The following is a 115,343-nucleotide window of genomic DNA, read 5'->3' on the forward strand; positions in this document are numbered from 1 at the left end:
GCCCGGTCTTCCCCTGCACAAGACGCGTGAGGGGGACCATCGGCACAACGAGACGAGTGTTAGAGAAGGATAGGAGGACCGCGGACGGAGACGTGAGAGCGCACAATGGAACGGTGCGGAGTCGTCAAGACGGAGGAGGCGGACGTGATGATCTGCACCAGCGACAGGGGAGGCGCGCTGGAATGCAGGCCGGCGCTCGCCGCATGGTCCAGCCAGGCACAAGCATCCCGGTCTGAATGTTCATGCGAGGTGCCTGTCGCAAACGTATGGTCGAGTAGGAGCGGCTGGAGAGAGAACAGCAGCAGGGCATACAGAGCGACAAGCGCCCACCGTTTCCCGGCCGTCGCAAGAGCGTTCATCGACATTGCGGACACCAACCGAAAAATTCCAGGGAATGGCCTTCTACTGCAAACTTGGTTTGGGCTTCGACAAGTTCCGTGAGTTTCTTGATCGGGCACAGCATGAGATCGACGATCCGACCGCACCCGCGACACTGAATGTGATGATGGTGTTCCCGCCCATGCCGCACCTCATACCGCATCTGCCCCTCGCGCAACCCCACTGGATCGACGAGGCCCAATTCCTGGAGCATGGTCAGGTTCCGGTAGACGGTGGCAAGATCCATGTGCACGTGGGCCTTCTTCAATCGGGCATGCACCTCAGCGGCGGTGACTGGTAGCGCGTTCGATTCCAGGATGGCCAGAATCGCCTGCCTGGGCTTCGTAAGCTTTTTCCCGCCGGCCTTCAGACTGTCAACGATTGAATCTGCCATCTCATTCTCGTGGTGTTGCAAGTGATTTGCATTTAACACTCATTCCAAAAACTTGTCAAGCAGGCGAGGGGCGGCAGTCGTCACGACCTCACCAACCATGGTAGGATGCGCCCGATGCTGATCGACACGCATACCCATCTCGACGATGCGCGTTACGAATCGGACCGCGAGGCGATGATCTCTCGCGCGCGGCAAGCCGGCGTGGAGTCGATGATCACGATCGGCTGTGACCTCGTCACCAGCCGCTCAGCCGTTGTTCTCGCCAACCAGTACCCCTTCGTCTATGCGTCGATCGGTGTGCATCCCCACGAAGTCAAACACATCACCGCCGATTGGTATGATGAATTCCGGAAACTGGCGCACGACCGCAAGGTGGTGGCGTACGGCGAGATCGGCCTCGATTACCATTACAACCACTCCGATCCTGAACTGCAGCGCCAGCGGTTTCGCGAGCAAATTCAGCTGGCGCGTGAGTTGACGCTCCCGGTCATCATTCACACCAGAGAGGCGCAAGACGATACGATTCGTATCCTCAAGGAAGAACGGGCGTCAGAAATCGGCGGCGTGTTTCACTGTTTTTCGGGAGATGCCTGGCTGGCGAAGGATGCGATCGAGTTGGGATTTTATCTATCGTTCTCCGGCATTCTGACGTTCCAGAACGCCACGATGTTGCGGGACATTGCGAAGACCGTTCCAGCAGATCGGCTGCTGATCGAAACGGATTGCCCCTACCTCACGCCGGTGCCGCATCGCGGCAAGCGTAACGAGCCCGCCTATGTGAAACATGTCGCGGACCTGCTGGCTACGATCGCATCAGACGGAACCCCCGTCACGGCGGATGAGATCGGCCGGCGCACCAGCGACAATGCCCGCCGCCTCTTCAGAATTCCCTGAGTTGATGGTTTCGCTTGCGTTGAGACTTGGGGAGCTTTCGAGGATTTCCGCCCTTCTCCTTCGACCGTTTCACCACCTCGGCCTCGCCGCGATCTAATTCCTTGAACGCGAGCGTCGGCCCCGACGAGGGCCGTTCGTGCAACTTGGCTCGAAATTCCGCCGCGCTGATCACAAGCGCGCCAGCCCCCCTCGCCGCGTTGACCACCTCATGATCAGAGGACACCACCGCGCAATCCTTGCCGAATACTCGCGCGAGTCGTTGAATCACCTGGTCGGCCCGCTCACCGCGTTTCGAATAGACAACCTCGATCCCCGATTGAAACTCCCGATGCTCCGCCCCCATGCCACCCTGCCATCCATCGAACACGACGGTGATGGCGTGACCCTTTCGCCGGCGGTACCCGGCCAAGTCCCGGATCAACGCCTCACGTGTCGCCTCCAGACGACCGGACCCGCTGGACCCCGCCATTCCAGCGCTGCCGACGAGGTTATAGCCATCGACAAGAAGATGTGTCGCCATCTAGAATTACGAAGTTTGAGAGCTTTTGTTGACAATACCACAAACATCTGAGAAAAGGCCTAGATGGTACCTTCTCGATGGGAGTCTCCGCTCCTGCCCTCTATCTCCCTGCTGCTCCGCACCTGTCTCCTGCTGACGGTTGCCTGGTGCCTGGCAGCAACGATGTCTGTAGCGAACGCCGAAGTCCCGGTTGAACCGGCCTGGCCGGACGTGCCGCACTTCTCCGCTGAACTCTCGTCTCCGCACTTCCTCCTGATCAAACAGGAGAAGGCCGGCAGCACACGGTATCCTCTCGTGGTCCGTGACCTTCGTACCTGGTCGACCCCCGACGGCACCCGTCTGGTCCTCGACCTGAATCACAAGGCCTCCTTCACCGAGAGCTACTTACGCAACCCGGACCGCGTCGTGATTGAAGTCAGCAATGCGATCCTCGGGAAATCATCCCGTCAGCGCGTCTCGGGCGGCACTATTCCACAGTCGTTTCACATCGCCCAAAGCCGTCCCCGGATCGTGACGATTACCCTGCCGCGGACCCAGGGATTGAAGTACAAGGCCTTTGCGCTGACGAACCCGGATCGCCTCGTGATCGACCTGTACCACAAAGCGAAAGATCAGATCCGGCAGATCGGCGAGACGTCGTCGACCTCACCCTCGGCCCCTGCCGTGGCGCTGCCGACACCCCCAACCATCCCGAGTCCCACGGTCACAGAGCCGGTCCGGCCGACCGCTCCCAAACCGGCGAACCCGACCCAGACGATCGTCATCGATCCAGGGCACGGCGGAAAAGATCCCGGCACCATCGGGCAACATGGCACGACCGAAAAGGACGTGACGCTGAAAGTCGGTCTCTTGCTAAAGGATCTGCTCGCCACATTGCCCAACACGCGCGTGCTCATGACCCGCGACCGGGACGCCTTCATCGAACTGGAAGACCGGGCGAAGTTTGCGAACGGCAAAGACGCCGATCTGTTCATTTCGATCCATGTCAATTCGCACCCGCACAAAGGCGTACGCGGGCTGGAAATCTATCATTTCGGCGAAGCGAAGGATCAGCGGGCGCTGGAAGTCGCCGCGCGGGAAAACGGCACGCCGCTGAACAGCACCGGTGTGGGATGGGAATACATCGTCGCCGATCTCCTGACCTCTAAGAAAATCGAACACTCTCAGGAGCTTGCCTGGACCGCCAAGCAGGCGATGGTCACGAATCTCAACGGGCGCTACAGCACGATCGACCACGGGGTCAAAACGGCGCCGTTCTATGTGCTTCGATTCACCACCATGCCCAGCATCCTTGCGGAAATCGCCTTTATGTCGAATCCCGCCGAAGAAGAGCAGATGCGCTCCCAACCGTTCCTGGCCCATATCGCCGAATCGATCTTTGAAGGGGTGAAAACCTATCTCCGCACGACCCCGTCCAGGTGACAGGTGTCGCTCCGTTGAGCTAGAGTTCTCCCGTTCCCGCGCACACTATGACCACATTCAAACTCGTCCTTGAGTATGATGGGACGCACTATGCCGGCTGGCAGCGCCAGTTGAACGTGCCGACCATTCAGGAAACGGTGGAATCGGCACTCGCAGCCATCGCTCAGACGCGGCTCACCGTCGTCGGGGCCGGGCGCACCGATGCCGGCGTGCACGCATTGGGACAGGTCGCCAGCTTTCGCACCGACCGTGGCCTCTCCGAACGCGAGTGGCTGCGCGCTTTGAACGCCCACCTCCCGGCTGACATCAGCGCCCTGTCGGTTGTGCAAGTCGCCGATGACTTTCATGCCCGCTATTCCGCTAAGGGCAAGCTGTACGAATACCACCTGCTGAATCGCCCGGAGCGCGCGCCGCTGCTCAGGGAACGTGCCTGGATGCTGTACAAGCCGCTCGACCTATATGCCATGATGGACGCCGCCGCCTGCCTGACCGGAAGACAGGATTTTTCATCGTTCGAAACCGCCCCGACCGAAAACGACAATCCGCAGTGCCACATGCAACAGGCCGAGCTCCGCCGACAGGGCGATCTCATCGTCTGTGCGTTTTACGCCGACCGGTTTCTCAAACAAATGGTTCGCTCCATCGTGGGTACGCTGGTCGAGGTGGGCCAGGGCAAACGGTCTGCCGCCGATATGCCGCGCCTGCTGGCGGCCCGCGCCCGCGCCGCTGCAGGCAGAACCGCCCCCGCACATGGTTTGTATCTGGTACGGGTCGACTATCAGGACACGCCTATCCCCAATCCCACGTAAGGAACTTTCCCCTGAGACAGACGTGCCGACATTTGTTATAGTTTTGCCGACAATCCCCTCTCCACCTTCACAAGGAGTCGTCGATGAAACATCTGAGCACCGCCATTTTCTCTATCCTGTTGGCAACTGTGTTGGTCACCCCGTCGCTGAGTTACGCGGGGGCACAGCAGAACAAAATGAAGACCTGCAATGCCGATGCGGACGCCAAGGGACTGAGCGGCGAAGGCAAGGGCGATGAGCGAAAGGCCTTCATGAAAGAATGTCTCTCGGCGAAGCCGGCCAAGGCGGCGGCAGGCGCCTCGCAGCAGAACAAAATGGCGACGTGTAATAAGGAAGCAAAGGCCAAGAGTCTTGCCGGCGACGAACGGAAGAAGTTTATGAAGAGCTGCTTGTCGAACTAAGGGGAGAGATGTACTCCGGCGATATCCGCGTGGTGGAGCCGGAGTATGCCGACATTGATGTGGTTGGGCTGTGGCGCTCCGCGCCCTGACCGATCCGGTAACACTTGTTGGGATAGCCTTCGAGGAAGGGGCCTCTGCGTTAACGAGACCGGTTGGAATCCTGGTTTTCGAGTTGCTTGCGCAACTCGATGAGTTCCATCTCCAGCGCGGCGAATCGGTCGGCCGTGGGGTCCGGCATGTTGGTGTGATCCATCGTGGCATCCGGAAGCCGCTCGCCCTGTGATTTGATGATCCGGCCCGGCACGCCGATCACCGTGGAATTGGGCGGCACGGATTTCAGCACCACCGAGTTGGCCCCGATTTTCACGTTGTCGCCGATCGTGATGCCGCCCAAAATCTTGGCACCGGCCCCGACCACCACATGATTGCCGAGCGTCGGGTGTCGCTTCCCGCGTTCCTTCCCTGTTCCACCCAGCGTCACGCCTTGGAACAGGGTGACATGGTCCCCAACCTCCGCCGTCTCTCCGATCACCACCCCCATGCCATGGTCGATAAAAAACCCGCAGCCGATCTTGGCGGATGGATGGATTTCAATCCCGGTCAGCCAGCGGGCCAGTTGGGAGATCGCTCGCGGCAGGAACGGCACCTGATGCTCTTTCAGCCAATGCGCCAGCCGATAGGCCAGCAGCGCGTGAAATCCCGCATAGGTCAGGACGACCTCCAGCCTGCTGGTTGCGGCCGGATCGCGTTCAAACACCGCGTGGAGGTCCTGAGCAATGGCTTTCAACATTGTGATAAGGAATGGGGCTCGACGTCGCGACCGGCTCCTATGCCCGTTCGATGAGACACACGGCCTGAGCGGCAATCGCCTCTTCGCGTCCCACCGCATCCAACCCCTCGCCGCTCTTGACCTTCACGTTCACAAGATCCGGTTCGACCCGCAACACTCCGGCGATGATCGTTTGCATCGATGACAGATGCGCGCTCAGCCGAGGCGCCTGGGCGATGATGGTACTGTCCACATTGGCCAGTCGATAGCCCTTTGCCCGCAACTTTCCGACAACGTCGTCCAGCAACTTGAGGCTGGAGATATTCTTGAATCGTTGATCGGAACTCGGATAGTGGCGACCGAGATCCCCTTCTCCCATGGCGCCCAGGAGGGCATCGCAAATGGCGTGCACAAGGGCGTCGGAATCGGAATGCCCTTGCAGGCCTTTATGATGCGGAATCTCGAGCCCGCCGAGAATCAGCTTTCGTCCTGCAACCAAGGGATGAATATCCCATCCGCACCCCACGCGTACCGACGTCATTCTGCACTCCTCGCCGCCGTACGTGAGCGGAGAATTGCCTCTCCGATCACGAGATCTTCCGGCCTTGTCACCTTGATGTTTTCTCCGCTGCCCTCAACCACAACAACCGGTTTTCCGAGCATTTCTATGAGATGCGCGTCATCTGTGGCCTGCACGCCGCCCAGCAGGCCCTTACGATGGCCTTCCTCCAACCACTCACGGCGGAAGGCTTGCGGGGTTTGCGCAAGCCAGAGGGGCCGACGATCCACCGTCCGTTCGATCACCCCTCCCGCGCCTACGTATTTGACCGTGTCGCGCATCGGCAGGGCGATGATTGCAGCCCCATGCTTGACGGCGGCCTCCACCACCTCACGAATCATGGTGTCCGTCAGGAATGGCCGTACCGCATCGTGCACAAGGACAATCTCCGTCTCAGGGTCCACTTCCGCCAGGGCATGGCGGACGGAATCCTGCCGCTGCTCCCCACCCGGCACCACCTTGGTAACCTTGGGAAAGTCCCCCGTCGCCACGATGTGATCGAGGCAATATTGACGTTCGGATTGCGGGACGGCCAGGATGATCTCGTGGATGACCGGCGAAGCCTGGAGCACGGTGAGCGACTGCGCCAGGATGGGGCGGCCACCAAGGGTGAGAAATTGCTTCGGGATGTGGCCTCCCATCCGAAGGCCACGTCCGGCCGCGGGAACCAGCGCCACTGTTCGCGGCCCTGTTTGTACAGAATCAGATTTACGAACAGACACAGATCGACTCATCGACAAGGGAAACGGAACAGACGCGGCGATATCTCTGCCGATCAGCCGATCGATGTGGGCGATCGGGCCGAGCCCGTCCGTCGCCCCTCTTGCTCACCCTGCTACCCACGCGCAACCTGATACTCTTCGCGCTCTGACTCTTCCTTTAGACGAGTAAAAATCATGCGCCCCGCCGTCGTTTGAAGCACGCTGGTGACCGTCACATCCACATTGCGGCCGATGCAGCGGCGAGCGTTGTCCACAACGATCATCGTGCCGTCATCCAGATAGGCCACGCCCTGCCCGGCTTCCTTGCCTTCCTTCAACACGAAGACGCGAATCGTTTCTCCGGGAAGCACCACCGGCCGCAGAGCATTGCAGAGTTCATTGATGTTCAACACACGAACACCCTGCAGTTCTGCCACTTTGTTCAAATTCAAATCATTGGTGACAATCCGTCCGCCCACCTTCTTGGCCAACACCACGAGCTTGGCGTCGACTTCCTTCACATGCGGAAAGTCTTCCTCGACGATGCGCACGTCGACATCAGGCATTTTCTGAATCTTGTTCAGAATATCCAACCCTCGGCGACCCCGCGCCCGCTTGAGTGAATCGGACGAATCCGCGATGTGCTGCAACTCATGCAAGATGAAATGCGGAACCAGAAACGGACCTTCGAGAAAACCTGTCTCGCACAAATCCGCAACCCGGCCGTCGATGATCACACTCGTATCCAATACCTTGAGGCAGGCCGTCGAGGCACTCGACGAGGACGCCCCTTGTGGTGCCGAAGGAAACTGCTCGTTTCCAAACCGCGCCCCCATGGCGAGTCCCAGGTAGGGAAACCCCAACAGGAACACCAACCCCCCGATATGGAACAGAAAGGTTTCCACGTCGAAGACCGCGCTCCCGACCCATTCCACCAATCCCGTGAGCACTAAGCCACCGGCCAGCCCGACCGCACCACCGACAATAATTCCCAATGAAAGTCTGCGAAGCGCATATTCGCCGGCCAGAATGAGGCTGCCGGCCACCGCACCCATCCCCAACCCCATGAGCAGAAACCCCCGACTAGGATCCTCGGCCCGCAAAAACAGGGCCATTCCTGCAAGAGCGCTGAGAAGAACAAATATGGCCCGTGCTACCATACTGTCTTCCTCCTCTCTGTGATTGGCCTCAAACGGACGATTCGAAGCAATCACGGCCTCAGCGTCAGATAAATGGCTCGCCCCTGCCGTCTCAGCAGGAGCAACACCGCCTGGTCCTTCGGCAGATTTGCAGCAACCTGTTCGTACGACTTGACCGTTCCCACCGACTTGCGATTCACCTCCAGTACGAGATCCCCTTCACGCACACCGGCCTCTTCCGCAGGGCTGCCGGGTTTGACCCGGACCACCACCACACCGCGATCACTCCCCTTCAATCCGTACCGGCCGGCAAGTTCCGTGTTCAGGTCCCTGACCTCGATATCGGAGAGCAGTCCCGCCGGCGCCACCGATTCCCCGCCCTCTTCCACACCGGCTTGCGCCAGATTCTTGGGTTGCTCGGCGATGGTCAGATCGATGGACTTCGCCTTTTTCTCGCGGATAATTTTGACGGTGACCTTCTTCCCGACATTCGTTTGGGCGACGGCATTGCGGAGGTGCGCCGGTGAATCCATGGGTTTGCCGTCATACTCCACGATGACATCGCCGCGCTCGAACCCTGCCTTCTTGGCCGGGCTGTCATCCATGACATCACTGACCAACACACCCTTCACATCTTTCGGCACACCGAATTGGGAAGACAGTTCGGGCGTCAGTTCCTGGATGGAGACGCCCAACCAGCCTCGTACGACTTTGCCGTGTTGAACCAACTGGTCCATGATGGAATGGGCCATGTTGCTCGGCACCGCGAAACCGATCCCCATGTTTCCACCACTCTGGCTATAGATGGCGGTGTTGATGCCGACCAGTTCGCCGCGCACGTTCACTAACGCGCCGCCGGAATTGCCGGGGTTGATGGCCGCATCGGTCTGGATGAAGTCCTCGTATTCGGCGATCCCGGCCGCACGCCCGAGGGCGCTGACGATCCCCAATGTGACGGTCTGCGTGAGGCCGAACGGATTCCCGACCGCCAACACAAACTCTCCGACTTCCAGTTTGTCGGAGTCGGCCCAGGCCACGGTCGGCAATCCAGTCGCCTCGATTTTCAGCACCGCCACATCGGTCTTGGCATCCGTTCCGACCAGTTTCGCCTTGAACTCGCGTTTGTCGGACAAGAACACTTTGATGTCGTCGGCCTTGTTCACCACGTGATTGTTGGTGATGATCAACCCGTTGGCATCGACGATCACTCCCGATCCCAGTCCCCGCTCTTTCCGTTCCTTCGGGGCCTCGAAGCGCTTCATCCATTCTTCGCCGAAAAATCGCCGGAAGAACGGATCTTCGAACGGCGTGCCCTTGCCTTCCTCGCTCGATCCGTTCCGCGTCGCAAAAATATTCACCACGGCCGGCTTCACGGCCTTGGCGACGTCGACAAAACTCTGTCCGCCGGCACCGGGCAGGCTGGGCTGCACCGCGGTCGAGACCGGTCGGGGAACAGGAGCGGGAGCCGTTGGAGGAACGGAGTCCGGAACGGCATGACCGGTCGGCAACCACCCCAGATCGGAGGTGAGAACTACGCCGATTAGTACCCCCGCCGCCAGCAGCATCGCGGGAAAGATCCAGGCCCGCGTCGAAGGGCGCGGTTCAGTTGGTAGACGAAGGTCATCCATGGTCAATCCGGTCGGATAGGTCTCCGATTAGGGCTTCTCGCCGGCGTACAACGCCATAATCGTGTTCAGGAACTTCACGGCTTCCGCTTTCGGCCGCTGGAACGAATTGCGTCCGATGATCGAACCGAATCCCCCGCCGTCACGAATCGCGCGCACTTCGTCGAAGACCGTCTTTTCATCGCTCTTCGCCCCGCCGGAGAAAATGACGATCCGTCGCCCGTCGAACGAACTCTGCACGATATGCTTCACTCGTTCGGCCAAGGTCGCGGCAGGAATCTTCTCCGCCTCATACACCTTCTTGGCCGCAGCCTGCTCCAGATGGGCCGTGGGTAATTTAACCTTGATGATATGCGCGCCCAACTGCGCGGCAATCTGGGCGGCATAGGCCACGACGTCCAAGGCGGTCTCGCCCTCTTTGCTTAACGCCGATCCTCGCGGATAGGACCAGACCACGACGGCCAGGCCGCAACTTTTGGCTTCCGCCGCGATCGCGCGCAACTGTTCATACATCGGGTTGCAATGAGAAGAGCCGGGATAAATCGTGAACCCCACCGCCGAACAGCCCAGACGCAACGCGTCCTGCACGCTGCCCGTGACCGACGGGAGCGGATCCTTCTCATCGTGCAACACATCGTGGTTGTTCAGCTTGAGGATGAGCGGAATCCGGCCGGCAAAGTGGCTGGCACCGGCCTCGATGAATCCCAGCGGCGCCGCATAGGCGTTGCAGCCGGCATCGATCGCCAATTGAAAATGATAGTGCGGATGATAGCCTCCGGGATTCGGAGCAAAGCTTCTCGCCGGGCCATGCTCGAATCCCTGATCGACCGGCAGAATGACCAACTTGCCCGTCCCCGCCAGTTTGCCTGCGTTCAGCAGCCGGGCGATGTTCGTCTTCGTGCCCGCATTGTCACTCTCGTACCAGCTCACAATTTCCTGGACCCGATTGCTCATAATCAACCTCCCAACAAACCTCGGTCACATTAGTCGTTACGCACGTCCTTGAATAGAGGCCTCCGCCTGTTCCACGTCTTCGGCACTGCCGATGATGAGCGGCACCCGCTGATGGAGCGCCTTGGGCTCCAGGTCCAGGATGCGCTCGGTCCCGGTGCTCGCTTTCCCGCCGGCATGCTCCACCACCATGGCCATCGGATTGGCCTCATAGAGCAATCGCAGCTTCCCCTCCGGCTTATCGATCTCCCCTGGGTAGAGATAAATCCCGCCGCCCAGCAGAATCCGATGCACATCCGCGACCAAACAACCAGAATATCTGGCGCTGTAGGGCCGCCCGGCCGCCTTGTCGTTCACTTTCAACGCATCGACATATTTCTGGGTCCCCGGCAACCAGCGGTGGTAGTTGCCCTCGTTCGCCGCATAGACCTTGCCTTTCTTCGGAATCCGGATATTTTCGTGCGACAGCAGATACTCACCGATGGACGGGTCCAGCGTGAACCCGTGCACCCGCTGACCGACGCTGAACACCAGCATCGTGCTCGATCCGAACAGCAAATACCCGGCCGCCACCTGCTCGGTCCCCTTCCGGAATAATTCCGCTTCCGCCGGGAGCCGCCCACGGCCATCGTGTTTCAAGATCGAAAAAATCGCTCCGAGGGGCATGTTGACGTCGGTATTCGAAGACCCGTCCAAGGGATCGAACAGCAACATGTACTTGCCCTTCGGCCAATGCTGCGGCAGTTGAATCGGCTTTTCCATCTCTTCCGATGCCAGCACGCACACGAGACCGCTGTGCTCGAACACCCGGAGAAACGTGTCGTTGGCGATCATATCCAGCCGCTTCACAACCTCGCCCTGCACGTTGGTTTCCCCGGTGGTGCCAAGGACGTCGATCAATCCCGCCCGGCGAAGGTCATGGGCGATCAATTTGCCGACCAGCCCGATTTGGGTCAAGAGGACGGAAAACTCCCCGGTGGCCTCCGGGTAGGCAGTCTGCTGCTCGATGATAAATCGGCTTAAGGTGACTGGGAATTTCGCCATGCTTCGGATTCCTCATGAAACTGGGAACGACGGGTCGAAAACGACAAGGGCTTCGGACAGAGCCGAAGCCCTACCCACGAACGTGGCGTGATTATAGCGGTTTCCGGCCAAGCGAGCAAACCACAGTGGAGCGATTAGCAGGATGCGGAAAAAGTCCGCCAGCGGCGTTCTCGCGTCACTGCGAGACTCACCCTACCGCTAGAGTACGATTCGCCTCTGGGACACTGGGCGCTCACCGGCTCGCGCCCGTCCGCAAACGTGACGCTCCTTCTTCGTCGCGTCGCGGACCTCGCTGCGGCATTGCTGGACAGCCTTTTTGCGCACCACGCGGGTCGTGATGACGCGAGACGCCACGTGACGCTGAGTGCGAGCGATGACACATGAAGTACATTGTTCCACAACCAGTTAGGGCCGCGCGACGGTTCCATACCCCTCGGTCAATTCAGCCACAATCGACCCGATGACGACTTTGGCCTTCATGCGGACCGGCACGCGGTGCTCATCGGTGGTGAACCAGACTCGGATATTGCCTTCGTTGAGAAAAATGCCCTGGAACGGCATGATCACGACCACCCGGGCCGTTTCTCTCTTCCCCCAGGGACCCTCCACTGTTTCAAGGCCTTCGACCCGCACGTCCATCTTGTAGTTTTTCTTGTCGTGGTGAACGGTCAGAGCCAGTGCGGCTCCCGGAACAAAGGGCAGTACCTTGCGAACGTAATACAAACAGGACATGGCATCCTGGACGTCGGGCGGGATGGCCAGTTCGTCGGTTTTGCCGTCCTTCACCGCGGTCACCAGGCCTTCGCTGTGTCGAAAGGTATAGTCGAAGTCGTTGAAACGTTTGCCCTCTCGTCGCGCAAAGGTCATGTGCCTGGGAAGAAACGACTCCAGATCGACCTGGGACACCCCACGATTGTCGACGGGATAAAACTTCGTCACCGTGGGGCTCGACCTAGCCGTCATGCGCAGCGTGAGCTGCGGCTTGCCCCGGTCGTCGGCACCTTCCTGCACGACCATGGTGGCAATGCCCGCGCGCATGCCCAACCAGGTCACGTCGTAGGCCAGGCGTTCACCGTTTGAGAAGGGCAAGGAAACGGAGTCGGAAGATGTTCGCCCAGGGCTGGTCTCTGCCGCGCCCCTTGTCGGAAACATGGAGACGGCGAGCAGGGCCGCCAGCAGACACAGAATTGGACTGATTCGAGCAGGAAGGGAGATCAGCCTATATAGCCAGGACACGCCGGGCCTGCGCCAGTTCGGTTTCGATGGTCGCGCGGATCACATCCAGCCGGGCTTGCGACGGCGCCTCAAACCGAAGCACCAATGCCGGTTGAGTATTTGATGCCCGGATCAATCCCCAGCCATCGTCGAAAATCGCACGCACCCCGTCGATCGTCACCAATTCACGCATCTTGAGAGTCGAGGCCCCCACAGGCTTGTCGGCCTCAAGATAGGCGCTCAACTGGGCACGCACTTGATCGACCAGTTGAAACTTGACGTTGTCGGGACAGTCCACGCGAATTTCCGGTGTCACGGTGGTCTGTGGCAGATCCGCGACTAAACTCGACAACGATTGTTTGGTCTTAGCCAAAATCTCCACCAACCGGCAGGACGCATAAATCGCGTCGTCGAACCCGAAGTAGCGGTCGGCAAAAAACATGTGGCCGGACATTTCGCCGGCCAACACGGCCGATTCCGCCTTGAGTTTGGCCTTCATCAGCGAGTGGCCGGTCTTCCACATGATCGGACGTCCGCCTTTGGCGGCGATGTCGTCGTACAAACATTGCGAGGCTTTGACCTCGGAAATGAAGGTCGTGCCTGGTCGACGGCTCAAAATCTCGCGCGCATAGACCACCATCAAGCGATCACCCCACAGAATGTGGCCCCGCTCGTCGATCGCGCCGATCCGGTCCGCATCCCCGTCATAGCCGATACCGACGTCGGCCTTCTGTTGTTGAACGGTCGCTATCAGGTCTTGGAGATTGTCCACCACGGTGGGGTCGGGATGATGGTTGGGGAAACGCCCGTCCAATTCATCGTAGAGGCCGGTGACACGACAGCCCATTTGCTCCAGTGCCTGCTTGGCGACTAAGGACGCGGCACCATTGCCGCAATCGATGACGACATGCAGGTGATCCGCCCGTACGTCGGCAAAACTGCGCTTCAGATGCTCGAGATAGTCCGGAATGATGGGATGGGATGAGAGCCGGCCCGAGCCGGTTGCAAATCGCCCTGCTTCCATGACCCGGCGTAAGTGCTGAATCTCTTCGCCGTGAATGGCTTCTTTGCCGATGCAGATCTTAAACCCGTTGTATTCGGCGGCATTGTGGCTTCCCGTGATCATGATTCCGCCCTGCACGGGCAAGGTGAACAGGGAGAAATACAGCAGCGGCGACGCGCAGAGCCCCAGATCGACGACATCCAATCCGCCGGCGAGGAGGCCCTTGATCAACGCCTGCTGCAACGCGGGCGAACTCAACCGGCCGTCTCTTCCAAGGCTGATCCGTGACGTGCCCTGCTCGCGGGCCATCGTGGCGTAGGCACGCCCCACTTGCTCCGCAATCGCCTCCGTCAGTTCCTCACCGACAATGCCTCTGAGATCATATTCACGGAAGAGCGCCATCAGTCACTCCAGGTATGAAGTTGGATCAGAACATCGAGGGAAGGAAATCCCCCGCCGGTGCGCCGAATCATCACGACAGCGGTTACGTGCCGGCCGTTCGACCGTAGTCGTCTTTGAACCGAACGATGTCATCCTCTCCAAGGTAGGGGCCGTTTTGCACCTCAATGATGTGCAAGGTGTCGCTGCCGAGGTTTTCGAGGCGGTGCGGCGTCTCCACCGGAATGGCCGTACTCTGCCCCACCCGCAGATCCAACAACTCATCCCCTCTGGTGACACGGGCGGTCCCTGCGATCACCACCCAATGTTCGCTGCGCTTGTGATGCAGTTGCAACGACAACCGCCCGCCGGGATTGACCGTCACACGCTTGACCTTATATCCGGGCCCCTCTTCCAACACCGTATACGATCCCCAGGGGCGAAACACCGTCAGATGCTCCAGATGCTCAGGCGCACCCTGCTGCTTCAGGATCTCGACCATCTGCTTCACGTCTTGCGAGCGGGACTTCGGGCAGATCAACGTCGCGTCGGGGGTATCGACCACGACCATATCAGACAGGCCGATCGTCGCCACGACCCGTCGATCGGCATACAGCACCGAGTTGCTGCTGTCCATGTCGATCACACGCCCGCTCACCACGTTGCCGGCCTTATCGCGTGGAGCCACTTCTTCCAAACTGCTCCAATTCCCCACGTCCGACCAACCGAAGCCGACCGGAATCATCGCCGCATTGGCGGATAGTTCCATCACGCCGTTGTCGATCGACACCGACGGCACTTTCTTATACGCCGCTTCAATGTCCTTTGGATCGGCACCGGAAGCCATCAAGGCGTGAACGCGGGCAATCGCCTTGGCGAGCTGCGGCTGATGCCGGCGAATTTCCTCCAGAATGGTGGCCGCCTTCCAGAGAAACATCCCGCTGTTCCAGTAATAGTTGCCGTTCTTCAGATATTGGGTTGCTTTGGCGCGATTCGGCTTTTCGACAAACCGTGCCACCGGATGACCGGTCAGACGTCCCTTCTTGGCCAACGCGGTTCGCCGATTCGGTTGAATGTACCCATACCCGGTTTCCGGTCTGGTCGGCTTGATCCCGAATGTGACCAACCGCCCCTGCTCCGCGAGGTGGGACCCCAACGCCACAGCCGCCCGAAAGGCTTTCTCCCCCGTCACGACGTGGTCCGCCGGCAAGACCAACATCATGGCCTCGGGATCGCGCCGGACCAGTTCCGCCGCGACCAAGGCAATGGCCGGGGCCGTGTTTCGCCCGACCGGTTCCACGACATAATTCTGCTGCAAGTCGGATTTCCACTCACTTAACTGCACACGAATGGAATCGGCCTGACCGGGATTGGTGGAGATGATGACATGATCTGGTTTGGCGCAGGAGAGCACACGCCGCATCGTCTGTTGAATCAGCGTTTCATCGCCGATGATACGCAGCAATTGCTTGGGATAGAGATGGCGGCTCAGCGGCCAGAAGCGGGTTCCGCTGCCCCCGGCCAAAATCACAGGATAGAGATGCGTGGTCAGATCCATGGAATTGTTCTCACTGTAAACAGCACCTGCCGGCCATCGACTCACTGCTCCTGCGCCGCCAGGATGAGATCGGCGATTTCACGCACCGCCCCTTCACCACCCTTTTTCTTGCAGACGTACCGTACCGTCTTTTGGACCTGAGGGATTCCGTCGGCGGGGCAGGCGGAGAACCCAACCGCCCCTAATGCCTGCAGGTCGTTCACATCGTCGCCGATGTAGGCCACCTGCTCCATCGTGAGGCCGTGCCGGGCAATAAGATCTTTCAGCACGCCCAGCTTATCGTATGCACCTTGATGCACTTCGGGGATCGTCAATTTCTGGGCGCGGCGCATGACGATTTTCGTCGACTCTTGCGTGATGATCGCCGTAATCAGGCCTGCCTTCTGCAGCAATTTAATTCCCATCCCGTCGCGGGTATGGAACTTTTTCCATTCATCGCCGGACTCGGAATAATACATCCCGGCATCAGTCAGCACTCCATCGACATCCGTCGCAAACAGGCGGACCCCGCGGAGGATCCGTTGAAGAGACACACGGCGTTTCGTTGGAGCTGTGATTCGGCGTTTGATGCTGGGCATACCTGGGCTTTCGACTGGAGGGATGTTAACAAGCCATCATAGGAAACTCAAGAAAACTCAACGATCAGCAGCGGCACGAACCCGGTTCCTCACACGAATCAGGGTGGGCCGAACGCATGAGACAGAAGGAGTCGTCAGTAGGCATGTCGATGGATGAAGCCGCGCCAGAATGTCAGCACCATGATCTTGATATCGAACCAGATCGACCAATGCTCGATGTAATACAGATCATGCTCGATACGCTTTTCGAGCGAGGTGTTGCCGCGCCATCCGTTGATTTGCGCCCATCCGGTGATGCCGGCCTTCATCTTGTGTCGCAGCATGTACTGCGGCAGCGTTTCTCGAAACCGGGCAATGAACTCCGGCCGTTCCGGGCGCGGGCCAACGATACTCATCTCTCCACGCAAGACATTCCAGAATTGCGGCAGCTCATCCAAGCTGGTCCGTCGCAAAAAGGCTCCGATCGGCGTCCGCCGGTCGTCGTTCGGCTGGGTCCAGACCGGCCCAGTCTCCGACTCCGCATCGACCTTCATGGAACGAAACTTCAGCATCTCAAACGCCTGCCCGTCGAGTCCCATGCGGAGCTGTCGGTAAAAAACCGGACCGGGCGACGTGACCTTCACCAGTGCCGCCACCAGGCATAAGACCGGAGCAAACAGCACGAGGGCCGCCGAAGCCCCCACCACATCCAGCATCCGTTTGATCACGAGATTCCACCCGTGCAACGGCGATCCCTGCAAGGTGATCAGCGGAAGCCCCTCGAACATCTCGGCCTCCGCCCGTAGGCTGACGAACTCGCACATGGCCGGCAGCGCTTTGACCTCCACCATGGTGGTGGCCAGGAACGCAAACATTTTCTCCGCCCACTGTTCATCTTCGGGAGGGAGACAGACAAACACGATGTCGACGCCCGACTGCACCCGCGCCTGGAGATCATCGTATTGGCCGATCACCGGCACGTCATGGATACGTTCACCCACCTTGCGACGGTCGGCACTCAAGAATCCCTGGACCTTCACGCCCAGCTCCGGATGCTCGGCGAGCGCGGCCACCACCCGCCGCCCCAATCGACTGGTACCGATAATGAGGGCATGACGCTGGTTATAGCCCTGACGGCGAAGGAACCGCAGCGCTTCTCTGAACAAGACGCGGGAAAATCCCAAGGTGATGAGGTTCAACAGCCAGAAGTAGAGCAGGACCAGTCGGGAGTACTCATACTGCCGCAAGAAAAAAGTCAGCGCCACCAGGATGAGGACCGACAGGGTATTGGCCTTGGCCACATCCAGAAACTCCGACAGGCGCGTCCCCATGCGTCGGGGACGGTATAAGTCGAAGGCCTGAAACGACATGCCCCAGACCGCGATGATCGGGACCAACAACAATAAATAAGTCCGCAAGGGGGGAATCCCCTTGGGCGCAGGCTCCATGATTTCGGAGAAACGAAGGTAGTAGGCTCCGATCCAACAGGCGCAGATCAGCCCCAGATCGATGCAGAACAACAAACTCTTGAGAAACTGCGAGTGGCGCTTCAGCATGCTCCCTCTACAATGCAGGCCCGTGTAGAGCCGCCATGGCGAAGGCGTTGATGCGCTCCCTGAATAACCGCCGATCGAATGGCGCGACGTGGTCGCGGATTGAACGCGGATCAAACTCGGCCTGTCGACGTTCAAACGACTCCATCGCCTGAACCAGCGATTCCGTCGAAGGCTCGAAGAAGAACACCCCGGTAGGCGCGCCGCTGCGGGGATCGCGACCTGGCTGGTCTCCTTGCGAGACCTCACCACCCGGGACCAACTGACCGGCCAGCGGACACACGGTTTCCAACGCACCACCCCGCCCGAAGGCAATCACCGGCTTACCGCAGGCCATGGCCTCCAGCGGGACGATACCAAAATCCTCCTCCCCTGGAAAGAGCAACGCCCGGCACCGCGCATAGTGATCCCGCACCACCTCGTCCGGCTGCCACCCGAGGAACTCGATGGTGGGACCGGCCAGCTTTCGCAATCGAACCTCCTCCTGTCCCTTGCCGATGATCTTTAGTCGTCGTTTCATAACATTGCACGCCTGAATAGCGAGATCAACCCGTTTGTATGGCGCGAAGGCCGTCACCATGAGATAAAACTCCTCGGACCGCTCCGCGAGTGGAAAGGAATGCCAGTCCACGGGCGGGTGTACGACAGCCGCAGGCCTTCCATAATACCGTTGCACCTTTCCGGCGATATTGTGCGAATTCGCGACAAACTGATCGACCTGGGCGGCGGACGCCACATCCCATCGCTGCAAACGGGCACGAAACAGTTCCATGCCCACCCGCGCCACCAAGCCGGACCGTCCCCCGCCGGAATAGTTCTCGAATTGATCCCACACATATCGCATGGGCGCATGAATGTAGCAGAGGTGCTTCGCTCCCAGAGGCGAACGAATTCCCTTCGCCACGCAGTGGCTGGAACTCAGGATGAGGTCGTACGATCCGAGCCGGAACCGCTCGATGGCCGCGGGAAACAGCGGTAAGTAGTAGCGATAGAACCGTTGCGCCAGCGGAAGGGATTGAATGAAACTGGTCCGGATTCGATGCCGTTCGATCGTGGGTGACACCGTCCCTTTGATGTGCAGCAGGGTGTAGAGATCCGCATCAGGAAATAACTCGCAAAAAACTTCCAGGCATCGCTCGCCGCCCCGCATCCCGGTCAACCAGTCATGGACAATGGCAACACGCATGAATTCCGTTCATCATTTCACGCCGGCTTGCTCAAAGCGCCGCGCGACGGGTCAGCGGCGACTCCTGATTCGCCTGAGCCGCTCGAGTGACAGACACAAACAGGGACACGAGTAATGCGCAGGCCGCCGCCTCCAACGTCAGCCATGCGACGACCGGTCCCCACAGGTTAAAATACACGATACTCACAGGCACCAGAAAAAGACCGGCCAGAGCAGACAGCAGGTTCACACGACACACCGCCCGCTCCTGGTAGATCGCGATCAGGCCGGACACGAACGGCCGTTTCAACGAACTCAGGACGATGGCCAGACTCCCCACCTTCAGCAACGACAAGGCCAGGGTTGCGTCGTTCGATAGGGCCATGTTGTCGACAATCATCACGATCCCGAACCACACCCCTGCCGCCAGCGTGGCCGTAATCAGACCAGTCAGCCGCGCCGCACGCCACACCCGCACGTCCACTTCCCCAACCTGATTGCCCGCGCCGAGTTCCGAATAAGACGTGATCAGCAACCGGGAGATCGAGGCCCAGGCCAATTCCACCACCGCAGTGGTACGTTGCACCAACCCGTAGAGGCCGACAGCCGTCTCACCCAGAATGAGTCCCAGAATGATCAAGGGTGCTCGCACGTCGACCACCATTGCCAATTGATTGAGGCCGAGCCAGCGAGATTGCCACAAGACCTGGCGAAACCCGACACCAGGTTCGTCGCTCACGGCCAGCGTAGAGGCGATCGCCACGAGGTAGACGCAGGACATGCCGAGGCCCCCGAGGGCGGCCATCACCAGTACAGCGACCACGCCGCCCAATGCCGGTGCTTCGCCAAGGAAGTAGACCCACGCCACCGGCACGAGATAGCCACCCATCGCCAGGAACCACCGGAACCGCGAGACCGTGCCATAACGGTGAGCCGAGAGCCCGACCGCATCACAGGTCTCTCCCCAGGACTGACTCACCATCAACGCCATCCCAAGCACCATGGCAGCGGGCGTCGCGAGAGTCCACCAGCCCAACCCAACAGGAGCGGCAACCAGGAGCATGCCGAACAGCGAGAGCAGGACCTTCCCTCGCATCGCCCGGAGAAACGTTTCTCTGGACAGGGACGGAACTGCGCCTCCCAGCCGCAGCCAGTGTTGACTGACCCCGAAATCCGCGGCCACACCGATCAGCGATCCCGCCGCAGCTCCCATCAGAAACGATCCCAACAACGACAAGGATTGATACCCGAGGTACAGGATCAGGAGATACCGCGCCCCTTGCAGGACCGCATCGGAGACAATTAATGGCAGTGCGGCGCGTCCCAATCGGCCTGAATTCCCGGTTACTCTCCCCGCAATGGATATCGGCGCTTGGGCTTGGGCCGATTCGGACGATCCGTGACGCTCCGCGCCCCTCTCACCCATACGTGACACCTCACCCATTCACGCGATCCCTGGCTGGACGAGTCGTGCGCGCACCATACCGACACCGCTTCATCCTCTACCCAGGTAACGGCGTCTCGGCGGGGTATTGTCCCAACGTGCGCAGCCGTGCTGCCGCCTCCTGCTGTTCACTCCGTCGCAAACCTGAAACTCTTGGCCCCAGCACGTCACAGTACACCCCATCCAAGACCGCCAACATCCGCGACAGGGAAAAGTCGGTCTGGCGCACATGACGCCCCGTCTCGATCAATTGCGCGCGCAACGAGGCATCGGTGGCCACGCGCAGCTGCGCCGCGGCCGCCGCGGCCGTATCATTGGCCGCGAAGAGCACACCCCAGCCGCTCAGCACATCGCGATTTCCCACCACGTCGCTGGCGACAATGGGCACCCCCTGCTCCATCACTTCCAGCAACACGAGCGGCAGCCCCTCCCATCGTGAGGTGGAGACATACAGATCAAAGCCCGGGATCAGCCGATCGGCATCCGTTCGGCTCCCCAGGAACAGGACTCGGCCGACGAGCGCCGCATCCAACCCACGGCGGTACGTTTCGCCGCAGCCATCTCCGTCTCCATCACCGATGATCACCCAGACGGCGCTGGGAAGCTTCGCCGCAACGGCCGGCATGGACGCCAACAACAGGTCCAACCCCTTGGCGTAGTCGAATCGCCCGATCCAGCCGATCACGAACCGATCGGGAGGCAAGGCCCACTCGCGATGCAGGGCATCCCGCGCGACAGAAGCGTGAGGTATTGTCCGCCCCTCATCCAGTAGTCCTGTCACCACCACGCGCGAACGGCCGACGGGAAGATGATGTGCAGCCGCAAGCGCCTGCTCCCCGGGCGACACATAGAGCACCGCATCGAAGACCAGGCGAAAGAGACATTCCATCACCCACGCACTGGTATATCGCCACCCTCGCGCAAACGCATAGTGCGGACCATGCGGGGTATAGAGCACCGGAATGCGCACCAAGACCTTGACCCAGAAGGCGAAAAAGGCCGCGCCGCGCCCATGAGCATGGATGGGCGCCGGTGCCCGCAACAGTTCCGTGAGCAAGCGCCAGACCGAGCGTGCGTTCGGCCGCCGCATGGGCAACACCGAGACCTCCACCCCCATGCCTCGCCAGATACCCACGAACGGCTGCTCGTCGGAACAAAACACCCGCACCTGAGTTCCGGCCTGTTGCTGATGCCGTACGACCGCCGTCACATAGGCCGGCCCGCCGCCGATTCCGGCTCGGGCGGTCATGTGCAACATGCGGTTCGGAAGCCAGTCCGATAAGGCCAAGCCTACCAAGCCGAGCAACAGACCGAACAACGTCGTCCAATGCAGCAGCAGATTGTCGGTGAGCAGCTCCTCACCGGCCAGGCTACAAGCCAGCACCGCGGGCCAGAACGCAATGAGCATCCACCCCAAACCGATGCGGGCGATCGACTCCCGGCCACGCACGGGGATCAGCACGCTTTTCACGGCACTCCAGAACAACCAGGCACAGGCGAGCAGGAGCGGAAGCAGCGGCCCGACGCCGCCCTTGAGCAAAATGTCGAGAAAAAGATTATGCGCGGTTTGGAGATTGACGTTGGAGCCCTCGTAGGGAAGCCCGACGACAGTCTCCACGAACCGCCGACGATCGTACCCGATGCCCCAGATCACGGTCTCCGGATGGGCAAGGAGATGACGGATCGACTGCCCCCAAATCCACAACCGAGTCTGCACATTCCTGACGGATTGCCTGGTGGGCGCATGATCCGCCAAAACCGGCGTGGCCTCCCCTGTGACATTTTGCGTAATGTCCAACCGGCCGATCAGCGTCTCCTGCAGTCTCTCCAGGGTCGGCAAGGCGGTACGGAAGAGGGCGGTGACAGACAACAACACAAGCGGCACGACCACGAGCAGGACGGCGCAGAGCAGGCGTCGGCGCGCAGACAACAACGCACCAGGATTCAGCCGCAGCAGCACGAACAACCCGCACAGCGAGACGGCCAGCGCGAGCAGGCTGGTGCGCGACCCGCTCAACAGGATGCCGCTCAAGGCGAGGGGGCCTAGCACGCCGACTTGGCCCGCGGCATACCGCGAGTTTACGAGGCCGTTCCAGCCGCTGAACAGCGCCAGACAGCAGCTGAACATCAGCGTACAGACCAGATACATGCCATAAGCCGTGTGGCCCATCGCATCGCTTCTGACCGACAGTCCATCGAATGACCACACTTCCGCAAACGTCCCCATGGCAAAGAAGATCGACGCCCCGTCCGTATAGATATTCGTGTAGTGGCCTTCCAGCGCTTGCCACAGCCTGAACGCGGAATAACACAGGGTGCCGAACGCCACTGGCGGCACGAGATAACTCACAAGCCTGATGACCGCCAGAGGACAGCGAAGGGTCAACAAGGCCGCCAGCGGAAGCGGCGCAAGGTAGAGCACCCACTTTATGAGCAGCAATAGGCCGGTCTTTTGAAAAGAAGCAAGCCAGATCGAATTGACGGCCAGACTGAGCAAGAGGCCCGCGACCGAGAGTCCGAGCAACAGCACCGGCACGTTCCACACCTGCCACTCGGCGACGTACCAGCCTTGCCTCAGCGACGACCATGTGCGCCGACTCTCCCATGCCACCCAGACCCATGCCGCCGCCAGGAGGGGCACGAACGGATGCAGCACGATGCTGTCCGTCAGGCGAAACTTGAAGAGCAGCGGCGAACAGAGCAGACCACCGAGAAGCGCCAGCCCGATAAGGTCCGACGCGGCGAAACCGTCCTCCTCCACGCGTACCGCCTCATGCGGCACAGAGAATCTATCGGACGGCCCCTTAGTGACCGGATAGAACCTGCGCATAGACCTCCTCAAGATCAGCTACATGCTTCTCACGCGAACGGGGATGACGCCAATAGTGCTGGTGGGCGGCACGACCCAATCGTCGCACGAATTGATCATCCTGTAACCGCGTCATGACCGCCTGAAGCGCCCTCGCATCTCCCCCTCGAAAATACAGCCCCGTCTCCCCGTCGATCACCAGATCGCGCGCTGCACAGGAATCCGCCACCACTGCCGGGACCCCGAGCGCGGCGGCCTCCAACACGACCAATCCTTCGGTCTCATACCACAAAGACGGGAAAATTACGGCACGCGCACCGGACAATTCCTGCGTCACCAGCTCGCGGGACAGCCAACCGGTCAGGGTGGCGGCCGGAGCTAGACGGCGAACCTCCGCGGCGCTCTCGCCTTCGCCCACAAAACGGACAGGCCAGTCGGTTTGCTGCGCGACCGCGGCCAGAAGGTGCGGGCCTTTTTCACGCGACAGACGTCCGACCATCACGAAGGGCTTGTTCGATTCAGGCTCGACCGGCTCGGCCCGCGTCACCTCGATCATATTCCGCACGTGATGCACCTGCGTCCCGTCAGGGAAAAACGGGCTGAGAATCCGCCGGCTGAAGTCGGACACGACCACGACGTGTTTCACCTCCTCAGGAATTCCACCCCATTGCCGCTGGACCGCGCTTCTGGCGACCCGCCACCACTTGTGCGCGGCATTCCGCCGGTCACAGCCTTCAAACACACAGGCGGCGGAGAGCGGTCGCAGTCCGCAAATCATATCCTTCGGATGGTTGTAAAACCCGCCGGTCGGACAGACCGACACATAATCATGATACGTACAGACGACCTTCGCCCCCATCGACAGGGCAGTCCGGACCACACTGCTGGAGAGCACCTTGTCCCACCCGTGCACATGCACCACCGTGCGGTCGAGGTCCATGCGCCGTAACAACGTGCCCATCGCCCGCGCGGCCCCGACATTCCACATTCCCTGCACCATCGCGCGCAACCGGCGCGGATCGTCGGCAATGGAATACTGGTCGGTGCAGACAACGTCAATCGAACTGGCTTTGATTCGGTTGTCGACGGGACCGGCACCGGCGAACAGCGTCACCGCATGCCCTCTGGCCGCCAGGCCGACGGCGCTCCCCAAGGCCACCGCGGCGTTTCCACCGTTCACATGGGCGAAATCACTGACGACGACAATGTTCACATTCACTCCGTCGACCACAGAGTCCGCGGCGGGTTACTCAGCCGGAACACCGAGTGCTTTCAGCAGGCTGGACACCCGAGCACTCCAGTCGTGATCCGCCGCATAGGCCTGTAATGCAGTCCGAGCCGGCGGACTCGCCAGCGCCTGCTCGATGGCACGCGAAAAGGCTTCGGTTCCTCGACACAGCTGCGCCGGGCTCTTGAGATGCGTCAATTCTTCCCATTCCGTCGCCACGATCGGCAGACCGCAGGCGGCATACTCGTACAACTTGAGGGGGTGAATGCTGTTGACCAACTCCGCATGGTTCACCACATCGAATGGAATGAGACCGACATCCGCATGCTGCAGATAGGCCGGCACATCGGCGTAGGGCCGCCGCCCCAACAGATGCAGGTTGGGGCGCGGGCGCAAGCGCTGCCTCGCCAACTCATCCGGGCCGATCAAGACAAACGACACATGAGGCAGCCGGTCCAGGACCTCGTCCATCAAGCGGTAATCGAACCAGACATCCATTGCGCCGACATAGACGGCAATCGGCCGTGGGATCCCGGAGTAGTCTTGCGGGCACTCTCGTGTCGCTGCGCTGAAATGCGCATAATTGACTGCGTTGGGCAGATAGGCCATCGACGTCGGCCGCAGCGCCTTCACGTAGCCTTCAAGGCTGTGGGCGGCATAGACCACCAGGTCGACCGAGCGGGCCACCATCCGCTCTAATTGCACAATGGCCGGTGTGGTCTTCGCAAAGCCGGACAAGGCGTCGGCGATGCGATAGACCGACTTGCCGGCTCGAATATGCTTCAGCCAGCCCTGGTGGACCACACTGTCGCAATAGAGCACGTCCACCTCGCCAAAGCCCTGTTGTCGCAACGTGCCGACAAGATTGGGCATGGTCAGTCGACTCCACTGTTCGGCGATCCAGGGTTGGTTGAGCACCGGCTTATTGTGCGGCGTGAAGAGCGCGCCCGGCACATAGGCCCAGACCTTTCCCGGTACAACGCGCGCGCCACCGCTGCGATAGAGGTGATACCGATCCTTGAATTCCTCCGCATTCCCGCCCAGCAGATGCCAGGGGGAAATCGGCTCCGAGACGAACCCAACCTCCCATCCCGCCTCGGCAAAGCCGCGAGCCAGGTGGTGGCTGCCTACCTGAAAGGGCGAATGCCACTGGTTCACGGTGGCCATCAACACTCGTCTGCGTGGCATCGACCATTCCCCCCGCGTGCCCGGTTACTTTCGCGAGCGCACCACGATAAACCAGCCCCAAGAATCGGGGAACAGCCGGTGCATCCAGCGAGGAAACCAACTGCAGTCGTAGACCGTGACGATCTGCTGGGTCTCGCAGGACGAAAACCCCGACCACACCTGTTGGACTTCCGCGACGGTATAGGCTTTTGTGCCCGGGCTCTCCATGTGGTTCGCCACCAGGTCGGCCCATGAGGTCCAGGGCCGGCCCTTCAACAGCGCATGTTTGATCCACAACTTGAACGCAACGAGTGAATGTCGCGCATAGACCATCCCGATGAACAGGCCATCAGGCTTCAGCACTCGCCGGATTTCCCGAACGATCTGTTCTGGATGGGCGGAGTGGTGGATGACGCCCCAGGAGTACACCACATCGAAGGTCGCATCGGGAAACGGCAAGGTTTCAGCATCGATACGTTGCAGTGTCGAACTCAGCCCGTGCAATGCGAGATGCGCCCGCGTCGTCTCGATGGCGCGTTGAGTGAGGTCCACACCATAACAGACCGCGCCGGCACGAGCCCATTGCAGGTGATCCGTACCGGCCCCGACCCCGACCTCCAGGACGGTCTTACCTCGATGAGTCTCGAACTGCGCAACAGTCGGGATACAGGGTTCCACGGCATACCGATGCCGCTCGATCTGCGCAAACCACTCGCGGCTCAATGCCGGTAACGATCCCACGATATAGTCGTAGGTGCCGCACGCGCCCTGGTCCCAATAGCGCCGGACATCGTCATTCGGAGACGATGCTGCCTGCCCTGCCGCAGCATTCGCGCCTGTTCGCTGAGATTCGTCCACCTTGCTCATCATCTCCACATCAGCGGTTCTGCCGCGCGTCCATCGATCGACGCCGTCTCCGCACCGTCGGGTGTGCTCGTCAGCCGCTCGCTCAGCTCGGGGACACCGTTGCTGCCGCCGCGGTCAGACTCCGCCAAAACTCCCTGCGCACCCGTTCGGCATCGTGCCGTGCCACCGCCACCGCCTGGGCTCGTCGCCCCAGCCGCTCCCGCAGCGACGCATCATCCATCAGCCGCGTCAGACCCGCCTTCACGGCCTCCTGTCCCTGCTCCGATACGACATAGCCCCACGCTTCGCGGGTCGCATATTGGGCGGTCGCCACATCGGCCGGAGCATACACCAAAACCGGAGTGCCGGAAATCATATAGGCCGGCGCCTTCGTCGGAAGCGACAGCCGGATGTAGCGGGCGCTTCGCGCATCGAAATTATAGGGAAGCAACAACAGGTCCGATTCCGCCAACAACCGCGGGACGATCGAGGACTCCGGCGGTCCCTCGATCCTGATCGCCTCGGAGGGCAACTCTAACGATCGGAGATACTCCGTATCCCTTTGCGGAGAATGGATATGCAACTCGATCTGTCGTCCAGCCGCCCGCATCTCCGCCACCGCCTGCGCGATATCGCGAAGGCTTTCCTTTTGTCCGTCCGGCACGATGGAGCCGACATACCGCACCACGAACGGCTGTCCGGCTTGCCATTGGGTCCGGGCATGCGGCAACCACTCCGCGGGAACCAGGGCGTTTTGAAATGAGTGAAACGGGTACCCGTAACGCTGTTCATACTCCTCACACATGGCGTCACAAATCGCAAAACGGCCACGCGCCTCCCTCAGGACACAGCGAAGTTCGTGCCGGATCACTGGTCCCATGACCGGGCTCAACAACCCGCCGCGATACAGGACCGCGGGCCAATCATCCATCATGTGGATGACGAGGGGAACCTTGAAGCGCTTTGCCAATGCCCTGGTGAGCGTGAGCTGCTCCAGCGAGCCGAGAAAGCCGTACAGGAGGGTCGGACGGAATCGCTCCACCCAGTCGATGAGTGCCGGCGTCAGTCGCGCCCGCTTCGGCGCGCCGTCGCCGATGAGCCGCTTGAGCGAGCTCAGCCAGCCCGGCCCGGCTGAGCCGGAAGGGCCGCCTTCGCTCACGAGAGCCTGCTGCTTCTTGCGGCCGTACCAGGTACGCACCAAGGAAAAGGGCCAGACCCAGCGGACTTCCTCTTCCGTCAATCGATAAAAGGTGCGGCAGACGCTGTGATCGTCCGGCAAGACATCTTCATGCAGGTTCGCCAATCGGTCATGCGGCCATCCGCGGAACAGATTGCTCAGCGTAATGCCGCCGCCGGTGACAAGATTGAAATTGTTCGACGTGACGATCAGAACCCGCGGCAATTCCTGGTTCACTGCGCCCCCGCCCCGCGATGCTCCAGCAGGAACATCCAATCTGCCGCCCAGGAGAACGGCAGCAGATCCGCCAGCCGGTTGTTCGCGCGACACAACGCCGGCTCCCAGGGCGCCAGGCGAAAGAGCACATCCACGTAGGGACCACACAATAGCGTGCGGGCCCTCCGCTCGATAATGCGAAATCCACCGTCGAAAAATATCCGTTCGAGTTCACCGATCCGGAAAAACTGCACGTGCGTCGAGTCCATATTTAAGAAGCCAGTCGTCGGCACGACTGTTTCCGCTTCGGCCTCCGGCGTCGTGGCGGCCTTGCGGGAAGGCGAACAGGCATGGGCCACCCGCCGAAGCAAGCCATGGATTCCGGCACGGGCAAGCAGTCCGTGAAGACTGCTCAACCACTCGAACGAGCCGTAGCCATTGGGCGTGGTGATGATCACGCCGCCGCCCGGCTCCAGTACCCGGGTGAGCATGTCCAAAAATTTCCTTGGGTGGTAGAGGTGCTCCAGCACCTCCGAACAGACCACCAGATCAAACCGCGCCCCATCGTTCACCAGCGCTTCGATGTCCGCGAGCCGAAACGAAAGTGTCGGCGACTGATACCGGACCGAAGCCTGGCGAATCGACTCCTCATGCACATCCACGCCCAGCACGTGATGCCCCAGGCAGGCCAGAGGATAGGTCACGTGATCGCCGGTGCCGCAGCCATAGTCCAACACCGTGAGCGAAGATTTTCTCCGGCGGCGCGCCACCGTCTCTGTCCACGCCTCGATCGTTTGCCAGCGCTTGACGATTCCATACGAGGTTTCGGGAAACCGCACCAACCGGCTATCGGTCACGGAGCACCCGCTGATACAAGGCTTCAAAGCGTTGTGTCTGTAGCTCCATGTCGTACTCCGCCTCCGCCACGGCTCGACCGCGCCTGCCGAGACGGCGCCGGAGATCGTCATCATCCAACAGCTGTTGTAACCCAGCCGCCAAATCCTGCGCATCTTTGTGGCGTGCGAGGTACCCCGTCTCCATCGGCCGCACGGCTTCCCCGACACCACCCACGTCGAACGCCACGACCGGCGTGCCGCAGGCCAGACTCTCCAGCACCCCGTTCGGCAGATTGTCCGCCAGAGCCGGATGTACAAAGACATCCGCCGCTGAATACACAGTGGCCAACAGATGATCGTCCTTGATCGCATCGATCGCGGTGACAGGAACATCGACGACCTTCTCCCACTCGGAGGCTCGGTTGCCCACGACCAGCAATCGAAACGGGCTACGGGTGTTTCCTTTCAGCCGCTGAACAGCCTCCGCCACAAAAGTGCCACCCTTCCGATGAGCCCTGGTCTCCACTGAACTGAACAGGATCAGCGCCTCCTCCTGCGGGAGGCCGAGGACTTCCCGGGCAGCCGCTCGCTGGATGGGACGAAACACCTTGAGATTGAGTCCGTTCGGAATGAGCTCCAGCGGCCAATGCTGCGCCAACGGGCTTTGGGCGGCAAGACCCGCGATCCAGCGCGAAGGGGCCACCAGCGTCACCTTCGCGTCTGCGTAGATGCGCCGCTTCGCTCGCCACAGCAGCGCCGTGCGATCCTCGCGCAACGCCGGCTCATCGCTCAGCAGCGGACAGGTCCCACACCCGGTCTTCCAGCGATCGCACTCGTAGGAATAACAACAATGGCCCGTCAACGGCCACATGTCCGACAACCGCCAGACGAACGGCTTCCGCCGGCTTGCGACGCCCAGCACCGAGTGACTGAAATAGCCGCCGTGCGTATTGTAGAGCTGCACGACATCCGCCGCGCGAAACCAGGGATGCCGCAGGAGGGCCCAGGACGAGGGCAAGAACAGATACTGGAGACTCAACGCCTCCGTGAGACTGCGCGCGAGCCAGTCTCCCGCACGCCAGGGCAGGGTTTGCCAGATCGGCCCGGCCTCCGGCACCCCATACACCAATCCCGACACCAACATGCGCGACGTATGTCCCCGCCTCAGGAGGCTGGAATGGATACGATGCGCGGCCCGCCCGGATCCCCCCAGATTATATTCCGTGCTGAGATGGAGAATATTCATAACAATCGGCGCGGGCGGTCAGGCCGGGGCCTTCCCGTTTCCCAGCACCCCGTTGCCTCCGATTCGTACCCGCACATCCGTCAACTGCGCGCTCCGGAACCATTCAGCGACCGCGTCGGGAGTTTGCGGATCGTCGTAGACCGGCGCCAACGCGTCGAACGTATCAAGGATGGCCCATTCAACCTGCTGCTCATGGGACAGCGGCAGGTAGTGGTAATTCCAACAGGGGACCCCCATGCCGAGCACGCGCCCGACCAGCGGCAGTCGTTTGATGAACGTATCCAGCGGCAGCCATTTCGGGATATACCACTGCAACAATCGAAACAACAGATTCCGCGGCATCCGTGTCGTGAGTGGACGATACAAATACTTACTCTTGTACGGCTCCATCGCCCAGCCTTTGAGATAGACATCGACCGCCAGCTCGCCGCCCGGTTTCAGAAACGGCACAAGGTTCATGAAGGAGGCACGAGGATCCGGCGTATGTTGCAACACGCCGTAACAGAACACCTTGTCGAAGGAGTGCCGCCGGAACGGTATCCGACACAGATCGGCCTGAGCGACGCACAAGTGCTCACGCGGGCCGTTGTTCGCCAGGCACGCATCCACCGCTGAACTCAAGTCGACCGAGTACACCTGCGCCCCGGCATCGAGCATGACCTGCGTAAAACGCCCGGCGCCACAACCGGCTTCCAACACCCTGGCCCCCTTCAACTCGTCCGGCGACCAACCCGTGCCGCTGTAGAAGCGCTCTTTGGAGAGGGTCGTGCCGTTGAACTTGTCCAGCTGCGTGCGGCGAAACCGATTCCACTGCTCACCAAAGTTTTCCGAATAACCGCTGTCCGGCACAAACCGCGGAACGAAGCCCCGGATCGGCACGGTCAGGCCATCCTCGGAACACCGCAGTTCTCCGGTCTTGATTTCTCCCTGTTCTTCAATGGCGCCGTGCTGCAACGTGAGTCCGTGCGGCCCGCACGGACAGACCAATTCCTCGATATGCTCCCGACGCATCTTCTTTCGACTGGCTCCTTTTCTATGGAATCCACCACTCCGCCGATGCCCCGGTGATCACCACATCCGTGCCTGCACGTATTGCTTTAACATAATTCCCGCCAGGAAAAACTGGGGCATTGGGTGAGTGTTCGTTCGATATACAGACTGTGCCAGAGCTGAAACATCAACAGGGTCCAGATCTGGGGATGATAGTCGGCCTGCCCTCGAAGATGTGGCTCGACCACGCGCGCGTAGAACTCAGGCTTGAACAACCCCTGTTCGGTCAGCCGGGCCGGAGCCAACAACCGCTTCGTCAACGGGCGTAGCGGACCGCGCAACCACTGAGCCGTGGGAAGCACAAAGCCACGTTTGGGTGCATGCAGCAATTCCTCCGGTAACAGATCGCGCACGGCCTGTCGCAGCAGGTACTTCGGATCTTCCGGTCTGGTGCGAACTCCGGCGGGAATCCGCAACATCATGTCGACAAAGACCTGATCCAAAAACGGCACGCGCGCTTCCAGCGAATGCGCCATGGAAAACCGATCCGTCATGAACAGAAACTCTTCGGGCAACTGGGTTCGCAGCGCCAGCTGCATCAGCCCATCGCGCGGCAGCACACCGTCGGCTTCTTCGTACAGCCGTCGCAGGAACTCCGTGGTATCCGTCGATTGCTCGCCGCCCTCACCCGTCAGGACCTCATTCCGCTTCATGGCATCAGAGAAATAGTAGAACGCCTGCACATACTCCCACTGAAACGGATCTCGCCCGATCTGCGGCCAGTGGCGCCACCGTTCCCGCGCCCGCCATCCACCGACGCCATGCGGAAGGCGATTGACCAACGAAGAGACCAGGGGCCAACAGCGATCCAGCCAGGCTGAGGCTTGCGGGGCGGCGGTTTCCGCTTGCTGGCCCGCGAGTCGCCGCTCCAGGCCGATGTACCGTCCGTAGTCGCCGAAAAGCTCGTCGCCTCCCGTCCCTGTCATACCGACTTTCACGTCCCGATGCATAAACTGAAACACGTACCAGGAGGGCAACCCGCCTCCGTACGGCTCGTCCAAAAACCAGACCATCTTCAGGAGATCGCGGAGCAAATCGTCGGGGCGTAAGATCAGTTCGTGGTGATCGGTGCCCCAACGCTCCGCGACTTTCCTCGCCAGCGGCAATTCATCCAGCTCGGCCGCCCCCTCGAATCCCAGCGAATAGGTCTTGAGCTTCGAATGACCGCTCTCGGCCAGCAACCCCACGATGCTGGAGGAATCCAGCCCGCCGGACAAGGAACAGCCGATCGGCACATCGCTCAGGCTCCAGCGCTGCACGGCGGCCCGCAACTCCGTCCGCACCAGTTCTGTCCATTCCCCGACCGATCGCTCTTCTTGCGAGGCAAACGACGGCCGCCAATAGCGCTGCGTCTCGAACTTGCCGGTCTCCAACTCGTATCGAAACCAGTGCCCCGGCGCGAGACGCGACACCCCCTTGACGATGGAGGAAGTGCCGGGAACAAACCGCAGGGTGAGATAGTGAAACAGGCTGGCCCGGTCGAGATCGCGTCTCAGGCTCGGCACCGTGAGCAGACTTTTGAGTTCCGAGGCAAACGCAAACGCCGAAGGCGTCTTGGCGTAGTAGAGGGGCTTGATCCCCATCCGGTCGCGAGCGCCGAACAATAGGTTCCGCCGCTTGTCATGGAGCACAAACGCGAACATGCCGTTCAAGTCCCCCAGCATGTCCTCCTGCTTGTCGTCGTAGAGCTGCAACAGCGTTTCCGTATCGGAATTGTCCGTCACGAATCGATGCTGTTTCTGTTCGAGACGCCGTCGCAATTCCGGCGAGTTAAAAATCTCCCCGTTGTAGACGATCCATACGGATCGGTCCTGGTTGGGCATGGGTTGGTGCCCATGTTCGAGGTCCAGAATGCTGAGCCGCTGCATGCCTAAACCGACATGCGAGGAAGGGTCGTCGTAGTACCCGACATCGTCCGGCCCACGGTGCACCAGCGCCTGCGTCATGACGCGCACCAGTTGGGCCGATCCCGGTCCCACCATTCCCGCTATTCCGCACATGACGACGACCTCTCACAGCCTGCGACGCCGGCATACCTTAGGACAACGGCGACAGAAAATCTTCCGTGCCGCTGCGGACCCAGTCGGTCAGCAGTCTGAGGTCCGGCGCCGTTGCCGGGTCCTGTCCGTTCGGCACATGCACGGTCGATTGCAAACTCACCTTGGCATCACGCTGAAATTCCATCGTCACGGTGCGCAGACTGAACGGCCTGGCGAGGAAGATCCCGTAGGCAAACCGCTCGGCGAGATCCCGTTGATCGGCAGACATGGGCGGGGTCTCATGAATCCGCCTGAGGCGATCCAGATATTGCGTCCGTGTGTCGGAGTCGATCGTGAATCCACGGCGGTCATATCGCCCCGTGCCCGCGGTGAACACCGGAATGCCGAAGCTGGCGGCCTCGATACCCACCGTTCCACGCACGGTCACGCAATAGTCCATCACGCTGTACAGTGAGAGGGTGCTCATGCGGCTGTCCGGCTGAATGATCCTTACATGGGACGGCACGACTGCTCCCAGCGAACGAAGAGCGACGAGTTCGGATGGTTCCGCACCGACCCCGTCCCGCGCGTTCTTGACGAGATTGGCCGGATGGATCTTCACGACCCAATTCACCTGCTTGTTCGCGCAGGCCACCTTCATGGTTTCGATGAACCATTCTTCATAACTCTCAAACAGGTCAGTCCCGTAGAAAAACGTGCCGTCCCAGAAGATATGGGGAAAAATGACGGCCGTCTTCTTGCCCTCGTCCAGGGCCAGCGCCCGGCGAACCTCCGCCGCATCCTGACTGGCCGTATGAAATTGCGTGCCGACCTCGCTGTACCATTCGCCGCTTTGATAACTGCCGACGAGTTCTTGGCGCAATCGCGCTCGCTCCACGTCGGTCCAGGGCCGCGTCTTCAGCTCGCGCCAGGTGTCGGACGAGAGCGACGCCGGATGCACATCGCGATTCGATTGCCGATACCGCTTCAGCATGAGGCTGTTGTTCTTGTGCGCGGCATTCCAGGTGATGGTATCGATCCCCGCTGTCAGGCACACGTCGAACAACTCCCCCCGAGGCGTATAGCCCGGATCGACCGAGAGCACGAGATCCGGCTTCACAGTTGCCACAATCTCTTGCGCCGCCCGGGTGGAAGACATGGCACTATGGAGAAAGGGCAGCAGCGCCTCGCGCACCGGGGGGCTGGACAGATCCAGACGGCCGACACGCAGATGGCGCAACCCAGTCGAGGCCGCATACTTGCCGATCCGCGCGCCGCCATAGTCGGCTTGAATGAACTGTTCGAAAGACCCAAGACCGTTCATCATCGCGGCAGCCTCGGCTCGTGAAACCGGCCGCTGCCACTCTTCCCAGTACGACACCTCCTCCACACCGGCTGCCCGATAGTAGAGGTCGACCCATCGGTCATAGTCCGTGAGGATCACCGGGCGATACCCGGCGGCTTGGATGGCTTTCACCAACGCGATCTCGACCAGCAATCCCAGCGAGCCCGAACTGACGACCAGCACCCGCTGCTGAACCTGCGTCGCAGGAGGAGCGCCGCGCCGGAATGCCGCACCATGTTCGGCATCAAACCGGAGATACTCCCCTTGCCGTCTGGCTTCCTGCTCACGGAAGGCAGGGTCGACCATCCGTCTGACGTGATAATGAAAAGATCGGGCAGCGGGAAGCAACCTGGCGCTGGCAAGAGCACGCTTGAATGTCGTTTTCCAATTACCGTGGGTCATGAAGGCAGGCGAACGTTCGAAGCTCTCCCTTCCAGCTGGGATGATTCATCCATCATCCCGGCTAGGTCATTTCATCGATCAGATAGGGGAGTTCAGTACTTTCCCATTTCTCAAAAATGCTGTTCATCTCAATGATCCGCCGGATGCCGTCTTCCAGCGTGACCCGCGATTCGAACCCGAGCAACCGTTTGGCCTTCTCCCCGGAACAGTACCGGCGATGGATCTCGCGGCCGGCATGGCGATCCGTCCCTTGAAAATCCCCGGCGTACCGGATTTCCACCGACGGATTGCCGCTGGCCGCCACCACGAGATTCGCCAGTTCCTTGATGGAAATCGGCCGATCGCTGTTGCCGAGATTGATCACCTGGCCGACCGCCTCCGGCCGGAGGAGCGCCTCGACGACGCCCCGTCCCGTATCTTCACTGTAGCAATAGGAGCGGATCTGCTCCCCGCTGCCGTTGATCACGATCGGCTTGCCGGTCATGGCATTCTGAATGAACTTCGGCAATACGAACTGCGCCGCCTGGTAGGGCCCGTACGCGTTAAAGAACCGGAGGATGACATGTTCGAACTCCGGATACCGCTGCGCATACCCGATACAGAGCTCCTCACCCGCCAGCTTGCTGACGGCATACACGGTCTTGCCCTGGGTGATGGTCTCTTCGGTGATGGGGTTCTCGATCGGTTCGCCGTACACTTCCGACGAAGACGCGAACACCAGCCGCTTGATCCGATGCTGAATGGCACAATCCAATACTCGCTTTGTTCCGTCGACGTTGATCTCCAGACAACGCAACCGATTGACCTCGGTCCGTCGCACCCCGAGCAACGCCGCGAGGTGAATCACGGCCCCGCACCCGTCCATTGCCTCTCGAATCGACGAGACGTCCAGAATCGATCCGTAAAACACTTTGACCTTCGGAGGTAGCGCCTGACGTACCCGGGCGATCTGCTCGCCGAGATCCAAGAGGTGCACCTCTATTCCCCGACGATCCAATTCGCGGCAGACCTGAATTCCGATACAGCCGGCACCGCCGGTCACCAAGACAGGAGCATTCATCGCCATCTAGGCCTCAATAGGTTGCGGAAAAACTCACTTTTTTCATCATCGTGGCTATTAGGTTCCACGGACCGTCCCGCGTCGATACACCACGCAGGATGCGCAAAAAGACCGTCCAGCAAGGCCGCAGCGAGGTCCGCGACGCGACGAAGAAGGAGCGTCACGTTTGTGAACGCCGCCGAGAAAGTGAGGCGGCAGTGTCTTGCGAGAACGCCGCTGGCGGACTGTTTCCGCATCCTGCTAGTACGTCATCTGTTTGTTGAGCAACCGGCTGAGATCCGCCTCTTCCAACACTTGGCAGATCCGTTCCGAACTCTGTCCGTCACCGTAGGGATTCTCGCAGGTTGCCAGCTTCGCTCGAAACTCACGGTCGTGGAGCGCACGCTCGATCGCCTGACCGATCGACCGGCGGTCGAATTCCGGTACCGTAATGACGTTGCAGGCCCGCATACGTCCTGTCTGGCGGCTCCCGATATCCAGGGCCGGCAGCTTAAACGACGGCGCTTCCAGAATCCCGACACTGGAATTGCCGATCAGCACGGACACGGCGGCCAGCAGGCTCAGGAAGACCTCACGATCAAGATTCTTAAAGGTCTTGATGGTCGGGACCGGCTCATACTGCCGGATGACGCTGATGATCTCCTGCCCCGCCGCATCCACGTTGGGATAGATCACCAGGGCCTGATGCCCGCTGTCCTTCACGGCAGCGAGGGTCTCTTCCATCTGCTTCCTGGCCAGGTGCACCTCGGACAGCACCGCATGCTGGATCACGAGCAGCACCGGCTTGCCGAAATCCACGCCGAACTGCTTGGCGAGTTCGTCGCGACCCATTTTTTTACCCTGCACGACGTCATCCAATTGCGGCGCGCCCACGTTATGAATCCGCCAGGGCTCCTCTCCCATTTTGCGTACCCGTTCGGCCGAGTCTTCGCAGGCCGGCAGATGGATATGCGCCAGTTTGGTGATCGCATGCCGCGCCGACCCGTCGATATGACCGGACAGGTCACCGGATTGGATATGCGCCACCGGAATGTTCATGTATGCTGCCGTCACGGTCGCCGCAAGAATCTCCGCCCGATCGCCCGCCACCAGCAAGAGGTCCGGCTTCAACATATCGAACACCTGCGCGAGCCCCTGCATTTCGACTCCCAACGACTTCGACCAAGCTGTGGGACTGTCTCCACCCACATACATGTCGACACAAGCCGCCGGCGTAAATCCGTCCCGCAGGATTTCGTTGATGGACGAGCCATATTCCTTCAGCAGATGCATGCCGGTCACGATGAGCTGCAGCTCCAGCTTCTCCGACTGCTCAATCAGGTGCATGACCCGTTTGACATACCCATAGGTCGCCCTGGCCTCGGATACGACGGCGATCTTGCGCGGCTTCATGCGTTCAATTGCTCCCAACGAATCTGGCTGTCCTTCGGAATATCCACTTGTGCCACCTTGCCGATGACCTTGCGAAGATCCTTCGCCGCCACGACACCGGGACCGGGACTCGGCCGCTTCACCCACACCATCTTCTCCGTAATCACGCTGCCGCGCGGAATGGCGACCTCGGAGACCACACTCTCCCTGGCCCAGGCGACGATCTCGCGTTCTTCCGGGAAAATCTGACGGTCGGCACCACGCCCCCGAAACACCGCATCCACCCCTTTCACCAATTCGCTCAATTCGTCAGGTTCGATCGAGACCGGATGGTCGGGCCCCGGTTGTTGCCGGTCGAGCGTAAAATGCTTCTCGATCACACAGGCGCCCAACGCCGCAGCCCCGATGCCGGTGTAAATGCCTCGCGAGTGATCCGACAACCCGACCGGCACGGAAAACAGCTCACGATAGCGGGCAATCATCCCCAGGTTCACCCGTTCATAGGGCGTCGGATAGGCGGAGACACAGTGGGTCAACGCAAACGGAGTCTTCAGCGCCCGCAACAGCGCCACCGTCTCCCCGACTTCCTCGATCGTACACATTCCGGTCGAGACGATCATGGGTTTGCCCTTGCGGCCGATATGCTCGATCAAGGGCAAGTTGGTCAATTCCCCGGAGCCCGTCTTATACGCGACCACCCCGAGCTCATCCAGAATATCGGCGCCGATCCGGCTGAACGGCGTACAGAGATACAAGATACCCAGCGACTCACAGAGTCGTTTCAACTCCCGGTGCTGATCGACGGACAAATTGGTTTTATCCAGCGTGACGTAGAGCGGCTCCGCAAAGTTGGCGGATTGCGGCGTCTCGCGCAACATCTCATTGTCCAGCACGTGGATCTGAAACTTGATGATGTGAGCGCCCATCGCATGGGCGATATAGACCATCCGCTTCGCTGTCTCAAAGTCGCCCTGATGATTCACCGCCGCCTCAGCGATGACCAAGGGCGCATGGTCGGGACCGATGCGATAGGGACCGATGGGAATAGATGCAATCTCAGCCATGCTGTTCCTCCAGACGACGCTGCGCCAGTACCGCTTCCGCTATAAGAAAATCCAACGGCTCATTGATGTCGAGCGCCTCGCGTGCATCCGTCACCACCACGCCGACCCTCGATCGGCCAAGCACGGACCGGTCACGCTCCAACGCCGTCGTCCTGGTAACGTACACAGTACTGCTCTCCTCGTACAACGGCTGGCGCTCCTGCCGGCGACGCGGCTGATTGGGAAAGAGATACTCGAACCGGCCGTCTACCAGACGACCATAACACTTGCGCGTTTCTGTGACGGTCAACACACAATCGATATCCTGTTGCTCTATCGCAGTCGCGATGCAGCGATCGATTAAGGCCGCAGTCCGAAACGGTGACGTCGGCTCCAAGGTCACGACATACTCCGGCCGGTACCCCTGCCGCCCCAGCACCTCCAACACCTGCAGCAACGCGCCCTCCGTGGGCGCCTGATCGGTGGCCAATTCAGCCGGTCGATCGATCACCTCTGCGCCATGGGCCCGCGCTGCCGCGACAATATCAGGATGGTCGGTCGACACGACGCACCGATCCAGAAATGTCGACTGTGTCGCCGCCCGAATCGTGAAGGCCAGTAACGGCGTTCCGTTCAAGGGGCGAATATTCTTGAGCGGAATCGACTTCGATCCACCGCGCGCCGGAATGACCCCGAGTACATGCGGCGACGCACTCATGCTTCACCCGCCCGCCGTTTCTCGACCTCGAGGTGAATGACGTTCAATCCGAATCCGGCAAGATCGGAGCTAAAGGGTGCGCGCGTCGCCTTGGCTTCGGAATGGTATCCGGCCAGGTCGTAACTCTTCAACGTATTTTCCTTAAAGTATCGAGAAATCTCAAAGTTCATCGAGACGAAACGCCCCTCATCCCGAAGTGTGCGCGCCATGAGCGCAAGATAGTGATTGACGGTCGCCATGGACATTTCCTGAAAGGAGGCCATGTTGAAGCAGAAGTCCATGGTTTCATCCGGGATGAGATCGGTCTGAGTCGGAAGAAGAAAGACCACATCGGCATCCTGCGTGAAGCTGCCGTTGACCTCATGCGGCAAGAGAATCCTCATGTCCGGAAACACCGTCCGCAGGAAGGTGTACCCGAAAAACATGGTTTCGGGAAGATCCACCACGATGCTCTGCATCCGCCGGTTCAGGCTATGGTAGAAGGCCACATTCACACAGGCCCCGCCGCCCACTTCCAGCATTCGTGACGGCAGGTCCGTCTTCCCCCGCAGCAGATAGGCTTCGAGGCACCGAAAATACGGGTTCGGATGGCGAGCATACCAGGATTCATGCTCCGAGGGTATGTGCGCCTGGGGATAGAGCCGTGCGAAGGCCGCTGCGAGCGAACGGGGATCCCGGCCTTCGCGCATGCGGGTCCTGGTCGAAGCCCCGCGTACATGCCCCACGCACTCCCTCAGCGCAGCCAGCAGGCCGGTCGGACGTTCCTCAGCCGCCACCTCGATGGAATGGGGAAAGGCATGCCCGCCCTGCAAGAGCAGCTTCTCCAGGGAGAGGCCGACAAAGGATTGGCCGGCCCAGTGTCGCCACAAGGCGGACGGTGCGAAGAGCGGATGCGAGACAACTTGGTCGGCAATGTTCTCAGCCCAGAGATACCGGGCGAAGTCCATCAGCTGCAGCGCCTCGGCACGGGACGGCGAAAACACCGTTTGAAACATCACCTTGTCGCGAACGGACCATAACATCGTTTGTGCTCACTTCACGCAGGTGCCGTCGGTCCTATGCCAAGGGGGAGAGCAGCTTGCGACAGAGATACAGCCGTCGTTCCAACAATGCTCGCACCAAGCGAGGTCGAGACGACGCGTTCATATATTCCCATTGATCCGGAGCCAACCAATCCAGAAACAGACGGAATCTACCCGGCACCTGCGCCTTGTCGGCGGTGGAAAAGTATCCCAGTCGGCAGCCCAGATCAAAGGTCCGGAAGAGAATCAACTGGCGCTCGCGCTCGGTGAGAATCTCGTCGTAGCCGAATTGCTTTGCCATATCGGACACCACCTGCGCCGGCGTATCGACCCCCTTTAAACTGGGATTACTCGGCAGGGCCTTGAGATGTTTTCCGCCCAACACGGTCTGGATCGTCGGCTCCTCCGGTGGAGCGACGCCCAACCAGGTACACATGTCCGTCACGATTCGTGAGGGGGACTCGCACAGGTCCTCATACCGCACCACATGGTGTCTCGACGGTTCGGCGGCGAGCCCCTGCAACGCAAACTGCGCATGGGGAATCCAACGGGATTCCAACTGCAAGCGGAGAATGTCGCCCCCCTGGTACCAGAACGGCTTCTGCTTCTGCACCATGTCCGTGCGTTTGAGAGAGCTGTAGTTGGAATAGGGGTGCCGCATGATGTGGATGAACTTCATTTGGGGGAACAGGCGCCCGTAGCGGGGGAGATCCGAGACCTCGATCGACTTGAACATCAAGTGGGGAGGTGAGGGAAGAGGGCGCTCGTCATAACAGGACCGGATGACATCCAGATACGCTTCAAGATCCCCCAATACATCACCCGTCATCCGCCGGGCAATGGCCTGGAGCGGATCTTCGGCGACCGGAATCGGCTGCACGAGTTTATCTACGTAGGTCTCTTTCAATTCTTGCAATTGTTCGGCCGCCCAGGTACCGACCAATCGCCGACGACGGTGTTCGAACGCGTCGACCGCCTGTCGAGGCAGCATCGGTGCGCAGGCAGCCAACGTCTGCTTGACCGCTCCTTTGAGGGTACGTGGAGCAAAGGTGCGCAAATAATTCAGCTCGATGGGATAGATCCACAACCCCGGACTGCCGTCCAGCAGCCGCATGAGCAGCGACGACCCGTTGCGACCCGCGCCAAAAATGCCGACCAACACGACTGCCTCCTTACGAAACGCGCTCCAGATGCGCCAACCGATTCACCGACTTCACTAGACGAAACGATGGCTCCGCCACTATCTCGCGCAATAGTTTACCGACGGATTCCGAGTGGGTCCGGAACATGACTTCATCGCAGGCATCATCGAACAGGACCGCTCCGCCGATGCGCACGCGACGCCCGAAGCGTTCAAAATCATTGCGCACGCCGTCGTAGGTGTGATCGCCGTCGATGAACACGAGATCGACCTCACCGGTCTCGACCTCGATCGTACGCGAATCTCCGACCAGCAAGGTCACGGGCAGTCCGAACCGTGCGCAGATGTCACGAATCTCGTCATCGAACGAGCGCGTCACGCCACGCTGGTGCAAACGCGCCTCCTTCTCGCCGATATCGATCGACCAGAACTGTCCTTGGCCGTTCATGGCGGCGGCGATGGTGAGCGTCGAGCCGCCCTTGTAGCGACCGATTTCAATGACCTTCCTGGCGTTCATTCGACGTACCAGCCCGAACAGATAGGCTGTCTGGCGAACCGTCATCGCGATCACCCCGTGATCGAGCGACGTACTGGCAAACAGCCCTGCCAGGTCCTCGAACTGAAGCGGGCCATTGACCGGCAGATCGAACGCCATGCTATCCAAGGAGGGCGCCCGGTTCAGTCGCGGCCCGAGGGCCTCCAATAACAACTGTGGATTCTCTTCGCTCAGCCGATTCGCGAACGCACGACAGACGGTCTGCGGTAGGAACGACGCCAGCCCCTGCCCAATTCGAGCTCCCAATCCGTTTTTCACCCTCACCTCTTTCCTGTGTCAGCAGACTGTGACCTGAGCACACCGGCTCAGCTCGCCTTCCTTGCGCGGCCCCCCGCGAGCGCCTCCAACTCGTCGACGATGGCTTGCCCAGCCACGGCTTCAGAAAACCATGTCTCGAATGTCTGACGCCCCCCCATCGACAGCTTCCGCCGCAAGGCCTCGTCTCCCAACGCGCGGGACACCGCATCGGCCAGTTCCGCGTCGGTATCCGCCAGTAACGAATTCTGGCCGTCCTGCATCTCCGGAATCCCTGCCGCATTCGCCCGGTGGGCGACGATGGGGCAGGCGAACGACCAGGCGGTCACCACCCTCACACGAATGCCCAACGGAATATTCGTCGGGACAATCATGAGGTCGGCGGCCAGAAATTCAGGATCTGCCGGGACCACGCGCCCGACCACTTGCACTGCCGGATGTCTGAAGGCCTGGGCAAGCTCCGGTGGCGGACTCCCGCCTCCCACCAGACGCAGTTCAAAACCATCTTCACCGAATTGCTTAATCAACCGGGGAAGGACGGACCATGCCACAGCCCGCAGGCCGGACGACGTCGAGGTCGTCGCCAGATCCCCGATAACCAACAGGCGAGGTTTTTTCGAATCGCGGCGCCGATGGGCAGCTTCTCTCAATGCTTCCCACTGGGCCCCCGTCACATCCGGTACCGGCGTCCTGAAATAGTGCACGCCCGGAGAGCCATGCGTCTTGAGCCATTCGGCATAGTGGCCGGCGAATGCCCCACAGGACTGGGTCGGCTTCAGCAACGTCGACATGGCCCGCTGACCCATCAGAGACTCCAGCGCCACCTTCACACCACGGGTCGAATACTTCGCCAAGGAAACCGGGCTATCCCTCCAACGAAAATACGCCGGCAAGTGCCAGAGGTCGCCGACCGCCGCCAGTAGCGGCGACAGCCGCAATGGATGCACGGCCGCCAGCGCATCGAAGTGGTAGCAGAGATAGGCATCGAATGGTCGCGGCCCCATCGCAACTCGAACCTTCTCCGCCAGCGCCACCCAGGGCATGACATAGGCCAAGCCCTTCGAGTCGTCGCTCAGTCGTCCGAACCAACGTCCCAGTTTGGACACAGGGCCTCCCCCGCGCGGACCGAGCAAGGATGCCATGGCATACTCTACGACGACGACTTCAGCCCCCTCCGCGCGCAATGCCGCCTCTTGCCGCTCGCGGGAAGCCAGATAGGGATTGTCGCTCGTGACATCGAACAGGCTGATGACACAGACCTGATGGCCCGATCGAATCAGCGCCCTCACGATGGCCCAGCAGGTCAGCGCCCCGCCGTGGTATCCCTCACCCGGCAACCCCTGGACAATGAATGCGACCCGCACGACCTACCCGCTCCTTAATCGATTCCATCCTGAACTGGAACTGCCGATCCTGTCTCCCAGAGGTGAAGCGTACTCGGCGCCGTACGTGGAGCCTCTGTGCGATGCGAGAACAACGCTGGCGGACTTGTTCAACATCCTGCTAAATGCCGCTCCCGATGATGGGTCGGAGCGCCTGCTCGTGATCCCGAATCCACTCGGCAATACTCTCGACGATGCGGTCCACCGTCCAGCGGGGCTTCCAGGCAACGGCCGCACGCACCTGCGAGGTATCGGTCAGATAGATCCGCACGTCTCCCGGCCTGGTCTCCGTCTCCGAACCGATGGGAATCGTCTTCCCCGTCACACGCCGGCAGAGCTCAGTGAGCTCACGTAACGAGAGACTCCCATCTGGTCCGCCGCCGACGTTGTACACCTGTCCACTATGCGCGTCCACATTGCGCAACTGCTCGTGAAGCAACTCAAAGAGATCCTCGACATGCAGAAAATCCCGCACCTGCTTCCCGGTCCCACCGAATCCGATATAGGACAGGGGGCCTCCGAAATGGTGTCGCGCAACCCACAACACGGCTACCCCCTGGTCAACCTTGCCCATCTGCCAGGGACCGGCAAGAACGCCGCAGCGATTCACGACAGCGCGGAGGTGATAGGACGCGACATATTCGTTGATGAGCAGTTCCGCGCACAGTTTCGTTGCCCCGTAGAGCGTTCTGGCCCCGGCCAGGGGAAAATCCTCCGCGACGCCTTGCAAGGAGACACCCGTACATCCCCGATCCAGTTTCCACTCGAACCGTGTCGCCGTTTCCCGACAGGGCAGGGCGTTCAATGCCTCATAGGGATACACACGGCTGGTCGACAGAAACACCAGCTCCGCTTGATGCCGCCTGGCCAATTCCAAACAGTTGATGGTGCCGACCAGATTCGTGTCCACGACATATGCAGCGTCCCCATCGAGACCGGCAAGGGCCGATGGCTCCGCCGAACACTCGATGATCGTATCCAGCCGGCCGACCGCTTCCAGGTCGGTGCGGTTGCGAACGTCTCCATGGCAGAAAAGAATGCCGTGACGACGAAGGCGTTCCAGGTTCAACTCCGACCCGCGCCGCTTCAAATTATCGAGAGCGATGATGTGCCAATCAGGGTAGGCCTCACGAAACAACAGCGCGAGACTGGATCCCACAAATCCCGCGCCGCCCGTTATGAGCAGTCGCTTACCCATGGCATACCTCCGCACCCGTCCCACGCCGCACTCCGAGGCCGTTCATTTCGACGGCACCATCGCAGTCAACAGCTGCTGAACCGAGACCCGCTTCAGGATCTGTATGAGCGCCACACCGGCTATCAGGATGCCGATCACCACCTTGACGAACAGCGGAATATCGATCAGCCGGCTGACCACATAGACGAGGACTATGACGCCAACACCCCAGAGCATTCCCGGTTCGATCCCATAAGGGCACCCGAACCGACGCGCCAGGACGCATCGCATCCCGTGCAGGGCCAGCGCGCCGAACACCGCGGCGCTCGTCGCCCCGATCACCCCGAATTGCCAGGTGGCAAGACAGACCAGCCCCATGGTTCCCGCACTCATGAGGATGGATGTCCAGGATAGGAGGACGTTCTTCCGCGCCGTGAGCAAATACTGCGTATACGGAATGGCCGTGCTGTGTGCGAACATCAGAAGAAACCAGATCGGCACCAACTGCGCCGCCTGATCGAACTTGCCATGCGTCAACAGGTGGATCACCTCCGGTGAAAACAGAATGACCAGAATGCCCCCCGCCGTGACACAGAGGTACCACAGCGACACCATCTCTTCAACTTGCCGCTGTGACTGACGAGGATTTCCGGCAAACAATTCCAAAAAGGTAGGCGTCACGGTCCGTGAATAGGCTTTCGTCACCGTCACGAACATCCCGCGATAACTTTGCGAATGCGCATAGACGCCCAAGGTCGCAAGATCCAGCCAGCGCTGAATGACGAACCGGTCCAAGCTGTTGCCCACGACGTCCATCAGGCTGAACGGAATGGCCGGCATGCCGCTCCGCACGATTTCCTTTCCCCACTGAAGGCTGGAACGAGGCGACAATTTTCCGGCCGCGTACCAGAGGCCATGCAGGGCCGACATCAGCCCAGCGGCGATGGGAGCCAGGAACAGTGCCAGCACGCCGATATGTGCCACCGTCAGGCCGACGAACGTCGTGCCGGCACCGGCCAGCCATTGCAGGGATTCGTTCACCGCATGGCTCACAGGCGCCCGCTCGATCACCATCAGCGAACTCAACGTGACCCACAAGGCCCCGGCCAGCACCCCGAGTAAGGCCAGTCCAAAATACTGCTGATGCTCCGGACGATAGTCGGTAATGGCATGCGGGAGCACGAAAGGCGAGAGCCACCAGAACAGGATAATCCACAGGGCTTTCATGCCCACATTGGCAAGCAGGAGGGTGAACAACAACTCCTTCCGGCCTGATACCGATGTGGCATGCCAGTGGGTCGACAACACCCAATTGTCGCCGGTCGAGGCCAGCGGCGTCACGAGCATGGCCAGTGAAGTCAGAATGGCGACCGTACCGATATCAGCCGGATCAAGGTAATACGTAGTGAGGGGCACCATCACACCGACGCCCAACACCGTTTGGAGCAGCGGCGGAAGCAGAAACCACAGGAAACTCCTATCCACAACCGATCGGCCCTTTGCGGGTAAGTGGACGACGCCTGTCAGCGTGAGGATGCCGCACGATGAATGACCTCCAGTATTCGATCCACCGACTCCGAGGGAGTTTCCGTTCCGGTGTTCACCACCACATCCGCCTTGAGCGGCTCTTCGTATGGGTCTGAGACCCCCGTGAACTGCTCGATTTCACCCCGCAAAGCTTTGGCATACATGCCCTTCACGTCACGCCTGATGCACTCCTCTACGCCACAGCGCACCCAGACCTCCACGAAGGACCCGGGACCGCCGACCTGCTCGACCATGGCGCGCACGTCATCCCGCACGGCTCGAAACGGCGATACGGCGGCGACGATGCTGCAGACACCATGCTTGGTCAGGACCCGGCACACCCACCCGATCCGTCGAATATTCGTATCGCGGTCCGCCCGCGAAAATCCCAATCCTTTGGAAAGATGGGTGCGCACGACATCGCCGTCCAACACCTCGACATTCGTCACCCCCTGTTCCAGCAAACTGCGAAACAGCAAGTTGGCAAGGGTCGTCTTTCCCGCACACGGCAATCCCGTCAACCAGATGGTCTGCGCTTTCATGCGTTCAACTGCCATGGTTCAGAATCGGTCTCATGACGAACCAGCCCCGTCTCGCCCGGCGCGCGAAATCGACACACGGCTCTCCACCGGAAGAACCCCGTCCCAAGACCAACGCAACACCGGAGCGGGCTGCACCCGGCCGTATTGAGGGGCAACCAGTCCCTCCTCGAGGTGAGGAGCCGGAGTGATAGCCTTGCCTCCGGACAACAGCTGCGGCCCCTCCAACCAAAGGCGCTGGGAAGGAGTGGACACGTGCCATCCTGATCTCGCGGGAAGCAGGGAACAGTGAGGAGCAAACGTCAACGTCCACTCCGCATGATGGGACAGGGGACGACCATCACGGGGGGTCAGCCGGTCGGTCACCTGCCACGTCCCACTCAACCGATCGACGACGATCTCTCGCCGATGCCGAACCGGGTGGGAGAGCCGTTCGTACCCATCATGCTCCGCCACCAGCCGTTCAACCGGCCCCCCTGGTTCCCACTGCAACACCTGTACGCGGCTATCCGGGTGTAGGCAAAAGAGTTTTCCGGGAATCAACCGATTCTGCTCCGCCTGATCCACGGTGACGGTGGAGTGCGCACGAGTGCTGCGAAAACGATTATAGGCTTGCGGGTCGGAAGTATAGAGGAAACAACCAGGGTCCACAAGAATATCTTCCCCGCCGATGTGCAGTTCCACGGAGAGCAGGTCGTTATGTTTGTGGGTGCCCACCCCGTTCGTGCCGGGCGGACTGCAATTCACCAGCATGTAATTCCGCTCGTGCCGCAGAATGTAGAACCCGCCGAAAGGAAAGGCGACCGTGCGACTCAATCCCGTCGCCGGAACCGGCTTCGCCCCCGGTCCAGCCCCGAACCACAGCCCTTCAATCCAGGAAGACCCCGCGGCCGCTCGCCAGTCGTCACGGTCGAAGTACCAGGCGCCAAGTCCCAATACATGCCGGTGATCCCGCACATCACGACGGCTATACCCGGTCAACACATGCAGGCGGCCATTGTCGCCGTCGCCGATCTGCGGGGCGAGCCCATTCGGCTTCGTATATCCCGCGACCACATCACACATTTTCTCAAGCCGACGGTGAAACCCCGGCGGCAACTCGACCCCGTGGCGACGGCAGAGCGCTGCCGACGACAGAAAACATTCCGTCACCAGGCGATGATAGGACACGCTTGATTCGAAGTGCACGCCGTCCGTCAGCACCTGCCGGTCCATTTCACGTACCAACTCACGGACCGCAAAATCCCGCCATTGCCCGGCCTCGCGCAGCTCCTTCACACAGCAGCCCAGATAGAGCAATCCAACCACGTTCGCCAGATAGTGGTTGGCCGTCACGCCGTCGTCGCGCAACTCCAGATTTTCCATCAAGAAGCGACCGTGCGCGACCAACGTAGCAACAACGTCAGACAGCCAGGCGTTAGCCGCAAGCGGATGGTCGACCACCATGGCGAGGGTCCAGAGCCAGTTCACCGCCCGGATCGCCACATCCATCGGACAGGCCCAGTTGACACCGTACCCCGGTTGGTTGGCCTCGATCCACGCGGTCATCTGCGCGATACATTCACGTGCGTACTTCTCCTCGCCGGTCAACTGCGCCGCCTGAGCCAGGAGGACGAGATGGTACCCCCGAGACAGCTCCCAGGGAACTTTGATATCGGCCCCGTTTCCCTGCCCGTGAGGGATGTCTGAACAATAGACATCTGACCTCCACCGGTACCCGCTTTTTACGTCCCGATGCCAATCGATCGGATCGCCCAGGAAAACCGGCCCCGATCCCAACAGATCACACACATGGTGACAGACCTGCTCTGCAGACTCGACCACGGCAGCCAGTTCATCGGCCGCCTGCTCCCGGTAGTAGGTCCGCATCGCCGGCAGCTGCGCCGGGTCGAAAGGAAGACGGCTCCCCAGGTCCGTCTTCAGCCGCGCCATCACCCTGTCGAGTTGATCAGGCGTTGTGTCGAGCGCAGCCGTGAGGACTCGTCCATCCACTCGATAGGACCGCCTCGCCTGCTGCTTCCGGAACCATCGGCTAGTCAGGAGCCGTATTCCCTTGAGCATGCCCATGCGAAGGGTGGCGTACCAACCCACGCCTTGCAGCTTCGCGCGGATTCGATCGCCTGTTCTAATGGGAGGATCAATGATCATTCGGCACCGAGGGCAAAGGAGACGGGACCGGGACACTCCGCGCAGGCCGGGTCGTAAGATGACAAGTTGGTCATCGGCTGCTGTCGAATGAACCGGCTACGCCAGATAGTGTTTCCACCAGAGTGCCAGGTTGAAGAGATACCAGCCGCGAGGATCACGTTGTTCTTGTACAAGTTGCAGTACCGCAGCCCGATCCAGAATATCCGTCTGATCGCAGAACTCCGACAGTCGCGCCTGCATGAACGTCCCCAGACGCCCCTGCATCCATTCACGCACCGGTACGCCGAACCCTTGCTTCGGACGATCGATGATGGCATCGGGAATCACCCCGCGCACGGCCTGCTTCAGCAACGTCTTGACGACTCCGCCTCGCGTTTTCGCCGCCTCGGGAATACTCAACGCCAGTTGCACGAATTCATGATCGAGAAAGGGCACCCGGGCTTCGAGGCCGGCGCCCATACTCATCTTGTCGACCCGCATGAGCAACAGTTCCGGCAGTCTGAAATTCAGATCCAGATAACTCATCCACTGGAGCGGCCCCTGTTCCCAGGCCCGGCTCGTGAACCGTTCATGGATCGGTCGGATGGCGTCCCACGAGGTCCTCCCCCGAAACCGATTCTGCAAGCGCGGAGACAGCAGTCGCTGCTTCAGGGCTTCGGGGAAGGCTTCCGCCCCGCCCCAAAAGACCGGCTGCTTGAGCGAACCACGCCGCAACCGTTCATAATGAAACGTCTCGCCCTGACCGATCCATTGCAATCCCTGCAGCCCCATCCGCTTGAACAGCGAGGGCACCGGCCAGTGGTTCCACAACTCCAGCCTCCGGAAGGTTTTCCACCCCGGGTAGCCCCAGAACAGTTCATCGGCTCCCTCCCCGACCTGGCAGACGATGACGCCGTGCCGGCGCGCGAGCTCCGAGACATAATACACCGGCACACAGACCGGATCGGCAATCGGCTCATCTTGCAACGCGACCATGCGCGGCAGAAACTCGATCAGATCGTCCAACGACAGCAGTCGCTCATGATGATCCGCGCCGACCTGCCCGGCCATGAATCGCGCGTGACTCAGTTCATTGCGGTAACTGGGATACTCGGCGTCATACCCGATCGTGAAGGTCCGAACCGGCCGGGCCTCGCCCTGCGAAAACAACGCGGCGTTGGTACTGGAGTCGATCCCGCCGGACAGGAACACGCCGACGGGGACGTCGCTGACTTTGCGAAGCGCCACCGACTCCCGCAGTTTCTCTAACACCAGGGCCGCCAAGTCCGCATCCGAATGCCCGATCAGCGGGGTGGTGTGGTCCCACACATCCCAGTACCGGCGTTCCTCCATACTGCCGTCAGCCTTCACCCGCAGCCAGGTTCCGCCGGGTAACTTTTTGATGCCCTCAAACAGGGTTTGCGGAGCCGGTGTCGTGAGAAACGACAGATAATGAAAGAGGGAGTCTTCATGCAGCGCGCGCGGCTGGTCGGGATCTTCCAACAAGGCCTTGATCTCGGACGCGAACGTGAGTCGTCCGTGATGCAGGCTATAGTACAGCGGCTTGACCCCGATGCGATCCCGAACTAACCATAATTCCCGGCGGCGCGTATCCCACAGCGCAATGGCAAACATCCCCCGAAACTTCGCCAGCCCTTCGATACCCCAGGTCTCGAACGCGTGCAGGATGACTTCTGTGTCCGAATGGTCGGTTCGCCAACGATGGCCGCCCGACTCGTTCAACTCGCGCCTGATCGCCGCGTGATTGTAGATCTCCCCATTAAACGCGACCCACAGCGTCTCGTCTTCGTTGGGCATCGGTTGGGCCGCTGCGTCGGCCAGGTCGATGATCGACAGCCGTCGATGGCCAAGACCCATCCGGCGGTCCCGATCGATCCACAGTCCGGCACCATCAGGCCCCCGATGCGCCAGACTGTCGCGCATGCGTGTCAGATAGGACTCGGAGAGGCGGAAGGAACTCTGGTCGAAGACCAGCGCCCCGACTAGACCACACATAACAACCTGTTCACCCTATTGCGGACGATGATGAGGAAACCCCTATCAGGCAGGCACCGGTCGCAACCGTTGCGGAAAAGACCTACCGGCAGCAGAATCAGTCTCTGGTCCCGTCACACGCCTACCAGCCGGTCACCCAGCTCAGCCGTGCGTGGTCAGAGAGAACGTTCCGGCGTGGCGCCCACCTGCTGTCGGTACCACGCGTAGGCATCTTTAAGGCCTTCCCGTAGCGGAATCCTCGGTGTCCATCCCAACGCCGTCATGCGGCTGCAATCCATGAGTTTTCGCGGCATGCCGTCCGGCTTGGTCCGATCCCAGTGGATGTCGCCCCGATAGCCGACCACCTCCGCAACCATGGTCGCCAGTTCGGCGATCGTAATCTCCGCCCCCGCACCGACGTTCATAATCATGGGATCGGAATAGTGATCCATCAAGAAGAGACAGGCTTCCGCACAATCGTCTGCATGGAGGAATTCCCTGCGCGGCGTTCCCGTGCCCCACAGCGTGGGCGGCCGCCCTTCTTCCCTCGCCTCGTGGAAGCGCCGGAGCAGCGCCGCCAGCACATGGGAATGCTGCAGATCAAAGTTGTCGTTCGGGCCATACAGATTCGTCGGCATGGCGGCGATGAAGTCACATCCATATTGCCGCCGATAGGCCTGACACATCTTGATCCCCGCGATTTTTGCCACCGCATACCATTCATTGGTCGGTTCGAGGGGACCGGTGAGTAAGTACTCTTCCTTCATGGGCTGCGGCGAGTCCCGGGGATAGATACAGGACGAGCCCAACAACAGCAGCTTCTTGACGCCATGAACATAGGCTTGATGGACGACATTGGTCTGAATCGCAAGGTTGTCGTAGATGAACTCCGCTGGCAGCGTGCTGTTGGCCAGGATGCCCCCCACCTTGGCTGCCGCGAGAAAGACGTACTCGGGCTTGACCTCCGCAAACATCGCGGCCACCCGCGCATTGTCGCGGAGATCCAGTTCCTTGCTGGTGCGGACAACCAGATTGTCGTATCCCCGCTTCGTGAGGGCCCTCAGAATCGCCGACCCGACCATGCCCCGGTGCCCGGCGATGAAAATTCGCGCATGCTTGTCCATTGACTAGTTCCCCTTCGATGCCGTGCCCTGCAATTTCAGCCGCTCCGCTTCCAGATCCGCGTCCACCATCATCACGGCGAGTTGATGGAAGTCTACGGTCGGTTTCCAGCCCAATTGCCGCCGCGCCTTTGAGGCATCACCGATCAACAGATCGACCTCGGTCGGACGGTAGTAGCGAGGATCGATCTGCACATGTCGCTGCCAGTCGATGTCGAGATGGCCGAAAGCCACGTCGAGAAATTCGCGGACCGTATGGGTCTCGCCCGTGGCCACGACGTAGTCACCGGGCTGGTCTTGCTGCAACATACGCCACATGGCTTCGACGTAATCCCCCGCATACCCCCAGTCCCGTTTGGCGTCCAGGTTGCCGAGGAACAACTCACGCTGCAGGCCCAATTTGATGCGCGCCGCGGCTTTGGTGATTTTCCGGGTGACGAACGTCTCACCGCGCCGAGGCGATTCGTGGTTGAACAGAATACCGCTACAGGCAAATAGGCCGTAGGCCTCCCGGTAATTGACCGTGATCCAGTGAGCATAGACCTTGGCGGCGCCGTAGGGACTGCGCGGATAAAACGGCGTGGTCTCCCGTTGAGGCACCTCCTGCACCTTGCCGAACATTTCACTGGATGAGGCCTGGTAAAACCTGGGCTTCAGGCCGGACTCGCGAATGGCCTCCAACAGCCTGACGGTGCCGAGGGCGGTGATCTCCGCCGTATACTCAGGAATATCGAAGCTGACGCGTACGTGGCTTTGCGCGCCGAGATTGTAGATTTCATCCGGCCGCACCGTGCGAATGATCCGGTTCAACGAACTGGCATCGTTGAGGTCGCCATAGACCAAATGCAACTTGGCCCCCAGGGTGTGAGGATCCTGATAAATGCCGTCGATTCGGGCCGTATTAAACGAACTCGAACGCCGGATGATGCCATACACGTCATAGCCCTTGGCCAGAAGAAACTCGGCCAGATACGATCCGTCCTGCCCCGTGATGCCTGTGATCAGTGCTTTCATAACAGCCGGCCTACCCTCTCACGGTTTCAAAGACGGAACGAACGTGCCCGTCTGTTCTTGAACAAGACCCGGCTCGCCCCGCGTCGCATCGAGCCGGCTGGAGCCGGTGACGGTGAGGCCGACCGCTGCCAGCAGCCAGAACAGATGCGCAAGACTTCCCATGAACATGTAATCGAAGAGATTGCGGACGGCAAACCCGATCACCGCCAATCCGATTCCCGCTGCGATCACGGCGGTGGCACGATCACGCCCACTCGTCCAGGGAATCGGGATGAGCCGGCGCAACAGCGCGACGAAGATCCACGTAAAACTCAGCAGGGCGGGAATGCCGCTGCCGAGCGTCACCATCAAAAAGGTGTTGTGCATGGCAGGAATGATGCGGTCACGCTCCGGCAGGTGACCCTGCTTTTCAACCGAGTACGCAGGAAACCTTTTCACAAATGAATTGTTTCCAAAGCCGATGCCGGTTATGGGATGGGTCGCAACCTCGCCCAGGCCGATCGTCCACACCATTAATCTGGTATCGACCGTCTTGGCATCCACCGTGTCGGTCTGAAAACCGGAGTGAGAGGCCGCCATTAAGCCTGCGCCGACGAGGGCGAGCATCCCCAAGACCCCGAACGCCATGCGTCGGCCGCCGACCAGCAAGGCCAGCATCACCCCCTGCGCGGCATGGCCCAACCATCCACCGCGGGTATAGGAAAACAGCTGCGCAGCTCCCGTCAGACCAAGGGCGAGAGCCTGCGATATTCTGTTCCACGCCGGGCGCCCGAGGACGAGGAGACTACCCGCAACAGGGATCGCCACCACCATGTAGGTGCTGAGCCAGTTATAGTCGGACCCAAACGCATGGGCGCGTACATATCGATCCCGCCATGTGCCGCCCCGTTGAACAAACTCGATCAGGGCATAACAGGCCAGCAGCGACGCGCCGAGGACGAGAGCCTGAAGCACCAGTCGCGGCAACCGTTCGTTCCCGCAACGGGACAACACCAGCAAGGCCCAATAAAAGACACCGGCCTGCGCGACGAACTTTTTCCATTCGGCAAAACTATAGGCCGGATCGGTGGCAAAGGGGACCGTACACAGCACCCACACGATAAACAACCAGAGCGGAAGGTCGAGCGGAGTTTTGACCCAAGGATTCACTTTCTCGACGGCGCACATCCCGAGGCAGAGCACGATGAGGATGATCACCGTATGTTCCTGATAACGGAAGAGCAGCGGAAAAAAGCTTGCGCAAGCGACCGCCATCATCACATAGCCTTGCAGTCCCCAGAACCAGGCCCGGGCGGACGCAGATCGGTCGACCGCCTGAGCCGGCCGGATGACGGAATGCGCGGATGATGACGTGGTGCTATTCATGCGTTCGGGCATCGCCGTTTGCGGAATGGAGGCTCAGCCACCTCCCGCTGCCGGCTCAACGGACAGGCCGTCCGGAGCCGAGCCTCGGTCACAGCCCATGACAGCCGGGGCACCGTTCCGGAACCGGCCGGCGTCGGACAGGGTGGGAGACATCGGGCCTGCGTTCATCTCCCCATCGGTGCTGTACCATGACCTGAGATACGGATCACGGCCTCCCCGCACGGAAGAGACACATGACGGACACGGCGGAACCGCAGTATAGAGAAAAGGCGGAGGTTGCACAAGAAATGTGTCGGGCCGACACACCTACGCGCGCGGCCCGATCGAGAATGAAACAGGGATGGCAGACTACGCCCGGGCAGGCATCGAGGAAACGACCGGCAGCGCCTTCATGAACCGCTGTAACCCGTCCTGCCAGGACGGCATGGTGAGTCCGAGATGGTGAAGCCGCTCCGCCGATAACACCGAATAGGCCGGGCGTTTCGCCGGCCTGGGCATATCCGCCGTGGTGATCGGTTCGACCGGCACCCGGTAGCCCGCCAATCGGACGATTTCCGTGGCGAATTCGTGCCACGTGCAGTCGCCTTCATTGGTCACATGAAGAATCCCGCGCGCGGGATGCGCCGCCAGCTTGCCGATCATGCCGGCCAGGTCTTCCGCAAAGGTCGGACATCCTCGCTGATCCGCCACCACGCGCAGGGAGGGACGCTCGGCGGCTAGTTGAAGAATGGTCTTCACAAAATTTTTCCCGTGCAGCCCGTAGAGCCAGGCAGTCCGAACCACGAGCGCATTCTCGCAACAGGAGAGGGCCCGTTGCTCGCCCGCACATTTGGAGGCCCCGTAGGCACCGGCGGGATTCGTCGCATCGGTTTCGACGTACGGACGTGTTCCTGTTCCGTCAAACACATAGTCGGTTGACACATAAATCAGCCTGGCGCCGACTTGGGCCGCCGCGCGGGCGACACGCTCGGTCCCGTCGGCATTGACGGCCATCGCCAGGGACGGGTCGCGCTCCGCTCCGTCCACATCCGTATGCGCGCCGGCGTGAATGACCACGTCCGGCGCCGCCTCGACAATGGCCCTGCCGCAATCGGCATGCGTCAGGTCGAATCCTGGCAGGTCGAGTCCCGTCACCTGATGGTGCTGAAAGACCTGTCGAAGATCCGTCCCCAGTTGTCCCTGAGCGCCCGTCACGACGATGCGCACGATGTCCCCTTTTCCAGACGGGCTCCGTATTGCTGGCGATAGAATTCTTTGAACTCGCCGGACTTGATCTTCCGCCACCAGTCCTCATGCGTGCGATACCACTCGACCGTCTGTTTCAACCCTTCCTCAAACGGGACCTGCGGGGCCCACCCCAGGGCGCGCAGGCGGCTGCAATCGATCGAATACCGGCGATCGTGCCCCGGCCGGTCCTGCACAAACCGGATGAGCGAGCGCGACTTGCCCAGCGCCGCCACAATTTGCTCCGCCACCACGATATTTTCCCGCTCATTGCCGCCGCCGACGTTGTAGACGGTTCCGGCCTGCCCCTGTTCAAACGCGTGCTGAATCCCCGCGGCATGATCGTAGACCGACAACCAATCCCGGCACTGCTTCCCATCGCCATACAGCGGAAGCGGCTCCCCATCGATGGCATTGGTGGCAAACAGGGGAATGAATTTTTCCGGATATTGATTCGGTCCATAGGTATTGCTGCCGCGAGTCACCACCACCGGAAACCGGTAGGTCGTCCAGTAACTGAGGACCAGCAAATCCCCGCCGGCCTTACTGGCCGAATAGGGACTGCGCGGCTCCAGCCGATCGCCCTCCGTTGAACTCCCCTGCTCCACACTGCCGTACACCTCATCGGTGCTGACCTGCAGGAAGCGCTGGACGCCGGCCAGACGGGCCTCCTCCAACAAAATCCCCGTGCCGACCACGTCGGTGCGAGCGAAGGCTCCAGGATCGAGAATCGATCGATCGACATGTGTCTCCGCCGCACAGTTGATGATGCCCTCGATGCGATGCTCCCGCAACGTTGCATGCACGGCCTTCTGATCACCGATATCGGCCTGCACGAAACGATAGTCGGGGTGCCCGGCCAGATCCGTGAGATTTTCCAGATTCCCGGAATATTTCAGGGCATCGAGATTGACGACGGAATGACGGCCGCTCTGAATCAACCGGCGCACCAGATGCGACCCGATGAACCCGGCGCCGCCCGTGACGAGAATACGCATTTAGAACTCCATCCTGTTCGCACCGGTCTGGGCCACAAGCTGGTTGGCGGCGAGCAACGATTCAATGGTCCCGGCATCGGTCCACCAGCCGTCCAGCACATCCCACGTCAACTCTCCGGAAGCAATGTACGCATTATTCACATCGGTGATTTCCAGTTCGCCGCGTCCGGACGGCTTCAGCGCCCGCGTGATCTCGAAGACCCGCGCATCATAGAAGTAGATGCCGGTCACCGCGTACGACGATTTGGGATGCGCCGGCTTTTCTTCGATGCTCACCACGCGGCTCCCCTCCAGATGCGGCACACCGAACCGTTGGGGATCTTTGACCTCCTTCAGTAAAATCTTGGCGCCGGTTTTTTGTGCGCGGAATGCCTCGGCTGCCTTGGCGATATTGCCCTGGATCAGATTGTCACCCAGCACCACGCAAATGGGGCCATCATCGGCAAAATGCTCGGCCAACCGCAACGCGTCGGCGATGCCCCCTTCGCCTTGCTGATAGGTGTAACTCAAGTGCTTGAGGCCGAATTCACGTCCGTTCCCCAATAACTTCAGAAAATCGCCGGCGCTGTTGCCGCCGGTGACCAGCATGATTTCCGTGACGCCCGCGTTCACGAGCGTCTGGATCGGGTAATAGATCATCGGCTTGTTGTAAACGGGCAGCAGATGTTTGTTGGTCACTTTGGTGAGCGGCAGCAAGCGTGACCCGAGACCTCCGGCGAGTACGACACCTTTCATCCTTCCCCCCTCGGCAATAATACGGCCTGGTCGGACACCGATATCATCTTATGACTCACACCCATTCAACATCCACGTCTGTCGCCTCTGCCGAGCGATGCCGCCCGACTCCATAAGCATTGGTCGGATCTTAGCGTCTACACCTGGATTTAGACCAGAAAATTCGTTCATGGAGCCGAGGATGCCACCAGCTTCGAAGTCGCGACAATGCCAGGTCCTAGGTAGTTTCTCTACACGCCATATCCTGCCGCAATTGCTTCGACATCAGCTTCAGCAGCCGACCGTCCGTTCATAGATCGCCACCGTCTGCTTTGCCGTACGATCCCACTGGAACTCCTTCGCCCTGGCCAGCCCTCGCGCGCGCAATGATGCCTGTACGTCCGGGGACGTCAATACCTTGGCCAATGCTTCCGCCAATTGGTTCGACCGATGCGGATCCACCAGCATGGCCGCATCACCGGCTACTTCGGGCAACGACGAAGCATGCGAACAGATCACCGGGCACCCGCACCCCATGGCCTCCAACACGGGCAGGCCGAACCCCTCATACAGAGAAGGAAACACAAAGACCGTCGCCTGTTGATAGTACCGCGCGAGTTCGTCATCGGACACCTGCCCGACCAGCTTGGTGTGGGCAACGAGATGCCATCGCTCAATGGCCGCGCGAATATCCACGCGTTTACACACATCTCCCGCCAGAACCAGGTCATAGTGCACGCGCAGTTCCGCCGGCAGTTTGGCAAAGGCTTCGACCAGCGTGCCGACATTCTTCGTGGGATCGGAACCGGCCACGCAGAACACATAGGGCCGGCCCTCCAGCCGTTTCGAAGGAGGGTGGAAGCGATCCGCGTCGAGCCCCAACGGCGTCACGCTCACCTGATCGGGGCGAAGCGGCGCATGGGCCAGCAGATCGCGACGCGAATGCTCGGAGACGGTGATCACATGATCGATCGTCTTCCATCGATCCCCGACGAACCACTGTTCGATGCGTGCATGCACACTGGGTCGGGTCCGCAGCTCAGGAAACAACAGCGGCTTGACATCATGAATGGTCGTGACAAACCGCCCGCGCTTCCAGGCAACGCAAGAGTCATAGGGAAAGTGGAGCACGTCGTAAGGACCGACCAGCAGCGGAGCGGCTTGCTCCCAGACACGGCGGCGAAAAAACGGAAACCGGATCACGCGATAGCGCATGTTCGGACGTGCCGTAAACGGATGGTCCGTCTGGGGCAGCAGAATGTCATACTGGTTCGCGTGGTCGACGCGACCCAGGGCCTCGATCAATTCCCGGGCATAACGCCCGATCCCCACATTGATGTTCTTGAGGTGCCAGGCGGCAATAACGATTTTCACAATGTCGCGTGGAATCGACCGGTGGTGGAGTGCCACGACCGCCCCCTGCGCACCTGAAGGAGGAGCGCCGGCTGCCGTGGAAACGCGTATCGTCCAGAACCATCACTGCTCGACATTCTCAGGGATGGAACCACAGCCTACCGGGCAAGTCAAGGCGCCCAGAGCGCGACGCCGTCGCCCCGCGCAGATCCAGGCGTTGACTGGGTCCGACGCCTGTGTTACCGATGAACCACGTGAAGGGATCAAGACTCGTGGCTCACATCAGCGTCGTCATTCCCGCATACAACGGCACCTCCAGATACTTGGAACAGGCCATCCGCTCCGTCCTGGCGCAAAGTTATCAAGACTGCGAGATCATCGTCGTCGACGATGCATCGACCGACAATACCGAGGCACTGGTCCACACCTTTCCAGATGTCCGCTATGTGCGGCACGCGCGAAACGCCGGGCAAGCCGCCGCGCGAAATACCGGCGCACGCCTTGCCATGGCCTCATATCTCGCCTTTCTGGACCAGGATGACCTGTGGGAGCCGACATTTCTGGAGGAGACCCTGGCCCTTCTCGAACCGGCAACGGAAGCGGCGCTGGTGCACTGCGACGGCTATCAGGTCAATGAACGAAACGAGATTCTGGAATACGATGCCGCGATGAAACAGCAGCGCAGCATCACGCAATTGCTGCGGGGCGGACATGATGCGGCCACCTCCGGCTCACTGTTTCGCAGGACCTGCTTCGATGCCGTGGGCGGCTACGATGCGGCCCTTTCGATTTGGGAGGACATCGATCTGATCATCCGGCTCTACGCTCCGGGCCGATTCATTCATCTTCCCAGACCGCTCTACCGGCACCGGCTCTACGCACACAACGCGTCGCGCGATATCCCCTCGCTTCGCGCACTGGATGGCCGGCGCCGGTTCCTCGAAAAACACGCCGCCGCTTGCCGACCCGGCACCCCCGAGGGCAATGCCCTCTCGCACGACTGGGCGGTCTACTATGCCGATCTCGGCAAGCACCACCTGCGGGCCCACACGCCCGCCGCCGCTCGCCAGGCGTTCCAGTCAGCCCTGCGCCACGAACCGCTCAACGTGAAAACCTGGTCGCGTCTGGTGAGATCGTATTTTATCTAGGCTGGGAAGGCAGGCTGCGCCGCTTCCTCGCGGACACCTTCAACTCGGTCCCATATCCCAGGTGCCCGACGCAAAAACACAACGGACGGATCAACAGCTTTTCAATCAACCGTCGACCGGGGACCGGTCGGTTGAACCGCTCCGCGCACACCCGATCCAAACTGGCCATACAGTAGAGCGATCCCAAACCGGTGGTGACCGACTCGATCTGGAACCCCGCCGCCTCTAGCACCCGCGTCAGCGTGGCTCGCTCATAGTGGTACAAATGCCTGGGCAGTTCCCATGGGAACCACCAACGTCCGAACATCCGTGCCTCCAGGCTGCCGGCATTGGGGCAGAGGATCACGATCCGCCCCTCCCAATCCAAAATCCGCCAGACCTCTTTGAGAAGCGGCAACGGACCGTGTAAGTGTTCCAGCACATGACTGAACAGCACCGTGTCAAACGTCCGTTCGGGATAGCCCATTGATGTCAGGTCGCCCTGTCGGACTCGCTCGCCGAAGCGAACCTGTGCCTGCGCCACGGCCACGGCGCTGGCGTCCAATCCCGATACGTCCCATCCCTGTTCTTCAAGAACCGCCAGGTTACCTCCCGATCCGCACCCGACATCCAACAGCCGCCCACGCCCTGCCCAGGGGAGCAGCCCCCGCCCGCGCCAACGTCGCCACACAAACTCAGGCCATAGAAGCAGCCGGCGCGCCCATTGCCAACGACGCATCGATGCCGGCACCGGATACCCGTAAAAATCTTGGGCGATCCACCGCCTGATTCTTCCCGACCATCGTTTCGCAGCACGGCGAAGATCGCCCTGTTGCCGAGGCGCGGCCTCGGGATAATAGCTGTCCGGATAGTACCCGCCGATCTCCGCGCGCGTGGGGCGCGGATTCAAAAACAGTAGACGGCAGCCCCGACAACGAACGACTGTAAACAACTCGTCGGTGACGCGGTGGGTCAGATCGTATTGGCTGAAGAGGAATGTATGCGACGACTCGCCGCATACCTCACAACCGATGGTTTCCATGGTTTCCTTGGCGACTGCATGTGGCGGCGCATGGGCGAGGCCTGCGGAGGAGACACAGCGCCGCCATTACGGCGCCAGCGCGCGCAACCAGCGCGTATAACATCGAATACGGGTCGGGGCCTTCCTGATCGCGGACCAATAGTGCCGCCTCGCATCACCAGGACGCCCGGCCCGCTCTGCCGCCGCCCCTTTTAAGAGAAAATAGTTCGCCCATTCCCGATCAAGCGCGGCGCGTTGGGCGGCCGTCAGGGGAGCAAACCCCTCAAGGCGCATGAGAAAACGATCTCGACTGGCGAGGACGCGATCGCGATGGGTCTGCTCGTCGAAGGCCATGTCCCGATACCCATGCCCCCGCTGCAGCTTATGCACCAGCACGTCATCGATACACTCGAACGTCGTCACGCGAAACAATCGAATCGTGAGATCGGAATCCTCGGAGCCATACAACTCGGGGTCTAAGCGCCCGACTTGATCCAAAACTCGTTTTCTGATCAGCAATGTTGAAGGCAGGGCCACATGCCCTCCGGCGAATGCCTGCACCATCGGCTCCCGACTCGCACGTGCGGAGACCCGCTCCTCCACTGTTCCATCTTCAAAGCGCACCTCAAAATCCGTGTGTACCAACCCCACCTCCGGGCGTGCGCGCATGATTGCCAGCTGCGCGGCCAGTTTCCCCGGCAGCCATTCATCATCGCAGTCCAGCAGTGCGATATACTCACCACGCGCAGCCTCGATGCCGTAGTTCCGTGATCGGGCCGGCCCACCGTGGCTACGCTGAAACCATCGAATCCCATGGCTCTGTTCGAGGCGTTTCAACACCTCTTGTGTGCCATCCGTCGACCCGTCATCGACGACGAGAATTTCCACCGCACCATACCCCTGCGCCTGCACGCTGGCCACCGCTTTCGCCACAAAAGGCGCCCCGTTGAAGACCGGGATCACCACGCTCACCAACTCGTCATTCATGCTCCGCCCTCGCGATGGCATGCTCCAACATCCGGCTGGCAACGCCATAGACCTCATCCACGCCGATTTGCTGCATACAGCTGTCGTCGCCGCGCAAGCAGGTCGGATGGTAACAGGCCCGACAATCCAACCCCTTGTAGATCACCTGCACCGGTCCTCCCCGCGGTCCCCATCGTTGCGGATACGTCGGGCCGAAGAGCGCAACGACCGGAGTGCCCATCGCCGCGGCGATGTGCATGGCGCCCCCATCGTTGCCGATGAACAAGGCGCACCGTTTGACCAATGCCGCGAACTGCAGCAACGTAAATTTCCCTGCCACAACGATGGGCCCGCACCGCGCCTTCCGGGCCACCAGTTCGGCCACCTCGCGCTCCCGCTGATCACCGCCCAGGAGAATACGGCATCCAAACCGGTCGACGAGTCGGTCCGCCAGTTGGGCAAACCGGTCGGGTGGCCAGACTTTCAGCGAATACCGTGCCCCTGGTTGCAGCCAGACCAGTGGAGCAGCCCCTTGCCCGGAGACCAGGCCGGCCTGCGCCAACCAGTCTTCCGCGACCTGCTCCTCCGCCGGGGAGACAAAGACGGCCGGCAGGCCCGGCTTCGGGTCGAGCCCCAACGCCCTAAGAGCGCAGAGGTCATACTCCACCCGATGTTGATCCATCGGGCGCGGCTTGGCCACCTGACTGTACAAGAGCCCGCGCCACCGGTGCTCCGCATTAAATCCGATCCGAACGGGCGACCGAGTCGCCAGACTGATGATCGCTGAACGGTCCCCGTCGGTCAGATCGATGACCGCATCAAACCTTCGCCCCTTCAGCATGTGAACGAAGGTGAGCTGGGCCTGCCATGAGCCCTTTTCCAGACACAGCACCTCATTCAGATCGGGGTTGTGTGCCAGCACCCCTTCCGTCCCTCGATTGACCAGCATGGTCAGACGCGCATCGGGATAGGCCTCTCTCAAGCCCCGGAGCACGGGCGTCGACAGCAGGACATCGCCGATATGTCGCAATTTAATGATCAGGATGTTACGGAACATCATGGCATCGTCGAGCTCGAACCGATCCGCGTCACAGCCCATCTCCACATTCCGCAGCGGAAACGGAGCATTCTGCACAGAATACCATGTGAGAAAACCAAAAGACCGTCCGCTCCTCGCCCCGCAGACTCTTCATGATCGGTCGGGGAACCGAGGGTGAAGCGGCGAGCAGCACGTGACCGGCGACGGGTTCTTGAAGCCGACGAAGATGCTCAATGACGGCTACCGGCAGAGATCTCGATAGAGGGCGCTCGTCCGCTCCCCCGCCTGCCGCCAGGTAAACTGTCGAACCCGCTCAAAGCCCCGCTGTCGCAAGCCGTCACGAAGCTCTTGATCCGCCAGCGCCCGCACCATGGCCAGGCCAAGCCCGTCCACATCGTCTGGATCCACGAGCAGCGCCGCATCACCGGCAACCTCCGGCAACGACGAAGTCGACGACGTGATAGTCGGGGCACCACAGGCCATCGCCTCCAACACCGGCATGCCGAACCCTTCGTAGCGGGACGGAAACACGAAGAGGTCGGTGCAGGAATACAAGCGTCGCAAATCTTCACGATCGAGACGACCGATACAGCGGACATCCTGCTCAAGCGCCAGCCCCTGTGCCGTCTCCCGGTAACTCCCCTGCGGATGCTCCGGATCACCCACCAGTAGCACGACCCGGCCGCCGAGCTGCGAACGGACCCTGGCGACCGCCTGTAAGAACCGCGTGTGGTTTTTTCGCGGGTCGGCTCCGCCGACGAAGAGGATGAACCCCGCCTCCGGAATGGTCCAGCGCTGACGCAACGTTTCTTTCACCTCTTGCGTACAGAGGGGGGAAAACTCGTCGGAGACGCCGTTATGAATGACCACCACGTGATCCCGCGCGATGCCGTACAGGGCTTCGATCTCACGAGCCGAAAATTCCGACACCGTCACCACCTTTCTGGCCCGTTTTGCGGTGGCGATGGCGCGGCGTGAGGAGCCGGCCTGGCCCAGGAGTTTGCGGGAATATTCCGGATGCCGGGCCAACCAGAGATCGTGAATGGTCACAATCCCCCCGAACCGGCCCCTTGTGTGCATTTTGAAGTTCGGACCGTGATACAGATCCAGGCCATCCCACCGGCCCCGCCAGGCCATGGACCAGCGTGGCGTCTCCACCCACCGCAGACGAGGGCGCGGCGTCCAGCCGGGGAGCGTGCCTCCATGCAGCGATCCTGGTCTGAGATAACCGACGTACTCATGATCGTCGTCCAGCTCCAGCAACGCGTTGAGAAGATGGTGCGTATGCCAGCCGACCCCGCCCTTATCGCCCACAATGGATGCCGCGTCGATCCCGATCCGCATCAGACGAACGATGCCCCCGCCTGACTCACGCGACTCCCGCCTTCCCTCTCACGGCTCACGGTGTGCATTGAGGCGCTCCCAGGCCTTCGCATACTTGACGAACGTATGGAGGCCGGCGAACATCGCGACGACCAGCCCATGTACCCCGTCACGATACCCGCCGCGCGTGAACAGGGTTTTCAAAATCGTGCCGATGTGGTGCGTGGCAATGGCCCACCCACTGATGTGAGAAACCCGCTTGAGTTTCTCATCCGCCCCCAACGTCGTATACCGCATCATCTTGCGGATGTGATGGTGCACGGTGGGCATGCTGTAGTGAATGAAGGGTTCGCGCAGTCGTTCCCGCCGCCCCTGCAGCACGAAGTTTTCATGTAACCGCACATCGTCGTACCGGCCGGAGGTCTTGCGAAACAACCGGAGTTGATAGTCCGGGTAGAGCCCGCCGCCTTGAATCCATTTCCCATAGAAATAATTCCGGCGGGGGATTTCGTACCCGCCGATATCGGCAGGCGGCCCACCGGCCAGCAACGCGTGAATCTCCTGCCGGAGCCCGTCGGTCACCCGCTCGTCGGCATCCACCACGAGAATCCAGTCTGATCCTGCTTGATCGATCCCGAAGTTTTTTTGCGGCCCGTACCCTGGCCAGGCACGCACAAACACCTTCGGGGTATACCCTTTGGCCAATTCGACGGTCCGATCCCGGCTTTCGGCATCCACCACGATGAGTTCATCAGCCCACCGCACCGACTGCAGACAGTCCCCAATGTTCTGTTCTTCATCCTTGGTAATGATCACGGCCGCAATCGTCATCGTACAACGTCCCGTCTCGTCCTCGCCGTTATCAGGTACGGCTCTGACTGTGCAATTCCCAGAACCGCGCATACTTAATGAACGTGTAATAGGCATAGAGGCCGGACAAAATAAGGCCCGGCACGCCGTCGAGACAGCCTTTGCGCCCCACGTACATCTTCAGAAACGTGAATGCGGGGTGAGACAGCAACTGATGCCAGGAAAACGATCGCCCCTGCTCGACCATACGTCGCGCCATGAGATCTGAGTAGCGCTCCTGCTTGGCCAGGTAGTGATCAATATTCCGAAACGGGTACTGCAGCGCGGAGGCGGTCAGATACCCGACCCGTCCATCTACATCAAAACTCTCGTGGACCAGTTCTTCCCGATAGCGAAACTTGCTCCTACGGAACAATTGCGGTTGGCGGTAATCGGGAAACCAACCGCAATGTTTGATCCAGCGCCCGAGAAAGTAATTCTTCCTGGGCACGAAATAGGCGTCGGCCTCGGGGCCCGCGGCCAACACCCGCCGGATCTCATCGCGTAATTCCGGGGTGGCCCGCTCATCGGTATCCAGGCTGAAGACCCATTCGTGGGTCGCGTGCGTCAAGGCCTCATTCCGCAGGCGACCGAATCCGTGAAAGTCATGCTGATAGACCCGGTCCGTGAACTCCCGGCTGATCCGCTCGGTGCCGTCGGTACTGTGCGAATCGACCACGATGATTTCATCCGCCCAGGTGAGGGATTCCAGGCAGGCCCGCATGTTGGGTTCGTCGTTGTAGGCAATGACCACGGCTGATACGGGGAGACGATCCACAGGGACAGGTCCTTCTTCCGAGGTGATGGCGACACACTCCGGTGGTGCAACGGTTACAGGCGTTGGCCGAACTCCCGCCAGGACCAGAGCCGGTTGGAGTCGAGCGCGATGTTCGCCACTTCATGTATGGCGAGCAATTCCGAACCGCGGGCGGCCGACCGCCGACGTCGACTCTGTTGATCCTCCGGCATCGATTCGAAATCTAAGGTGGCTTCCTGAAAGGTTTCCGCCGACAGCGAGTACAGCAAGAGACCATCCGCGCTGGCAAGTCCGACCAGGTTGTCGTACACACTCGTGAGATAGGCCACCTGATCGGGCAGACAATCCCGTACCAGCAAACAACTGACATCATGTCCGGCAAACGACCCCAGCGACGGTAGCCCGCCGCTTAATGCCAACAGCGTCGGGGCCACGTCGACTTGACTGGCGACCGCCGACACCGTTCGCGGCTTGTAGGTGGCAGGCGAACGCAACGACTCGTCCATCCAGACGAACAAGGGCGAAGCGAAATGCCCGGCCTTCCGTTCAATATCCGTGCGCCCCACCGGCTCATGCCGTCCGTGATCGCCGAGATTCACCACGATCGTATTGCGCAATAGCCCTTCGCGGACAAGCCGGGTGAACACTCGCTCCAATTCGAGGTCCGTGTATCGCAGGGCGGCCACATACTGATCCTGCACCCGTTGCCGGAGTACATGCACGTCAGGATGACGGTCCGGAGCGGCGAAGGGATGGTGCGTCGAGAGGGTCAGTGTGGTCAGAAAAAACGGGCGGCTGTCCGCCTGACGCTGCTTGATCCGTTCGTAGCACAGATCGAACAGCGCTCCATCGACGATCCCTAACCCCGCGCGCTCGGTGCCGGACGGGAAGTCTCCTTCATCGAGCAACTGCTGTAGTCCATTGCGAGCGACGAACGATTGGAGCCGGTTCAAATCACGATGCTGACCGATCACCATTTCCGTGTGATACCCCTGCCGTTGCAACAGCGACGGGAGACAGAGGTAATCGTGAGCGTAGCGGGTCTTCATGGCGGCCGCCCCGAGCCGCGGGAAGGTGCTGCAGAGCGTCGCAAACAGGCCTCTGGAGGTTTGGACCCCGTTGGAAAAGAAATGTTGGAAATAGACACTGTCGTCCTTGAGCCGGTCTAAAAACGGCGTACCTTTCACCTCACCGTAGGTCTGGCCCAGATACCGGCGATCCAACCCTTCGAGGAACACCAGGACGATGTTGGGCGGTGTCGGAAGTCGCAGACTGTCCGGGGACGGCGTGATGGTCCGCACGAGCGGGTACCTGGGATCGACAAATGCCTCGGCCGGGCCCAACAGCCGCTGCATGGTCCGCACGGCCAGGTCGTAGGGCATAGCCCCGGCACTCCCCGGCCGCTCGCCTCCTCCTCGCGAGACCAACGCGATTCGCAAGGCCTCGCTCGCAAACAACACCGGATTCTGCGCCAGGGTGTAATAGACCATGCTGCCGATCGGCGCGATGCGAATCCCATAGGGGCCTGAATGGTGAAAGCCGGCACCACCGGCGATCAACGCGACGACCAGGAAGGCATTGGCCTGAAATCCGGAACCGGGCCGCCAACGACGTAACGCCGGCACCACCGCGGTGGAAAAGGTCCACCACCAGAGCCCGATGCCTGCTGCCTGCAGGGCCAGAAAACAGGTCAGCCGCCAGGCCCACTTGCCGGCCGCCCCCAGTTCCGCACTGGTCTGCTGCATGGCCTGCACATTGGTGCCGCCCGTCGTCGTGGCCGGCGCGAACAGATCGTCGATGAATTCGAGGAACACAAAATCCATGTGCTGCCGATTGAATCCGTAATAGCCCATGTCGACGCAGAGGAGCACAAACAACAACAGTCCGACCAGCGCCGCACTCACGGGAAATGAGCGGTGGAAGGCGCGCGCGCAGAGAGTCGACGACCCTCGCAGATCATCCCACCTGTGGCTCAACAGGGTCCCACCACATGCCGCGGCCAATGCCAACGCGAGGGCAAATGTCGCAGTGATGAAGTCTCCACGAATGCCGACCATCAGCGTCGTGAAGAGCAGCGGCATTGACGGAGTTTCCTGCTCCAGCGCATCACCTAAGAGAAACAGCCGCTCCGCCGTCTGAATGACCACGAAGAGAATCCACCAGAACAGAACGGTCTTGCGAATCGACGCCCCGGCGCCGGTCCATCGTTCCATCATGACACAGGCCCCTTCAGCCCAAGCACCTGTCGATAGACCCGCTGCAACTCATCCACCATCCGGTCGATGGAATAGCTCTGCACCACCGTCCGGCGGCCACGACTCCCCATCGCCTCGCGGAGTGATGGGTCTCGCAGAAGGCGCACAATCCGTTCAGCCAAGGCGGCGACATCCCGCGGCGGAACGAGAAAACCCGATTCACCGTCCTTGATCACGTCGGCAATCGATCCGGTGGTGGTGGACACGACCGGCAGACCGACCGCCAATGCCTGCATCAACACCTGGGGAATGGTATCGCCCTCCACCGTAGGAATGACGAACAGGTTCAACGAGCGGAACACGTCGAGGAGATCGTCACGGAATCCCAACATTCGAACCGAGGCCGTCAGACCCAAGCGTGCGATCTGTGCCCGGATGTTCTGCTCTTCCGGTCCTTCCCCCACGATCAGAAAGGTCACCTTTTGCTGCTCCGCCAACACCAGCGGCACCGCGTCCACGAGATACCGATGGCCTTTGTAGTCGCGCAGGTAGGAAATCATGCCGACCAGCAGATGCCCGGATGGAATTCCGAGTTCGGCCCGGAGATCGTGCCGGGGCTGCGCCGGCGAGAACTCTTCCACATCGAGCCCGATGGGGAACGCGGCAACACGCTCCGGCGACAGGCCGTCCCGATAAATGAGATCCTGCCGGTTTCGCTCCCCGCCGGTCACGATCACCATGTCGAAGAGGCGCCGGTAGAGCAGGTGCGTGGTGGCATTCTTGTTGAGCGGCGCGGAAATATGCCGCGTGCGAATCACCTTGGGACGCGGACGCAGCAGCCTGGTGGCAAGGGCCGCGATCCAGCTGTCGCGCGAGCTGTTGACGTGGACGATGTCGGGGCGCTCCCGAGCCAGCAACCGGCGGAAGGCGAGAATCGACAGCGGCAGGCGCCATTGCCGCATCACGAACGGCTCGACCGGTAGCCCACGCTCCCTAGCCATTGCCATGATCGGACTGCGCGGCTCCAACACCAAGAGGATGCGATGGCCACGCTTCACCAACCGTTCGGCATGCAACAGCACGGCCAGCTCCTGTCCGCCGACCGCCATGCTGGACTCTGCAATGAGAATGTTCACGCCGTTCCTGACTGAGATACCAACCGGAGTTGTTGCATCACCGCCTGCACGACCTGCTCGGGTTGCACGGCCGTCAAACATTCAAGTGCCACGGCACGAGTGCAATCCCGGCGCAAGCAGGGTCTACACTCGACGGGGTATGACAACACGACATGCCCCCTGCCGTAGGGTCCTGTTCTGACCGGATCGGTCGGGCCGAAGAGCGCCACTACCGGAGTCTCCACCGCCGCCGCGATATGCATCGGACCGGAGTCGTTCGTCAGCAAGAGGCTGGCCCGGCGCAGCAAACCGGGCAGCAAGCCTACAGGGGTCTGTCCCGTCAGATCAACCGCTTTCGTGCGCATGCGCCCCGTCACCGCCAGGGATTCCTGTCGCTCCGCCGGCCCTCCCATCAGAACCACCGGCACACCATAACGCTCCGCAAGCCGATCCGCCGCTTCGGCAAAGTGTTGCGGCGGCCAGCGTTTCGTCTCCCATCGCGCGGACACATTCATCGCCACCCAGGGGGACGAGCCGTTGATCCCGGCGCACAGGAGCAGGCTGTCCACTGCCTGCCGGTCCTCCTGCCGGTCGGTGAACGCAAACCTCGGCGTGGCCGGACGCGCCGCTCCCAATGCCTCAGCCACGAGCAAATACCGATCGACGGCATGCATCGGCATGGCCGGTACCGCCACCCGCTGGGTGTAACACAACGGACTGCCTTCACGGGCATTGGCAAACCCGACGCGCCTGGCACAGCCGGTCAATCTGGCCATGGCCCCGCTTCTCAACAGCCCTTGTAGATCGATGACCAGATCGAAGTCGGCAGCACGGAGTTCCGGCACCCGCCCCAACCAGCCCACCAGCCCTTGATCCACCGCGCAGACCCGATCGACGCCGGCAATGACCTGCACCAGCGGCGCCCATTGCCGCTTGACCAGCCACGTGACCTCGGCTTGGGGAAATCGCTCGCGCAACGCCGCCACGGTCGGCATCGCGTGCACGATGTCGCCCAGCGAACTGGGTTTGATGAGCAGGATGCGGCGGACAGGCTCGGTCATTCGGCCACCAGGCATGATGCCTCGATCATTGCGACAGGTCGGCAGTCGGCATACGCGTCGCATGGGCGACGATCCAGTCCACCGCCCGCGAGAGGTCTTCGGCCACGTGATCCGGAGACAGGTCCCGTGCCGTCAGGTCGGCCAAGGCTTCCGCCCCGGACGGTCCGGTCATCACCAGGATGCCCTGCGCACCGACCTGCCTGGCGAGTTCGACATCGCGCGCACTGTCCCCGATGACATAGGCGCGGGTTAGATCGACCTGCAACTCGGCCAAGGCCCGGTCGATCATGCCGCGCGCCGGCTTGCGACAGTTGCATCGATCGTCCGGGTGGTGCGGACAAAAATACACCCCGTCCAGCGTCACGCCGTCTTCCGCCAGGACCAGTCGCAACTTGTGATGGATGGCCTCCAGATCCTTGGAGGTAAAGTACCCGCGACCCAGCCCGGATTGATTGGTCACCACGATCAACCGTGCCCCTGCCTGTTTGAGTCTGGCCAAGGCGGCACCGACTCCGGGCAACACAGTCAGATCGTCGGGCGACTTGAGATACCCGCTGTCGATGTTCAACGTGCCGTCACGATCCAAAAACACGGTGACCCCTGCCAAGGATATGGGCGAGGGAGCGGCGCCCAGGATCAGCGCCCGCTCGGCAGGAGGCGGAACGGCAAGCGGCAGGTGCCGGGACGCCGCAGCGTGGACCTGCTCCACTGTCACGCCGGTCATGCACCGATGGTCGATGGGACATTCCCTCAACAGACAGGGTGCGCAAGACACCGGCTGCCTGACCAATTGAGCTTCGACACCAAACGGCGAGGTCGTCTGCCAATCGGTCGGTCCGAAGACGGCCACCAACGGCACCTTGAAGGCGGCCGCCACATGCATGGGCCCCGTATCGTTGGTCAGGAACAACTGACAACGCTTCACCAGCGCCATCAGCTCCCGCACCGTCGTCTGCCCCGAACAGACCACCGTACGAGTCTTGATCTGATCGGCAATGCCTTTGCCCAACGGCTCCTCACCCTTGGCCCCCACAATCGCCACACCGACCCGCCCCCCTGTCTGGCCCTGGACATCCTTCACCACTCGATTGACCACCTCGGCATACCGCTCCGGCAGCCACCGCTTGGCATGGCCATAGGTCGAGCCGGGATTCACCCCGATGACGAGGTCCGAGGCGCCGATGCCGGCCTCGGCGAGCCTCGCGGCGATCAACGCGGTTTCTTCCGGCGTGACAAACAACCGCGGAGCAGGGGCCTGGCCCTGCCCGCCCAGCGGTTTGAGCAGATCCCAATAGTACTCGACCTGATGACGCTGCGCGCGGCGCGGCGGCACCAGGACCGGATCGGACAACAGGAGACTGCGCCCGTCCGTCGCATAACCGAATCGCCGCGGAATACCCGCCAGAAAACTGATCAGCGCCGCTTCGAACGCATTTTGAAACAGGATCGCGAGATGGAAGCGATGCCGACGCAGCACGCCGGCCAGGGTCCATTTGCCGGTCAACCCCGCATGGCGGCCCCGATCGTCATACACCAACGTCCGGGTCACCGCAGGATGGTGCGCCAGCAAGTCCGCAATAGCCGGCTTCACGAGCAACGTGATTTCGGCGTGCGGGAACAGCGTGCGCACCTGGCTCAGCGCAGGCTCGCACATGACGGCATCGCCCAGCCAATTGGGCCCGCGAACGACGATACGACGAATCTCTTCCTTACGCATGGCCTGCCGTCGTCTTCTCGCTATCGAGTCGCAACAGTGCCTCCAAGCGATCCTGTCCCGACACAATCTCCGTCGTGAGCCTGACGGCCCAGCAGACATCCGCATCCGTCAGATATGGCGCCACCTTGTCGGCATCCTTTTCCGTCGTCACCAGCATGTCGGCCCCTCCGGCGCTCGCCCTCCCACGAATGGTTTCCACCATGGCATGGGTATAGTGCACATGATCGGGAAATGCCAGGTGGTCGATCACCGTCACGCCCAATCCGGCCACTAGGGCGCGGAACGACGTCGCATTGCCGATCCCGCTGAAGAGGACGGCGGACCGGCCGCGGAAGGCGCTGAGTAACGTGCGCTCGTTCGTCCCGACCCGTCGGAATTCCTCTGCGGGAAACCCCACACAGACAGGAGGCAACAGTGTCGGACAGGCCGCATGCAATCGCCGCCAGACCGGTTCCGCATCCGATGGCTGTTGCACCCGGGTGATCAGCACCCCCGAGGCGCGCGCAGCTGCCGAGAGCGGTTCCCGTAACCGCCCGACCGGCAATCCGGCTCCGAGTCCGTCGAGATCCGTCGCATCCACCAGCAGCAGATTCACATCGCGATGGAGTTGCACATGTTGAAAACCGTCATCCAACACGAAACAATCGACCGGCAATTGGCTCAACACCCACCGACCCAGCGCATACCGGTCCGCGCCTACCGCGACCACCGCCTGCGGACAGCGTCGAGCGATCAAATACGGTTCATCCCCCGCCTCCTCGGGACCAACAAGGATCCGCTGTCCGTCGGAGACGAGCAGCTGCGGAGCCGTGCTCCGACGGCGATAGCCACGGCTCAGAATGCCTACGCGTTTGCCTTGGGCCGCCAATCGTTCGACGAGGTACATGACGACCGGCGTTTTTCCCGTCCCGCCCACCGTGAGATTGCCGACACTGATGACGGGGCGAGGCAACCGCTGCGTCCGAAACCAACCCCGTTCGTAACACAACACGCGAATCTTGCCGGCAAGCGCATAGGGATACCCCGCCCATCGAAACCAGGACTGCATGCCTGCGGACATCATCATCGTCTCTCGGAGTGGCCGAGCGAGCGCTCCGACCGCTGTCGGCGCTGCCCCTCCGTCGAGGGCCCTCGCGCCGGCAACAACGCAGCAATGATGTCCGCGCTGCGCTGAAGCGCCCCCTGGTTATCCGCCACAACCTGCCGCGCCGCCTGCCCCATCCGGTTCACGGTTGCCGGATCGCTGAGCAATTCGCGCAGGCCCTGCGCAAGTCCGGCTGCATCCGGCACGATCCGACCTCCCTGAGCATTCAACAAGAGGGCCGCCACTTCCGCGCAATGATCGGTGTGGGGACCGAACAGCACCGGCTTACCCCACACTGCCGGCTCCAGCAGATTGTGCCCGCCCACGGGGACCAGCGTCCCGCCGACAAACGCCACCACGGCCTCACGATACAGCAGGGCCAACTCGCCGCGTGTATCCAACACCACCACGCGCGGCCCAGTTCCGGTCATCGCGCCGCTGCTCCCCACACTCCGGCGGGACACCGCAAGCCCCTTTGCGACCACCATCTGCTCGACCTGTGCCGCTCGCTCGATATGCCGTGGCGCCAGCACCAATCGCAGATCAGGGAAGGTCTCACACAAGGACTGATAGGCCGTCACGATCGCTTCTTCCTCCCCGGGATGAGTGCTGCCCGCAACGACGAGTTGTACCCGTTCGGTAAACCCCAAGGCTTCCTTGGAGACCACCCTACCTCCCGCGGCGGCCTGCGGAACCGGCTGGTCGAATTTGATGTTGCCGGTGCAATTGACTCGCGCCGCGTCGGCGCCCAGATCGATCATGCGTTGCGCGTCGCGCTCCGACTGCATGAGGCACCGGGTAATCATATTCAACATCGTCCGATAGAACCCCCGGATAACGGGCAGGCGTTGCCGTTCGAACGACCGCGTGGAGAGCCGCCCGTTGACCAGTACCGAGGGGATCTGACGCTGCCACAAGCTCCGAAGCAGATTCGGCCAGAGCTCGGTTTCGACGAACACATACAGGTTCGGTCTGAGTTCCTCGATCGCCTGATTGACGACCCAGGGAAAATCCAGCGGAGCGTAACGGTGTTCGGCCACTCCTTCCAGCCGCTGCTCCACCGCCTCACGCCCGGTTTCGGTGACGGTCGAGACCACCAATCGGGCGTCGGGATACCGCCGGCGCAGTTCACGCACGAGCGGAGCCACCGCCACCACTTCGCCCAGGGACACCGCATGAATCCAGATACAGGTCGAGAAGCCGTTCGCATCGAGATGCCGCGTTATGGCACGCAACCCCAGGCGCTGCGGCAAGCCACGACGACATCGCTGTTTCGCCAATAGAACGCACAGAATGATCGGGGAAACCAACAGCAGGAGGCTGTTATAGAGCAGGTACCACATTACGGACGAGCCCGCCGGGCCGCCGCATCGGCCTCGATCGTCAGGCGATTCAGGGTCTCTTCCAAGGTCCGGCGCAGGCGCTCCAGGTCGTCAGCGGACGCATCGGGCGGTATCCAAATGGGCGGGCCCATGAGGAAAGTGCCCCGAGAGAACGGATAGGGCATGATGAACCGGTCCCAGCTCGCGAAGAGTTTTTTTTTGAGCAGCCGAACGCCATTGGGATAATCGGACATCCGGTCGCCCGCGCCAGTTGGACCACGCCGACCTTGGCGATCTGGCGAGGACCCTTCGGACCGTCCGGCGTCAGCGCCAGATTCCCGCCAGACCGGCCGATGCGAATCATGCGGCGAAGCGCTTCTGCGCCCCCTCTGGTGCTGGAACCGCGAACCGCATCCAACCCGAAACGCGCGATGATCCGACGGATCAACTCACCGTCGCGATGCTGACTGATCAGCACATGCGCCTCCAGCCGTGGAATTGCCAGCGGCATCATCAATTGCTGAGCATGCCAGAATGCGAGGATGACCGCACGCCCTTCGGCGAACAGACGGGACACATGTTCGCCGCCCTCGGTGTGCCAATCCATCGTGCGGCGCAGGGCCTGAATGACGGCATACCCGACCGGCGGAACGACCGCGAGTTTCACGGCGTTCGTCACGCGCTTCATGAGCGGCGGCTTCTGTTGCGGAACTGTTGCGGACTCGTTCGTCACGGCTGCCGTTCCCTCTCTGCGACCCGTTTACTGCGGAAGCGCATCGGCAAACTGCATCGCATGCAAACGCTTGTACAAGCCACCCCTGCGCAACAACTCTTCATGCGTGCCCACCTCCGCCACCGTTCCATGATCCAACACCACGATGCGGTCGGCATTTTGAATCGTCGAGAGCCGGTGCGCCACGACCATGGTCGTCCGGTTCTTCATCAAATTCGCCAGAGCCAACTGCACGATACGCTCCGACTGGGTATCGAGGGCGGAGGTGGCTTCGTCGAGGATCAAAATCGGCGGGTCACGCAGGATCGCCCGGGCAATCGCCAACCGTTGTCGCTCGCCTCCCGACAATTTGAGGCCACGCTCGCCGATCAGCGTCTCGTAGCCGTCCGGCAGGCGCTCGATGAACTCGTGCGCGTAGGCCAGTTGTGCCGCGCGCATCACCTCCTCCGCCGTCGCCCCCTGCCGTCCATATCCGATATTGTTCCGCACCGTATCATCAAACAACACCACTTCTTGCGACACGATCCCGATTTGCGCGCGCACCGACTGCAATGTGCAGGTTCGGACATCGACTCCGTCGATCAGGATCTGCCCCCCGGTCGGCTCATAAAATCTCGGCAACAGGCTGACCAGGGTGGTCTTGCCACTCCCGCTGCTGCCCACAAATGCGATGATCTCTCCCGCGCGAATCGTTAAGTCGATCCCGGTCAACGCCGCATCTGCCTGCCCGTCATACCGAAAAGCGACCTGCCGGAACTCGAGCGAGCGGGAGATCGCCGGAAGGTGGTTCAGCCCGCCGTTCTCCTGTTGTTCCGTAGGAAGGTCCAAGACGTCGAAGACCCGCTCCGCCGCAGCCATCGCCTGTTGCACGGTGTTGTTGGCACCCGACAACCGGCGAATCGGCGTATAGGCCATAAACATCGCGGCCAAAAATGAAAAGAATGCGCCGGGCGTCATTTCATCGTGAATCACCAGATAGCCGCCGTACCAGATGATCCCCGCAACCCCGAGCACACCGATGACCTCCATATGCGAAGATCCCAGCGAGGAGACCTGGATCGCTTTCATCGTGGTGTGGATGAACGCATCGTTGCTCTGACGGAATCGCTTCGCTTCTTCTTCTTCCCGGCCGAACGATTTCACCATGCGAATCCCGGCCAGGGTTTCCTGGAGCGTCGACGCCATGTCCCCCATGCGCTCCTGCCCGCGCGTCGCGAGGCCCCTCAGCTTCTTGCCCATCCGGGCCATCGTGACCACCGACAGCGGCACGACGATCATCGAGACCATGGCCAACTTCCAGTTTTGATAAATGATCACCCCGATCATCGCCAGAAAGGTCAGCCCCTGCTGAAACAGATCTTTCAAGACGCCGGCGACGGCGTTTGCCATCTGGTTCACATCGTTGATGACCCGCGACACCAGACGGCCGGACGTATTGGTATCGTGAAACCGGACCGGTAACCGGACCAGCTTGGAAAAGAGTTGCTCTCTGATGTCGCCGATCACCTGATTGCCGACATAGTTCATCAAATAGTTTTGCCCGTAGTTGAACACACCTTTCAACACCGCCACCGCCAGAATGGCGACCGGCAGCACCAGGAGCAAACTTTCGTCCTTGCTGATGAAGAGACCATCCAACACCGGGCGCACCAGCCAGGCGTAGGCAGCGGAGAGGCCGGCGACGAGGAGCGCGCAGGCAAACGCGGCGGCCAACCGCAGTCGGTAGGGGTACAGGTAGCTGAGGAGACGCAGATACTGCTTCATGAGCGGCACTCCGCCAGCACGGTCTCTGCCGCCCGGTGGGAGGCTCCAGGGGTGCCGAGCGCCTCACGCACGGACCGCAAGGCGGCCTTCATCTCGTCATAGGCGCGACGATCCGTCAACAGTCGCACGGTTTCATGGGCCAACCGTTCCGGAGTCGCTTCGTCATGGATCAGCTCGGGGACGATCCCCCGTCCGGCAACAAGGTTCGCCAACCCGATCCATGGCACTCGAATCAACAGCCGCGCCAATCGGTAGGTGATCCAGGAGGGGGCCCGGTAAAACAGAATCATAGGCGTGCCCACCACGGCCGCCTGCAAGGTGGAGGTCCCCGACTTGACGACCAGCAGGTCCGATGCGGCCATCACTTCGCTGGACACATTTCGAAAGACCTTGATAGGAACCGGACTGCTCTTCAAGAGGTCCGCAAGAAACTGGTCCTGCACCGAGGAGGCTTGCGCCAGAACGAACTGCATGGTCGGGTGGCGTTCCACGAGACGCTTCACCGTCTCCAACAGCAGCGGTACATGTTCCAGCAGCTCGGCCTTGCGGCTTCCTGGGAATAATCCGATCACCGGCCCATCATCCGTCAGGCCGAACTGGCGGCGCAGCGCCGCCCGGTCATACGTCGGCGCCACTTCGTCAAGGAGTGGATTGCCGACAAAGGTACAACGCACGCCGGCTTTCTTATAGAGCGGCTCCTCGAACGGCAGAATCGCCACCACATGGTCGACCCGCTGCTGAATCCAGCGCATCCGCCCCCTGCGCCACGCCCAGATCTGCGGCGCAATGTAGTACAACACTTTGAGACCGCTGGCTTTGGCCACACGCGCAAAATGAAAGTTGAGCCCGGGATTGTCGATCAGGACCACGAGGTCCCAGCGCTCGCGTTTGATCAAGGCCCGGATGCGGGAGATTCGCTGCAGCATGGCCTTCACGGCGGACAGGCCGATCAGCCCCATGACGTCCAACTGCGGGATATCCTTGACCACCTCCGCACCGGCCGCCCGCATTGATGCCCCGCCGATACCCACGATCTGAAGGTCGGGCGAAAGGGCCTTCAACGCCTTGACCAAGTGAGCCCCATGGAGGTCCCCGGACGCCTCTCCGGTCACGATTAGGATGCGCGGCATGTCGTTGTGCTCATGCGGACAGACAAGAGGTGGCCTTTCTATACCGGTTCGTGGCCGAAGGCTGCCGCCGTCGCGTCGTCGACGGAATGGCGTTGCGTGAATTGGCGGATGGCATCCAGCACCCGCGCGGCGAGATTGAGCGCCGCCTCCCCGTCTTCACCGGACACGACGGGGCGTGATCCCGTGGCCACGGCGTGCACGAACGCATCCAATTCAAGCCGCAACGGCTCCTCATCGCCCGCCTGGAAGGTTTCGACATCAATCGTCGGACGCGGTCCGCCACCTTGCACTCGTCGAGACACCATCGCCTGGCGCGTTTGAAAATCGATCGACACGTACCGGTCCCGCTGAAAGAACCGCAACCGGCGCATCTTATTCGTGGACACACGACTGGCCGTCAGGTTGGCGACACACCCGCTCGCGAATGCGATGCGGGCATTGGCGATATCGATGTTCGGCGACAGCACCGGCACCCCGGCAGCCCGCACTTCCTCCACCGGTCCGGGGTTGAACGACAGGACAAGATCCAGGTCATGAATCATGAGATCCAACACGACATCGACATCGGTCCCCCGCTCCCCAAAGGCGCTGAGACGATGTCCCTCGATAAAGGCCGGACGTTCGATATGCGACCGCATGCGCTGCATGATCGGATTGAACCGCTCACTATGCCCGACCTGCAAGAGACAGCCACGACGGGCGGCCAACTCGACCAACTCGCGGGCCTCTGCCGAGGTGACGGCGATCGGCTTTTCAACCAACACATGTTTCCCCGCGTCGAGACAGGCCTTCGCCGCGGAAAAATGCGCAGAGGTCGGCGCCGCGACGCTGACGAGATCGACCTGCGCCAGCAGGTCGGCCAGGTTCGTCCAGGCTTGCACGCCATGACGATCGGCGATCAACGCGGCGCGGTCGGCCGACGCATCACACACACCCGCCAGGACCACGCCGGGTAACGTCGCATAGTGCCGGGCATGGTGCTGACCGAGGTGGCCGACACCGACGACCCCTGCCCGAAGTGATGTCATCGAAGCCCCCACTGCCTCACGCAACTGACGGTCGCACGGATATCGAGTCGACTCATGTCATTCCAACGATGGCGATCCCGGCGCGGTTCGCCTTCGCGATCGTGTCGTCGCGGTCCAGAAGAATTCCGCGTCCGGCTTCCAATGCCAGGACGGAGGCCTTCACGCTTTCCATCACTTCGATCGTCCGCGGGCCGACGGCGGGAAGATCGAACCGGAGGTCCTGCTGAGGTTTACACCGCTTGACGACCACCGCACCGCCGTGCGCCAATTCCCCGCCCCGGCGGATCGCCCCATCGGTGCCCTCCACCGCCTCCACCGCGACGATGACGCCGTCCTTCACCACCACGCATTGGCCGATATCCAGCGCACCAATCTGCTTTCCCACATCCCAGCCATACTGAATGTCGGCCCATTCCTTCTTGCTGGGTTCACGTCGCGTCAACGTGCCCGTCTCGACGAGAATCCCTTGCAGTCCGAACGTCGACTCGCAGATCCGGATGCCCTCCTGCTCGATCTCCTCCGCGACCCGGCGCAAGATATCGTCGTCCTTCAGATGAATCAGCTTGGCCGCCAAGGCCAGGGCACGAAAGTCGGGACGCACCGTCGAGAAGACATGGGTCTTCTTCACTCCCCCCAGCATAACGGCCTGTTGCACGCCGTCACTTTTGAGGGCGTCGATCAGTTTGCCGAACTGCCCGATTTTGATCCAGTGAATGCGATCGACATGCTGCGCCAGTTCCGGGTCGGTCTCCCCTTCATGCGCCACCGCACAGACCTCGTACCCGAGCCGTCTGGCGTTGTCGGCGAAGATGATCGGAAACCGGCCGTTGCCGGCGATGAGCCCGATCCGCCCACCCTGGGGAGCCGTCCTGTCTGCATGCACCTGCTCGCCCACCGGGCTATTCCTCTTCGTCTTCCTGACCTTTTCCGACCGACCGACAAATGCCGCGCTTGCTGCCTTGCATGAACTCGGCGACCTGGAGCACGTCCTGACTCGCACTGAACTGTTCACGCGCCAGCTTGACGGCCTCCGAGACACGATGTCCCGACCGGAACAGCAACTCGTACGCATGCTTCAACGCCGCAATACGTTCGGCGGAGAAGCCATGCCGGCGCAGGCCGATGGAGTTCAAACCGTACATGCGGGCCCGGTACCCTCCGGCCGCACGCATGAACGGCGGGAGATCCTGCCCGAGCGCGCAACAGCCTCCGACCATGGCATAGGCGCCGATTCGCACGAATTGGTGAATGCCCGAGAGCCCGCCGATGATGGCATGATCGCCGATCGTGATATGGCCGGCCAGACTGGCGGCATTCGCCAGAATCAAATGATTACCCAAATGGCAATCGTGGGCGACATGAACGTACGCCATAAGAAAATTCGCGTTTCCCACGGAGGTCACGCCGCCGCCCTGCACGGTCGCCCGATTGACCGTCACATACTCGCGCAGGATATTGTCGTGACCGATCACGACTTTGGTCGGCTCGCCCTTATACTGCATATGCTGCGGCGGCCCTCCCACGGAGACGAACGGATGCAACTCGCATCGTTCCCCGATGTCGGTCCAGCCGTCGATCGCCACATGCGACAGGACTCGCGTGCCGGCGCCGATTGTGACGTGTTCTCCGACGACGGAGTAGGCCCCGACTTCTACATCATCTGCGAGCACCGCTTTCGGATGGATCACCGCGGTCGGATGAATCTTCACTCACACCTCCTCACATCACCCTCTACCCTGTTCACTTCACGGATGCCGTCGAGCCGCATCGGCCGATCACTGCGCGCCGGCCGGCTTTTCATCCGTCACCATCGCCGTGACTTCCGCTTCACAGACCAACTCGGTGTCGACAAACGCCTTTCCCTGCATTTTCCAGAAGGGTGCGCGTTTCTTCAGGACATCCACCTCCAACCGGAGAATATCTCCGGGCACGACGGGCTTCCGGAATTTCGCCGCGTCGATTCCGGTGAGATAGACTACCGGCCGGCCCACGGAACCAAGCGACTTGAACGCCAGGACCCCGCCCACCTGAGCCAACGCCTCGAGGATCAAGACTCCCGGCATGACCGGCCGCCCCGGGAAATGCCCCTGGAAGAACGGCTCATTGATCGTGACGTTCTTGATCCCCACGATGCGACGATCCGGATCGAGTTCACGGATGCGATCGACGAGCAAAAACGGATACCGGTGGGGAAGAATCGATTGAATCTCAATACTGTCCATCACTGACATCAGCCCCGCCTCCTGTCTTGCATGAACGATGACGACTGCCTGCTACTTGTTCTGCCGATCGAATTCCTTGATGATCTGTTCCGTGAGATCGATCGACGGGTGACTGTACACCACGATCTTGACGGTCGTCTCACTCCCCCTGTCGATCACGGCCGTATACCCTTCCTTTTGCGCCACCGCCGAGGCGGCGGCCTGAATTTTCTGGGCGTACTCCGCGACCATCGACCGCTGTTTTTCCTGCACTTCACGGTTGAAGTCCTGAATCCGGCGTTGATACGCCTCCAGCTTGACCCGGAAATGCTCCTGCTTTTCCTTGCGGGCCTCTTCGGAGAGGGTCGTATCCTGAATGCCTTTTTCCAGCTCCTTCAATTCCTGGTCGTCGGAATCGATAATCTTCTGGCGTGTCGTGGAATAACTCTTGAGTTCCTCCAGCGCGCGCTTGCCGGCCACACTGCGCTCGATGACCTGTTGCTGATCCATCATCGCAACTTTGATACGATCTGCAGCCTGAGCCGAGTGCACACCCCAGACCAGCACCACCTGCGCGACCACGGCCACGATCCAATTACGTCCGTTCATGCGATCCCTCTTCATGGATACGTTTTATTGAATTCTTCGATCACCTGCACCGATACATCCACGGCCTCATCGGCGTAGATCGTCGGCCCGCCCCGTCCACGATCGAAAATGGCCTGCAGTTCAAGCCGCTTCGCCACTTTCCCCGAGAGCGCTTCGATCTTGTCCCGGAACCCGTCCAACACTTCCTTTTGCTTGTCCTGCACTTCGCGATTCAGGTCGGTCACTTTTTGCTGATACTCGGCCATCCGGCGCCGGAACTGCTCCTCCCGTTCACGCTTGGCGTTCGCGCTCAGCACGCTGCCCTGTTTCACGAAGTCTTCTTCCATCCGCCGCAACTCTTTTTCTTCCAGCTCGATCAGGGCCTGCCGATTTTTGGCAAACGAGGCCAACATGTCCTTGGCTCGTTTCCCGGCGTTGGTCTCGCCCAGGATACGCTGGGGATCCACCACACCGACCCGCGTCGACGCCGGCCCGGCCGATTGACCTGAACGGCACCCCCCGACCACGAGTGCCATCGCCAGCAGCGCCACACACAATCCGGCCTGCATGGCGCCGCGCGTCCCCGATCGGTTGTGTGATCCTCCCATGTGCCGCGTTTCCTTTCCCGCACCTCGACGGACAGGCGCCGCCTTAGAACAGTGATCCGATGGTGAACTCGAAGACCCCCATCCGTTCGGTCGGGCGTGGATCGAGATTGATGCCGTATGCGGCCCGCAACGGACCGAACGGAGAGATCCACCTGGCCTCAAATCCGGCCGCGCTGCGCAACTTGTCGAACCGCACCGGCTCATTGTCGTCGAACCCATTTCCATAATCGAAGAAGAACACACCGTTCAACTTCGCTTCCGACGAAATGGTAAAGATAAAGTCGTTGTTGAAGATGAGCTCCTTCGCGGAACCCAAGAGGGATCCGTTCGGCGTCACAGGACCCGCCCGTCCGAACACGAACCCACGCATGGTGTTGATACCACCGACGAAGAACCGCTCGGTGAGGGGAATGGGCCGGCCCCCGATCCCCTCTGTCGAGCCGTATCGAACGTGCACCGAAAACCGCGTGTCGTACACCAACGGCGTATACTTGATCACGTCCGCATAATACTTAAAAAAGTGATTGCTGCCGCCCAGCGCGGGCGTTCCGTAGTCGACCCCGAGACTGAATCGCCAGCCGGTGCGCGGATCCAGATAATAGTCACGCGTGTCGCGAAAAATCGAGGTACGAAAGCCCGTCGACGATTGCGTCCCGAGCTGACCGCAAATGAGCGGGATCAGATCCGGACACAACCCTTCTTGCGGATCACTGTACTTGAGCTGCTCGCCAAACAGACTGACACTCCCGTTCACATACTCCGACAACCACCGGCTCCACGTCACACTCGCACCGGACTTGGACTCGAAGTACGAAATGTAGTTGGTCATCGAGCGGTACACATCGAGTTGGAGCGCATTGTAGGAATCGTTCACGTAGGGATTGCGGAACGTGATGAGACCTAAGGAGCGCTGTTGGCCCAACTGTCCGCGAATCCGGCCTAACCAGCCGTTTCCGCCCAGGTTACCTTCCGTAATATCCGCAATCGCCACCAGTTTATCCAGGGTGCTGAATCCACCGCCGATGCTGAACTGGCCGGTCGGTTTCTCCTTCACCTTCACGTTGAGATCGACCTTATCGACATCGACCTGTTGCGGCAGAATTTCCACGGTCTCAAAGAAATTGAGATTGTTCAACCGTTGAAAACTGCGTTTCAACGCCAGCGTATCGATGACGTCCTGTTCATCCAAACGCAATTCCCGGCGCACGACGTTGTCCCGCGTCTTATCGTTGCCGGTGACGTGAATCTCCCGGATCCGCATCATCTCGCCCTCTTTCACGTTGAGGGTGATGGTAGCGGTATGGGCGGCGTTGTTCGGCGTCACGTTCGGGACGACATCGGCAAACACGTAGCCCTTCGCACCGTAGAGGTCGGTAATGCGGGTGATTTCGCCCCGGATCTTCGCCCGTTGGAAGATTTCGCCGGGACGGATCCCCAGACCTTCCCGCAGTTCATGGTCTTCGAAGACCGTATTTCCGCGAAAGCCGACCTCCTGCACCGTGAAGGGCTCGCCCTCGACAACCGAGTAGTTGATTTCGAACCACTTCTTGTCCTCACTCAATTCCAACGTCGGCTGGCTGATCTGCACATTGAGATAGCCTTTGTTCAGATACACTTCGCGGATGCGCTCGATATCGTTTCCCAGTTCTTCGCGCTTCAACACGCCGGCATCGGAGAGCAGCGAGGGAATCTTCAACTGTGTGATGAGCCCGTACCAAGGGATCCACTCCCGGGTGGCCGTCACTTTAAAGACTTCCTCCTTGGTCACTGCCCGCATGCCGTCGAAGTGGATCTGCCGGACTTTGGCCTTGGTCCCTTCTTTGATGAAATAGGTCAAGCGCTTCCGGTCTTCATCCACCGTCTGAATCACGGGGATCACCTGGCAGTTGTAGTAGCCGTCTTCTTGATAGGCAAGCCGAACCTTCTCAGCACTCTCCTTGGCCTGTTGCTGATCGAGAAACGTCTGGCTCTTAATCGTAATCTTTTCCTTGAGCTTATCGTCGCTCAGCTCTTCGTTGCCGTCGAACACGATCTCGGTGATGAACGGTTTCTCCCGTACAATGAACCCGACGGACACCCCGCCTGCCGCCGACTCCGTCTCTACCTGCACGTCTTCGAAGTAACCGGTTCCGTAGAGGATTTTGACCTGTTCCCGAAGCGCCTCGGCGGTGAAGCGATCGTTGGCCTTGAGCGTGAGACGGCCCTCGATCGCCTGCAGTTCAATGCGTTTCTGTCCACGAATCGTGACCGAGGTCACCAGCGGCACGCCGTCCTGCGCGTACAACAATTCGCCGAGACCGATCGCGTGGAGCGCCACGAGCGCCAGGATGAGAACCGACAGCCACCGCCTGCCTCCCGACTTGGTCACCGCAATCCTTCCGTACCGCCTGGGAATGCACGCACTGGTTGCCCTGAATGTGAAGATGGGAAAACGCCACGCCCCCTGTCGCATCTCGACCAGCGAGCCGACCGGCCTTGCGCAGGCACTGACAAACTGTTCCCGTGACCATCACCGATGCGCCGCTTTCGTTGCAGCACCACCGCACAGTTGCAGAAAAACTCTCGGATTATATTGACCACATTTTTCAATGTAAAGGAGTTTCCCCGCGTCACGAGCGCGGCACCGCGCCTGATAAAGAGCCGACGAAATCTTGACTTCACCTACCCCTTCACATACTATCGCCCTATGATCAGAACCGATGTACGTAAAGCTATTATTCCCGCAGCCGGACTGGGCACACGCTTTCTCCCCGCTACCAAGGCTTCTCCCAAAGAGATGCTTCCGCTAGTCGACAAACCGCTGATTCAATACGTCGTCGAGGAAGCGGTCGCCTCGGGCATCGAAGACATCATCGTCATCACCGGACGAGGCAAACGCGCGATCGAAGACCACTTCGACCGTTCCCTCGAACTGGAAGAGAATTTGAAGGGCAGCGGCAAGGGCCAAGTGCTGAATCAAATGCGGCACATTTCCAATCTGGCCAACTTTTGTTATGTCCGGCAACCGGAAGCCATGGGACTCGGCCATGCCGTGCTCTGTGCGCAACATTTGATCGGCGACGAACCGTTCGCCGTCATCCTCGGTGACGAAATCATCGATGCGGCCGTTCCCGGGCTCGCCCAATTGATCCATATCTACAAGCAACGCAAAGGCGCGGTCTTGGGCGTGCAGGAGGTACCACAGCAAGAAGTCAGCCGGTACGGTATCATCTCCGCGCGCAAGGTACGCAATGGCCTCCACCGTGTCGACGATCTGGTGGAAAAACCTGCTCCCGCCGACGCACCGTCGAATCTCGCGGTCATTGGACGCTATGTCCTGCCCCCGGAAATTTTCCCGATCCTCCGCAAGACCCCGCCGGGCAAGAACGGAGAGATTCAGCTGACGGATGCCCTGCGCCAGCTCGTCAAAAATACCTCCATGTTCGCTCACGAGGTCGAGGGGCAGCGGCATGATGCGGGCGACAAGCTCGGCTTTCTCATCGCCACCGTGGAATTGGCGCTCAAGAACCCGTCCCTGGGACCTGCGTTCGGCGAGTTCCTGCAACAGCGACTCCGCCCGGCAGCCACAGAGGTGCGTCGTCGAGGCCAAGGTCGAACACGCACCACCACTTCCTAGCCACGGGCAAGACGGATGACCGTCGCCCGAACCGTGCCATAGCACGACATCACACGAACACTCTAGATCGGCAAACTGGAGCCTCATGGCTGAATCAGTAGAACAAGACTTTTCGAACAACCAGAACCTCGAACCGCCGGACCAGCTGCCCCTGCTGCCGGTGCGAGATATCGTCGTCTTCCCCTACATGGTGCTGCCCCTGTTCGTCGGCCGGGACATGTCGATCAAGGCGATCGAAGCGGCGCTCGCCGGCAACCGGATGCTCTTCCTCGCCACACAGAAATCACTGGATGTAGAGAACCCGCAGCCGGAGGACATTCACCAGGTCGGCACCGTGGGCATCATCATGCGGATGCTCAAGCTCCCGGACGAACGAATCAAGATTCTGGTGCAAGGCCTCGCGAAGGGCCGGATCGAGCAATACATCCAGAGCGACCCCTATTATTCCGTCCGCATCGAGAAACTCGTCGAGACGAAACAACCGGGCTCCACGCTCGAGACCGAGGCGGTCATGCGCACCGTCAAAGAACAGATCGAAAAGATCGTGAGCCTCGGCAAAGTACTCATTCCCGATGTAATGGTCGTGATTGAAAATCTGGAGGACCCGGGTCGCCTCGCCGACATGGTCGCCTCGAACCTGGGATTGAAAGTCGACATTACCCAGACGGTCCTCGAAATCGTCGATCCGATTCAACGCCTCCGCCAGATCAGTGAAATTCTCGCGAAGGAAATCGACGTCCTCTCGATGCAGCAGAAGATCCAAGCCCAGGCCAAAGGCGAGATGGACAAGACTCAGCGCGAATATTTCCTGCGCGAGCAGTTAAAGGCCATTCAGAAGGAACTCGGTGAATTGGACGAACGGGCGGAAGAAGTCGCGGAATTCCGCAAGCGGATCAAAGACGCCAAGATGCCCGAGAAGGTCCTGAAGGAAACCGAGAAACAACTGAAGCGGCTGGAGAAGATGCACCCGGATACGGCCGAATCGGCCACCGTTCGTACCTACCTGGAATGGATGGTTGAGCTGCCCTGGAACAAGAAATCAAAGGACAATCTCGACCTGAAAGCGGCAATGAAGGTGCTCAACGAGGATCATTACGATCTGGAAAAGGTCAAAGAACGCATCATCGAATACCTCGCCGTGCGCAAGCTAAAAGAGAAGATGAAGGGTCCGATTCTCTGTTTCGTCGGCCCGCCGGGCGTCGGCAAGACGTCGCTGGGAAAATCCATCGCGCGCGCGTTGGGCCGGGAGTTCGTCCGGATCAGCCTGGGCGGCGTACGGGACGAGGCGGAAATCCGCGGCCATCGGCGGACTTATGTCGGCGCGTTGCCGGGACGGATCATTCAGGGGATGAAACAAGCGGGCACGAACAACCCGGTCTTCATGCTCGACGAAGTCGATAAGGTGGGCATGGACTTTCGAGGCGACCCCTCGGCCGCACTCTTGGAAGTCTTAGACCCTGAACAGAACAGCACCTTCACCGATCACTATCTCGGGGTGCCCTTCGATTTGACCGAAGTCATGTTCGTCACGACGGCGAATCTGATGGATCCGATCCTTCCCGCCCTGCGGGATCGCATGGAGGTCATCGATATCCCCGGCTACACGGAGGAAGAAAAGCTTGGCATCGCGCACAAGTATCTGATCCCGCGCCAGATGAACGAACACGGTATCACGGAGAAACATATTCGTGTCTCAGAGAAGGCAATACGCCACGTCATCACGCACTACACGCGTGAAGCCGGTGTCCGTAATCTCGAACGTGAGATTGCCAACCTCATGCGCAAGGTCGCCAAAAAAGTCGCAGAGGGCAAAGCCGAGTGCCATGCGATCGACCACACCAACCTGAACAAGTTCCTGGGTGTGGCGAAATTCGTCCCCGAGGCGGAGCTGGAAAAGGACGAAATCGGTGTCGCGACCGGCCTCGCCTGGACCGAGAGCGGCGGCGATGTGTTGTATATCGAAGCCACCGTCATGAAGGGGAAGGGCCAACTCACGCTCACGGGCCATCTCGGCGACGTCATGAAGGAATCGGCCCAGGCAGCCTTGAGCTACGTGCGGTCACGAGAGAAAACCCTCGGGATCAGCCCCGATCAGTTCGCGAAGAACGATATTCACATCCACGTGCCGGCCGGAGCGACGCCGAAAGACGGCCCTTCCGCAGGCATTACGATGGCCACGGCGATCGCCTCCGCGTTGGCGCAAGTGCCGGTGCGCCGAGATCTTGCGATGACCGGCGAAATCACCTTACGCGGTCGAGTCCTCCCGATCGGCGGGCTCAAAGAAAAAATCCTTGCAGCCAAGCGGGCGAGACTCTCGACGGTCGTGCTGCCGAAACGCAACAAGAAAGATCTGGACGAGATCCCCAAACACATCCTCAAGGGCATTGAGTTGATCTTCGTGGACACCGTGGATGACGTGATCCAAGCCGCCTTGCGGCGAGGCCCATCGCGAAAGACGGGCGCGGCGACGCCCAAGACTCCCGCGAAAAAAGCGGTGAAGGCCAATGGATCGGCGCGAGCAACCGGCCCAACCCGCCGGCGCTTACAGCGCCCGGCGGTGTCCTCGTCACTAGCCCTGTAGTTCCCCCGAGCGTGAGGCGCGTGATCGTTATTGCCGACTTGCTGCTGAGACGAACGACCCGGAATCTGGTGCGCTGATGCCATCAGGCGGATCCCGCCGGGCTCGCCCGGTACGCAGCGAGTTCGGCCTGATTCGTCGCTTGCAAGCCCGGGCAGCAAAACCCGACCGGCAAGTGGCCCTCGGCATCGGCGACGACACCGCCGTCATCAAGACCTCCTCGACCGAGTGGACCCTCATCACCACGGACCTGCTGGCCGAAGGGGTACACTTCGACCTCGCCACCTCGTCTTATGAGGACATCGGCTACCGAGCGGCGATCGCCAACCTCAGCGACATCGCCGCCATGGGCGGTACACCCCGGTTCATGCTGGTCTCCATCGCCATTCCGTCAACCTGCTCGACGACGGAGATTCATCAACTCTACCGCGGCATGATGCAGGCCTCCGCCCCCTATCGAGTCTGCCTCGTCGGCGGCGACACCTCGGCCTCCAAGCACGGACTCTTTCTCAGCATCACCCTGACCGGCGTGGTGCGCCCCGGTCGCGCCCTGCTGCGTAGCGGCGCCAAAGTCGGGGATCGACTCTATGTGACCGGGACCCTGGGCGACTCCCGCGCCGGACTGGACCTCCTGAGTTCCCGCCGACGCCGAACGCTTCCTGCCGCACACGCGCGGTTTCTCCTCGCCCGCCACCATCGCCCTTCTGCCCGTATCGCCGAAGGCCAGTGGCTGGTCAAGCAAGGGCTCGCCGGGGCAGCCATCGACCTCTCCGATGGCCTCACCGGAGATCTGCGTCACATCTGCGAAGACAGCGACGTCGGGGCGGAGATCCTTGGCGGCTCGCTCCCGATCTCCGCGGCCTGCCAAGCTTATGCGGCAGCCTACCGCCTATCCCCACAGGAGATTGCCCTGCAAGGAGGCGAGGACTATGAATTGCTGTTTACCGTACCGGCCGGCCAACAAGCCCGCTTTGAGCGGCTGGTAAAAAAGACCCCGTTTCACTGTACCTGTATCGGCACGATCACCCCGAAACGGTCCGGCCTGCGCTTGCGAACGGAACAGGGCACCACCAGTCCCCTGCCGCTGACCAGCTACGAACATTTTCGAAGACCGTCGTAACAGTATCAGCCGGGCAGACGCCTTATGGCCAACCTACGCTCGCTATTTCGCCAAATTCTCCATCTCGATGAATCGCCGCATCGGACGGCGCTGGCCTTCGCGATCGGCGTCTTCATCGGTTTTTCACCGGCCTATGGCCTGCATATGGTCATGGTGGGATTCTGCGCTTGGGCGTTCGGGTGGAACGTGGTGGCGCTGCTCGCTGGAGCTTTTCTCAACAACCCCTGGACCCTCATTCCCATTCTCGGCGCCACCTACTGGACCGGCGCGGTCCTCCTCGGAGTGCGGGACTTTCCCTCATTCGATTGGAGCGATCTCTCGTTCATGGGCATCTATCATCAGGTCGCCCCCTATGCTTGGCCGTTTGCGCTGGGCGGGATGGTGCTGAGCATCGCCGGCGCCCTGCTGGCCTATCCCATCGCCTATTTCGTGCTCACCAAGTATCGACGAAGCCACGCGGACGACTGCGCCCCGCATTTGCCCCCGTCATCCGGCCTGGGCTAAGATCAGGCAACTGTCGGCCACGCATGAAACTACCTTCCGCCATTCCTCCAGCGCCCTATGACGGTTCCGCGCTTATTGCCGATCCGATCCATGAATACGTCTCGTTCACCGTGCCCTATGCGACTCCCGATCCGTCCGAGCGCACGGAAAAGGACCTGATCGACTCCCCCTGGGTCCAGCGGCTGCGATACATCTACCAACTGCAGAGTGCCCGATGGGTCTATCCCTCCGCCGAACATACGCGGTTCGTGCACTCGTTGGGAACCATGCATGTCGCCGGACGGTTCGCCCGTCACCTGTATCCGTTTCTGCGACAGGCCGTCCCCGATCTTCCCTCCGCCTCGTTCGTGGAAGAATTCTTGCGGATTACCGCGCTCGTCCATGATATCGGGCACGGCCCGTTCTGCCATTTTTTCGATGATAACCACCTCCATAGCTTCGGCCTGTCCCACGAGAAATTGGGTCAGATCATCGTGCGCGAGCATCTGGGACCACTCATCAAAAAAATCCGGCGCAGCCCGTCCGGCCCCTTCGAGCGGGGTGAGGAACTGAATCCGGATCACATCGCCCATGTAATTTTGAAAGAAAAAGGCAAGGACAATTCCCGCATTCCGCGCTGGATCAATGTCCTCCAACCGGTCATTTCGGGCAGCTACACGGCCGACAATCTGGACTATGTCTTGCGCGACGCCTATATGTGCGGCGTCGCGGTCGGACCGGTCGATCTCACCCGGCTGATCCACTACACCATCATTACGGACAAGGGCTTCACCATCCATAAGACCGGACTCCCGGCCCTGCACATGTTTCTGAACACCCGCATGTATCTCTACTCCAATGTCTACTATCACCGGACCACCAGAGCAATCGACATCCATTTGCGTGATATCTTCGGCGACACCATGAAGCGGCTCTTTCCCGCCAATCCGGCCACTCACATGGACGATTACCTGACGTTGACGGACTGGTCGCTGCTGGAAGATGTCCGGCGATGGAAGAAGGCCGCAAACAGCGCGCTCCGCCGCCTGCATGAGGAATGGGCGCACATCCTCGGACGCGACGTGAAATGGAAAATGGCCTACAGCACGGTCCTCAAGGAAAAAGGGGTCGAGCGGGGCATGGACTTCCCCAGCCACATCCATTTCCAACAACAGATTCAGTCGGCGCTGCCCCCCAAATTGCGCACCCTCCCTTTCCGCGTCGATATGGCGCCGCTCGACCCCCGCCCCGACCCCAAGGACACGCGCGGGACCCCTCTGCTCGTCTACGATCCCGGGACCAAGGGGCTGTCCACCGAGCCTTTGGAAGAATTGCTGGATCTGCTGCCGACCCGGCTCGTGCAATTCCGTATTTATGCGTTGGACCACGACCAAGACGCCGCCTTATCGAAAGCCGCAGCCACCGTTCTGAATAAAACGTCCTCCAGCAGCGAGACAAATTTCTAAGAATCCGTAACGGCTGCAGCCAAAACATCGGCTCCTTTCACCCATCACCAAATCTCTGCCTATAGTTCATGGTCTAGGTATTTTACTAGGGCATATCGCATCTATTGGATTTTGTTGTTCTTATTCATAGTGAACGGCATCATTGTTGTATCGCTCACGGCAGTAGCTTGAGCGACGGCGCCGCGATCCACGAACCAGGAGCCCCATGACCAGTGATGGTCTCCACGGGCTAACGACCGAGAAGCTGACGCCTCACATTCGCGGACTGAGCCTCTTCGCTGTGATGGCCGCCCTCATAGGCGGCACGTTCCTTCTGGACTGCATGACCCCCCTTGGCGTCCCCGTGTGGGTCCTCTATATCCTGCCGCTCATCCTGACATCCGGAACGCCCCATCGCTGGAGCTCCCCCTTCGTCGCGGTGACCTGCATGGCGCTGACATTCCTCGGCTATGTTCTTTCCACTGACATGGCTGAAGTCCCCACCTGGCTTCCGCAAATTAATCGTTCCTTCAGTCTCATCATCTTTCCGCTCATGGCCTACCTGATTGATCAACAGAAACGGTTGACTCGTGAGGGGCGTAAGTCAGCGGAGATGGCCGCGGAACAGGTGGCCCTTCGAGAACGATCGCAGTTCCTGAAAAAAACCGCCGAGGACGTGCAGGACCTCTATGACCGGGCCCCTTGCGGATACCATTCGTTGGACTCCACCGGCCTAATCGTCGCCATGAACCAGACGGAGTTGGACTGGTTGGGGTATACGAAGGAAGAACTCATAGGCAAACAGCGATTCACAGATTTAGTCACCCCTGTTGGGGTTGCCCTATTCAAGGAACGATTCCCGCAATTTATCAGGGACGGTCATATTGAGGATCTCGAGTTTGAGCTGATTCGGAAAGACGGATCGACCTTCCCCATACTGTTGAGCGCCACGGCCGTGACCGACGGGCAGGGGCGGTTTATCTCCAGTCGCTCCACACTCATCGATATGACGGAGCGGAAACGAGCCGAGAAGGCGTTGCGTCAGAGTCATCAGTCGCTCGAAGCGCTGGTGGCGGAACGCACCACCGCCCTGCTCCAAACCAATCAGCGCCTTGAGCAGGAACTGGTACAAAGCCAGCAGATTCATCGGGCATTGACCGCCAGTGAAAGCCGGTTCCGTGAACTGGTCGAATCGCTCCCCCTGCCGATCTGGACCTGTCTCCCGGACGGCACCTGTGACTATCTGAGCCCGCAATGGGCGACGTATACGGGTCGCTCCGCAGAAGAGCCCTTCAGCACCGGATGTCTCCAGCATGTCCACCCCGAAGACCGCCCGACAATTACCGAGCAATGGCGCGATGCCGTGGCTCGTGTGCAGCCTCTCGATGCTGAACTGCGTTTCAAGCGGGCCGACGGAGTCTACCGCTGGTTCCATGTGCACGCGACACCCATCCGGGACCAGGACGGGCACGTACTCAAATGGGTGGGCACCTACACCGACATGCACGATCGGAAACAGGCCCAGGAGCTCCAGGCCAGGCTTGCCGCCATCGTGGAATCATCCTCCGATGCCGTCATGAGCAAATCACTGGGGGGACGCATTGAGTCCTGGAACAAAAGCGCCGAACTGATGTTCGGCTACTCCGGCGAAGACATCATCGGCCAGCACATTTCCCGGATCCTGCCGCCCGATCGTCGAGTGGAAGAATCGATTCTTATCGAGCAGGTCAAAGCAGGCATCGGCGTCCAGCAATTCGAAAGCGTACGCATCCACAAGGACGGCCACCCCATCCAGGTATCCTTGACCGTGTCTCCCATCATGGATGCGAACGGCCAAGTTGCGGCAGTCTCCACGATCGCGCGTGATATCACGGAGCGCAAGCGTGCCGAGGACACCTTGACGCAGCAACGTCGGCTCATCGAATTGTCCTACGATCCGATTTTTTCATGGGATACCGAGCGGGGCATACTGGATTGGAATCGAGGGTGTGAGCAATTGTACGGCTACACTCGAGCAGAGGCAGTCGGACGGAACAGCCATACCCTGCTGAAAAGCAGACCCCCCTGTCCGCTTGAAGTCATCTATGCCGAGTTGGACGCTACCGGCGCCTGGACCGGCGAGATTCACCATCGCACCAAAGACGGGCGGGAGGTACTGGTGGAGAGCCGATGGGGATTGATGAAAGCAGGTGGCCGCCGCCTCGTGCTCGAAACCAACCGGGACATCACTGAACGTCGTCAGTCGGAGTTGACGATCCTGAAGAAGAACAAGGATCTCGAAACCCTTCTCTACGTGACCTCGCACGACTTGAAGGAACCACTGCGCGCCATCGAAAGTTTCTCGGTGCTGATCCAGGAACGCTATGCAAACCGGCTGGACGAGAAGGGCCAAGATTTTCTTCGCCGCATCGTCCGGGCCACCCAGCGGCTCGACCAGTTACTGACGGATATTCTGGACCTCTCCCGCGCCCAGCGGATGGAGCCACCCGTGGAGGAGATCGACGCGAATCACCTGATCCAGGAAGTCTTGCGGAGACTGGAAAGCCGTATCAAAGCCACCGGAGCCAGGGTCACGGTGCGCTCTCCCTTGCCGCGCCTCCGGGTCAATACGACGTGGGCAGTCCAGGGCCTCTACAACCTGATCGCGAACGCGTTGAAGTTTGTGGCCCCGGGGGAAGCGCCGGACATCGAGATCGCCCCCCATGTCGAGATCGATCTGGAAGGGGCGGAGTCGGCCGGACTAGTCGTGAGGGACCGTGGCCCCGGGGTACCTCCCGATCAGCACGAGCGCATCTTTGAGTTGTTCCGGCGAGCGGTGGGACGCGACATCGAAGGAACCGGAGCCGGTCTGGCCATCGTGCGCCAAGTGGCGGAACGGCATGGCGGGCGCGCCTGGGTCTCCCCACGAGAAGGCGGAGGATCGGAGTTTTTCATCACATTCGGCATCAACCGGCAGGTTGCGAAAGAGGTAGGACCATGACGTTGAGACCATTCGACATTCTGATCGCTGAGGACAATGAAGATGACATTCTGCTCATCCGCGAAGCGTTCGAGACCGTGAACATGACCAACAGAGTCGCCGTGGTCCGGGATGGGGCCGAGGCGATGGCCTACCTGCGCGGAGAAGGCCCCTTCAGCCAATGTCCGCTTCCCGGCATGGTGCTGCTGGACATCAATATGCCGAAGAAGACAGGACTCGAAGTGCTGGAAGAAATCAAATCGGACCCCCGGTTTCGCGCGCTCCCCGTCGTCATCCTGACGGTCAGCGAACGGGAGGAGGACATTGTTCGTTCATTCGAACAAGGCGCCTGTTCGTATATTCGAAAACCAGTCACCTTCACCCGCTTTATCGCCGTCGTCAAAGAATTCGAACTGTATTGGACGCTGGTCTCGAAAGTGCCCATGCTGAAGAGGTAACACATGCATGTGTTGCTGATTGAGGACAATGAGGACGATGCGGAACTGATCCGGACCGCGCTCTGCGAGCAGGCATCCCACGACATCTCGCTGGATTGGGCAGACCGGCTTGAGACGGGCCTCTCCAAGCTGATGGGCGGCCCCGTGGACGCCGTGCTCGTCGATCTTTCACTGCCGGATAGCCACGGACTTGAAACCCTGGACCGGGTGCGGCCACAGGCCGGCGAAGCGGCGGTCATTGTGCTGACCGGTCTCGACAATGAACTCGTCGCTGAAAAATCTCTGCTACGCGGTGCGCAGGATTATCTGGTCAAAGGCAGACTGACCGGTGATGCGCTGAGACGCGCCATCCGCTATGCCATGGGACGGCACCGGGTCGAGCAAGCCCTGCGGAAGAGCGAAGAACGTTTTCACCTCACCTGCCTGGCGACGCAGGACGGCATTTGGGATTGGGACATTGCGTCCGGCACGACCTGGTTCAACGAGGCGTATCAGTCCGTCTACGAACCGGCCACGTCACACCTGGAGCGGCATCAAATCCCCTGGGCCGATCAGGTGCATCAGGAAGACCGTGAGGCGGTCATCGCCAATCTGACGCGCGTCCTCGAGTCGGATCAGCACTTATGGACGGCCGAATATCGGTTTCGCAGGAACGACGGCACATACGCCTATGTCGTCGACCACGGCTATGTGCTACGCGATCGTGAACACAGACCCCATCGGATGATCGGAGCCAAGACCGACATCACCGAACGCCGGCAGGCGGAAACGATGCACGCCGTCCAACTCGCCGTGGGTCTGGCCCTTGAAGAGTCCGTGACGCTGAGTGAAGCCGTACCGCGAATCCTTCGCGCCATATGCGAACTGCAGGGCTGGACCGTGGGCGCCTTATGGCTCGTGGATCCACAAGATCAGACGCTTCACTGTAACGCGTTGTGGCATCGGGCCAGTGCCCCCATTGAGGCGTTCGCCAAGAGTTACGAATCCCTCTCGCTGACACAACATATGGGCCTCGCCGGACGCGCGTGGAGGACCGGCACCGCAGTATTCTCTCCCGATATTCTCATGGAAGCCGCATCCCCCGCGCGGGAAGCCGCACGGCAGGCCGATCTGCACGGCGCCATCGCCTTCCCGATCTCGACCAGGAAAAACATCCTTGGCATCATTGAGTGTTTTGTTTCTGAAGTCCTCCGCCCGACACCGGCACGGTTGGAGCGCATCTCCGAATTGGGGGCCATGATCAGCCAATTTCTCAACCGGAAAGACCTCGAACGGCAATTGCGACAAGCCCAGAAAATGGAAGCTTTGGGTCGCATGGCGGGCGGCGTCGCACACGACTTCAACAACTTGCTGACGATCATCAACAGTTGGGCCGAGTTACTCATGGATGAACCGGGACTTACCTCTCGTGCGCAACGCGGTATGGCCCAAATCAGAGATGCCGGCAACAAGGCGACGGGATTGACCAGGCAATTGTTGGCGTTCACGCGCCATCAAATCGTGGAACGTCAACCCCTGAATCTCAATGACCGTGTGAGTGATATTGTCGAACTCATGAAGCGCGTCATCGGCGAAGACATCCAACTCGTGCTGAAGCTAGACCCGACGCTGGGGCGTATCAAAGCGGATGCGGGGCAGATCGAGCAGGTGGTGATGAACCTCGTCGTCAATGCGCGAGACGCCATGCCGCACGGAGGACGGCTCGAATTGGAAACCGGGGAAGTGACGGTCACCCACTCCGATCCCTTCTGGTCCGATCCCTTGATTCCCGGTCCCTATGTGACCCTGGCCGTTCGTGACACCGGCTGCGGGATGAGTGTCGAAACCTTGGGGCATCTCTTCGAACCGTTTTTCACGACGAAAGAGTTGGGCAAAGGCACCGGACTGGGCCTGTCTACCGTGTACGGCATTGTGCGACAGAGTGGAGGCACTGTGGGCATTACAAGCGAATTGGGCAAAGGGACCACCTTTACCATCTACCTTCCTCGCATCGCCGAGGACTCCGAGGCACTCCGCCCCCCCGCCACGACGAAGCCGGCGGGTGAACGATCCGAGACCATTTTGCTGGTGGAAGACAACGAAATGGTGCGAGGCTTGGCACATACTATCCTCGTCGCCCAGCACTACCACGTGGTGGCGGCACGATCCGGCGAGGAGGCGTTACGGCTGGTTCGTGATCAAGGGCGACAGATTGCGCTCTTGGTGACCGATATGGTGATGCCGGGCATGGGAGGCGCGCAATTGGCCAGCGAACTCCAAGCCCTCCAACCCGATCTCAAAGTCATCCTGACATCGGGCTATTCGGAACGGGACGGGGTACTCCTGCAGCACTTCGATGCTCGGATGGCGTTCTTGCCAAAACCCTACACCCCGGAATCTCTGACAAAGGCCGTGGCCACCGCGCTTGAATCGCCCGCGCAGCAGGAAGCCTGCAGAGATAGCTCTGAGACACCCTAACCTCCTGTCACATTGTCAGCAGGGAACCGTGATGAGGAGACGGCTGGAGAAACGGGCTACCGTGTGTCGCCGCCGACGGCGGCAGGAGTGACGTCCGGCTGTGCAGCACCGGCTGGACTTGCTACCATCGGCAGATCGGCGGCGGGATTCTTCGGAAACGGCAGATCAAGCAGCGTGTAGGGATTCACACGAGCGCCGTTGACCTTCATGCCCCAATGCAAGTGCGGTCCGGTCGCCCGACCGGTGGCGCCGACTTTTCCGATCACCTGACCGGCCCTGATCAAATCGCCTTCCTTGACCAGCACGTCCGACAGGTGAAAATACATCGAATACAGTCCAAGGCCATGGTCCACGAAGATGCCGCGGCCTGAAAAAATATGATCGACGACGAGGCGCACCACCCCGTCGTTGCTGGCCATGACGTCGGTCCCCATCGGAGCACCGATATCTTCCCCGTTGTGCGGATTTCTGGGCTGCCCGTTCATGATGCGGACGCTGCCGAATATTCCCGTGCGCTTGCCGTGAACCGGTTCAATGAAGCCGGTCTGCCACAATCGCATACCGGACTCTTCTGCCAGCGCCTTGCGCACCTGCTCCTGCTCGGCTTTCCAACGGGCCGCAGCCTTCTCATCAAGGTCCACTTTGTCCTTCGGCAGCTTGAGATGCTCCACCGCAAACTTCTCCTTCACAACTAACACCTGAAAGGAGAAATGCCGTGTCTGCTCGCCCGATTGCGCATCAATCGTCAATTCATGCGCACCAGGCTCGTCCTGAAGGTCGATGCCGAGCAACCCGATATAGCCGGTTCCTCCGACGGCAGGGTTTGGAAACAGTGGCATGGTGCGGCCCAGGAAATGTCCCTTGACGGTCGCGGCATCCTTCAGGTCAGGAACCGTGATCACCACGACTTGCCCCTGCTTGCCGCTGAACTGCCCATCGCCGCCACGCGGCACCGGCCCTGTGTTCGGAAACAACTCGACCGGGAACACGCTGGCCAGCAACACGACCGAGATGATCAGGAAGCGATCGAGAAATGACATGGCTGTGGCTCGACTCAATTCGTCACGCCGCCTTACCGATACATCCGCGCCCCGGACACCTGCGACAACAATTCCTCAACCCGTCGGTTTACGGCACTGAAGGGGTCCATACAGAGGATGGTTTCCTCCCAGTAGCCGTTCAGCTTCAAATAGGTCCAGTCTACCGTATACGAGCGGTTTTTGGCTCGAGCAAACCGGATAAAATCTCCCCGGACTTTGGCCCTCGTGGTCTGCGGCGGCACCGACATGGCTCGCTGCACGGCTTCTTCCTCGACCACACGAACGGCCATGCCGCGGTTCTCCATCAAATAATACAGCCCGCGGGTGCGTTTGACGTCATGAAACTGCAAATCCAGCAGGAAGACCCGGGGGTCGTCCCAACCACAATCCTTCTTCTCAGTATAGGATTGAATCAGATGCTTTTTCATCACCCAATCGACCTCGTGGACCAGTTGCATCGGGTCCTCTTCCAGTCGATCCAAGACCGACACCCACTTCGTCAGCACATCGTCCAACACTGGATCATGGGCCTGCGCGTCGAGAAACTCCGTCGCGCGCTTCACGTATACACGCTGGATTTCAATCGCGGTCATCTGTCGGCCGTCATCCAGCTTGACCTTCTTGTTCAGGGTGGGGTCTCGGGAAATCTCGCGGATGGCCTTCACGGGATCCTCAAGCTCCATGCCGGCCACGGAGAACCCCGCTTCGATCATCGAGAGCACCAAGGTAGCGGTGCCCACTTTCAGGTAGGTGGCATATTCCGACATATTGGAATCGCCCACGATGATGTGGAGCCGTCGATATTTTTCCGCGTCGGCATGCGGTTCATCCCTGGTATTGATGATGCTCCGTGAGGAGGTCGTCGAGGACGAGGTCTTCTCGTGGATGTGCTGCGCCCGCTGCGAGATGAAATACTGCGGCTTGCCTGATACTTTCAGCACCTTGCCCGCGCCGGAGTAGATCTGGCGGGTGACGAAAAAGGGGATGAGTTGCTCGGTCACCTTCCAAAAATCCACATCCCGCCGCATGAGATAGTTTTCATGGCAGCCATAGGTGTTTCCGAGTGAGTCGGTGTTGTTCTTGAAGATATAGATCTCGCCAGAGAGGCCCTCTTCACGAAGCCGCTCCTCGGCCGCCGGCAAACAGGCTTCCAGCAGGCGCTCGCCTGCCTTGTCGTGAATCACCAGATCGAGAATGTTATCGCACTCCGGCGTGGAGTACTCGGGATGGCAGCCGGTATCTTGATAAAACCGCGCGCCGTTGACCAGAAACGCGTTGGACGGCCAGCTGTTGGGAATTAGTCCTTCGAAGATATACCCCAGCACTTTCTCCATCGGAAGATAAATCTTCCCGTTGGGAGAAAAAATCAGGCCATACTCATTCTCCAGGCCGAAAATACGTTGTTGCATGGAACAGCCTCTCGTCCTCAGCTGCTTTCAGAATACACCGTGACGCGTAACGCTTCAACCGAAGCCCAGATTTCCCTTCGGCATTGCGCAACACTCTGATGTAGAGGCGGGGGACCGCAGGAGGATGGACGTCGCGGGAAGGGGGCTCAGCTGAAGAGTTGGGAGATATCGGCGCTGCTCAAGCGTCTGAACTTTCGCCCCTGGCGGTTTCGGTCGAGCACGGCCACTTCGAGATTCTCTGAGGGAATCTTCTGCGTGGCGACCTGCTCGAGGGCGGCATGGCAGCGCCGCAGTCCATCCTTCAATGTCGGCGGTTGCGGGCTGGCATGTTCACGCAAATATTGCTGCACTGCCTCGGATCGCCCGCCGATCACCGCAAGATTTTTTTCATCCACGATGCTGCCGTCGAACGAGATCCGGAAAATTTCATTGGCCTGGCCGTTCACACCGACCTGCACGACCAGGATTTCCACTTCCAGCGGTTTCACATCCGTACTGAAGGCCGTTCCCAGACTCTGCGAATAGGCATTGGACAGGGTTCTGGCACTCACATCTTCGCGGCTGTACATGTAGCCGGTCAGGTCAGCATGACGAATCCCCGCCTTGCGAAGATGTTCGAACTCGCTGTACCGCCCCGCCCCGGCAAAGGCAATGCGGTCATACACCTCAGACACTTTGTGCAACGAGGCGCTGGGGTTATCCGCCGCGAGCAAAATGCCGTCGACAAATTCCAATGCAATGATGGAGCGGCCTTTGGCAATGCCTTTTTTGGCATACTCCGCCTTATCCTGCATCATTTGTTCAGGCGAGACGTAGTACGGCAACGGCATCGACTAAGATCTCCTTCGCTCCGCGAGTATGGTGTCGTACAAGGCACGAACCCGGTCTTCCGGCACATCGACAATGCCGGCGCCGCTCACGATCTTGGCCGTCGGAAAAATGCCTCGAACCAAGTCCGGTCCGCCGGTTCCGACATCTTCATCGGCGGCATTGTACAGCGCCAGCAGACCGACTCGAAGCGCCTCGTCTTCCTGCAGACCTGGTCGGTAATATTCACGCATCGTGTTGCGTGCGTCCTTGCCGCCTGACCCGATGGAATGGTGGTCGGACTCTTCGTACCGACCACCCGTAATGTCGTACTTGAAGATCCGCCCTTCCTTCCGCTTGAGATCATAGCCGACATAGAGCGGCATCACGACCAGGCCCTGGAACACCATGGGGAGATTGGCCTTCACCATCTGTCCCAGCTTGTTGGCCTTGCCCTCGCAAGACAGCTGCACGCCTTCCAACTTCTCGTAATGTTCGAGTTCGGTTTGGAAGAGTTTGGCCATCTCGATGCAGGGGCCGGCGGCTCCCGCAATGGCCATGGCGGAGTAGTCATCGATACGAAAGACCTTTTCAATACGTCGGTCGGCGATTTGGAACCCTTCGGTGGCTCGACGATCGCCGGCAATGATCGCTCCGTCTCGATATTTCAATGCCAGCACCGTGGTGCCATGGGGCACCGGCATGCTGCCGGCCCGACTCAAGTCCACGGGATTCGTCAGTCGCGCCCCGGACAAATCCGCGATCCCGGGACGCAAGTCAGGATGGCACTGCGTGAGAAAGTCAAAAAAACTGGAGCCGTCGTGATGTGGGAGCGATGAGTGGTGTGTCATGCAGGTGTCGTCGTCAGGACGAAAGTTTTGCCAGCAATGCTGCCGCAGTTTCCGCTTGGGCCAGGAGTTCCCCCGTCAGCGCTTCGGTGCCGCGGAGCGGATCCATTAAGGGGATCCGCTTGATTTTGTTCTGGCCGATATCGAACAGCACGGACGTCCAACTCGCCCCGTAGACGACATTCGGGTACTTCCGCACACATTGGCCTCTGAAAAAAGCCCGCGTGCCGACAGGCGGATGCATTTCGGCCCGCGCGATTTCATGATCCAAGGCAATCCGTTCGATCATGTGGCTTCGTTCAAGCGTGTAATAGAGCCCCTTTTCGGGTCTGACGTCGTGGTACTGAAAATCCATCAGGCGGACGCGCGGATCATCCCAGCCGCAAGACTTGCGATCCATATAGGACTCAATCAAGTAGCGCTTGGCGACCCAGTCCAGTTCACGGACTAGCAATCGCGGGTCTCGCTCCAATCGGTCAAGCACGTCTTCCCAGCGCACCAACACATCTTTCGTGACTTGGCTCAGTTCGTGACAGGCGAAGTACCCTTGCGCAGCCTTGAGGTACGCGCGCTGCACGGCAATGGCCGTCGACGAGGTACCGTCGGCTAACTTCACGCTTTCCTGGACACGCACGTCCCGGGACACTTGCTTGATCGCGTTGACCGGATCCGCGAGGGTGATCTTGGGCAGTTCAGCCCCGGCCTCAAGCAACTCCAGCACAATCGACAACGTGCCCACCTTGAGGTAGGTCGACAGTTCGGCCATGTTGGCATCACCGACTATGACGTGGAGCCGCCGGTATTTGGCGGAATCAGAATGGGGTTCGTCCCGCGTGTTGATGATCGGCCGGCGAACCATGGTGTTGAGGTCGACGAGGGTTTCAAAGAAATCGGCGCGTTGCGAAATTTGATAGTCGACAGGACTGGTTTGATTCTCCGCCCCGACTTTTCCCGAGCCGGCGAAGATGGAGCGGGTCACGAGGAACGGCATCAACACCTGCGTGATCCGCTCGAACGGCACTGAGCGGGCAACGAGATAGTTCTCATGATACCCGTAGCTGTTGCCCTTGCCGTCAGAGTTGTTCTTGTACAGGACGAACTGGTCCCGCCCCCGCTCCTTCGTAATCTGCTCCAACGCCTGCGCCACAATGCGTTCCCCAACCCGCTCAAAGGCGACGACTTCCCTGGCGTTGGTACATTCCGGCGTGGAGTATTCAGGATGCGCACCGTCGACATAGAGCCGGCCGCCGTTAGCCAGCACCTTGTTCAACTGCCGATTGTAGTCAGGCCCCGGCCGTTCCCGCTCTCCATCGACTTCAAACCCACGCGCATCCAGCAACGGGTTTTCATTCTCGTAGTCCCACACCGCGTGAGGCGCCGGCAGATTGGGGTAATGACCGATGAGATGTATGGAGTTGGCCACCGGATCGGCCGCATTTGGGTCCCGGCTGGCGATACCGAATTCCGTCTCCGTGCCGATGACACGCGATGGGCTGTGCGTATGGGAGTCGTTCATGAAATCTCGCGCACTACAGATAGTGACCGGTATTGACGGTTTCAATTTGACGCGCCTCTCCAGGCCCGCCGCTGATCGTCCGAAGGTGGACAATCTTCTCGCCTTTCTTGCCCGCAACCTTCGCCCAATCGTCCGGGTTGGTCGTATTCGGCAGGTCCTCGTGTTCCTTGAACTCCTCCCGAATCGCCCGGATCAAATCTTCTGCCCGCAGACCGGTCCCTTCTTGCGCGATCGCGCGCTTCACCGCAAACTTCTTGGCGCGCGAGACGATTCCTTCAATCAAGGCTCCGCTGGCAAAGTCTTTGAAGTACAGCACTTCCTTCTCGCCGTTCGCATACGTGACCTCGATGAATTTATTCTCATCCGTCGTAGCATACATGGCGTCTACGGTCATGTTCATCAGCGAGTCCACTAACGCCCGCGCATCCCCGCCATGCCGCTTGAGATCTTCTTCGGCAAACGGCAGATCGGTCGTCACATACTTCGAGAAAATATCCCTGGCCGCCGTCATATCCGGCCGCCCGACCTTCACCTTCACGTCAAGGCGACCGGCCCGGAGCACCGCCGGATCGATCAGATCCTGACGGTTGCTGGCGCCGATGACGATCACATTGGTCAGACGCTCCACCCCATCGATCTCGGAGAGGAATTGCGGCACGATGGTCGACTCGATGTCCGAGGAAATGCCGGTGCCGCGCGTACGGAACAGCGCATCCATTTCGTCGAAAAATACGATCACCGGATGGCCGTCGTCGGCACGTTCTTTGGCCTTCTTAAAGACTTCACGCACCTGCCGTTCCGACTCACCGACATACTTATTCAGCAGTTCAGGTCCTTTGACATGCAGGAAATAGCTGCGCAGCTGCTTATCCTTCAAGTGTCCAAGCTTCTTGGCAATCGAGCTGGCAACGGCTTTCGCAATCAGGGTCTTGCCACAGCCCGGCGGGCCGTACAGGAGAACCCCTTTCGGCGCACTCAATTTATAGTTGGAAAAAATGTGCGGGTACAGGAACGGCAGTTCCACCGCATCGCGAACCTGATCGATTTCCTTCTGAAGTCCGCCGATGTGCTCGTAATCCACATCCGGCACTTCTTCGAGCACCAGTTCCTCGGCTTCCGACTTGGGTAGCTTCTCAATGACACACCCCGATCGCACGTCATAGAGGAGATGGTCACCCACACTGAGTCGTTCGCTGAGCAAGGGCTCCCCGAGTTCCGCGACCTTCTCTTCGTCAAAATGCAGGGTGACCAGCGCGCGATTGCCCTCCAGCACGTCTTTCAAGCGAACCACTTCCCCCTGCACGTCGAACCCACGCACGGCGATCACATTTAACGCTTCGTTGAGAATGACTTCTTGCCCTTTGCGCAAGTCCTTCGCCTTGATGGAAGGATGGAGGCTCACCTTCATCTTGCGACCGGAAACGTAGACATTCCCGGTTCCATCAGTATCGAGACTGGAGAAGATTCCGTAGGTGGAGGGAGGAGCCGTCAGTTTTTCAACCTCGGCTCGCAATGTTTCGATTTGTGATTTGGCTTCTTGGAGGGTGGCGACGAGCTTTTCGTTCTGCTTCGTCGTCTGCTCAAGCTGGTAGCGTGACTGGTAGAGCCGCCGAATCTCCTCTTCCATCGACTGGATTTGGGTGCGAAGTTTTTCGACCTCGCGCGCGTGCTCGTCGTTTTTGTGTGTCACGACTCCCTCTCCGTCAGAAAGTGATTGAGTCAGGCGCTTGACGGAATCACGGAAGGACCGGAGTCGGCCTGAACTCCCTTTTGGGTCGGCCATTGTCCCACTCGTCGGATCGGTATAAATCCTTGTCAGTGACGGTCATCGACACTTTTTCGGATTCTAACACCCGTATAGGGGGTGGTCAACTGCGGCACCCAGCGCCTGCGCGTGACATGGTTGTGTGGGAAAATTTTCGTCTCGTGAGATCTCCTTGTCACTCGTGTTCGAGCGCCGACAACAATGATGTGGTGGCCTGCCCCACATCGGCTGCGCTCAGAATCGACGACAACACAGCCACACCAAAGGCCCCTGCCTGTCGCGCGTCGCGCGCCCGATCCGCGGTCATGCCGCCGATGGCAAAAATCGGGATACGAACGCTCCGTGCGGCCCGCTCAAGCGCCGCGAGTCCGAGCGGCGCTCCATACTCTCGTTTCGACGGCGTGTCATGGATCGGCCCCAACACCACGAAATCAGCCCCCTGCTGTTCGGCCGCCAGCGCGCCCTCGATGGAATGCACGGAGGCTCCCAGCAGTTGAGAGGGCTGGAGCAGGCCTCGCACCACCGCAACCGGCAAACTACTCTCTCGCAGGTGCACTCCGTGAGCAGACAGGGCAAGGGCCAGATCGACACGGTCATTGATGAAGAGCTTCGCCTGCCGCAGTTCAGTTTGCAACTCGCCTGCGACTACACGGAGGTCACGAATGGGGAGGTCTCTTTCACGCAGTTGCACGGCGCGCACACCTGCCGAGACCGCCTCCCGGAGCACCGACAACAGCGGCCGCCCGGCGGTCTGATGACGATCAGTAACGAGATACAAGCGGAAATCGACGGCAGGCATCAGGGGAACGTGGGAAGGCCCGAATGATGAGTGCTACATGGACGCATGGAATCAACTCGGAAGTCATGACTCACCAACGACGACTCATGACTCACCACTTCTCAGAGCATGCCCTCAATCGGACTGCTCGCCGTCGCGTAGAGTTTACGAGGAATGCGCCCGGCCTTATAGGCCAATCGGCCGGCCCAGACGGCGTATTTCATGGCTTCCGCCATCGCAATGGGATCCTGAGCCCCGGCGATTGCCGTATTCATCAACACGGCGTCGGCACCATACTCCATCGCCAGTGCGGCGTCGGAGGCCGTGCCCACTCCGGCGTCCACAATGATAGGCACTTTCACCGTCTCCATGATGATTTTCAGGTTGTAGGGATTACGGATTCCCAACCCAGAGCCGATCGGAGCCGCAAGCGGCATCACCGCCGGACAACCGATGTCCACCAGCTTCTTCGCCACGATCGGGTCGTCGTTGGTATAGGGAAGAACGATGAATCCTTCCTTGATGAGAATCTTGGCCGCTTCGATCAAGCCCGCCGTGTCGGGAAACAGCGTTTTCTCGTCGCCGAGCACTTCCAACTTGACTAGATCGGATACGCCGGCCGCACGCGCCAGCCGAGCGTATCGCACGGCGTCTTCCACCGTATAGCAACCGGCCGTGTTCGGCAGGATGATGTATTTCTTCGGATCGAGATAGTCGAGGAGATTTTCCTTCGAACGATCGGTAATGTTCACGCGACGGACAGCCACCGTGACCACATCCGCGCCGGAGGCATCGATCGCTTTTTTGGTTTCCGCAAAATCTTTATATTTGCCAGTGCCGACCCACAGTCGCGATTGAAATTCCCTGCCGGCGATCACCAACCGATCATTCATCGTGTTCACCCCTATTCGGCTCCGCCGCCAATGAAACTCAGTATTTCCACCCGATCTCCTTCATGGAGCCCACGGGTCTCGAAGTCATGCCGATCCACAATCTCCAAATTCAATTCTACCGCCACGCGGTCGGTCCGGATGTCCAATTCCCGCAACAGCCCTGCCACCGTCTGCCCGTCGCCCGTTCCCCGAGATTCGCCATTCACGTGGATGTTCACTGGATCACCTCACTACGTCGGATCATCCTATGAAACGGGAAAACCGCTTGTCAACCAACGCTGGACAGGCCTTGCCGTTTGCCACCGATTGCCCGCACAATGGCTCCATGCTCCTGTTGAGAGTTGCCAATGGATAACCGCGCTCACCAACTCGCTCAGATTTTTCGCGCCATGGCGAATCTCCTGGCGGCCCAACGCGCCAATCCCTATCGCGTCCGTGCCTACCGGAACGCAGCCGACACGATCCTTTCCGTGACCGGGGACCTGACCGACTTGGCGGCGCGCCATGCGTTGCAAGAGATCCCGGGAATCGGGAAGGACTTAGCGGGGAAAATTGAAGAGTTTCTCTCCACGGGCACGATTCGCGCCTATGAAGAGCTGAGGACGCCGTTGCCGAAAGACGTCGCGGCCTGGGCTTCGCTGCCCGGCCTTTCCGATGCATTGGTGAGTTATCTGTATTTCAGACTGAATATTCGCACATTGGCCGATCTGGAATCCCTGGTTGCGTCCCATCTGTTACGAACGCAACCAGGATTTTCCGGATCGGAAGAGGCATTACTCGCGGCCATCCGCCGACAGCTTCAACCGGCCACGCTTACGCCGCCGGACGAAGCTCCTTGAAGATTTTCCAGGTCTTGAGCAGTTCCACGGCCTTCTGCAACTGCACATCGTCATCCACCGAAATTTCTCCGCCTGCGTCGCCGAGCGAGACGGCCCCGTTCTTATGCGCCGAGTCCTCCGCTGGTTTGGGAGACAAATCCTTACCAGTGGTCGCGCTTTTCGCCGTCTTCGGCTCGGATTCTTTCCCGTCCTTGTCACCGGCCTTCGCCACGGTGGGCGTCTGAAGTTTCACGACGATGTCCGGCGTGATCCCGGTCGACTGAATCGAACGCCCCTTCGGCGTGTAGTACTTAGCCGTCGTGAGGCGCAAACCCGACCCATCACCAAGTGGAAGAATCGTTTGCACCGATCCTTTGCCGAATGAGGTCGTTCCGACGATCACCGCGCGCCCCCAATCCTGCAAGGCACCGGCGACGATTTCGGACGCACTCGCGGACCCTTCATTCACCAGGATGATCATCGGAGAATCCTCCAAGGTCTCCTTGGTCTTGGAGAACCACTCATCCTTCTTCCCCTCGCGGCCCTTGGTGTAGACAATCAGTTTTCCGTTCCCCACGAACTGCTCTGACACGTCGACCGCTGCCGTCAGCAAGCCACCGGGGTTATTCCGCAGATCGAGAATGGTGCCCTGGACCTTCTGCTCTTTGAATTGCTTCAGCGCCCGACTCAGGTCCCGGCCCGTGGCCTCCTGAAACTGTGTCAGCCGCACATACCCGATGGTGTTGTCGAGGACCTTGAACTTCACACTTTCGATCTTAATGGTATCGCGCACCAGGGAGAACGCCAGAGGATCGGCGGTGCCTTCGCGCTGAATCGTCAGATTGACCTTGGTCCCCTTCGGACCGCGCATCTTTTGCACGGCATCCATCAAGGTCAGGTCCTTGGTGGGCTCGTCGTTCACCTTGGTAATGAAGTCGCCAGCCTTGATGCCAGCTCGGTGCGCGGGCGTGCCCTCGATCGGAGAAATCACGGCCAACCGATTTTCTTTCACGCCGATCTGAATCCCGACTCCACCGAACTCGCCTTTGGTTTCGACCTGCATTTCTTTATACATCTCAGGGGTCATATAGGCGGAGTGGGGGTCGAGCGTCGACAGCATTCCGCGAATCGCGCCCTGGACCAGGTCTTTCACCTTGGTTTCATCGACATAGTGCTTCTGCACCTGCGTCAACACCTCGGAAAACGTCCGCAATTCCTCATAGGTTTCGGACGCGTGCCCGGTCCGTTCCAGCCCCTTTTCCAGGATCAGGCCGATGCCTAAGGCCACCGTCACCATCAGCAAAAGATATAACCACCGTCGGCTCCGCCGCTGTTCCATAACGTGGGTTCCTTCCTCTCCGAGGCCTACCGCTTAGACAACCACACCAGGGGATCGACCGGCTCCGCCCCTTCGCGCAGCTCGAAATAGAGCGTATTCTCACCCGTCATACCCGTATCACCTGTTTCACCGATCGCTTCCCCCGCCTCAATCTTGGCACCGACGGTCGTCAAAATTTTTGACGCATGGGCGTACAGCGAAAACACTCCATTGGCATGATCCATGATTATAACCAGTCCGTAACCTTTCAACCAGTCCGCATAGACAACCTGACCGGCGAGCACCGATCGTATATTACTCCCTTCCGCGGCGCGAATCTCGATGCCTTTTCGCTGAATATAGGTATTAAACGTGGGGTGCTTCTGGCGGCCGAAGTACGAGACCACCTGCCCGTCGGTCGGCCACAGCAGAGTTCCGCGCAACGCTCGAAGGCCTCCCCCGACGCTGGGCGGACGGCTCGCCAACGCGGCCCGGCGCCTGGCCTCTAGTTCCTTCAACAAACTGTCGACCCTGGTGGCCGAACGTTCTAGTTCTTCCACGGCCCGATCATGAGATTCTTTTTCCTGCGTGATTTTCGCAAGATAGACCCGTTTCTGCTTCTTCAATCCCTTGATCTGAGCCAGCTTCTCTTCCGTGCTGACCTTATACGCCAGCATACCCTGACGCGCCTCCTCCCGACTCCGTTCGACTTCAGCAATCCGCTCGGCATCCCGGCGGTAGGTTTCCATGATCTCATACTCTCGCTGCGTCACCGCCGAGAGATAGCGAAACCGCCGTTGGAAATCTCCGGCCGAACTGGCCGCAAGGAGCGTCTTCAGGTGCCAGTACCGCCCCTCGACATACTGGACCCGCAACCGGGCGGCAATGGCCTCCTGCCGCTCATCGATACGCTCGGACAATCGACTCAGCTGCACGCTCATCTGCTCGATTTCGAGATCCTTCTTTTTGAGTTTCTTGACGATATCCTGATGTTCCTGCCGATACCGGACCAACCGCTCATCCAGCGACTGCAACCCTTGCAACACCGACTCACGTTTTTTCTCCGCCTCGTCCGCCTTCTTGCGTTTTTCGACAATCGTGCCGCGCAACTTTTCCAGGGTCTTCTTTTCCTGCTCGATCTTGTCTGCGTACGAGTCCTTTCGCTCGGCGGCCTGCGACAGGGGAATCGTGAACAGGACACACTGGAGCATCACCAAGGCGCAGCCCCATCGACTCCACCTCATGCCCGCCCCTCTCCGAAATGCAACAGCGAGAGGAAGCTCCCGGCGCACCCCAAAAACAGCCCGACTACGACGAGCACGGCACACATCTCGAACGAAAAGAAGGTCAGCAACGCGTCGACCCCCAGAAAGCGGGTGGCGGAATGGATCTCGTGACGAAACAGCTCGAACCCGGCTTTAAGAATCACCAAGGACAGGGCACTTCCACAAAGACCGAGCGCGGCCCCTTCAAGGAGATAGGGCACACGAATAAACGTGGTACTCGCGCCGATCAGGCCAAGAATTTCAATCTCCTCACGACGCGAATAGAGCGCCAGCCGGATGGTATTCGCGATGATCGTGACCGACGCGGCTGACAAGATCACGCCCACAATAATCGCGGCGACCTCGATATACCGAACAATCCCGGCTAAGGCCTCGACCCATTCCTGATTATATTGAACTTGGCCGACTCCGGGGATCAATTGCGCACGAGTGGCCCAACGCCGCATGGCCTCCGCCGAACGCGAATCCGCAGCCAGGGTCACCACGAAAGACGCGGGCAAGGGATTCTGCCCAAGCCCTTGCAGTAACCGGGACTCCGACGGAAACTGAGCCTGAAAATCCGCCAATGCCCGCTCTTTTGATACATAACTGAGGGAACGAACCGCTCGATCGGCGCGTAACTGCACCTCGATCTCGCCTCGTGCAGACTCGGGAAGATCGTCCTGCACATACACCATCACCTGAATATCCTGCTCCAGCGAAGCGGCCATGGCTTTCAGGTTGACGTAGAGCAGCAAAAATACGCCGACGCAGGCAAAGGTAAACGCGGTCGTCGCCACAGCGACAATCGTGGTCGTTCGATTCGTCAAGACGTTGGCGACCGCTTCCCGCAACAGGTAGAGCAGACGCCTCACGAGCACACCTGTTCTCGGGACACGACCTTCCCGTGCTCCAGCGTGATGACTCGTCGATTGACCTGCGCCAACACATTGGGATCATGGGTCGCCACAATGATCGTCGTGCCTCTGGCATTGATCGCCTTGAACAGCTCGATAATTTCGCTCGTCAAATCCGGGTCCAGATTCCCGGTCGGTTCATCCGCCAAGAGCATGATCGGCCCGTTGACGATGGCGCGTGCGATACACACGCGCTGCTGCTCTCCGGTGGACAGACCGGGAGGGAAGAGATCTTTCTTATGATCCAGGCCGACGGAGCGTAACGCTTCCGCCACCTTGCGCCGGATGTCCGGCGTGGACGCGCCCTGCACCAGCAAGGGGAGCGACACGTTTTCAAACACGGTTTTCTTCGGCAGGAGTCGGAAATCTTGCAACACAATGCCGACTTTTCGGCGAAGCACCGGAATTTCCGAGGCGCGCAACTTGGAGAGACTGCGCCCCTGAATCAGTATCTGCCCCTCCTCAGGACGCTCCGCCCCGATCAGCAACTTCAGCAAGGTCGATTTTCCGGCGCCGCTCGAGCCCATCAACAGGACGAACTCGCCCTTCTCAATTTCGAGCGTGACATCGGAGAGCGCAGGACGACGATCGTAATATTTTGAGACATGAAAGAGTTGAATCATGAATCGCGCCACTGGCAGCGAACGGAGCCCCTGACGTCACCGGCCGCCCCCCGCCTCACAGAACAAGCAACGGATGCGTCATGGTGAAGCCTTCCTCACTCCTACCATCGCAGATCATCCCCTTCGACGTCGAATGCATTCGCAATATGTTGCACGGCTGCGCCTGGAACGGCATCATCCTGGATCAGCACGACATCAAAGCGGCAGGGTCGATCTTCGATCCGATGTTGGGCCAGATACTGTGCCGCCAACCGGATTAGCTTTGCACGTTTCCGTGCATCGACCGCCTCAATGGCGCCGCCGAACGTCCCGGTCCGCCGCCGCTTTACCTCAACGAACACGAGCACCCCCTGGTCATCCGCGACCAGATCGAGCTCGCCCAACGCAGAGCGCACGTTCCGGCCGATGATTCGAAAACCTCGGCTGCGCAGGAAGGCTTCGGCCTGGCCCTCACCTTCATCTCCCACCAGGCGGCGACGGTCACCCATCAGTCACGTTCCCTTCACACCGAGGCCACCGGCGGCAGGACCTCCACTCCGTCGCATGCAACACACTCCCGCACCGGAGCAAAACTGCGCCGGTGGATTGGGCATGGACCATGCGCCCGAAGGAGGTGGAGATGTTCCGGGGTCCCGTACCCTTTATGCTCGGCAAAATTGTAGTGGGGATACCAGCGGTGATATTCGACCATCAACCGGTCTCGCGTCACCTTCGCAACGATGGATGCCGCCGCAATCGAACAGGAGAGGCCGTCGCCCTTGATGATCGCGCGTTGAGGGATGGAAAGCCCGGAGAGCGTCACGGCGTCGAGCAGCACAAAGTCCGGCCTGAGTGGAAGCGCGTCCAACGCCCGACGCATTGCCAGACGGGATGCCTCAAGAATGTTCAGCCGATCGATCTCTGCCTCCGTGGCAGCACCGATCCCGACGCCAGTCGCCCGACGCACGATTTCGGCAAAAAGTCGGTTGCGTTCAGATTCTGAAATCTGTTTGGAATCGTTCAGCCCAGGCAGGCGACATCGACGCGGCAATAATACAGCGGCTGCGACAACGGGACCGGCAAGAGGCCCACGTCCGGCTTCATCCAGGCCGGCGATAAAGCGATACCCGCGCGACCGAGCCTCCCCCTCGAACTCCTCGGAAGGGCCCACAGTCGCCGGGTTCAGCCTATCAGCCACACGTGCGCCTCTGTCCAGATCGCATGTGGTCGGCGGGACTACGCCTTTGCGGCCGTGGCGGCTGCCGCTTCCTGCTTGGCACCGGCCTGCGCCTTGCCTTCGACCTTAAACTCGCGGTCTTCCACCTTGGCAAACTTGCCTTTTTTGGTGCGCAGATAATACAGCTTGGCGCGGCGAACACGCCCCTGACGCACCACGTCGACCTTCGCCACGTTGGGAGAATGGATCGGGAACGTCCGCTCGACACCGACGTTATAGGACAGCTTGCGCACCGTGAAGGTCTCGCTGTTCAGCGTCCCTTTGCGGGCAATCACGGTGCCTTCATACACCTGGATGCGCTCTTTTTCACCTTCAACGACTTTCACATGAACGCGAACGGTATCCCCGATCTCGAACTTGGGTGCCGTTTTCTTGGTTAAGGATCGTTGGATCCGCTCTAGCCGATTCATAGTCTCTCTCCTCCTCTCAACGAACAGGTACCTGTACCAGACTCTCTTGCATCACTTCGTTTAATAACCGTCGATCTTCCACTCCAAGCTCGCGATCCCGCAACAGATCCGGCCGCTTGAGATACGTATTCCGCAACGCTTCCTTCCGGCGCCACACTCGAATCGCCTCGTGGTGCCCCGAGACCAACACCTCAGGAACCGCCATGCCTCGTACATCTGCCGGTCTGGTGTAGTGCGGATACTCCAACAGCCCCTCGGTGAAGGACTCTTCGGCTGCCGACGCCGCATCACCGAGAACGCCGGGGACCAAGCGGGCAGCGGCATCAATCATCACCAATGCCGGCAACTCTCCGCCGGTTAACACATAATCGCCGACAGAAATCTCCTCGGGATGCAGCGCCAACCGAACACGCTCGTCCATCCCTTCATAATGCCCGCACACAAACACGACGACACGTTCGTCCTGTGCCAGAGAGTGCGCCAATTCCTGCGTGAACGGGCGCCCTTGCGGGGACGGCACAATCACTCGCAGGGTCGTTCCCGGATGAGAGGTCTGATACCGGCCACGTAACGCATCAATGGCGCGCAGAACCGGCTCAGCCTTCATGACCATCCCCGCCCCGCCGCCGTACGGCACGTCGTCGGCCGTCTTATGCCGGTCAAAGGTGTAGTCACGCAAATTCTCGACCCCTACCTCCAACAAGCCCTTCTCCTGGGCACGTTTGAGGATACTCTGGCCGAGAACCGGAGCCACCATATCCGGGAACAATGTCACCACGGCACAGCGCATGCTAGAGGTCTCCGAACCCCTCGGGCAATCGAACGGTCATCACGCGTCCCGCGACATCCACCGCAATCACGAGCTGTTTCGCAGCAGGAATCAGGAGCTCTTTTCCATCCTGGCGGACCAGAAACGCTTGGTTCTCAGCGAAGGCCAGTACATCCTCCAGCCGCCCCAACACCGTCCCCGCCTCATCCTGCACGACCATCCCGATCAAATCGCATTGATAGTAGTGATCGGTCGGCAGCGCTGGCGAGTCACCACGTGGAACCTGCACGAGTCCGCCGCGAAATTCGGCGACCTGCTCGGGGGTCGTGAAGGCATCGAACCCGACAATCAGCGTGGGCCCACCAGACCGCACATGGGTCACGCGGGTGACAAGGCTCTTGCCATTCGGCGCCACAAGGGTCACCTCATGAAGGTGATCAAACCGACCCGGCACGTCGCTCAGCGATCGCACCCGCGCTTCGCCTCGTACGCCGAACGACCGCTCAATCCGTCCAATGGTCACAAGCTCTGCCTGATCGAGCGTCGCCATGTGCCCCGGTTACTTCTTGCGCGTGTCGCCTTGTTCCGGCTTCGCAGCCTTTGCGCTCTTCTCGGTCTCGAACTCTTTCCACACACCGTGCCGCTTGAGCAGCGTCCGCACGGTCGTGGTGGGCTGCGCGCCGTGCCGCAACCACGAGAGCACTCGCTCCGACTTCAATTCCGGCACCGCCGGGTTCTTGAGCGGGTCAAAAATGCCGAGAATTTCCAAGAACCGGCCGTCGCGAGGCTTCCGCGAATCCGCCGCGATCACCCGATACATCGGACGCTTGTGTCGCCCCGTCCGCGCCAATCGTAAATGAACTGCCACTCGAACCTCCTCAGAATAATGAGCGCTTGGCCATCGGCCGTATCCGCTCGGTTTGAACTCTCTTCACCATGCGCACGTCGTCGTGTCTCGACATTCGCCCGACTACATTCCGCGAAGCATTTGGGCCAGCTGTCGTCGGCCTCCGGCGCCGCCCGACATGACCTTCGCGATTTTTCGGGCCTGCAAAAACTGCTTGATCAAGCGATTCACTTCCTGCACGCTCGTCCCGCTTCCGCGGGCGATGCGTTTCTTCCGGCTGCCGTTGATCAGCGTATGGTCGCGTCGTTCACGCGCAGTCATGGAATCGATCATGGCCGCCACTCGCTTCATTTCCTTTTCAGGCAAGCCGCTATTCGCCAGATCTTTCAGTTTCTGACCACCCGGCAACATGCCCAGAATCTGCTCAAACGACCCTAACCGATTCATCTGCCCCAGCTGCGACCGGAAATCCTCCAGCGTGAAGGTGCTGCTGATCAGTTTCTTTTGCGCCGCTTCGGCTTCTTCCCGCGAAAACGTCTCCTGGGCCTTCTCGATTAACGAGAGGACATCGCCCATGCCCAGAATTCGGGATGCCATACGATCGGGATGAAACGGCTCCAGCGCATCGAGCTTTTCACCCATACCGAGGAATTTGATCGGCTGTCCGGTCACGGCCCGAATCGAGAGAACCGCTCCTCCTCTGGCATCGCCTTCGACCTTCGTTAAGATGACGCCGGTCAGACCAACCTGCTGATTGAACTGGCCGGCCATATTCACGGCGTCCTGACCGGTCATGGCGTCGGCAACCAACAGGACTTCGTGGGGATTGACCGCCTGTTTCACGGCCACGAGCTCGGCCATCAACTCATCGTCGACAT

Annotated in this window: 103 protein-coding genes and 1 pseudogene (1 of these 104 only partly in view); 15 read left to right on the forward strand and 89 right to left on the reverse strand. The window is 60.3% G+C overall.

The features are described from left to right. Positions 1-59 precede the first annotated feature (59 nt). Together KJA79_RS21880 and KJA79_RS21885 are read right to left on the reverse strand one after the other, a co-directional pair. On the reverse strand, positions 60-359 hold the full coding sequence (locus tag KJA79_RS21880) for a hypothetical protein (protein WP_213044233.1): 300 nt from the start codon (positions 357-359) through the stop codon (positions 60-62). Then, positions 356-772: a Fur family transcriptional regulator gene (locus KJA79_RS21885; RefSeq protein WP_213044234.1), complete on the reverse strand. Its 417-nt coding sequence runs from the start codon at positions 770-772 to the stop codon at positions 356-358. The genes KJA79_RS21880 and KJA79_RS21885 overlap by 4 nt, the downstream gene beginning before the upstream one ends. A 114-nt stretch (positions 773-886) precedes the next feature. Between KJA79_RS21885 and KJA79_RS21890 the strand changes: the two genes are divergently transcribed. Continuing rightward, positions 887-1,666, forward strand: coding sequence for a TatD family hydrolase (locus KJA79_RS21890; RefSeq protein ID WP_213044235.1), 780 nt, complete (start codon positions 887-889; stop codon positions 1,664-1,666). On the opposite strand, the gene KJA79_RS21895 is transcribed toward KJA79_RS21890, so the two are convergent. Further along, positions 1,653-2,186, reverse strand: a complete 534-nt coding sequence (locus KJA79_RS21895) for an NYN domain-containing protein (RefSeq protein WP_213044236.1) — start codon at positions 2,184-2,186, stop codon at positions 1,653-1,655. The genes KJA79_RS21890 and KJA79_RS21895 overlap by 14 nt on opposite strands. Positions 2,187-2,348: 162 nt before the next feature. Between KJA79_RS21895 and KJA79_RS21900 the strand changes: the two genes are divergently transcribed. The 3 genes from KJA79_RS21900 (at position 2,349) to KJA79_RS21910 (ending at position 4,818) form a co-directional block, all read left to right on the forward strand. After that, positions 2,349-3,608, forward strand: coding sequence for an N-acetylmuramoyl-L-alanine amidase (locus KJA79_RS21900; RefSeq protein ID WP_213044237.1), 1,260 nt, complete (start codon positions 2,349-2,351; stop codon positions 3,606-3,608). A gap of 47 nt (positions 3,609-3,655) precedes the next feature. Further along, positions 3,656-4,417 (forward strand): tRNA pseudouridine(38-40) synthase TruA, encoded by a 762-nt coding sequence (gene truA, locus KJA79_RS21905; RefSeq protein WP_213044238.1) that lies wholly within the window; start codon positions 3,656-3,658, stop codon positions 4,415-4,417. 83 nt (positions 4,418-4,500) lie between these two features. Further along, positions 4,501-4,818: a PsiF family protein gene (locus KJA79_RS21910; protein ID WP_213044239.1), complete on the forward strand. Its 318-nt coding sequence runs from the start codon at positions 4,501-4,503 to the stop codon at positions 4,816-4,818. Between the two features lie 139 nt (positions 4,819-4,957). Here KJA79_RS21910 and cysE read toward each other — a convergent pair whose 3' ends face one another. The 44 genes from cysE to KJA79_RS22130 all read right to left on the reverse strand — a co-directional run bounded on the left by cysE (position 4,958) and on the right by KJA79_RS22130 (position 58,539). Further along, entirely contained in the window at positions 4,958-5,608 is a 651-nt protein-coding gene (cysE, locus tag KJA79_RS21915; RefSeq protein ID WP_213044240.1) for a serine O-acetyltransferase, read from the reverse strand. Between the two features lie 37 nt (positions 5,609-5,645). Continuing rightward, positions 5,646-6,128, reverse strand: coding sequence for a 2-C-methyl-D-erythritol 2,4-cyclodiphosphate synthase (ispF, locus tag KJA79_RS21920; protein ID WP_213044241.1), 483 nt, complete (start codon positions 6,126-6,128; stop codon positions 5,646-5,648). Continuing rightward, positions 6,125-6,823: a 2-C-methyl-D-erythritol 4-phosphate cytidylyltransferase gene (gene ispD, locus KJA79_RS21925; protein ID WP_213044242.1), complete on the reverse strand. Its 699-nt coding sequence runs from the start codon at positions 6,821-6,823 to the stop codon at positions 6,125-6,127. Before ispD ends, ispF begins: the two co-directional genes overlap by 4 nt. A gap of 158 nt (positions 6,824-6,981) precedes the next feature. Further along, positions 6,982-8,007, reverse strand: a complete 1,026-nt coding sequence (locus KJA79_RS21930) for a PIN/TRAM domain-containing protein (protein ID WP_213044243.1) — start codon at positions 8,005-8,007, stop codon at positions 6,982-6,984. Positions 8,008-8,057: 50 nt separating this feature from the next. Then, the gene (locus KJA79_RS21935; RefSeq protein WP_213044244.1) at positions 8,058-9,614 is read right to left on the reverse strand and encodes a DegQ family serine endoprotease; all 1,557 of its coding nucleotides are present in this window, start codon (positions 9,612-9,614) and stop codon (positions 8,058-8,060) included. 27 nt (positions 9,615-9,641) lie between these two features. Then, complete coding sequence (locus KJA79_RS21940) at positions 9,642-10,565, reverse strand: class I fructose-bisphosphate aldolase (protein ID WP_213044245.1); 924 nt, start codon at positions 10,563-10,565, stop codon at positions 9,642-9,644. Positions 10,566-10,601: 36 nt separating this feature from the next. Continuing rightward, positions 10,602-11,606, reverse strand: coding sequence for a class 1 fructose-bisphosphatase (gene fbp, locus KJA79_RS21945; RefSeq protein ID WP_213044246.1), 1,005 nt, complete (start codon positions 11,604-11,606; stop codon positions 10,602-10,604). Positions 11,607-12,011: 405 nt separating this feature from the next. Further along, positions 12,012-12,695, reverse strand: a complete 684-nt coding sequence (locus tag KJA79_RS21950) for a DUF3108 domain-containing protein (protein ID WP_246507865.1) — start codon at positions 12,693-12,695, stop codon at positions 12,012-12,014. Between the two features lie 130 nt (positions 12,696-12,825). Beyond that, entirely contained in the window at positions 12,826-14,226 is a 1,401-nt protein-coding gene (locus tag KJA79_RS21955; RefSeq protein WP_213044248.1) for a phosphomannomutase/phosphoglucomutase, read from the reverse strand. Positions 14,227-14,308: 82 nt separating this feature from the next. Then, entirely contained in the window at positions 14,309-15,760 is a 1,452-nt protein-coding gene (locus KJA79_RS21960; RefSeq protein ID WP_213044249.1) for a mannose-1-phosphate guanylyltransferase/mannose-6-phosphate isomerase, read from the reverse strand. Positions 15,761-15,801: 41 nt separating this feature from the next. Then, complete coding sequence (locus KJA79_RS21965) at positions 15,802-16,293, reverse strand: KdsC family phosphatase (protein WP_246507867.1); 492 nt, start codon at positions 16,291-16,293, stop codon at positions 15,802-15,804. A 179-nt stretch (positions 16,294-16,472) separates the two neighbouring features. Continuing rightward, entirely contained in the window at positions 16,473-17,873 is a 1,401-nt protein-coding gene (locus tag KJA79_RS21970; RefSeq protein ID WP_213044250.1) for an undecaprenyl-phosphate glucose phosphotransferase, read from the reverse strand. 7 nt (positions 17,874-17,880) lie between these two features. Then, complete coding sequence (locus KJA79_RS21975; RefSeq protein WP_213044251.1) at positions 17,881-19,056, reverse strand: glycosyltransferase; 1,176 nt, start codon at positions 19,054-19,056, stop codon at positions 17,881-17,883. Positions 19,057-19,087: 31 nt separating this feature from the next. Next, positions 19,088-20,461: a lipopolysaccharide biosynthesis protein gene (locus KJA79_RS21980; RefSeq protein WP_213044252.1), complete on the reverse strand. Its 1,374-nt coding sequence runs from the start codon at positions 20,459-20,461 to the stop codon at positions 19,088-19,090. A 76-nt stretch (positions 20,462-20,537) separates the two neighbouring features. Continuing rightward, positions 20,538-23,309 (reverse strand): glycosyltransferase, encoded by a 2,772-nt coding sequence (locus tag KJA79_RS21985; RefSeq protein WP_213044253.1) that lies wholly within the window; start codon positions 23,307-23,309, stop codon positions 20,538-20,540. Further along, positions 23,284-24,501, reverse strand: coding sequence for a glycosyltransferase family 4 protein (locus KJA79_RS21990; protein WP_213044254.1), 1,218 nt, complete (start codon positions 24,499-24,501; stop codon positions 23,284-23,286). Before KJA79_RS21990 ends, KJA79_RS21985 begins: the two co-directional genes overlap by 26 nt. A gap of 33 nt (positions 24,502-24,534) precedes the next feature. Further along, entirely contained in the window at positions 24,535-25,704 is a 1,170-nt protein-coding gene (locus KJA79_RS21995) for a GumK N-terminal domain-containing glycosyltransferase (RefSeq protein WP_213044255.1), read from the reverse strand. Positions 25,705-25,728: 24 nt separating this feature from the next. Beyond that, complete coding sequence (locus tag KJA79_RS22000; protein ID WP_246507879.1) at positions 25,729-26,553, reverse strand: class I SAM-dependent methyltransferase; 825 nt, start codon at positions 26,551-26,553, stop codon at positions 25,729-25,731. Between the two features lie 79 nt (positions 26,554-26,632). After that, a complete protein-coding gene (locus KJA79_RS22005; RefSeq protein ID WP_213044257.1) occupies positions 26,633-27,943 on the reverse strand; it encodes a glycosyltransferase family protein in 1,311 nt (436 codons plus the stop codon). Beyond that, on the reverse strand, positions 27,940-28,779 hold the full coding sequence (locus tag KJA79_RS22010) for a class I SAM-dependent methyltransferase (protein ID WP_213044258.1): 840 nt from the start codon (positions 28,777-28,779) through the stop codon (positions 27,940-27,942). The genes KJA79_RS22005 and KJA79_RS22010 overlap by 4 nt, the downstream gene beginning before the upstream one ends. After that, positions 28,769-30,004, reverse strand: coding sequence for a glycosyltransferase (locus tag KJA79_RS22015; protein WP_213044259.1), 1,236 nt, complete (start codon positions 30,002-30,004; stop codon positions 28,769-28,771). Before KJA79_RS22015 ends, KJA79_RS22010 begins: the two co-directional genes overlap by 11 nt. Positions 30,005-30,022: 18 nt before the next feature. Further along, on the reverse strand, positions 30,023-31,015 hold the full coding sequence (locus KJA79_RS22020) for a class I SAM-dependent methyltransferase (protein WP_213044260.1): 993 nt from the start codon (positions 31,013-31,015) through the stop codon (positions 30,023-30,025). 86 nt (positions 31,016-31,101) lie between these two features. Continuing rightward, positions 31,102-33,054: an asparagine synthase (glutamine-hydrolyzing) gene (gene asnB / locus KJA79_RS22025; protein ID WP_281412717.1), complete on the reverse strand. Its 1,953-nt coding sequence runs from the start codon at positions 33,052-33,054 to the stop codon at positions 31,102-31,104. A 37-nt stretch (positions 33,055-33,091) separates the two neighbouring features. Further along, entirely contained in the window at positions 33,092-34,684 is a 1,593-nt protein-coding gene (locus tag KJA79_RS22030) for a hypothetical protein (RefSeq protein ID WP_213044262.1), read from the reverse strand. Positions 34,685-34,841: 157 nt separating this feature from the next. After that, entirely contained in the window at positions 34,842-35,846 is a 1,005-nt protein-coding gene (locus tag KJA79_RS22035) for an NAD-dependent epimerase/dehydratase family protein (RefSeq protein WP_213044263.1), read from the reverse strand. A 234-nt stretch (positions 35,847-36,080) separates the two neighbouring features. Next, a complete protein-coding gene (neuC, locus tag KJA79_RS22040; RefSeq protein ID WP_213044264.1) occupies positions 36,081-37,232 on the reverse strand; it encodes a UDP-N-acetylglucosamine 2-epimerase in 1,152 nt (383 codons plus the stop codon). Further along, positions 37,229-38,275 carry an N-acetylneuraminate synthase family protein gene (locus KJA79_RS22045; protein WP_213044265.1) on the reverse strand — a complete coding sequence of 349 codons (1,047 nt, stop codon included), beginning with the start codon at positions 38,273-38,275 and terminating at the stop codon, positions 37,229-37,231. Before KJA79_RS22045 ends, neuC begins: the two co-directional genes overlap by 4 nt. Further along, complete coding sequence (locus KJA79_RS22050; RefSeq protein ID WP_213044266.1) at positions 38,268-38,972, reverse strand: acylneuraminate cytidylyltransferase family protein; 705 nt, start codon at positions 38,970-38,972, stop codon at positions 38,268-38,270. Before KJA79_RS22050 ends, KJA79_RS22045 begins: the two co-directional genes overlap by 8 nt. Then, a complete protein-coding gene (locus tag KJA79_RS22055) occupies positions 38,969-39,994 on the reverse strand; it encodes a putative sugar O-methyltransferase (protein WP_213044267.1) in 1,026 nt (341 codons plus the stop codon). The genes KJA79_RS22050 and KJA79_RS22055 overlap by 4 nt, the downstream gene beginning before the upstream one ends. Before the next feature lie 34 nt (positions 39,995-40,028). Continuing rightward, a complete protein-coding gene (locus tag KJA79_RS22060; RefSeq protein WP_213044268.1) occupies positions 40,029-41,156 on the reverse strand; it encodes a sulfotransferase in 1,128 nt (375 codons plus the stop codon). 10 nt (positions 41,157-41,166) lie between these two features. After that, complete coding sequence (locus KJA79_RS22065) at positions 41,167-41,949, reverse strand: O-methyltransferase (RefSeq protein ID WP_213044269.1); 783 nt, start codon at positions 41,947-41,949, stop codon at positions 41,167-41,169. Between the two features lie 47 nt (positions 41,950-41,996). After that, the gene (locus tag KJA79_RS22070; protein ID WP_213044270.1) at positions 41,997-43,310 is read right to left on the reverse strand and encodes a glycosyltransferase; all 1,314 of its coding nucleotides are present in this window, start codon (positions 43,308-43,310) and stop codon (positions 41,997-41,999) included. Positions 43,311-43,449: 139 nt separating this feature from the next. Further along, positions 43,450-44,526 (reverse strand): NAD-dependent epimerase/dehydratase family protein, encoded by a 1,077-nt coding sequence (locus KJA79_RS22075; RefSeq protein WP_213044271.1) that lies wholly within the window; start codon positions 44,524-44,526, stop codon positions 43,450-43,452. 42 nt (positions 44,527-44,568) lie between these two features. After that, a complete protein-coding gene (locus KJA79_RS22080; RefSeq protein ID WP_213044272.1) occupies positions 44,569-45,990 on the reverse strand; it encodes a lipopolysaccharide biosynthesis protein in 1,422 nt (473 codons plus the stop codon). Between the two features lie 38 nt (positions 45,991-46,028). Then, a complete protein-coding gene (cysC, locus tag KJA79_RS22085; protein WP_246507869.1) occupies positions 46,029-46,589 on the reverse strand; it encodes an adenylyl-sulfate kinase in 561 nt (186 codons plus the stop codon). Positions 46,590-46,604: 15 nt separating this feature from the next. Then, positions 46,605-48,719: an alginate lyase family protein gene (locus KJA79_RS22090; protein WP_213044273.1), complete on the reverse strand. Its 2,115-nt coding sequence runs from the start codon at positions 48,717-48,719 to the stop codon at positions 46,605-46,607. Positions 48,720-48,815: 96 nt separating this feature from the next. Further along, positions 48,816-50,714 carry an asparagine synthase (glutamine-hydrolyzing) gene (asnB, locus tag KJA79_RS22095; RefSeq protein WP_213044274.1) on the reverse strand — a complete coding sequence of 633 codons (1,899 nt, stop codon included), beginning with the start codon at positions 50,712-50,714 and terminating at the stop codon, positions 48,816-48,818. Between the two features lie 155 nt (positions 50,715-50,869). Further along, positions 50,870-51,817, reverse strand: coding sequence for a GDP-L-fucose synthase family protein (locus KJA79_RS22100; RefSeq protein WP_213044275.1), 948 nt, complete (start codon positions 51,815-51,817; stop codon positions 50,870-50,872). 3 nt (positions 51,818-51,820) lie between these two features. Beyond that, positions 51,821-52,828: a GDP-mannose 4,6-dehydratase gene (gene gmd, locus KJA79_RS22105; protein WP_213044276.1), complete on the reverse strand. Its 1,008-nt coding sequence runs from the start codon at positions 52,826-52,828 to the stop codon at positions 51,821-51,823. 18 nt (positions 52,829-52,846) lie between these two features. Then, the gene (locus KJA79_RS22110; protein WP_213044277.1) at positions 52,847-54,205 is read right to left on the reverse strand and encodes an O-antigen ligase family protein; all 1,359 of its coding nucleotides are present in this window, start codon (positions 54,203-54,205) and stop codon (positions 52,847-52,849) included. A 336-nt stretch (positions 54,206-54,541) separates the two neighbouring features. Further along, positions 54,542-55,399 (reverse strand): dTDP-4-dehydrorhamnose reductase, encoded by an 858-nt coding sequence (gene rfbD / locus KJA79_RS22115; RefSeq protein WP_213044278.1) that lies wholly within the window; start codon positions 55,397-55,399, stop codon positions 54,542-54,544. Continuing rightward, positions 55,384-56,415 carry a dTDP-glucose 4,6-dehydratase gene (rfbB, locus tag KJA79_RS22120; RefSeq protein WP_213044279.1) on the reverse strand — a complete coding sequence of 344 codons (1,032 nt, stop codon included), beginning with the start codon at positions 56,413-56,415 and terminating at the stop codon, positions 55,384-55,386. The genes rfbD and rfbB overlap by 16 nt, the downstream gene beginning before the upstream one ends. Next, positions 56,416-57,150: a sugar phosphate nucleotidyltransferase gene (locus KJA79_RS22125; protein WP_213044280.1), complete on the reverse strand. Its 735-nt coding sequence runs from the start codon at positions 57,148-57,150 to the stop codon at positions 56,416-56,418. It lies immediately after the preceding gene. 270 nt (positions 57,151-57,420) lie between these two features. After that, a complete protein-coding gene (locus tag KJA79_RS22130; protein ID WP_213044281.1) occupies positions 57,421-58,539 on the reverse strand; it encodes a glycosyltransferase family 4 protein in 1,119 nt (372 codons plus the stop codon). Positions 58,540-58,754: 215 nt separating this feature from the next. Between KJA79_RS22130 and KJA79_RS22135 the strand changes: the two genes are divergently transcribed. After that, positions 58,755-59,630 (forward strand): glycosyltransferase family 2 protein, encoded by an 876-nt coding sequence (locus KJA79_RS22135; protein WP_213044282.1) that lies wholly within the window; start codon positions 58,755-58,757, stop codon positions 59,628-59,630. On the opposite strand, the gene KJA79_RS22140 is transcribed toward KJA79_RS22135, so the two are convergent. The 22 genes from KJA79_RS22140 to bamA form a co-directional block, all read right to left on the reverse strand. After that, positions 59,623-60,651 (reverse strand): class I SAM-dependent methyltransferase, encoded by a 1,029-nt coding sequence (locus tag KJA79_RS22140; protein WP_213044283.1) that lies wholly within the window; start codon positions 60,649-60,651, stop codon positions 59,623-59,625. The genes KJA79_RS22135 and KJA79_RS22140 overlap by 8 nt on opposite strands. A 66-nt stretch (positions 60,652-60,717) precedes the next feature. Continuing rightward, entirely contained in the window at positions 60,718-61,617 is a 900-nt protein-coding gene (locus tag KJA79_RS22145) for a glycosyltransferase family 2 protein (RefSeq protein WP_213044284.1), read from the reverse strand. Next, positions 61,610-62,695: a putative lipopolysaccharide heptosyltransferase III gene (gene rfaQ / locus KJA79_RS22150; protein ID WP_213044285.1), complete on the reverse strand. Its 1,086-nt coding sequence runs from the start codon at positions 62,693-62,695 to the stop codon at positions 61,610-61,612. The genes KJA79_RS22145 and rfaQ overlap by 8 nt, the downstream gene beginning before the upstream one ends. 180 nt (positions 62,696-62,875) lie before the next feature. Further along, positions 62,876-63,979, reverse strand: coding sequence for a glycosyltransferase family 4 protein (locus tag KJA79_RS22155; RefSeq protein WP_213044286.1), 1,104 nt, complete (start codon positions 63,977-63,979; stop codon positions 62,876-62,878). Between the two features lie 48 nt (positions 63,980-64,027). Next, a complete protein-coding gene (locus tag KJA79_RS22160) occupies positions 64,028-64,789 on the reverse strand; it encodes a glycosyltransferase family 2 protein (protein WP_213044287.1) in 762 nt (253 codons plus the stop codon). A 31-nt stretch (positions 64,790-64,820) separates the two neighbouring features. Further along, the gene (locus tag KJA79_RS22165) at positions 64,821-65,585 is read right to left on the reverse strand and encodes a glycosyltransferase family 2 protein (protein ID WP_213044288.1); all 765 of its coding nucleotides are present in this window, start codon (positions 65,583-65,585) and stop codon (positions 64,821-64,823) included. Positions 65,586-65,638: 53 nt separating this feature from the next. Then, positions 65,639-67,780, reverse strand: a complete 2,142-nt coding sequence (locus KJA79_RS22170; protein ID WP_213044289.1) for an LTA synthase family protein — start codon at positions 67,778-67,780, stop codon at positions 65,639-65,641. Continuing rightward, positions 67,777-68,895 carry a glycosyltransferase family 4 protein gene (locus KJA79_RS22175; RefSeq protein WP_213044290.1) on the reverse strand — a complete coding sequence of 373 codons (1,119 nt, stop codon included), beginning with the start codon at positions 68,893-68,895 and terminating at the stop codon, positions 67,777-67,779. The genes KJA79_RS22170 and KJA79_RS22175 overlap by 4 nt, the downstream gene beginning before the upstream one ends. Further along, a complete protein-coding gene (locus KJA79_RS22180; RefSeq protein WP_213044291.1) occupies positions 68,892-69,950 on the reverse strand; it encodes a glycosyltransferase family 9 protein in 1,059 nt (352 codons plus the stop codon). Before KJA79_RS22180 ends, KJA79_RS22175 begins: the two co-directional genes overlap by 4 nt. Positions 69,951-69,960: 10 nt before the next feature. Then, positions 69,961-71,652: a lipopolysaccharide heptosyltransferase II gene (gene waaF, locus KJA79_RS22185; protein ID WP_213044292.1), complete on the reverse strand. Its 1,692-nt coding sequence runs from the start codon at positions 71,650-71,652 to the stop codon at positions 69,961-69,963. Next, positions 71,645-72,718, reverse strand: coding sequence for a tetraacyldisaccharide 4'-kinase (gene lpxK / locus KJA79_RS22190; RefSeq protein WP_213044293.1), 1,074 nt, complete (start codon positions 72,716-72,718; stop codon positions 71,645-71,647). Before lpxK ends, waaF begins: the two co-directional genes overlap by 8 nt. Beyond that, positions 72,715-74,079 (reverse strand): 3-deoxy-D-manno-octulosonic acid transferase, encoded by a 1,365-nt coding sequence (locus tag KJA79_RS22195; RefSeq protein ID WP_213044294.1) that lies wholly within the window; start codon positions 74,077-74,079, stop codon positions 72,715-72,717. The genes lpxK and KJA79_RS22195 overlap by 4 nt, the downstream gene beginning before the upstream one ends. 49 nt (positions 74,080-74,128) lie before the next feature. Further along, positions 74,129-74,791, reverse strand: a complete 663-nt coding sequence (locus tag KJA79_RS22200) for a lysophospholipid acyltransferase family protein (RefSeq protein ID WP_246507871.1) — start codon at positions 74,789-74,791, stop codon at positions 74,129-74,131. A gap of 27 nt (positions 74,792-74,818) precedes the next feature. Continuing rightward, positions 74,819-76,555: a lipid A export permease/ATP-binding protein MsbA gene (msbA, locus tag KJA79_RS22205; RefSeq protein ID WP_246507873.1), complete on the reverse strand. Its 1,737-nt coding sequence runs from the start codon at positions 76,553-76,555 to the stop codon at positions 74,819-74,821. Beyond that, positions 76,552-77,685, reverse strand: a complete 1,134-nt coding sequence (gene lpxB / locus KJA79_RS22210) for a lipid-A-disaccharide synthase (RefSeq protein ID WP_213044296.1) — start codon at positions 77,683-77,685, stop codon at positions 76,552-76,554. The genes msbA and lpxB overlap by 4 nt, the downstream gene beginning before the upstream one ends. 38 nt (positions 77,686-77,723) lie before the next feature. Next, on the reverse strand, positions 77,724-78,713 hold the full coding sequence (locus tag KJA79_RS22215; RefSeq protein ID WP_213044297.1) for a Gfo/Idh/MocA family protein: 990 nt from the start codon (positions 78,711-78,713) through the stop codon (positions 77,724-77,726). A 52-nt stretch (positions 78,714-78,765) separates the two neighbouring features. Next, positions 78,766-79,608 (reverse strand): LpxI family protein, encoded by an 843-nt coding sequence (locus KJA79_RS22220; protein WP_213044298.1) that lies wholly within the window; start codon positions 79,606-79,608, stop codon positions 78,766-78,768. Positions 79,609-79,612: 4 nt separating this feature from the next. Continuing rightward, positions 79,613-80,422, reverse strand: coding sequence for an acyl-ACP--UDP-N-acetylglucosamine O-acyltransferase (gene lpxA, locus KJA79_RS22225; RefSeq protein WP_213044299.1), 810 nt, complete (start codon positions 80,420-80,422; stop codon positions 79,613-79,615). Between the two features lie 66 nt (positions 80,423-80,488). Then, positions 80,489-80,944 carry a 3-hydroxyacyl-ACP dehydratase FabZ gene (gene fabZ, locus KJA79_RS22230; RefSeq protein WP_213044300.1) on the reverse strand — a complete coding sequence of 152 codons (456 nt, stop codon included), beginning with the start codon at positions 80,942-80,944 and terminating at the stop codon, positions 80,489-80,491. Between the two features lie 42 nt (positions 80,945-80,986). Next, positions 80,987-81,523: an OmpH/Skp family outer membrane protein gene (locus tag KJA79_RS22235; protein ID WP_213044301.1), complete on the reverse strand. Its 537-nt coding sequence runs from the start codon at positions 81,521-81,523 to the stop codon at positions 80,987-80,989. Positions 81,524-81,534: 11 nt separating this feature from the next. Continuing rightward, complete coding sequence (locus KJA79_RS22240) at positions 81,535-82,110, reverse strand: OmpH/Skp family outer membrane protein (RefSeq protein ID WP_213044302.1); 576 nt, start codon at positions 82,108-82,110, stop codon at positions 81,535-81,537. Between the two features lie 43 nt (positions 82,111-82,153). After that, positions 82,154-84,478: an outer membrane protein assembly factor BamA gene (gene bamA / locus KJA79_RS22245; RefSeq protein WP_213044303.1), complete on the reverse strand. Its 2,325-nt coding sequence runs from the start codon at positions 84,476-84,478 to the stop codon at positions 82,154-82,156. 134 nt (positions 84,479-84,612) lie between these two features. Here bamA and KJA79_RS22250 point away from each other — a divergent pair, with 134 nt between their 5' ends. The 9 genes from KJA79_RS22250 to KJA79_RS22290 all read left to right on the forward strand — a co-directional run bounded on the left by KJA79_RS22250 (position 84,613) and on the right by KJA79_RS22290 (position 97,226). Further along, on the forward strand, positions 84,613-84,765 hold the full coding sequence (locus KJA79_RS22250) for a hypothetical protein (RefSeq protein ID WP_213044304.1): 153 nt from the start codon (positions 84,613-84,615) through the stop codon (positions 84,763-84,765). A gap of 31 nt (positions 84,766-84,796) precedes the next feature. After that, positions 84,797-85,726, forward strand: coding sequence for a UTP--glucose-1-phosphate uridylyltransferase GalU (galU, locus tag KJA79_RS22255; RefSeq protein WP_213044305.1), 930 nt, complete (start codon positions 84,797-84,799; stop codon positions 85,724-85,726). A gap of 85 nt (positions 85,727-85,811) precedes the next feature. Then, positions 85,812-88,307, forward strand: a complete 2,496-nt coding sequence (gene lon / locus KJA79_RS22260) for an endopeptidase La (protein WP_213044306.1) — start codon at positions 85,812-85,814, stop codon at positions 88,305-88,307. Positions 88,308-88,383: 76 nt separating this feature from the next. Next, on the forward strand, positions 88,384-89,424 hold the full coding sequence (gene thiL / locus KJA79_RS22265; protein WP_213044307.1) for a thiamine-phosphate kinase: 1,041 nt from the start codon (positions 88,384-88,386) through the stop codon (positions 89,422-89,424). Positions 89,425-89,448: 24 nt separating this feature from the next. Continuing rightward, complete coding sequence (locus tag KJA79_RS22270; RefSeq protein WP_213044308.1) at positions 89,449-89,928, forward strand: DUF2062 domain-containing protein; 480 nt, start codon at positions 89,449-89,451, stop codon at positions 89,926-89,928. A gap of 23 nt (positions 89,929-89,951) precedes the next feature. After that, the gene (locus tag KJA79_RS22275) at positions 89,952-91,373 is read left to right on the forward strand and encodes an HD domain-containing protein (protein ID WP_213044309.1); all 1,422 of its coding nucleotides are present in this window, start codon (positions 89,952-89,954) and stop codon (positions 91,371-91,373) included. A 205-nt stretch (positions 91,374-91,578) separates the two neighbouring features. After that, entirely contained in the window at positions 91,579-94,332 is a 2,754-nt protein-coding gene (locus tag KJA79_RS22280) for a PAS domain-containing sensor histidine kinase (protein ID WP_213044310.1), read from the forward strand. Then, positions 94,329-94,769 (forward strand): response regulator, encoded by a 441-nt coding sequence (locus KJA79_RS22285; protein ID WP_213044311.1) that lies wholly within the window; start codon positions 94,329-94,331, stop codon positions 94,767-94,769. The genes KJA79_RS22280 and KJA79_RS22285 overlap by 4 nt, the downstream gene beginning before the upstream one ends. 3 nt (positions 94,770-94,772) lie before the next feature. Next, positions 94,773-97,226 (forward strand): response regulator, encoded by a 2,454-nt coding sequence (locus KJA79_RS22290; protein ID WP_213044312.1) that lies wholly within the window; start codon positions 94,773-94,775, stop codon positions 97,224-97,226. Between the two features lie 56 nt (positions 97,227-97,282). Here the strand turns inward: KJA79_RS22290 and KJA79_RS22295 are convergent, their stop codons facing one another. The 9 genes from KJA79_RS22295 to thiS form a co-directional block, all read right to left on the reverse strand. After that, a complete protein-coding gene (locus KJA79_RS22295) occupies positions 97,283-98,266 on the reverse strand; it encodes a M23 family metallopeptidase (RefSeq protein WP_213044313.1) in 984 nt (327 codons plus the stop codon). A gap of 32 nt (positions 98,267-98,298) precedes the next feature. Further along, a complete protein-coding gene (gene pafA / locus KJA79_RS22300; protein WP_213044314.1) occupies positions 98,299-99,675 on the reverse strand; it encodes a Pup--protein ligase in 1,377 nt (458 codons plus the stop codon). Positions 99,676-99,821: 146 nt separating this feature from the next. Next, entirely contained in the window at positions 99,822-100,505 is a 684-nt protein-coding gene (gene prcA / locus KJA79_RS22305) for a proteasome subunit alpha (RefSeq protein WP_213044315.1), read from the reverse strand. Between the two features lie 3 nt (positions 100,506-100,508). Further along, positions 100,509-101,333: a proteasome subunit beta gene (prcB, locus tag KJA79_RS22310; RefSeq protein ID WP_213044316.1), complete on the reverse strand. Its 825-nt coding sequence runs from the start codon at positions 101,331-101,333 to the stop codon at positions 100,509-100,511. 13 nt (positions 101,334-101,346) lie between these two features. Continuing rightward, a complete protein-coding gene (gene dop, locus KJA79_RS22315; RefSeq protein WP_213044317.1) occupies positions 101,347-102,846 on the reverse strand; it encodes a depupylase/deamidase Dop in 1,500 nt (499 codons plus the stop codon). Positions 102,847-102,859: 13 nt separating this feature from the next. Beyond that, positions 102,860-104,536, reverse strand: coding sequence for a proteasome ATPase (gene arc, locus KJA79_RS22320; protein WP_246507875.1), 1,677 nt, complete (start codon positions 104,534-104,536; stop codon positions 102,860-102,862). Between the two features lie 250 nt (positions 104,537-104,786). Continuing rightward, entirely contained in the window at positions 104,787-105,410 is a 624-nt protein-coding gene (gene thiE / locus KJA79_RS22325) for a thiamine phosphate synthase (protein WP_213044319.1), read from the reverse strand. 101 nt (positions 105,411-105,511) lie between these two features. Continuing rightward, positions 105,512-106,282, reverse strand: a complete 771-nt coding sequence (locus tag KJA79_RS22330) for a thiazole synthase (protein ID WP_213044320.1) — start codon at positions 106,280-106,282, stop codon at positions 105,512-105,514. Positions 106,283-106,293: 11 nt separating this feature from the next. Further along, positions 106,294-106,500 (reverse strand): sulfur carrier protein ThiS, encoded by a 207-nt coding sequence (thiS, locus tag KJA79_RS22335; RefSeq protein WP_213044321.1) that lies wholly within the window; start codon positions 106,498-106,500, stop codon positions 106,294-106,296. A 129-nt stretch (positions 106,501-106,629) separates the two neighbouring features. Between thiS and KJA79_RS22340 the strand changes: the two genes are divergently transcribed. Then, a complete protein-coding gene (locus KJA79_RS22340) occupies positions 106,630-107,121 on the forward strand; it encodes a nucleotidyltransferase family protein (RefSeq protein WP_213044322.1) in 492 nt (163 codons plus the stop codon). On the opposite strand, the gene KJA79_RS22345 is transcribed toward KJA79_RS22340, so the two are convergent. The 11 genes and pseudogenes from KJA79_RS22345 to ffh all read right to left on the reverse strand — a co-directional run. Next, positions 107,096-108,439, reverse strand: coding sequence for a S41 family peptidase (locus tag KJA79_RS22345; RefSeq protein ID WP_213044323.1), 1,344 nt, complete (start codon positions 108,437-108,439; stop codon positions 107,096-107,098). The two genes, KJA79_RS22340 and KJA79_RS22345, sit on opposite strands and share 26 nt — an antisense overlap. Positions 108,440-108,465: 26 nt before the next feature. Next, the gene (locus KJA79_RS22350) at positions 108,466-109,662 is read right to left on the reverse strand and encodes a murein hydrolase activator EnvC family protein (RefSeq protein ID WP_213044324.1); all 1,197 of its coding nucleotides are present in this window, start codon (positions 109,660-109,662) and stop codon (positions 108,466-108,468) included. After that, entirely contained in the window at positions 109,659-110,558 is a 900-nt protein-coding gene (locus KJA79_RS22355) for a cell division protein FtsX (protein ID WP_213044325.1), read from the reverse strand. The genes KJA79_RS22350 and KJA79_RS22355 overlap by 4 nt, the downstream gene beginning before the upstream one ends. Next, a complete protein-coding gene (ftsE, locus tag KJA79_RS22360) occupies positions 110,555-111,223 on the reverse strand; it encodes a cell division ATP-binding protein FtsE (protein WP_213044326.1) in 669 nt (222 codons plus the stop codon). Before ftsE ends, KJA79_RS22355 begins: the two co-directional genes overlap by 4 nt. 101 nt (positions 111,224-111,324) lie before the next feature. Next, positions 111,325-111,711 carry a YraN family protein gene (locus KJA79_RS22365; protein ID WP_213044327.1) on the reverse strand — a complete coding sequence of 129 codons (387 nt, stop codon included), beginning with the start codon at positions 111,709-111,711 and terminating at the stop codon, positions 111,325-111,327. 14 nt (positions 111,712-111,725) lie between these two features. Further along, positions 111,726-112,400, reverse strand: coding sequence for a ribonuclease HII (locus KJA79_RS22370; protein ID WP_213044328.1), 675 nt, complete (start codon positions 112,398-112,400; stop codon positions 111,726-111,728). A 116-nt stretch (positions 112,401-112,516) separates the two neighbouring features. Further along, positions 112,517-112,849, reverse strand: a pseudogene (gene rplS, locus KJA79_RS22375) (50S ribosomal protein L19); the annotation flags it as partial. A gap of 16 nt (positions 112,850-112,865) precedes the next feature. Further along, complete coding sequence (trmD, locus tag KJA79_RS22380; RefSeq protein ID WP_213044330.1) at positions 112,866-113,639, reverse strand: tRNA (guanosine(37)-N1)-methyltransferase TrmD; 774 nt, start codon at positions 113,637-113,639, stop codon at positions 112,866-112,868. A gap of 1 nt (position 113,640) precedes the next feature. Then, entirely contained in the window at positions 113,641-114,168 is a 528-nt protein-coding gene (rimM, locus tag KJA79_RS22385; RefSeq protein ID WP_213044331.1) for a ribosome maturation factor RimM, read from the reverse strand. A 9-nt stretch (positions 114,169-114,177) separates the two neighbouring features. Further along, a complete protein-coding gene (rpsP, locus tag KJA79_RS22390; RefSeq protein WP_213044332.1) occupies positions 114,178-114,486 on the reverse strand; it encodes a 30S ribosomal protein S16 in 309 nt (102 codons plus the stop codon). 102 nt (positions 114,487-114,588) lie between these two features. Continuing rightward, positions 114,589-115,343, reverse strand: the 3' portion of a protein-coding gene (gene ffh / locus KJA79_RS22395) for a signal recognition particle protein (protein ID WP_213044333.1). Its footprint extends 595 nt past the window's final position; 755 of the gene's 1,350 nt are visible here — the last part of the coding sequence; the start codon falls outside the window, past its right edge — the gene reads right to left on this strand; it ends in the stop codon at positions 114,589-114,591.

The sequence above is a fragment of the Nitrospira defluvii genome, assembly GCF_905220995.1.
Lineage (GTDB): Bacteria > Nitrospirota > Nitrospiria > Nitrospirales > Nitrospiraceae > Nitrospira_A > Nitrospira_A defluvii_C.

What these genes read in the sequence shown, in the direction of transcription:
- KJA79_RS22350 (WP_213044324.1), bottom strand. Translation starts at nt 109,662, where the DNA reads ATGAGGTGGAGTCGATGGGGCTGCGCCTTGGTGATGCTCCAGTGTGTC.
- KJA79_RS21970 (WP_213044250.1), bottom strand. Translation starts at nt 17,873, where the DNA reads ATGCTGAAGCGCCACTCGCAGTTTCTCAAGAGTTTGTTGTTCTGCATC.
- ispF (WP_213044241.1), bottom strand. Translation starts at nt 6,128, where the DNA reads ATGACGTCGGTACGCGTGGGGTGCGGATGGGATATTCATCCCTTGGTT.
- KJA79_RS21995 (WP_213044255.1), bottom strand. Translation starts at nt 25,704, where the DNA reads ATGCCACGCAGACGAGTGTTGATGGCCACCGTGAACCAGTGGCATTCG.
- KJA79_RS22110 (WP_213044277.1), bottom strand. Translation starts at nt 54,205, where the DNA reads ATGCCCGAACGCATGAATAGCACCACGTCATCATCCGCGCATTCCGTC.
- KJA79_RS21880 (WP_213044233.1), bottom strand. Translation starts at nt 359, where the DNA reads ATGAACGCTCTTGCGACGGCCGGGAAACGGTGGGCGCTTGTCGCTCTG.
- KJA79_RS22055 (WP_213044267.1), bottom strand. Translation starts at nt 39,994, where the DNA reads ATGTTATGGTCCGTTCGCGACAAGGTGATGTTTCAAACGGTGTTTTCG.
- KJA79_RS22330 (WP_213044320.1), bottom strand. Translation starts at nt 106,282, where the DNA reads ATGAATGATCGGTTGGTGATCGCCGGCAGGGAATTTCAATCGCGACTG.
- rimM (WP_213044331.1), bottom strand. Translation starts at nt 114,168, where the DNA reads ATGGCGACGCTCGATCAGGCAGAGCTTGTGACCATTGGACGGATTGAG.
- KJA79_RS22050 (WP_213044266.1), bottom strand. Translation starts at nt 38,972, where the DNA reads ATGAGTGCGTCGCCGCATGTACTCGGGGTCATTCCGGCGCGCGGTGGA.
- fbp (WP_213044246.1), bottom strand. Translation starts at nt 11,606, where the DNA reads ATGGCGAAATTCCCAGTCACCTTAAGCCGATTTATCATCGAGCAGCAG.
- gmd (WP_213044276.1), bottom strand. Translation starts at nt 52,828, where the DNA reads ATGAAAGCACTGATCACAGGCATCACGGGGCAGGACGGATCGTATCTG.
- prcB (WP_213044316.1), bottom strand. Translation starts at nt 101,333, where the DNA reads ATGACACACCACTCATCGCTCCCACATCACGACGGCTCCAGTTTTTTT.
- KJA79_RS21940 (WP_213044245.1), bottom strand. Translation starts at nt 10,565, where the DNA reads ATGAGCAATCGGGTCCAGGAAATTGTGAGCTGGTACGAGAGTGACAAT.
- truA (WP_213044238.1), top strand. Translation starts at nt 3,656, where the DNA reads ATGACCACATTCAAACTCGTCCTTGAGTATGATGGGACGCACTATGCC.
- KJA79_RS22075 (WP_213044271.1), bottom strand. Translation starts at nt 44,526, where the DNA reads ATGGGTAAGCGACTGCTCATAACGGGCGGCGCGGGATTTGTGGGATCC.
- KJA79_RS21960 (WP_213044249.1), bottom strand. Translation starts at nt 15,760, where the DNA reads ATGGATCTGACCACGCATCTCTATCCTGTGATTTTGGCCGGGGGCAGC.
- KJA79_RS21890 (WP_213044235.1), top strand. Translation starts at nt 887, where the DNA reads ATGCTGATCGACACGCATACCCATCTCGACGATGCGCGTTACGAATCG.
- KJA79_RS22145 (WP_213044284.1), bottom strand. Translation starts at nt 61,617, where the DNA reads ATGAATGACGAGTTGGTGAGCGTGGTGATCCCGGTCTTCAACGGGGCG.
- ftsE (WP_213044326.1), bottom strand. Translation starts at nt 111,223, where the DNA reads ATGATTCAACTCTTTCATGTCTCAAAATATTACGATCGTCGTCCTGCG.
- KJA79_RS22275 (WP_213044309.1), top strand. Translation starts at nt 89,952, where the DNA reads ATGAAACTACCTTCCGCCATTCCTCCAGCGCCCTATGACGGTTCCGCG.
- KJA79_RS22240 (WP_213044302.1), bottom strand. Translation starts at nt 82,110, where the DNA reads ATGGGAGGATCACACAACCGATCGGGGACGCGCGGCGCCATGCAGGCC.
- KJA79_RS21975 (WP_213044251.1), bottom strand. Translation starts at nt 19,056, where the DNA reads ATGCGTGTTGCCATTGTCCATGACTGGTTGACCGGGATGCGGGGCGGC.
- KJA79_RS21955 (WP_213044248.1), bottom strand. Translation starts at nt 14,226, where the DNA reads ATGGCGCTCTTCCGTGAATATGATCTCAGAGGCATTGTCGGTGAGGAA.
- thiL (WP_213044307.1), top strand. Translation starts at nt 88,384, where the DNA reads ATGCCATCAGGCGGATCCCGCCGGGCTCGCCCGGTACGCAGCGAGTTC.
- KJA79_RS22345 (WP_213044323.1), bottom strand. Translation starts at nt 108,439, where the DNA reads ATGGAACAGCGGCGGAGCCGACGGTGGTTATATCTTTTGCTGATGGTG.
- KJA79_RS21985 (WP_213044253.1), bottom strand. Translation starts at nt 23,309, where the DNA reads ATGCGCAGGTTCTATCCGGTCACTAAGGGGCCGTCCGATAGATTCTCT.
- lon (WP_213044306.1), top strand. Translation starts at nt 85,812, where the DNA reads ATGGCTGAATCAGTAGAACAAGACTTTTCGAACAACCAGAACCTCGAA.
- waaF (WP_213044292.1), bottom strand. Translation starts at nt 71,652, where the DNA reads ATGCGTAAGGAAGAGATTCGTCGTATCGTCGTTCGCGGGCCCAATTGG.
- fabZ (WP_213044300.1), bottom strand. Translation starts at nt 80,944, where the DNA reads ATGTCAGTGATGGACAGTATTGAGATTCAATCGATTCTTCCCCACCGG.
- cysC (WP_246507869.1), bottom strand. Translation starts at nt 46,589, where the DNA reads ATGGCAGTTGAACGCATGAAAGCGCAGACCATCTGGTTGACGGGATTG.
- KJA79_RS21930 (WP_213044243.1), bottom strand. Translation starts at nt 8,007, where the DNA reads ATGGTAGCACGGGCCATATTTGTTCTTCTCAGCGCTCTTGCAGGAATG.
- KJA79_RS21935 (WP_213044244.1), bottom strand. Translation starts at nt 9,614, where the DNA reads ATGGATGACCTTCGTCTACCAACTGAACCGCGCCCTTCGACGCGGGCC.
- KJA79_RS22155 (WP_213044286.1), bottom strand. Translation starts at nt 63,979, where the DNA reads ATGCGGATCGGGATCGACGCGGCATCCATTGTGGGCGATAAGGGCGGG.
- KJA79_RS21885 (WP_213044234.1), bottom strand. Translation starts at nt 772, where the DNA reads ATGGCAGATTCAATCGTTGACAGTCTGAAGGCCGGCGGGAAAAAGCTT.
- asnB (WP_281412717.1), bottom strand. Translation starts at nt 33,054, where the DNA reads ATGTGCGGAATAGCGGGAATGGTGGGACCGGGATCGGCCCAACTGGTG.
- KJA79_RS22340 (WP_213044322.1), top strand. Translation starts at nt 106,630, where the DNA reads ATGGATAACCGCGCTCACCAACTCGCTCAGATTTTTCGCGCCATGGCG.
- prcA (WP_213044315.1), bottom strand. Translation starts at nt 100,505, where the DNA reads ATGCCGTTGCCGTACTACGTCTCGCCTGAACAAATGATGCAGGATAAG.
- lpxB (WP_213044296.1), bottom strand. Translation starts at nt 77,685, where the DNA reads ATGCCGCGCATCCTAATCGTGACCGGAGAGGCGTCCGGGGACCTCCAT.
- KJA79_RS22030 (WP_213044262.1), bottom strand. Translation starts at nt 34,684, where the DNA reads ATGGTCGACCCTGCCTTCCGTGAGCAGGAAGCCAGACGGCAAGGGGAG.
- KJA79_RS22270 (WP_213044308.1), top strand. Translation starts at nt 89,449, where the DNA reads ATGGCCAACCTACGCTCGCTATTTCGCCAAATTCTCCATCTCGATGAA.
- KJA79_RS22015 (WP_213044259.1), bottom strand. Translation starts at nt 30,004, where the DNA reads ATGAATATTCTCCATCTCAGCACGGAATATAATCTGGGGGGATCCGGG.
- KJA79_RS22235 (WP_213044301.1), bottom strand. Translation starts at nt 81,523, where the DNA reads ATGAACGGACGTAATTGGATCGTGGCCGTGGTCGCGCAGGTGGTGCTG.
- lpxK (WP_213044293.1), bottom strand. Translation starts at nt 72,718, where the DNA reads ATGATGATGTCCGCAGGCATGCAGTCCTGGTTTCGATGGGCGGGGTAT.
- msbA (WP_246507873.1), bottom strand. Translation starts at nt 76,555, where the DNA reads ATGAAGCAGTATCTGCGTCTCCTCAGCTACCTGTACCCCTACCGACTG.
- KJA79_RS22170 (WP_213044289.1), bottom strand. Translation starts at nt 67,780, where the DNA reads ATGATGGAACGATGGACCGGCGCCGGGGCGTCGATTCGCAAGACCGTT.
- KJA79_RS21895 (WP_213044236.1), bottom strand. Translation starts at nt 2,186, where the DNA reads ATGGCGACACATCTTCTTGTCGATGGCTATAACCTCGTCGGCAGCGCT.
- KJA79_RS22290 (WP_213044312.1), top strand. Translation starts at nt 94,773, where the DNA reads ATGCATGTGTTGCTGATTGAGGACAATGAGGACGATGCGGAACTGATC.
- KJA79_RS22160 (WP_213044287.1), bottom strand. Translation starts at nt 64,789, where the DNA reads ATGACGATTGCGGCCGTGATCATTACCAAGGATGAAGAACAGAACATT.
- KJA79_RS22045 (WP_213044265.1), bottom strand. Translation starts at nt 38,275, where the DNA reads ATGGCTGAGATTGCATCTATTCCCATCGGTCCCTATCGCATCGGTCCC.
- KJA79_RS21900 (WP_213044237.1), top strand. Translation starts at nt 2,349, where the DNA reads ATGTCTGTAGCGAACGCCGAAGTCCCGGTTGAACCGGCCTGGCCGGAC.
- trmD (WP_213044330.1), bottom strand. Translation starts at nt 113,639, where the DNA reads ATGCGCTGTGCCGTGGTGACATTGTTCCCGGATATGGTGGCTCCGGTT.
- KJA79_RS22125 (WP_213044280.1), bottom strand. Translation starts at nt 57,150, where the DNA reads ATGAAAGGTGTCGTACTCGCCGGAGGTCTCGGGTCACGCTTGCTGCCG.
- dop (WP_213044317.1), bottom strand. Translation starts at nt 102,846, where the DNA reads ATGAACGACTCCCATACGCACAGCCCATCGCGTGTCATCGGCACGGAG.
- KJA79_RS22280 (WP_213044310.1), top strand. Translation starts at nt 91,579, where the DNA reads ATGACCAGTGATGGTCTCCACGGGCTAACGACCGAGAAGCTGACGCCT.
- rfbB (WP_213044279.1), bottom strand. Translation starts at nt 56,415, where the DNA reads ATGCGTATTCTCGTCACGGGCGGCGCCGGGTTCATCGGGTCGCATCTG.
- thiE (WP_213044319.1), bottom strand. Translation starts at nt 105,410, where the DNA reads ATGCCTGCCGTCGATTTCCGCTTGTATCTCGTTACTGATCGTCATCAG.
- KJA79_RS22180 (WP_213044291.1), bottom strand. Translation starts at nt 69,950, where the DNA reads ATGCCTGGTGGCCGAATGACCGAGCCTGTCCGCCGCATCCTGCTCATC.
- KJA79_RS22215 (WP_213044297.1), bottom strand. Translation starts at nt 78,713, where the DNA reads ATGACATCACTTCGGGCAGGGGTCGTCGGTGTCGGCCACCTCGGTCAG.
- galU (WP_213044305.1), top strand. Translation starts at nt 84,797, where the DNA reads ATGATCAGAACCGATGTACGTAAAGCTATTATTCCCGCAGCCGGACTG.
- cysE (WP_213044240.1), bottom strand. Translation starts at nt 5,608, where the DNA reads ATGTTGAAAGCCATTGCTCAGGACCTCCACGCGGTGTTTGAACGCGAT.
- rfaQ (WP_213044285.1), bottom strand. Translation starts at nt 62,695, where the DNA reads ATGGGCTGTGACGCGGATCGGTTCGAGCTCGACGATGCCATGATGTTC.
- pafA (WP_213044314.1), bottom strand. Translation starts at nt 99,675, where the DNA reads ATGCAACAACGTATTTTCGGCCTGGAGAATGAGTATGGCCTGATTTTT.
- KJA79_RS22195 (WP_213044294.1), bottom strand. Translation starts at nt 74,079, where the DNA reads ATGTGGTACCTGCTCTATAACAGCCTCCTGCTGTTGGTTTCCCCGATC.
- KJA79_RS22035 (WP_213044263.1), bottom strand. Translation starts at nt 35,846, where the DNA reads ATGGCGATGAATGCTCCTGTCTTGGTGACCGGCGGTGCCGGCTGTATC.
- KJA79_RS22285 (WP_213044311.1), top strand. Translation starts at nt 94,329, where the DNA reads ATGACGTTGAGACCATTCGACATTCTGATCGCTGAGGACAATGAAGAT.
- KJA79_RS22140 (WP_213044283.1), bottom strand. Translation starts at nt 60,651, where the DNA reads ATGGAAACCATCGGTTGTGAGGTATGCGGCGAGTCGTCGCATACATTC.
- KJA79_RS22365 (WP_213044327.1), bottom strand. Translation starts at nt 111,711, where the DNA reads ATGGGTGACCGTCGCCGCCTGGTGGGAGATGAAGGTGAGGGCCAGGCC.
- KJA79_RS21910 (WP_213044239.1), top strand. Translation starts at nt 4,501, where the DNA reads ATGAAACATCTGAGCACCGCCATTTTCTCTATCCTGTTGGCAACTGTG.
- KJA79_RS22295 (WP_213044313.1), bottom strand. Translation starts at nt 98,266, where the DNA reads ATGTCATTTCTCGATCGCTTCCTGATCATCTCGGTCGTGTTGCTGGCC.
- KJA79_RS21980 (WP_213044252.1), bottom strand. Translation starts at nt 20,461, where the DNA reads ATGGGTGAGAGGGGCGCGGAGCGTCACGGATCGTCCGAATCGGCCCAA.
- asnB (WP_213044274.1), bottom strand. Translation starts at nt 50,714, where the DNA reads ATGTGTGGTCTAGTCGGGGCGCTGGTCTTCGACCAGAGTTCCTTCCGC.
- KJA79_RS22100 (WP_213044275.1), bottom strand. Translation starts at nt 51,817, where the DNA reads ATGGACAAGCATGCGCGAATTTTCATCGCCGGGCACCGGGGCATGGTC.
- KJA79_RS22090 (WP_213044273.1), bottom strand. Translation starts at nt 48,719, where the DNA reads ATGATCATTGATCCTCCCATTAGAACAGGCGATCGAATCCGCGCGAAG.
- neuC (WP_213044264.1), bottom strand. Translation starts at nt 37,232, where the DNA reads ATGAAGCCGCGCAAGATCGCCGTCGTATCCGAGGCCAGGGCGACCTAT.
- KJA79_RS22020 (WP_213044260.1), bottom strand. Translation starts at nt 31,015, where the DNA reads ATGCGTCGGGAGCATATCGAGGAATTGGTCTGTCCGTGCGGGCCGCAC.
- KJA79_RS22000 (WP_246507879.1), bottom strand. Translation starts at nt 26,553, where the DNA reads ATGATGAGCAAGGTGGACGAATCTCAGCGAACAGGCGCGAATGCTGCG.